Raw genomic sequence first — 104,643 nt, forward strand, 5'->3', positions numbered from 1 at the left:
CGTGGCGTAGCTCGAGGCCAGCGGCTGCAGGATCAGGTCCATCACCTCCAGCCCGCAGCGGCGCACACACTTGACCACGTTTTGCGCAGCAGACACCGCGCCGGTGACGATGTGCACCTTCACTTCCAGCTTCACGCCGCTCATGCCGATCGGCTCGCGCACGCCGTCCTGGCCGTCGATGATGAATTCTTGGGTAAGGATGTGCAGGATCTGTTGATCGGCGGGGATCGGCATGGCGCGCGCCACTTCGATCACCCGCTCGACATCCATCGTGGACACTTCCTTGTCCTTGATGGCCACCATGCCATTCGAGTTGAAGCTCTTGATGTGACTGCCCGCGATGCCGGTGTAAAGATCGCCGATCTTGCAGTCGGCCATCAGTTCAACCTCCTGGATCACCCGCGAGATCGCATCGACGGTCGCCTCGATATTGACCACCACCCCGCGGCGCAAGCCGTTGGACGGCTGCGTGCCGAGGCCGATCACGTTGAACTGTCCATCCGGGCGCACCTCGGCCACCATGCAGGTGGTCTTGGATGTGCCGATGTCGAGCCCGACGACGAGATCTTTGTATTCCTTGCTCATTTTTTGCTTTCCACTGACTTCTTGTCGCCCACCGGCAAGAGGGCGAAACCATTCGGATACCGCAAATCCGCCACCGCGATCGTCATCGGTGACTTGGCCAATGCCTTGGGGTAAGCCTCGACGAAGCGCGCCATCCGCTCTTCGACATGCGCTTTTTCACGATCGCGACCGAGGCGGATCACCAGGCCATCGTCCAGCGTCAACTGCCACGCCTCTCGCGCGGACAAGCCCAGCTCAACCAACTCCCGACCCAGCGGCGCGAGCAGTTTGGAGAAGCGCGCATGGCTGGCCAGCACGTAGCCGGCATAGCCCTCCGGCCCGATGAAGGCCGGCATGTGGGCGTTGCTGGCGGCCACAAAGATCTCGCCCTGACGATTGACCAGCCGCGTCTCGCCGCTGTCGTTCACCGTCCAATAGGCCACGGCCTGGTGCTCTTCGAGCCGCACTTCGAGCATGTCGGGCCAGTGGCGACGCACCTGGGCGCGGCGTACCCACGGCAGCTTTTCGAAGGCCTCGCGCACCGACACCAGATCCACCGTGAAGAAATTGCCTTTCACCGCCGAGCGCGCGGCGTACTGCAGTTGTTCTGCCGACACCTGCGCCGGCGGCGTGAGCACCGTCACTTCGCGCAGCTGGAAGGCGGGGCGCGCGGCCAGCCAGGTGACCGCCGCGTAGCCGATCATCGCGGTCGCGATCAGCATCAGCGCGTCCGACACCAGGTTCAGCAGCGCCGGTCGATGCCACACGCCCACACGCACCCGCCCGCCACCGGCGGCACGATTGGCAAGCTTGCGGTTAGCAGGACGCGGACGGATCTCAGCCAAGGCGCGCTTTCTCCAGAATCGACAGGCACAGGGCGGTGAAGTCATAACCAGCCACGCGGGCCGACATCGGCACCAGCGAGTGGCCGGTCATGCCCGGCGTGGTGTTCATTTCGAGCAGATAGGGTTTGCCGTCAGCGGTCAGAATCAGGTCACCCCGGCCCCAGCCGCGGCACGCCAACACACGGGCTGCGCGCAACATCAGCGCCTGCAGCTCGGCTTCCTGCGCCGCAGGCAAGCCGCTGGGGCAAAAATACTGGGTGTCGTCGGTGAAGTACTTGTTCTGATAGTCGTAGTTGCCCCCCGGCGCCACGATGCGCACCACCGGTAGCACTTCGTCGCCCAGGAAGGGAATGGTCAGCTCCTGGCCTTCGATAAACTCCTCGGCGATCACCAAGGTGTCGAAACGCGCCGCGAGCGCCCAGGCGTCGGCCAACTGGCTTGCATCGGTCACCTTGGTGGCGCCCATGCTCGAGCCTTCATGCACCGGCTTGACGAAGATCGGCAGCCCCAGGTCGGCGGCCACGGCGGCCCAGTCGCTGGTCTCGTCGATGATGTGAAACCGCGGCGTCGGCAGGCCTGCAGCCAGCCACACCAGCTTGGTCCGCCATTTGTCCATCGACACCGCCGAGGCCATCACGCCGCTACCGGTGTATGGGATGCCAAGCATCTCGAGCATGCCCTGCACCGTGCCGTCTTCGCCGCCCCGGCCATGCAGTGCCAGGAAGGCACGATCGTAGCCTTCATCCTTGAGCACATGCAGATCGGTATCGGCGGGGTCGAAGGCGTGCGCATCCACGCCGGCACCCTGCAGGGCCGCGAGCACGGCCTTGCCGGACATCAGCGACACCTCGCGCTCGGCGGACGCGCCGCCCATCAACACCGCGACTTTTCCGAATCGTGTCTGCATGCTTTCCGTCATTTCGCTCATCGCCTTAGCCTCGCGCCCCGACGAAGCGAAGCCGGCAATTAACCGACCGCCCCGCCTGCTGGCTCGCAGCCGCGCACAATTGTTCAATTGCCGATTCGAGATCCGCCGCCTCGGCCGTTTCATCCAGTTGAAGTTGGGCCGTACCGCCATCGAGACGCACCGCGCCCGTCAGGGTCGGCCCTGCAGCCAGCACATGGGGCACGCTCTCAGGCGCAAACAGTTGCGTCACCGCCCGCGCGCCCGCCATTGCGATGGGCACATGCGCCGTCTCGCTGCCGCCGATCAGCCACACCCCGAGCATCATCTCGTCCGAGTGACGCGTGGCACCGGCCCAGGTGCGGTCGAGGCCAAACTCGGTCACTTCGCGCTCATGCGCATGGCCGTGTCGATCAACGGTATGCACCGCCCTCACCTGCGACCACAGCCCGTGCTCACCCACGCTGACATTGGTACGCAAGGCGCCGCCGATGGAACCGGGCACGCCGGCCAGCCACGCCAGTGCGCCGTGCTGATGTTGCGCACAGGCGTGACCGAGCCGGGCACACAGCGCGCCGGCTTCGACATACACGCCGTCATCGGTGAAATCGATGCGCTTCAACTTGGCCGTACCGATCACCACGCCTTGCATGCCGCCCTGGCGAATCACCACGCGCGAGCCCGTGCCGCTCACCAGCACCGGCTCGTCGAGACGCAGCGCTGCGAGAAAGCCGCGCAAGTCCTCGGCATCGGTCGGCGTATACACAAACTGCGCCGTACCGCCCACGCCCCAGGCGCTGCGCTCGGCCATGCCGACATCACGCAACCAGGTGCCGCGGGCGCTCATGCGCTCTCCTCGCCGGCCAGTTGGCCCGGTACCGCGCCGATGGTGCCGGCGCCCATGGTCAGCACCACGTCGCCGTCCTGCACCACGTCGAGCACGGTTTGGCTCATCTCGTCGATCTGCTCGACAAACACCGGCTCGATCCGCCCCGCGACACGCAGCGCGCGCGCCAGGGACCGGCCGTCGGCTGCCACCAGCGGCGCCTCGCCGGCCGAATAGACCTCGGCAAGCACCAGCGCATCGACGGTGGACAACACTTTTACGAAATCTTCGAAGCAATCACGCGTGCGGGTGTAGCGGTGCGGCTGGAAGGCCAGCACCAGACGCCGCCCTGGGAAGGCACCGCGCGCCGCCTCGATGGTGGCGGCCATTTCAACCGGGTGGTGACCGTAGTCATCCACCAGCGTGAAACTGCCGCCGGCCGGCAAAGCGATGTCGCCATAGCGCTGGAAGCGCCGTCCCACGCCCTTGAATTCGGCCAGCGCCTGGATAATCGCCTCGTCTGCCACGCCCACCTCGGTCGCCACGGCGATGGCCGCCAGCGCGTTGAGGACGTTGTGCGTCCCCGGCATGTTCAGGGTGATCGGCAGGCGCGACACCGTGCCGTTGATGCGCAGCACGTCGAAGACCATGCGGCCGGCTTCGGCGCGAACGTTCTCGGCGCGGATATTGGCGTTCGGCGAGAAGCCATAGCGCACGATCTGCTTGGACACCAGCGGCATGATCGAGCGGACATGCGGGTCGTCCTCGCACAGCACGGCCACGCCGTAGAAGGGCAGGCGCTGGAGGAAGTCGATGAAGGCCTGCTTGAGCCGCGCGAAGTCGTGGCCATAGGTGTCCATGTGATCGGCATCGATGTTGGTCACCACCGAGATCACCGGATTGAGCAGCAGGAAGGAGGCATCGGACTCGTCCGCCTCGGCCACCAGAAACTCGCCCTTGCCCAGGCGCGCGTTGGCGCCAGCCGCGTTCAGGCGACCGCCAATGACGAAGGTCGGGTCCAGCCCGCCCTCGGCAAGAATCGACGCGGTCAGCGACGTGGTGGTGGTCTTGCCGTGGGTGCCGGCAATCGCCACGCCCTGCTTGAGGCGCATGATCTCGGCGAGCATCTGGGCACGCGGCACCACCGGCACCTGACGCACGCGCGCAGCCCGCACCTCGGGGTTGTCGGCTTTGACGGCGGTGGATACCACCACCACGTCGGCATCTGCCGCGTGGGCCGCATCGTGGCCGCGCATGACCCGGGCGCCCATGGCCGTCAGGCGGCGCGTGGCGGCGCTTTCACCCAGATCCGAACCGCTCACGGCGAAACCCTGGTTCAGCAGCACTTCGGCGATACCGCTCATGCCGGCACCGCCGATGCCCACAAAATGGACGTGTTTGACTTTGTGTTTCATGATCCTTAGGACTCCTTCTCGCCGACCAGCTCACGGCACACCTGCGCCACCTCGGCCGCCGCATTCGGGCGGGCCAGGGCACGGGCCGCGTTGGCCATGTCACGCAGACGACGGCGATCGAGACCGCGCAAAATGCCGGCCAGACGATCGGGGCTCAGCTCGCTCTGCGGCAGCAAATAGGCCGCACCGCGATCCGCCAGGAAACGGGCGTTGCCGGTCTGGTGGTCGTCCACCGCGTGCGGCAGCGGCACCAGAATGCTGGCCACACCGGCCGCGGCCAGCTCGGCCACGGTCAGCGCACCGGCGCGGCAGATCACCACATCGGCCGCCGCGTAGGCCGCCGCCATGTCTTCAATAAAGGGGCGCAGATCGCCCGCCACCCGCGCCAAGGCGTAGCTCTCACGCAAGGCCTCAATCTGTGTGGCACCGGCCTGATGCACCACCTGCGGTCGGACCGACACCGCCAGACTGGCCAGCGCCTGCGGTACGGTTTCGTTCAAGACTTTGGCACCCAGACTGCCGCCGATCACCAGAATGTTCAGCGGGCCTTCGCGCTCGGCGAAGCGCTCGTCCGGCGTCGGCAACGCAACGATATCGGCCCGCACCGGATTGCCCAACCAGTGGCTGCCTTTGATCACCTTCGGAAAGCCGGTGACGATCCGATCGGCCACCCGCGCCAGCACGCGATTGGCCAGGCCGGCCACGGAATTTTGCTCATGCACCACCAACGGCCGGCCAAGCAGCACGGCCATCATGCCGCCGGGAAAACTCACATAGCCGCCCATGCCAAGCACCACGTCGGGCTTGCTGCCGCGAATCGCTTTGAATGCCTGCCAGAAACCACGCAGCAGGTTGAGTGGGAGCAGCACTTTGGCCATCACGCCCTTGCCGCGCAAGGCGCCGAATCGGATCCAGGCCGTTTCATAGCCGCGCTCGGGAATCAGGCGACCTTCCATGCGGTCGGCATTGCCGAGCCAGACAATGCGCCAGCCCTCGGCGCGCAGCGCCTCGGCCACCGCGATGCCCGGATAGATATGCCCGCCCGTGCCGCCAGCCATGACCATCAACGTCTTCATGCGCCACCTCCGCGCATGATCTGACGATTCTCCCAATCGATACGCAGCAGGATCGCCAGTGCCAGACAGTTGGCCACGATGCCCGAACCGCCGAAACTCATCAACGGCAGGGTCAAGCCCTTGGTGGGCAGCAAGCCCATGTTGACGCCCATATTGATAAAGGACTGCACGCCAATCCACAGACCGATGCCTTGCGCCACCAATCCGGCGAAGAATTTCTCGAGATCGATCGCCTGGCGCCCGATCGCAAAGGCACGATGCACCAGCATGGCGAACAGGGCGATCACCACCAGCACGCCAACCAGGCCAAGCTCTTCGGCGATGATGGCGAGGATGAAGTCGGTGTGCGCCTCGGGCAGGTAGAACAGCTTCTCGACGCTGGCCCCGAGGCCGACGCCGAACCATTCGCCACGGCCGAAGGCGATCAGCGCGTGCGAGAGCTGATAGCCCTTGCCGAAGGCGTCCTGAAACGGATCCATGAAACCAAAGATGCGGTCGCGCCGATAGGGCGACAGCCAGATCAGCAACATGAAGCCGATCAGCGCCACCACCGCCAGCAGGGCGAAGACGCGTACATTGATGCCGCCGAGAAACAGGATGCCGAAGGCGATCGCCGTGATGACCACGAAGGCGCCAAAGTCCGGCTCCTTGAGCAGCAAGAAGCCCACCAGCAGCACCACGCCAAGCATGGGCAGGAAGGCGCGTTTGAAGCTGGCCATGTGCGGCAGCTTGCGCACGGTGTAGTCCGCGGCGTACAGCGCAGCGAACAGCTTCATGGCCTCGGAGGGCTGGAAGTTGAGCGGCCCGACGGGCAGCCAGCGGCTGGCGCCGTTGACCTCGCGGCCAATGCCGGGGATCACCACCAGAATCAACAGCACCACGCCGCCCACGAACAGATGCGGAGACAACTGCTGCCACACCCGCATCGGCAGCTGAAAAGCGACCGCGCCGATGATCGCGCCGATCATCAGAAACACGCCGTGGCGCACCAGATAGTAGGTGCTTTGATGGCCGGTATACTTCAGGCCTTCGGCCGTCGCGATGGAGGACGAGTAGACCATCACCAGGCCGATCATGAGCAGGCTCACGGCCGACCAGATCAGCATCGGATCGAGCTCGCGCGGGTGGACCTCCGGTGCGCCGAGACGATGCACCGCACGACGCGCCGCCGGATTCTCGGCTTTGCGACGCGGCAGCAAGGAGGGAAGCGAGAGGCTCAGTTTCATGCAGCCGCCACCCGGGGCAAGGCGCGCACCGCCTCGACAAACACATCGGCGCGATGAACGTAGCTGCGGAACATGTCAAAGCTGGCGCAGGCCGGCGACAACAGCACCGCGTCGCCCGGTTGCGCCAGGGCATCGGCGCGCAACACCGCACGCGGCAGGTCGGCGGCAAATTCAATCGGCACATGGGTGCCATCGAGCGCGGCGGCAATCTGCGGCCCGTCGCGGCCGATCAAAATGACTGCGCGCGCATGCCGGGTGACCGGCTCGCGCAGGGGCGAAAAATCCTGCCCCTTGCCATCACCGCCGGCGATCAACAGCACCGAGCGCTGCAAGCCGGCCAGCGCGGCAATGGTGGCGCCGACGTTGGTGCCTTTGGAGTCATCGTAATAGGTGACGCCATCGTCACGCTCGCCGATGCGCTCAACCCGGTGCGGCAGACCGCGAAAGGTCCGCAAGCCGTCAAGCAAACGCTCGGTCGACAGGCCGATCGCCTCGCACAGCGCCAGCGCGGCCAGCGCATTGGCGGCGTTGTGCAGGCCGGCCAGGGGCAGCGCGTCGATGGCGATCAGCGATTCATCACCGCGAACCAGATGGCCATCGCAGATCCCGTAGTCGGTCACGCGATGCGGCTTGTCGAGCCCGAAGGTCGCGCTGGCAGCGTCACCGAGCATCGAGGCGACCCGTGCGTCATCGCGATTGGCCACGGCCACCCGCGCACCGGCAAAGATGCGCGCCTTGGTGGCAGCGTAGTCGGCCAGCGAATCGTAGCGGTCAAGGTGATCGTCGCTGATATTCAGCACCACGGCCGCATCGGCACACAGCTCGGACACGGTCTCGAGCTGGAAACTGGACAACTCCAGCACCCAGCAGTCGGGCAGCGGCTGGCCGGCATTGAGTCGGTCGAGCAGCACCGCGAGTGTGGCGGGGCTGATGTTGCCGGCTTCCACCGCATCCGCCCCGGCCGCACGGCACAAGGCGGCGGTCAGCGCCGTGGTGGTGGTCTTGCCGTTCGTACCGGTAATGGCGATCAGGCGGCAGCGATCGCGCTCACCGAGCGCTGTCAGCGCATCCACAAACACCTGAATTTCGCCGGTGACCGGGATGCCGCGCTCACGCGCTGCTGCGATCACCGGCTGGCGCGGATCGAGCCCCGGGCTGATCGCCAGCACATCAACACCCACGAGCAGATCGAGATCGAACGCACCTGCGGTCAGCGACACGCCGGGCAGCGCGGCGCACAACGCCTCGGCACCGGGCGGGTTGGCACGGCTGTCGGCCACACGCACCGATGCCCCCTCTCGCGCCAACCAGCGCGCGAGGGCCAGGCCGGATTCACCCAGCCCGAGCACCAATACGTGTTTGCCTTGCCACATGCCCATGTTTTCCTCAGCGCAGTTTCAGCGTGGACAACCCGAACAGCACCAGCATGATGGTGATGATCCAGAAGCGGACCACCACCTGCGTTTCCTTCCAGCCGCCCAATTCGTAGTGGTGATGCAGCGGCGCCATACGGAAGATGCGCTTGCCGCCGCTGAGCTTGAAATAGATGACCTGCAACATCACCGACAGGGTCTCGGCCACGAACAGGCCGCCCATGATGAAGAGCACGATTTCCTGGCGCACCACCACGGCCACAGTGCCCAGCGCAGCGCCCAGCGCCAGCGCACCGACATCGCCCATGAACACTTCGGCCGGGTAGGCGTTGAACCACAGGAAGCCGAGTCCGGCGCCGGCGATGGCCCCACAGAACACCGCCAGCTCGCCCGCACCCGCGATGTAGGGCACACCGAGATACTTCGAGAACCCGGCATGGCCCGCCACATAGGCGAAGATCGCCAGCGCGCCAGCGACCATCACTGTCGGCATGATCGCCAGACCGTCAAGGCCGTCAGTGAGGTTGACCGAGTGACTGGTGCCGGTGATCACGAAATAGCTGAGCAGCACGAAGCCACCGAAGCCGAGCGGATAGGCCACGTCCTTGAAGAAGGGCACGATCAGCGTGGTCTGCGCGGGATCGGTCGCCGTCAGGCCGAGCACCAGTGCGCCGGCCAGCGCGATTACCGAGGTCCAAAGATACTTCCAGCGGCTGGCCAGCCCTTTCGGGTCGCGGTGCACCACCTTGCGCCAGTCATCCACCCAGCCCACGGCGCCAAAACCGAGCGTGACCAGCAGCGTGACCCACACATAGTGGTTGCGCAGATCACCCCACAGCAGTGTGGTGAAGCCGATCGCGATGAGGATCAGCGCGCCGCCCATGGTCGGCGTACCCGCCTTGGTGAGGTGAGACTTGGGGCCATCGTCGCGCACCGCCTGACCAATTTTCTTGGCCGCCAGCCAGCGGATTACCGCCGGCCCGAAAATGAAGGAGATCGCCAGCGCCGTCAGCGCTGCCAGTACCGCACGCAGCGTGATGTAACCGAACACGTTGAAGGTTCGAACGTCCTGGCCGAGCCACAGGGCGAATTCAAGCAGCATGCGTTCCCTCCCCGGCCTCGATCGTGTCGTTCGCGACCGCATTGGCCACCCGTTCCATGCGCATGAAGCGCGAGCCCTTCACCAGCACCACCGTGTTCTCGTCCATCAGTTTTTTCAGCGCAGCGACCAGATCGTCGATGCGCTCGAAATGTTCGCCGCCGGCACCAAAATTGCCCGCCGCCACCACGCTGGCCTGACCGAGCGCCAGCAGGTAATCAATGCCCTGGCTCTTGGCGTAGCCGCCGACCTCATCGTGCATTTGCGCACTGGTCTCGCCCAGCTCGCCCATATCGCCCAACACCAGCACCTTGCGGCCCGGCGTGGCGGCCAGCACGTCGATGGCGACGCGGGCCGAATCGGGGTTGGCGTTGTAGGTGTCGTCCAGCACGGTCGCACCGTTCAGGCCGGCGCGCTGGGTGAGGCGCCCACGCGTGCCATGGTAGGCCGACAAACCGGCCACCACATCGGCCAGACTCGCGCCGGCGGCCATGCAGGCCGCCGCCGCTGCGCAGGCGTTGCGGGCGTTGTGCAAGCCCGGCACCTGCAAGGGAAAACTCGCCGCCTCGCTACCTACGTGCAAGGTCATGCGCACGCCCAGACCATGCAGCACGCAGTCGGCGCGCACATCGGCCGACGCGCCAAGGCCAAAAGTGAGCGTCTGGCGTTCGGCGTTGACGCCGCGCCAGTAGTCGGCGAACGCGTCATCCGCGTTGATCACGGCGACACCGCCATCGACCAGTCCGCTGTAGATGGCGCCCTTCTCCTGCGCCACACCGTCCAGATCACCCAGGCCCTCCAGATGCGCGCGCAGCGCATTGCTGACCAAGGCCACCGTCGGCGCAGCCAGACCGGTGAGGTAGGCGATTTCGCCGGGGTGGTTCATGCCCATTTCGATGATCGCGATGCGATGCTCGGCACGCAGACGCAGCAGTGTCAGCGGCAGGCCGATATCGTTGTTGTAGTTGCCGGCCGTGGCCAACACGCCGAGCGCCGGATCACCGCCCTCGCGCTCGACGCGCGCGGCAGCAATGGCGGCACACATTTCCTTGACCGTCGTTTTGCCGTTGCTGCCGGTCACACCGATCAGCGGCAAGTCGAACTGCCGGCGCCACCAGGCCGCCAAAGCGCCCAGCCCCAGTCGGGTGTCGTCCACCACCAACCAGGGCATGTCGTCGCTTGGCGCATGCGCATCGGCATAGGCGCGATCGACCATCGCGGCGGCTACACCGGCCTGCCGGGCAGCCTCAAGAAAGTCGTGCCCGTCAAAGCGCTCGCCTCGCAACGCCACGAACAGGCAGCCGGCGCTGAGCGCCCGCGAATCGGTGAGCACCGCATCAAATGTCGCGGCGCCGGTGGCCTGTGCGCCAATCGCGCGAGCCGATGTCTGCAAATCAATCATGTGTGCGCTCCGTGGCCACTGCCCCATTGCGCCAGGGCAGCACGACCGTGTTCCACATCGGAAAACGGATGGCGTACGCCCTGAATTTCCTGATACGGCTCATGCCCTTTGCCCGCGATCACCAAGACATCGTCGGCGCTCGCCGCGGCCACGGCCACCTGAATCGCACGCGCGCGATCCGCCATGCGATGCATGTTGGCGCCTGCCGTGAGGGCAACCTGATCCAGAATCTGCTCCGGGTCTTCACTGCGCGGGTTGTCGCTGGTAAGCCACACCACATCCGCGATGCCCGCGGCCACGGCGCCCATCAGGGGGCGCTTGCCGGCATCCCGATCACCGCCGCATCCGAACAAGCAGAACAAACGGCCTTTGCGGGCCTGCGCGGTCTTGCGCGCGGCCACCAGCACTTTCTCAAGCGCATCGGGCGTGTGTGCGTAGTCCACCAGCAACAGCGGCTCGCCAATGCCGCCCAGCATCTGCATCCGTCCGACGGGCGGGCTGAGGCGCGAGCAGGCCTGAACCGCGCCTTCCAAGGACACACCACGCGCAAGCAGTGCCCCCATCACGGCCAGTAAGTTGGAGACGTTGAAGTCGGCCACCAAGGGCACATTCACCGGCTCTCGCCGTCCCTGCCAGCTTGCCACAAAGCGTACGCCGGCGGCCGTGGTGCTCAGCGACTCAGCGACCAGCGCGCGGCCGGCCGGTGCCAGCGCGGCGTTCTCAGCCATCAAGGTGTAACCAATCACCGAGGCGCCCTTGGCCACCTGGCGCTTGATCAGCTCGACCCCGAACGCATCATCGAGATTGATGATCGCGTGATCGATATCCAGGCGAAACAAGTCGGCCTTGGCCTCACCGTAGGCTTGCATGTCGCCGTGGTAGTCGAGGTGGTCGCGGGTCAGATTGGTAAATATCGCCACATCGAAGCGCACACCGGCAACCCGGCCCTGATGCAAGCCAATCGAAGACACTTCCATCGCGACGGCCCGCGCACCTTCGTCGCGCAGCCAGGCCAGCGTGCGATGCACGGCCACTGCCTCGGGCGTGGTGTGCAGGCCTTCCATCAACTGGTCCGGGAAGCCGCTACCCAGGGTGCCAATCACGCCGCAGGGCGCGCCGCGCAGCGCCAGCGCCCGTGCCAGCCACTGGCTGACCGTGGTCTTGCCATTGGTACCGGTCACTCCGGCCACCCAAAGCTTGGCCGATGGCGAATCAAACACGGCATCGGCCAGATAGCCGGCAATGCCACGCAAACCGGTCGCCGGCAGCATCGGCACGCCGGCAGCAGGCGGCGTAAAACCATCGGCAGTGTCATAGATAATCGCCGCCGCACCGCGGGCAACGGCCTGGTCGATATAGTCGCGGCCGTCGCTGCGCAAGCCGGGATGGGCGAGAAACACATCGCCCGGCGCCACCGCACGCGAGTCCACACTCAGACCACGCACGCTCACGCCGGCCGCGCGCAGCGCGTCGAGAAGGCGAAGGGCTTCTGCCTGACTCACATGCGCCCCCGAGCAGCGAGTTCTTCCTTACTGCGCGCAACCTGCATCGGCGTGATCGGCGCATCGGGCGGCACCGACAAGGCACGCAAGGCGCCCGCCATGACATTCGAAAAGATCGGGCCCGCCACCTGGCCGCCGTAATACTGCTTGCCGGCCGGCTCGTCGATCATCACCGCCACCACCAGGCGCGGGTCACTCACCGGCGCCAGGCCCACAAAGGAGGCGATGTACTTGCTGGTGTATTTTGCGCCTTCCAGTTTGTGAGAGGTCCCCGTCTTGCCGGCCACGCGATAGCCCGGCACCCGGCCGTGAATCGCCGTACCGCCTTCCTGGGTCACCATCTCCATCATGGCGCGGGTTTCGCGCACCGTTTGCGCCGAGAACACGCGACGGCCGGTCAGTTGAGGCACCTCGCTACGAGTCAGCGTCACCGGGATCAGATCGCCATCGCGTGCAAACGCCAGATAAGTACGCGCCAGCTGCATCAAGCTGGAGGAGACCCCATAGCCATAGGCCATGGTGGCCTGCTCGATGGGGCGCCAGGTACTTGCCGGGCGCAGCCGCCCGGAGGCTTCGCCCGGAAAGCCCAGTTGCAGCGACGAGCCCAGACCCAGGTCGTCATAGACCTGCCACATCTCCTCGGGCTTGAAGGTCATTGCCATCCGCACGACGCCGACGTTCGATGACTTCTGGATGACCTCGGCGACCGTCAGTCGGCCATGCGGTTTGGTGTCGGAGATCGTTGAATTGGCCAGCGCCATGCGGCCATTGCCGGTATCAATCACGGTATCGAACCGGAACTTTCCGCTTTCGAGCGCCATCGCCGCAATAATCGGCTTGAGCACCGAACCCGGCTCAAAGGTGTCGGTAACCGCCCGGTTGCGCAGCTGCGCACCGCTGAGCGACTCCCGGTTATTGGGGTTGTAGGTCGGCGCGTTCACCATCGCCAAAACCTCGCCGGTTCGCGAATCGAGCACCACCACACTACCCGCTTTGGCGCGATACGTTTCCATCGCGTTCTGCAGCGCGGTGTAGGCCAGGTACTGAATCTTGGCGTCGATCGACAGGGCAATATCCTTGCCTTCTTGCGGCGTGCGGATCGACTCCACATCCTCGACGATCTGCCCACGGCGATCCTTGATCACCCGGCGCGACCCCGGCTTGCCGTTGAGCTGGCTGTCATAGGCCAGCTCCACCCCTTCCTGGCCATGGTCATCGACGCCGGTAAAGCCGAGCAGGTGCGACATCACCTCGGCACCGGGGTAATAGCGCCGATACTCCCGCTGGTCGTGGACGCCGGCGAGCTTCATGTTCGCCACTTGCTCGGCCACTTCGGGCGGCACCTGCCGCTTGAGGTAGACGAAATCGCTGTCACGCGCCAGGCGGTGATTCAGATCGCGAACGTCCATATCCAGCAAACCAGCCAATTTGCGCACTTCGGCCGGCGTCGGCTTGGCATCACCTGGAATCGCCCAGATCGATTTGACCGGCGTACTCGCCGCCAGGACCGTGCCATGGCGATCGGTAATCTTGCCGCGGGTCGCCGGGATCTCGATCACTCGCGCATAGCGCGACTCACCCTTGGCCTGCAAAAACTCGTCATTTACACCCTGCAAATATGCCGCCCGCGCCACCAGCGCGAAGGATCCAAACAACAGGGCCAACAAAACGACACGGGGCCGCCAGACCGGCAGCCCTTTCGCAAGAAGTGGATTATGGTTGAAGGTGACACTTCGCTTTTTCACGGGGAGCCCTCCACGACCAGCGTCTGGGACGCTCCCGGCGCCTGCATACGCAAGCGCTGGCGGGCGATTTTCTCGATCCGCACATGCGCCGCCCAAGTGCTTTGCTCCAACTGCAACTGCCCCCACTCGACTTCGAGTTGGCGCATGCGCGACTGATCGCGCTCCAGCTCGGTGTGCAGCTTCCGCGCCTGATGCTGCGAAGCCACCACCCCCAGTGCGCTGGCCACCACCACCACCACGAGCAATACATCGATACGCAGCATGATCAGGCCTCCGTCCGTTCGGCTACGCGCATCACGGCGCTGCGCGCACGCGGGTTGGCCCGCACTTCGGCCTCACCGGCCTTGACCGCCTTGCTCACCAGACGCAGCTTCGGTGCCGGACGATCGGCCTCACGCACCGGCATACCACGCGGCAATGCCGGCGGCACCGACGCGTCACGCATGAAGCGCTTGACGATGCGGTCTTCAAGCGAGTGAAAACTGATCACCACCAGCCGGCCACCCGCTACCAAGCGGTTCATGCACTGCGGCAGAACTAACGACAGCTCCTCAAGCTCCGCGTTGATGAAAATCCGAAGAGCTTGGAAGGTGCGCGTCGCTGGGTGCTGCCCCGGCTCGCGCGTGCGGACCGCTTTCTCCACGAGTGCGGCAAGTTGTCCAGTGGTTGCAACAGCCCCCCCTGTCCGAGCAGCAACAATCGCCTTTGCAACCGCATAAGCAAACCGTTCTTCCCCATAGTCCTTCACCACCTCGGTAATTTCGCCGACCTCCGCTCGGGCCAGCCACTGAGCCACGGTCTCACCGCGACTCGTATCCATGCGCATGTCCAGCGGCGCATCGAAACGGAAACTCATGCCACGCTCCGCCTCATCCAGCTGAGGCGAAGACACCCCCAGATCCAGCAAAATGCCATCGACCTGGCCAATGCCTGCGGCATCCAGCGACTGCGCCATTTCACTGAACGGGGCATGGATCAAAAGAAAACGGGGGTCTTTCAGTTCTGCGCCTGCCGCGATGGCGACCGGGTCGCGATCAAACGCCACCAGACGGCCCGTCGGGCCCAAGCGTTCGAGTACGGCGCGACTATGACCGCCACGACCGAAGGTGCCATCGACGTAACACCCGTCCGGGCGGATATTCAGTGCATCAATCGCTTCGGAGAGGAGGACGCTGACATGGGAGGCAGCGGAGCTCATAGCGCCAGATCTTCCAGGCCCGGCGGCAACAGATCTGCGCCCATGCCGAACATGAGCTCCTGCTGCTTCTGCCAGCCCGCATCGGACCACAACTCGAAATGCGAGCCCTGACCGACCAGCCACACCGACTTTTCGAGCTCGGCAAACTGCCGCAACTCCGGTGCCACCAGCACTCGACCGGCGCCGTCCAGGCGCTCTTCACGCGCAAAACCGACCAGCAAGCGCTTGAGCATCGCCGAGCGCGGCTCAAGGCTGGAGCCCGCGAGCACTTTGTCGCGAATCGGCTGCCACGCATCGGCGGGATAAATCAACAGGCAGCGGTGCGGATGCCCCGTCACCACCAGTTCGCCGGCGCCCGCAGTCAGCGCGTCACGATGCCGCGCAGGGATCGCCAGGCGACCCTTCGCATCGAGACTGAGCGCTGCAGCGCCTTGGAACATCGCACCCCCTCAGGACGGTTCGGAAGAGAGATTTGGTGCACTCTCTCCCACATTTGTGCACTTGACCCCACTTTAGTGCATAGAACAAGGGGGGTCAAGCGCACAAATCGAGGGTTTTGCCAATGGACACAACCACTTACCGAATGCCTCGACGATGTCGAGAAAGGCATTTTCTTAGCCAAATCAATGACAACGGGAATGTATTGGAGATTTCACGCGAAATGATCACGCCCGCATCGCCCCGCGGTGGGGAAAGGTGGGGGCATTTGATTGATGCGTACGGAGAAAAAGGCGGGAAGTGGGAAGTCCGCCGATAAGCCGGGTTCTGTCAAACGCCCTTGCGGGCGCCGGGCAGTCATTCCTCTCGGCGACGCGTTGCCACGCCGCTCTAGCAGCCTACCCGGGAGCGACGCGAGCCACGCCAATGCTCCCCTATTTGGCCTTGCCCCGGATGGGGTTTGCCATGCCGTCCGTGTCACCACGTCCGCGGTGGGCTCTTACCCCACCGTTTCACCCTGACCCGACATCTGCGGTCGTCGGCGGTTTATTTTCTGTTGCCACCCCGTGTCTGCTCGGGTTTCCCCACCGCAAGCGGCGCAGATCACAATCCACGAGATGATCACCCCTTCGGGCAATACTTTCCGTCGCTTTAGCCTTTCGGCGTATGGCGCCCGGCCGTTAGCCGGCATCCTGCTCTATGTGGCCCGGACTTTCCTCGATACGCTTGCGCGTGTCGCGACTGCCTGGCGAACTTCCCGACGCGGATTATAGCGCGAGCGCGCTCGCTTCCACGTCGGAGATTACGGGCGCCGGCGCGCGCGCGCCCAAGGGGCGGAACTGGGCCGTGTCTTCATAGAACTCACGCACCGCGTTTTCGCGCACCACGCCCGGAATGCCGAGCAGCGGCAACGGCGACAAATCGCGCGGCGAGACCAGCAATCCCTTGTCGGCCAATCGGTTCGCGAGCCACGCATCGGCCCAGGCGGTTTGCTCCGACAAAGGCATCGACAGCACCGACTCGGGCACCGCAATGTAGATGGCTTTGGCACACAGTCCATTGAATGGTGTACGCATCTGGTCGTAAGACGCGTGACCGAAAAGCAAAAATCGTGTCGTCGCCTTCACGCGGGCGCGTGCCCCCCAGAAAGCCGACAACCAGTCGTGACGGGCCATGGCCGCCAGCAAGGTATCGTCAGTTCCCAGCACCAGCATGCCGCACTCGTCGAACTGGGTGAGCGCGTCGCGCACTGGGCCGCGACCGCGCAACCGGGTCACACCCGCCAGCGCAGTCTCCTGCATGTGGCAGGCATTGAGCGCGGCTTTGGCGCGCGGAAACGCCGCCCACACCAGGGCATTGAAATAGTCGTGCCAATTGTCGTCTCGCGTGGCGACCTGCCCGCTGTCGAATACCGCCTGCTCGTAGTCGGCACTGATCGCGTCCGGCAGCACAAAGCGAATCGCCTCACCACTGGCGCTTGCCAGGTCGGGGGTGGCCTGGGCGACCAGCCGGTTAAGCGCCAGCAGGCCGGGCAAACGATCACCGCTGCCTTCGAGCAACGCCGCCAGGGGCGCAAACAATGGCCACTTGGCCAGCGCCGCCGGCACGAGGTAGTCCGGGCGGTCGCTCACTTGTCGCCCGACGCGGGTTCAAACACCATGTCGCCATCGCGCATGCGGAAGCTGCCCACCAAGGCGCCGGGCGGCGTCGCAGGGGCATCGGCCCAGTCCTGCACCCGGCATTTCTCGGTACTGGCAAGATACCAGCGGCGCCCTTGCTGCAGCGCCCACAGCTGGTAGCCGGCTTCATAGACATTCATGACCGGCCCGTCGCCGCTGCCCGGCCAGATGCTGACGCGACGCTGACACTTGGGCAGGCGCGCGACAACAATGGCCTGCTCGACCTCGTCGGCCCAGAAATAGCGCTGCTCACGCATCAGCATCAGGGCGTGATCGGAACCCTCCACCTTGTAGGCGGTGGCGGAATTCTCGCAGCCGGCCAGACCCACCAGCATGAGCGGCAATAACAGGAGACGGCGGTCAAGCTTCATAGTGTGCGTGGTGAATCAGCTCAGTTGCCAGGCGACGGTGCCGCCGGCACGCAGCGGGATCAACGGGTCGTCTGGCAGATAGTCGAGTTGGGCTGGCACGGCGGTGTTGGCGCGTGTCAGCGTGAGGGTGTCGGTGTTGCGCGGCAGGCGATAGAAGTCGGGACCGAAGTGGCTGGCAAAGCCCTCGAGTCGATCCAGCGCACCGGCCGCATCGAAGGCTTCGGCATACAACTCGATCCCGGCGTTGGCGGTGTAGCAGCCAGCGCATCCGCAGGCCGATTCTTTGGCACCGCGCGCATGCGGGGCCGAATCGGTGCCGAGGAAAAACTTCGGATTGCCGGAGATGGCGGCCGCCACCAGCGCCTCACGATGTGTTTCGCGCTTGAGCACCGGCAGGCAGTAGTGATGCGGATTGATGCCGCCGGCGAAAATCGCGTTGCGGTTGAGCAGCAGGTGGTGCGCGGTGAGGGTTGCCCCCACGTTGGGGCCGGCTTCGGTCACGAACTGCGCCGCCTCGCGCGTGGTGATGTGCTCGAAGACGATACGCAACGCCGGGTAGTCTTTTGCCAGCGGCGCCAGCACTGTATCAATAAAGATACGCTCGCGATCGAAGATATCAACGTCAGCATGGGTCACCTCTCCGTGAACACACAGCACCATGCCCGACTTTTCCATCCGTTCGAGCGCCGGGCGGACCTTGTCGATGGCGGTCACGCCGGCATCCGAGTTGGTGGTCGCACCGGCCGGATAGAGCTTCACCGCAGGGATGAAGCCGGTCTGCAGGGCACGGTCGATTTCATCGGGCGCCGTATTGTCTGTGAGGTACAACGTCATCAACGGTTCGAACTTGAGACCGGCCGGCACAGCGGCGAGAATTCGGTCACGGTAGGCGCGCGCCTGCTCGGCATTGACCACCGGCGGGCGCAGGTTCGGCATGATGATGGCACGACCGAAGCGGCGCGCGGTGTCGGGCACAACCGCCGCCAGCGCGGCGCCGTCGCGCACATGCAGGTGCCAGTCATCGGGGCGGGTAATGGTCAGTGTTTGCATGCGTTAACCTCGCTTTTTTTGTCGGGCCGGATTATAGGCCCGTCTCGGCATTGGATTTGATGGCCAGCGCGCGCTGATAGAGCGCGTTCTTGGGCTGACCGGTAATTTCAGCGGCCAGCTTGGCCGCCGCGCTGGTCGGCATCTCGGCCAGCAATAACTTGAGCACCCGCTCGGCCTCGACATCCAGCCCCTCGACGGGCGTCGCGCCGGACACCAGCAACACGAACTCGCCGCGCTCGCGGTTACTGTCGGCATCCAGCCAGGCTTGCGCCTCGCCCAGCGGCAGGCGCGCAATCTCTTCGAAACGCTTGGTCAGCTCGCGGGCGACCACCAACTCGCGATCCGGGCCGAGCACCTCGGCCATGTCGCGCAGGCTGTCGCGCACCCGGTGCGGCGCCTCATAAAACACCGTCACATCCGTGCCCTCGCGCAGCGCTTCGAGCCGGCTGCGGCGTGCGCCCGACTTGGGCGGCAAAAAGCCGACAAAGTGAAAGCCGCCTTCGACAAACCCCGCCACCGACATCGCGGTCACCACGGCGCTCGGCCCCGGCACCGGCACCACCGGATGCCCCGCTGCACGCACTGCTGCGACCAGCCGGGCGCCAGGATCGGAGATGCCGGGCGTGCCGGCATCCGACACAAACGCCACCTGCTCACCGGCCGCGAGGCGCCCGATGATCTGCTCGGCCGCCCGGGCTTCATTGTGTTCATGCGCGGCCATCAAGGTGGCAGCGATGCCGTGGGCGCTGAGCAGCCCCTTGGTGTGGCGGGTGTCTTCCGCCGCCACCACATCGACCGCCCGCAGCACGGCCAGCGCGCGCAGGGTAATGTCCTGCAGATTCCCCATCGGCGTGGCCACCACATACAATGACGGCGTCCTGGAAAGCGGTGATTCGTTGATGTCCATGAAACGCCTGGCTCTGATGTGCAAGTCCGCCATTGTCGACCGCCTCGCCCCTCAACGGCAAGCCGCCGAACGCGGCCAGATCGCCGAACAGATGGCCGAGGCGCATTTGAACGCGGCGGGACTGCGCACGTTGGCGCGCAATTTCCGCTGCCGCGGCGGCGAACTCGACCTGGTCTGCCGTGACGGCAAGACCCTGGTATTTGTGGAGGTCCGCCTGCGTGGACGCAGTGATTTTGGCGGCGCCGCGGCCAGCATCACACCGCGCAAGCAGGCGCGCATCGTGCTCGCCGCACGCCACTGGCTGGCCCAGGCCGGCCGGCTCGCCGACGCGCCCTGCCGCTTCGACGTGGTGTTGCTCGACGCGCTCGACAGCACCCGCATCGAGTGGATCCGCGGCGCCTTCGACACCTGACGAGAATGTAACGAAGCGCGTCGGCCACACCGGGCGCCGACAGGCCGCATGCTAGAATCGGCGCTCGTTTCAGGCCAAGAGTCAGCGGATTCACGATGGATCTCATCAGTCGCATTACCGACCAGTTCGAACAGAGTATCGCCACCAAGCGCGCATCGCTCGAGGTGCTTGCCGCGCCGCTCGCCCACGCCGTGGACGTGATGACCGGCAGCCTGATGAACAACGGCAAGATCCTCGCGTGCGGCAACGGCGGCTCGGCTGCCGACGCCCAGCATTTTGCCGCCGAGCTGGTCAATCGCTTCGAGATGGAGCGCCCGCCGCTGGCCGCCATCGCGCTGACCACCGACAGCTCCACCATCACCTCCATCGCCAACGATTACGCCTACGACCAGATCTTTGCCAAACAGGTCGCCGCGCTGGGCCACCCGGGCGACGTGTTGCTGGCCATTTCCACCAGCGGCAATTCGCCCAACGTGATCGAAGCGATGAAGGTCGCGCACGAGCGCGAAATGACCGTCATCGCCCTCACTGGCAAGTCCGGCGGGCGCATGGCCGAACTGTTGGGGCCGGAAGATGTCCACCTGTGCGTCCCGGCCGAGCGCACCGCGCGCATCCAGGAAGTCCATTTACTGATCCTTCACTGCCTGTGTGATGGCATCGATTGTTTGCTATTAGGAGTCGAATAAATGAGTCAATCCCTGCGCCGTACCGTACTGACGCTGGCCCTGGTCGCTGGCGTTGTTCCAGCCCTGCAGGGCTGCTTCCCGCTGGTCGCCACCGGTGTTGGCACGGGTGCGCTGATGGTGTCGGACCGCCGCAGCTCCGGCGCCTATGTGGAAGACGAAGCCATCGAATGGAAAGCCGCCGCCCAGATCAAGGAGAAGCTCGGCGACCATGTGCACGTCAACATCACGTCCTACAATCGCAATGTGCTGCTCACCGGCGAGGCGCCTGATGCGGGGATGCGCGATCAGTTGCCGCGACTCATTTCGGTGGTGCCCAATGTGCGCGGCGTCACCAACGATGTGCAAGTTGCCGGCCACAGCTCGCTGACCTCGCGCAGCAACGACGCCCTGATCACCTCCAAGGTGAAAGCCCGCATGATTGATTCGGCCAGCGTGCAAGCCAACCAAATCAAGGTGGTCACCGAAGGTTCGGCGGTGTACCTGATGGGGCTGGTGACCCAGCAAGAGGCCGATGCCGCGACCCAGGTGGCACGCACCACCGACGGCGTCAAAAAAGTGATTCGTGTCTTCGAGTACATCAGCGACGCCGAGGCCCGCCGGCTGGACCTGCTGCGCAACAACTGAGCCCACCCGTCGCCGCCCCCAACCGCCCTCCGGGGCGGTTTTTTATTGCCGGCAGCTTATGGGGTCTCGGTATCGATCGGCAGCACCGTGTCGTACTTCACCTCCCGCAACACCACCGCGGTGCGCACATTGGCCACGCCGGCAATGGCAAAAATCTGCTTGTGCAGGAAGTGGTCGTAAGCCTTCATGTCGGGCACCACCACCTTCAGAATGTAGTCGGCGTCGCCGGTGGTCGAGTAACACTCGATCACTTCCGGATGCGCCAGCACGGCCCGCTCGAATTCGTCGACTGCCGTGCCCACATGCCGTGCCAGCGTCACATGCGCCAACAGGCATTCCTTCAGGCCGATCGCCTCGCGGTCGAGCAACACCGTGTGGCGCCGAATCAGCCCCGCTTTTTCGATCTCCTTGAGGCGCCGCCAGCAGGGCGTGGATGACAAGCCCACCCGCGCGGAGATCTCCTGCACCGACTGACGCGCATCACGCTGCAGTTCCGCCAGAATGCGGCGCACAAATCGCTCGAGCACAAACATCCTCCAAATTGATGCATATCAAGAACACAGACTCTCATTAATCCCCGCTCATCGGCAAGAGAGGAACGTACAGACCGTTCATCGCACCTAAACTTTCATCACCACAAAACATGACGGGCGACATGGCCGGGCCTCCCCGGCAGTGATCGACCCCACGGAGAGAGACATGCGCCATCCCAAACCCTGGGTGAGCGCGCCGAACGCCCCGCTGGCCTTCCAGGCCGAGCCGGGCGCACCGCTGGCGCGCCCCGACTACACCCTGAGCGATGCCTTCGAGGCCGAGCATGGCGTCGTCTTCCTGACCGGCATCCAGGCGTTGGTTCGTTTGCCGCTGATGCAGGCACAGCTCGACCGTAGCCACGGCCTCAACACCGCCGGCTTCATCAGTGGCTACCGCGGCTCGCCGCTGGGCGGCTACGACATCGCGCTGGGCAAGGCGCAAAAGCAGCTCGACGCGGCGGGCATCGCCTTCCAGCCGGCCATCAATGAAGAGCTCGGCGGCACCGCGGTGCTCGGCAGCCAGCAGGTCGAAACGGATGATCAGCGCACCGTCGATGGCGTGTTCGCCATCTGGTACGGCAAGGGCCCCGGCGTCGATCGCGCCGGTGACGCGCTCAAGCATGGCAACGCCTACGGCGCGTCGCCCCATGGTGGCGTGCTGGCCGTGCTGGGCGACGACCACGGCTGCGTGTCCTCGTCGATGCCGCACCAGAGCGATCTCACGCTCAAGGCCTGGCACATGCCGGTAATCCACCCCGGGAACGTCGCCGAATATCTGGAGTTCGGCCTCTACGGCTGGGCGCTGTCGCGCTTCTCGGGCAACTGGGTCGGCTTCAAAGCGATCTCGGAAGTGGTCGAGAGCGGCATGACGGTTGACCTCGACGCGGTGCGCCACGACTTCCCGCCGCCGGCCGACTACCCCCCGCCCGCCGGCGGCCTGCACTACCGCTGGCCCGACCTGCCCAGCCTGGCACTCGAAGCACGGTTGGTCGACAAGCTCGACGCGGTGCGCGCCTTCGCCAAGCACAACAGCATCGACCGCTGGATTCGCACCACACCAAACGCCACGCTCGGCATCGTCACCGTCGGCAAGGCGCATTTCGACTTCCTCGAAGTGCTGCGCCGGCTCGAACTCACGCTCGACGATCTGGCCGAGGCCGGCATCCGCCTCTACAAGGTCGGGCTGGTCTTCCCGCTCGAGCCGACGCGAATCGACATGCTGGTCGACGGCCTCGACGAAGTGCTGGTGATCGAGGAAAAGGCGCCGGTGGTCGAGGAGCAGATCCAGACCCTGCTGTTCAACCGCCGCGGCGGGCGAACGCGGGTGATCGGCAAGCACGACGCCGACGGCGCACCGCTCTTGTCGGCGCTGGGCGAGTTGCGCCCCTCGCGCATCATGCCGGCCTTCGCCCGCTGGCTGGCCGGCCACCGCCCGGCGCTCGACCGGCTCAGCCATGTGTGCGACTTCACCGCCCCCGAGGTGCTGTCGAATGCCGGCGACGCCGTGCGCCGCCTGCCCTACTTCTGCTCCGGCTGCCCGCACAACAGTTCCACCAAGGTGCCCGAGGGCTCGGTCGCCCAGGCCGGCATCGGCTGCCACTTCATGGCCTCGTGGATGGACCGCCAGACCACCGGCCTGATCCAGATGGGCGGCGAAGGGGCCGACTGGTCGGCCCACGCCCGCTTCACCCGTCGCCCGCATGTGTTTCAGAACCTCGGTGACGGCACCTATTTCCACTCGGGTAGCCTGGCCATCCGCCAGGCCATCGCCGCCCACGCCAACATCACCTACAAGATTCTCTACAACGACGCGGTCGCCATGACCGGCGGTCAGGCCCACGATGGCGTGATCAGCGTCGAGCGCATCGCTCGTCAGGTCGAAGCCGAAGGCGTCAAGCGCCTCGCCGTAGTCAGTGACGAGCCGGAGAAATACGACGGCGCCGGTGCACTGTTTCCGCCCGGCACCACCTTCCATCACCGTAGCGAAATGGACGCCGTACAACGCACACTTCGCGACATCGAAGGCGTCACCGCGCTGATCTACGACCAGACCTGCGCCGCCGAGAAACGCCGTAGGCGCAAGAAGCACGCCTACCCCGACCCGGACCGCCGCATCTTCATCAACCCCGAGGTGTGCGAAGGCTGCGGCGACTGCGGTACGCAGTCCAACTGCCTGTCGGTGATCCCGCTGGAGACGCCGCTCGGGCGCAAGCGCCAGATCGAGCAATCCTCCTGCAACAAGGACTTTTCCTGTGTGCAGGGCTTCTGCCCCAGCTTCGTCTCGGTGGCCGGCGCCACGCTCAAGAAGCGTGTCGGCAAGCTCGACGCGGCCACGCTCGACCACCTCATCCACGACCTGCCCACGCCGCACACGCATCTGGACGATGCGCCCTATGACCTGCTGATCACCGGCGTCGGCGGCACCGGCGTAGTCACCGTCGGCGCGCTGGTATCGATGGCTGCCCACCTCGACGGCCTGGCCAGCTCGCAGCTCGACTTCATGGGCTTTGCGCAAAAAGGCGGCGCGGTGCTGGCCTTCATCCGCTGGGCGAAGACGCCGGAGTTGCTCAACCAGGTGCGCATCGACACCCAGCAGGCCGACCTGCTGCTCGCCTGCGACCTGGTGGTCGGCGCCTCGGCCGAAGCGCTGCAGACCGTGCGCCACGGCCGCACTCGCATCATCGCCAGCGAACACCAGAACCCCACCGACCGCTTCGTGCGCGACCCGGACGCCCAGCTGCATGCCGACGCCCTGCTCGACAAGCTGCGCTTCGCCGCCGGCGACGAGGCCATGGAGTCGGTCGACGCCTACGACCTCGCCCTGCGCCTGCTCGGCGACGCGATCGGCGCCAATATCTTGCTGCTCGGCTATGCCTGGCAACGTGGCCGGGTACCGGTCTCGCTCGCCGCGTTGGAGCGCGCCATCGCCCTCAACGGCGTGGCGGTCGATACCAATCGCATGGCCTTCCACCTCGGCCGGCTGGCCGCCGAGAAGCCCGACGCGGTGCTCGAACTTGCCGAAGAGCCCGCCCACAAGACGCTGACGCTGGACGCGCTGATCGCCCATCGCGTGGCGCACCTCACCGCCTACCAGGACGCCGCCTACGCCGATCGCTACACCGCGCTGGTCGATCAAGTGCGCCGGGCCGAGACCGCGCTGGTCGGCACCGACGCCCCGCTACGGCTGACCGAGGCCGTGGCTTTCGGCTACGCCAAGCTACTGGCGTACAAGGACGAATACGAAGTGGCGCGGCTGTACACCGACGGCCGTTTCATGGACGCGCTGCGCGACACCTTCGAGGGCGATCTCAAACTGAGCTTCCATATGGCGCCGCCCCTGCTCGCCAAGGTGGATACCGCCGGCCGCCTGATCAAGCGCGACTTCGGCCCCTGGCTGATGCGCGCCATGGCCTGGCTGGCGCGCGGCAAGCGCCTGCGCGGCGGCCTGTTCGACCTGTTTGGTCGCACCGCCGAGCGCCGCATGGAGCGCGAACTGACCCACACCTACGCCGAACTGATCGACGCCCTGCTCAAGCGACTGACCGCGGAAAACCTCGACAAAGCCATCGCGCTGGCTGAGCTGCCCCGCCAGCTTCGCGGCTTCGGCCATGTGAAACACGCCAACCTGCAGGCAATCGCAACGCGCGAGGCGCCACTGACCAAGGCCTTGGGCGTCCCGGCGATTTTCGCCGAGGCGCTCAAAAAACTGCCGCACACAACCGGCACCGCCGCGTTCAAGGGCATCCCGGTCGTGGCCGGGAAGTAGCGCGAGGGGCGCACTGTCGCTCCGCGCGGCGACCCGCTCAGTCGGGCGTCGGGCGCTCGCGCGGGATCGACACCCGGAAGCTCGTCCCCTCGCCCACGGTGCTGCGTACGTCGATCCGGCCGCCGTGCTTTTCCACAATACCGTAAGACAGCGCCAGGCCCAGTCCGGTCCCCTGCCCGACGGGCTTGGTGGTGAAGAAGGGATCAAACAGCCGGCTGAGGTGCTCGACGGGAATCCCGCAGCCGGAATCAGCCACCTCCACCCACACCTCGGCGGCATCCTCGCTCACCCCGGTGCGCAAGCTGATGGTGCCGGTGTCCGTGATGGCGTGGCCAGCGTTGACGATCAGATTGAGAAAGACCTGATTCAGTTGTGATGGCAGGCACTCGACCTCCGGTATGTCACCGTATTCCCGACTCACCGTCACCCGATGCTTCATGTCTGTCAGCGCGATGTTGGCGGTGGCATTGAGGCCCGCTTCGAGCGAAGCCATTTGCCATTGGTCATCGCCGCCCGCGCGCGAGAAATCGCGCAGGTCCTGCACGATACGACGTACCCGATCGAGTCCGTCGCGTGACTCATCGAGCAAGGCGACGATGTCATCGCGGACAAAATCGAGATCGGCGTCCGCACAGGCCGCCTCAAACGCGCTCAGCGCGGCGCTGCCCACCGGCAACACCTCACGCAAGCTGCATTCGCAAACCTCGGCCAACGCGAGCAGCTTGCCCACATAGCCGCCCAGCGTCGACAGATTGGCGCTGACAAAACCCACCGGATTATTTATCTCGTGGGCCACGCCCGCGGCCAGTTGCCCGATCGAGGCCAGCTTCTCGGTCTGAAGCAGTTGTTGATGCGTCGTCGCCAGCGCTTGATTGGCCGCTTCAAGCTCGGCATTGCGCTCCTTGAGCGCGGCTTCGACCTGCATGAGATCGGTCACATCCTGACCGATCGTGAATACGCCGATCACGTCGTCACTGGCCGCGCGATGCGGCGAGGCGCATACCTGAAGATAGCCGGCACTGCCATCCGGCCGGGTAAACGGGCGCTGATAGGCCGTTGACTCCCCGTTGAGCGCCCGCCGGAAATAGCCCTCGATCTCCGGATACACCGCCTCGCCCACCAGCTCCAGCAGGGTCTTGCCCCTCTCGCCGGCCTGGACGCCACCAAAAACCAGGTCACGCTTGTTGCTATAGACGCAGCGCAGTTCAGCATCGAAAAACGAAAGCTTGCCCGGCACATTATTCATCACCAGATCAAGCTGGCTGGCGCGTGCCTCGGCCTCGCGCTCGGCTCGCTTGCGCGCCGTGATATCGGTCCAGATCGTCACAAAGCCGCCGCCGGGCAGGGGTTCGCCGCGGATGTCCAGCACCGAGCCGTCGGGTCGGTCGCGCTCAAACTGATGAGGCTCTCGCTTGCGACTGCGCTCGACCAGCGCGTCGGCATGCGCCTCGGGGTCACCGTCGCCATATTCGCCGCGCTGCGCGTTGAACAAAAACAACTCCCTCAGCGTCGGCATTCGGCTGGCAAAGAGGCTGTCGGGAAAATCGAGCAACTGGCGCGCCTTACGGTTGAAGATGCGCACGGTGAACGCGGCATCGACCAACGCCACACCCACGGGCAGATTGTCCATCAGCACACTGATCTCAACCGCACTGAGCGACCCGCCCTCGGCAAGGGCCTGGCCAGAAAGTTGCGCGACGGCATTGGTCAGATCGGTCATGCCCTCTCCTCGGAGGCCTTGACGGCAAGCGGCATGCCGTCTCTCACTATGTCGGCACCCACGCGGCGAACTTGAACACGCCCGCTTGACCCCACACGCCGATGCTCGCGACACTGACATACACCATGAACACAGCCCCCCCAAAAGGCCGCGGCACCGCCCGCGCGCCGGACAGCCGATTTCTCGACTGGCAACGTGAGCCCAGCGACGACGGCTGGCCGCAGGACGCGCCGACGCCGCCGTTACGCACGCAACTGCAAATTGACACGGCTCGCAGCGTGATCACCACCAACCAGTCGCCCGACGTCCCCTTCACGCAATCGATCAACCCCTATCGCGGCTGCGAGCACGGCTGCGTGTATTGCTTCGCCCGGCCAAGCCATGCCTATCTGGGGCTGTCGCCGGGGCTGGACTTTGAGACGCGCCTGGCATGGAAGCCGGATGCCGCCTCGCTGCTGCGCGCCGAACTGTCCGCCCGCAGCTATCGCTGCTCACCCATCGCCTTGGGCGTCAATACCGATGCCTATCAGCCCGTGGAACGGGAGCTTGGTGTCACGCGCGAGATTCTCCAGGTGCTGGCCGAGTGCCATCACCCGGTGGTGATCATCACCAAATCGGCGCTCATCGAACGCGATCTGGACATTCTCGGGCCGATGGCGCGCGAAGGCTTGGTGCAGGTGATGGTGTCCGTCACCACCCTCGTTGCCGAGCTGGCCCGCACCCTGGAGCCGCGCGCGACCGCGCCGCACCGCCGGCTACGCACAATTCGCACGCTGGCCGACGCGGACGTGCCGGTCGGTGTGCTGTTCGCGCCGCTGATTCCGGCGCTGAACGACGAAGAGATGGAAACGATTTTGTCAGCGTCGCGCGCGCAGGGCGCAAGCACGGCGGGCTATGGGGTGCTGCGACTGCCGCGCGAAGTCGGGCCGCTGTTCGAGCACTGGCTGGCCGAACACGCGCCGGGCCGCGCCGCGCATGTGATGAGCCTGGTCCGTCAACTGCGGGACGGTCGGGTGAACGATGCCCGCTTCGGTGAGCGCATGCGCGGCACCGGCCTGTTTGCCGATCTTTACCGCCAGCGATTTGCCCTGGCCTGCAAGCAGCTCGGCCTCGCCCCGCGCCATCAGGCGCTCGACACCCAGCGCTTCACGCCCCCGGGTGCCGATCGGCAAGGCCGCTTGTTTTAGGCAGGCCTGGCCAAGGATTCGTACAAGCCGACCACCAGATTGAGCTGCTCGAGAATCCGCTCGCTGGTCGTGGCGATGGCAAGCAACGCCTTGGGCGAACTGCCCTGCCCGAGCGCGTTCTGGAAGAAGAACCACTGCTGATCGACCAGCGAAAGTTCGTTGGTGATCTGTGCCGTGTTCTGTGGCGCCGCCTTGAGCAGCTCCAGCGCCTTGATGAACTCCTCGCGCGCCTTGCCGAGCGCCTCAATCGAGGCCTCTGACTCGACCCCGTAACGGGCGAAGTAAACAAATTTGGCCATGCGCTGCGAGAGCATGCGCTGACGGCCCGCCACGTTGATCAGCCGGCCCTCGGTGGTTCCCGACGCGCGCTCGTAGGCCTGTGTTGCGGCGTGCGCGGCGCTCAGCACGGCTTCGTTTCGGGCATAGATCTGCGCTGCGCTCTCGGGCGACGGCGGCACCAGCAGTGCCGCGCGATAGCTCTGCCAGTCGGCGCTCAACTGCACCAGCGCGGCCTGCACATCGGCCGTCGGCACAAAGCGCGACAGCTCCGTCATCTGCGTCTCGAACAGTGCCATTGACGACTGCAGAAGCGTGGTGGCGACGCCGGGCGTCACCGCCAGCCCTTGCATCAGCCAGGCCTTGGCGCAACGCTGCGACAGCATGCGCTGACGACCGGCCTTGTTGATCGCCTCAGGCAAGCTCAGGAAAGTGTCCACCACGGCCGGCGCAACCCCTGGCGCGGCAAACACCCGCGGCATTGCCAGCACGCCCATGCCGCCCAAGGTGGCCTTGATTACATCCCTTCTACGCATCATCTCGTCACCAAAATTTACAAACAGCATGCATGGTGTAACGACGCGCTTTTTCATTCCTTAATACAAAGCAACCGGCCAGCTGATTTGGATCAAGCGGTGCCGCCGACGGTGAGCCGATCGATGCGCAAAGTGGGCTGTCCGACGCCCACCGGCACGCTCTGGCCGTCCTTGCCGCAGGTGCCCACACCGGGGTCAAGCGTCATGTCGTTGCCAATCATGGCCACGCGGGTGAGCGCATCCGGGCCGTTGCCGATCAGGGTCGCGCCCTTGACCGGACGGGTGACCTTGCCCTTTTCGATGAGATAGGCCTCGGCAGTCGAAAACACGAACTTGCCCGAGGTGATGTCCACCTGACCGCCACCGAAGTTGACCGCATACAGCCCGCGATCGACCGAGGCAATGATCTCCTGCGGGTCATGCCCCCCGTTGAGCATGTAGGTGTTGGTCATGCGCGGCAGCGGCAGATGGGCAAACGACTCGCGTCGGCCGTTGCCGGTCGGCGCCACACCCATCAGGCGGGCGTTGAGCATGTCCTGCATGTAACCGGTGAGCACGCCGTCTTCGATCAGCGTGGTGCATTGTGTGGGGTTGCCTTCGTCGTCGATGCTGAGCGAGCCGCGACGGTCGGCCAGCGTGCCATCATCCACCACCGTGACGCCCTTGGCCGCCACCTGCTGGCCCATGCGGCCGGCAAAGGCCGAGCTGCCCTTGCGGTTGAAGTCGCCCTCCAGACCGTGGCCGATGGCTTCGTGCAACAGAATGCCGGGCCAGCCAGAGCCGAGCACGACGGTCATGGTGCCGGCCGGCGCCGGCTCGGCCGACAGATTGACGCTGGCCTGATGCACCGCCGCGCGGGCGTATTCACGCAGGCGATCGTCGTCGAACCAGGCGTAGTCAAAACGGCCACCGCCGCCGCCACTGCCCTGCTCGCGCTTGCCGTTTTCTTCCATGATCACCGAGATCGATACCCGCACCAGCGGGCGCACATCGGCGGCAAGATGGCCATCGTTACGCGCTACCAGAATGGTCTCCCACGAGCCCACCAGATGCGCCATCACCTCCTTGACGCGACTGTCTTCCGCGCGCGCGAATTGTTCCAGGCGCTCAAGCAGACGCACCTTGTCGGTATCGGCCAGGGACAGGAAGGGATCGACTCCGCGGTAGCGCGAGGGCACCACGATCGGCTTGCCGATGCGGGTGCTGCCGCTGCCGCCGGCCTCACCGATGGCACGGGTCGCATCGGCGGCGGCCAGCAAGGCGTTGAGGCTGATGTCGTCGGAATAGGCGAAGGCGGTTTTCTCGCCGCTGATGGCGCGCACGCCAACGCCCTGATCAATATTGAAGCTGCCCGATTTGACGATGCCTTCTTCGAGGCTCCAGGCTTCGGTACGGTGATACTGAAAATACAGGTCGGAGTAGTCGAGCTGATGGGCGTGCATCTGGCCGAAGACCCGTTCGAGCACCGACAGGTCAAGTCCGGTCGGCGTCAGGAGGTGGCGTTCGGCAATAGTCAGCGCTTCGGCGTGTTGGGTCATGAGCATCCAGTGGGGCCGCGGCCAGAGGCGCGACCCGGTCAGTCAATTCAGGAAAGCCGGCGGTGTGACAGCGCCGGCAAGCGGGTACGGACATCGGCGATGCGCGCCGGGTCCATCTCGGCGAGCACCACGCCGGGGCCTTCGGCCCGTCGCGCCAGCACCTCGCCCCACGGGTCGATGATAAGGGTATCGCCATAGGTGCGCCGCCCGCTGGGGTGGCGCCCGCCCTGCGCCGGGGCCATCACGTAGCACTGGTTTTCAATGGCGCGGGCACGCAGCAGGACTTCCCAGTGGGCCAGCCCAGTGGTGTAGGTGAACGCCGCGGGAAGGACGATCAGATCGACCAGCCCCATGGCACGAAACATCTCGGGAAAGCGCAAGTCGTAGCACACCGACAAGCCGACCCGACCACAGGGCGCGTCAAAGCAGACCACCGACTCGCCCGGCTCGATGGTCTCGGCTTCGTCATAGCGCTCCGCGCCGTTATCAAAACCGAACAGGTGAATCTTGTCATAGCGTGCCACACGCTCGCCGTTCGAATTGAACACCAGCGTGGCATTGCGCACCTTGTCGCCCGCGTCGGCCACCAGCGGCGAGGTGCCGCCGATCAACCAGACGCCGTGGCGCTTGGCCGCGTCCTGCAAAAACTGCTGGATCGGGCCGCTGCCGTCGCGCTCACGCAGGCGTACCTTGTCGTCTTCATCGCTGCTGATCAGCGGGAAGTATTCGGGCAGCGCGATCACCACCGCACCGGCCTGCGCGGCCTCGGCCACCAGATCGCCGGCAATCGCGAGGTTTTCGGCCACATTCGGGCCCGAAACGGTCTGAATCGCAGCAATGCGAACGGGTGCGTCAAAACGCATGCTATTGGCTCCCTGCACCGCTCTTGGGCGGCGCGGATGAGGTCTTGGTCACCACCGGCTCGGTCCAGGTGCCGGTGATGTCGTATTCGAAGGCAAAGACTTTTTCCAGCGGATCTTTCAAGGCCTTCTGCACCAGGTAGGTCACCACGCCGGCCACCGGATTGACGGCCCCCAGCGCGGCGCCAACGGCCACGGTTTCACTCAGGGTCGGTTGTACTGTGACATGCAGATCCTGGGTTTCGTTCGGCACACTGGCCGAGCCGCGCATCTGCACCTTCGCCGCCGGCCCGCGGATGTCGAGCGGATCGGTCCGCAGCACGCCCTGATCGACATCGATGCTACCGGAAATGCTGTCGAAGGCGAATCCTTCGCTGAATACGTCGCGGAAGTCGAGCGTAATCCGGCGCGGCAAGGACTGCAGGCTGAGCACACCGAGCAGACGCCCCACGCCGGGCTCAAGCTTGCGGAACTGCCCCTCCTCGGCCGAAAGATTCAGCACGCCCGTCATCGAGGCCACATCGACATCGGTGGGCGCGCCCTGCCACGCCACCTTGCCCCCCAGCGTGGCGCGCCCGCCCTGCACCGCGTCGGCATAGCCGAGGCGTTTGAGCAGGGCGCCCACATCGGGGCTTTCGAGCGTGAAATCGAGCTCGGTTTTTGCCGGCGCCTGCGGCCACCACAAACCGCTGCCGGCAAGTACGCCATCCGGGCTGCCCAGCGTCAGGCGATTCAGATGCCACAGGCCGCCTCGATTGAAGGCCTGCACATCAAGCCGCCCCAGTTCCAAGCCGCGCAAGCCGAAGCGTTCGACCACCACATCCAGCGCCGGCAAGGACTCGGGCGGTTTGAAATCGACCGCCTCCGCGGCGTCTTCCGCGCCCTTGCCAAGCAGCACATGAGAGAACCGGGCGTGCACGCTTCCCTCGCCCGCCTGCAACCAGTCGACAACGCCCGCCGCCTCCCTGGCCTTGAGCGTCACCCGCCATCCGTCGTCACTTTGTCTGGCCTCGGCCGCCACCGCCGTCAGATCCAGACCGGAAACACTCAGGCGCGGCGTGTTCAGTTTGACCCGGGCCAACGGCAGCGACGACGTCCCCGACGCCGACGCGGCCGGCAACGCCATGCGCCAGGCGTCCACATCGACATGCGCTTGCTCGATGGCCACCAGCACACCGCGCTCGCTGGCCGGCGCCGGCGCACCAATACCCACGCCACCGGACACAGGCGCTGCGTTCTTGCCGCGCGGAATCGCCACCTGCACGCTCATCCGATCGGCCAGGTTGGCGCTGAGTTTGACGGGGCTGTCGGGCTGCATCTGCAGCGTGACCCGCGTCGGCCAAGGCTCCGTGGCCGACTTGTTGAACGGCGATGGCAAGCTGCTGGAGACGCCACTCAGGGGCGTCTCGACCACCACGTCGGCCTGCCGTCCGCGCACGGTAATCTGCGCCGTCCATGGCGTTTCACCCGACAGATGCGGCCACACCGGCAAGGGATACGCCGCGCTCACGGCCGACATTTGCGCCGCACCCGAGGCATCGAAGCGCACGCCACGATCGGCCAGCGTGGCCGCACTGAGTGTCATCGGCTTGCCGAACAACTGCCCGGAGGCCTGCGGGATACTCAGCTCGCTCGCCGTGAAGTTCACCGTACCTGCCGCCTCGACGATCGGCGCCAGACCCGGCACCACCGTCAGCGTGTTGTCCTTGAAACGATAGCGCCCGACCACCTCGGTATCCACCACGTGCCGCAAGGGCAGCACCAGTTTGAGATCGAGGCTGCCGTCGCCTTCGGCCCGCATATCGTCGGTAAAGCCGTCAATGCGCTCGCGCACCGGGCTATCGCCGACAAAGCGCAGAAAATCCTGCGTGCCGCCGTTCGCCACGCCAGTGATGGTAATTACCTCGTCGGGCACGTCCAGATCCGGCAGTACGACCTTCACCTTGCCAAGACGCACGCCAAAAATCCGGCCCTGACTGGCGGTGATTTCCATGCGTGCGCCCTCAAAGCGCAGTCCGCCTTCGATGGCCTCGATTTTCGGCCAGGCCGATGCGTAGTCGAGCTTGGCGCGGCTGATCTTTCCTGTGATCAGAAAAATGCCGCCGCCTTCGCGGTACGGAAAATCCGCCAGATCGCCTTGCAAGCGCAGCCGGACATCGTGCCCGCGCCCGGCGGTAATGCTGTCGCGCAACCACTGCCGGGTATCGAGATTGACCACCTTGGGCATGTAGCGCCACACCGAGGTGCCGTCCGCCTCGCTCAAGCGCGCCTGAAGATCGATCACCCCCGGTCCGTCCGCGACCGGCTCGTAGTAGCCGCTGGCCTCGCCATCGGCATCGGCGTTGGCAAAATGCGCCTTGTCGAGCGCGATCCGCATCGCCCCCTCGCGCCGTTGCCAGCCCCCTTCGGCAAACAATGTGTCGAAACCCAGGGGGGCTTCAAACACCGCGGGCAAATCAAGCGCCATGGCTTTGCTGTCGAGCAGGAAACGCCCCGTGGCCTCGCTGCCGGCAATGTGCCCGCTGACCCCGGCCAAGCCGGGCAAGCTGTCGCGTGACTGCATGCCGACACCATCGAAATCCGCCGACACCTGCCACGCCGCGGGCGCTGCCGCATCGCCGGTCCACTGCAGCGCCACCTGAGTAAAACGCCCCGTCGGTGCGAGCCCCGCCAGGCGCTCGCGCATGGCTTCGTCCAGGGGCAGATGCACGGCCAAGGCCGACAACGCCGCCAGATCAAGCTGATTGACCTCAAACTGCGTGAGTTGGCTGGCCGCCGCACCACCGCGACTGACGCGCAAATCCGTCGGATCCACCACCACGCCGTCGCGGGTTTCGAGCGCCAGGTGCTGTGTGCTCAGCGCCAACTCGGCCGCGCTGCGTTTCACACTGATGCGCCCGCCGAGACGATTCAAGGACAAGGCCGGCAAGGCCTCGCCCAATTGTGCGCGCGCATCGCGCAACGCCAGATCGGCCGTCGCCTGCGTCGGCTCGCCCTCCAGCAGGTCGATCCAGACGCGGGCATTGCCAAAGCCGGTCAGCGCGGCGGGCACATCCACCCAGGCGTGAAGGCTATCGAGCGAAGCGCGGGTGACCGACGCAAACACACGCCCGGTCCACGCCGTCGGCGCGCGCTCGTCGAACTCGCGTAAATCGACGCGCACATCCACCCGTTCGGCCAGCGGCCCCTCAGGCGCCATGGTCAGCCCCACGGAATGCTTGCCAAAACCTTTGACCAACCGAAAATTCACATCTGCCAGCCGCAGCGGCGGCGCCTGCCGCATCGCGTCGCGCCACACCACGGTCGCCTGTCGGATGACGATCTGCCGTTGCGCCATGAGCCAGTGCAGCGCTTCGCCGTCATCCTCACCGCTGGCGGCAACCGGCAGCCCGGCCACCGACAACTGGCCCGCCGCATTGCGCGCGATATGCAACTCGGGGGCGACGACCTCCAAGCGATGAAAATACGGCTTCAGCTTGAGCAGGGAGGACCAGGCCAGGGTCGCGTCAACTTGCGGCAACATCAGCGCCGCCTCGCCTTCGCCGTCGCGCAGGACCACATCCTTCAAGTGCAAACGCGGCCGAAGCCCCGACCAGTCCGCCTCGATCGACGCGATGCTGACCGGCACGCCCAGCGCGGCCGCCGCCTGTTGCGCGATGGGCGCACGCCAACGCTCGATGTCGGGCAGCACGCCGTAGCGCAGCACAAGGATCACCGCACCAAACAGGAAGTACAGGATCAGCAAACCGGTCAGTAAGCGGCGGCGCCACCGGCGAACGGGGCGCGGCGCGGCAGACTCGGCAGTAGGCACGGCGGAAGTGATTTGAGTATCCTGAAGGACTGGGAGCACCATGGGGTTGCGTTGCACCCACCGGCATGCCGGATGAGGCCAAACGCATCCCGCACATTCTACCAAGCCGGATTCACCATGTCCCTGATCGAACAGGCCGAGCTGCCTGAAAAAATTCGTGCCGCACTGCCCTTCTCACGCTATCTGAAGCAGATGCTGCAAAGCCGCACCTGGCTGGCCGGGCAACTGGCGAGCCATCTCGACGCACCACTCGACACCGCCGCCATGGCCACCTTTGTCGACCCGCCCAGCCTCGACCGCGACAGCATGCGCGCCGCACTGCGAAAACTGCGCACCTGGGTGCTCTGCCATCTTGCCATACGCGACCTGGCCGGCGACGCCGATCTGACCGAAGTCACCGAAACCATGAGCGCCTTCGCCGACTACGCGGTGCGCGTCGCGCATGACATCGAACGCGAAGCCCTGGTGCAACGCCACGGCCTGCCGCTGGCGCCCGGCGCCTGGGAGCAGGAATTGCTGATCGTCGGCATGGGCAAGCTGGGCGGACGCGAACTGAACGTGTCCTCGGACATCGACCTCATCTTTGTCTACCCCGACGACGGCGACACCGGCGGCGAAAAGGTGATCAGCAACTTCGAATTCTTCGAACGCCTCGGCAAACGCATCATCCAAGCGCTGGCCGACATCACCGAGCACGGCCAGGTCTTCCGGGTCGACATGCGCCTGCGCCCCAACGGCGACTCCGGTCCGCTGGTGTGCAGCTTCGACATGCTCGAAAACTACTTCATCGCCCAGGGCCGCGAGTGGGAGCGCTACGCCTGGATCAAGGCACGCGTCATGCTCGGCAAGCGCTTCGAGCAACTCAACGCCATCACCCGCCCCTTTGTTTTCCGAAAATACCTCGACTTCGGCGCCATCAACGCCATGCGCGACCTGCATGCGCAGATCCGCCGCGAAGTCGCTCGCAAGGAGCGCGCCAACAACATCAAACTCGGCCCCGGCGGCATTCGCGAGATCGAGTTCATCGCCCAGGTGTTTCAGCTCATTCGTGGCGGGCGGGAAGAACAGCTGCAGATCAAACCGACCCAGAAGGTGCTCGACCTCCTGGCCGGGCAAGGCGTGCTCGACCCCAATGTCGTTACCAGTCTCAAACAGGCCTACGTCTTCCTGCGTCGGCTCGAGCACCGACTCCAGTACCTCGACGACGCGCAAACCCACGACCTGCCGGTTCAGCCCGATGACCAAGCGCTGATCGCACGCGCCATGGGCTTTGACGACTACGACGCGCTGCTCGGCGAACTCGACCGTCACCGCGCCAAGGTCACCCAGCACTTCAGCATGGTCTTCGGCGACCCGGATGAAGATGGCCACGACCTGGACGCCGTCTGGCTCGAAGCCGACGACATCCCCACCATCGTGCCCTTGCTCGAAAAACTCAACTACGCCGAACCCGAGACCTCCGCCCGCCGGCTTCAGAGCCTGCACCGCGGCACCCGCTACCAGCAACTGCCGCCCAAGATCAAAAGCCGCTTCGACGCCCTGGTGCCACGCGTGGTCGACGCCGCGGCCGAAGCCAGCAACGCCGACGACACCCTCTCGCGCTGCCTCGACCTGCTCGACGCCATCGGTGGCCGCGGCGCCTACCTCGCCATGCTCCAGCAATACCCGCAAGCCCTGAACAAAGTGGCTGAACTGGTTTCCGTTTCACGCTGGGCGGCGCAATATCTCGCCCGCCACCCGATTCTGCTCGACGAACTGCTCGATGCCCGCCAACTCGAAAGCCAGCCAGACTGGCCGGCCTTTGCCACCGATCTGCGCCGGCAATGCGACAACATCGAGCCCGACATGGAACGCCAGATGGATCTGATGCGCGAGCAGCATCACACCCAGGCCTTCCGGCTACTCACTCAAGACCTCGCCGGCGTCCTCACCGTCGAAGCCCTGTCCGATCACCTCTCCGCACTCGCCGACGTCCTGCTCGACATCACCATTCCGCTGTGCTGGCGCAAGATCCGTCGCCGCCACCACGAAGAGGCCCCCGCCTTTGCAATCGTCAGCTACGGCAAGCTCGGCGGCAAAGAACTCGGCTACGCCTCGGACCTCGACATCGTCTTCCTCTACGACGACCCGCACCCCGAAGCCGCCGAACACTACTCACGCCTCGCCCAGCGCATCAACACCTGGCTCTCCAGCCAGACCGCCGCCGGCCAGCTGTTTGAAACCGACCTGCGCTTGCGCCCCAACGGCGACTCGGGCTTGCTCGCCTGCAGCGTCGACGCCTTCCGGAAATATCAACTCGAGTCCGCCTGGCGCTGGGAGCATCAGGCACTGACGCGCGCCCGCTTCTCGGCGGGCGATCCACGGGTCGGCGAAGCCTTCGAAGCCATCCGCATCGATGTGCTGCGCCAAGCGCGCGACCACGACACCCTGCGTGCCGAGGTGATTGCCATGCGCAAGAAAATGATGGAGGCGCACAGCAACAAGAGCACGCTATTCAACCTCAAGCATGATCGCGGCGGGCTGGTCGACGTCGAATTCATCGTTCAGTACCTCGTGCTCGCCCACGCCCACCAGCACCCCGAACTCGCCGGCAACCTCGGCAATATCGCCTTGCTGCGAATCGCAGGCGAGCTGGGCCTGATCCCTGCCGACCTGGCACAGCGCAGCGGCGACACCTACCGCGAATTCCGCCGCCTGCAACACCGCCAACGCCTCAACGGGCTTCGGGTCGAAGTGTCCGCCGAGCCGATCAGCGCGCACCGTGAGGCGGTGAGCCAGTTGTGGTCGCTCGTGCTTGAGCCGTAAGCAGCCACCGCCAACCACATCGCTGGAAATCTGCGCCAGAGCGGTACCCGCTGGCGCAGATCCACGCCAGAAAACAAAAAAGCCACTCTTTCGAGTGGCTTTTTTGCTAACGATTTTTGGTCGGGGAAAGAGGATTCGAACCTCCGGCCCCTGCGTCCCGAACGCAGTGCTCTACCAGGCTGAGCTATTCCCCGACGCATTTTTGCAGCTGAGAAGATCAGTGATCTCGCCCAACTGCAAAGTCCGATAATTCTAGCAGACGATCCTTGAAAAGGGAAGCTGGAAGTACGCTCAATGCGTCGATTGCGAGTTTCGATTCACGCTTGGCGACCTCGCGCGTCGCCTCGAGCGCGCCGGTGGCCAGAATGGCCGCGTGAATCTCTGAAAACGCATCACGCCCGCCTTCTTCGATGGCTTTGCGCACCAGCGCCGCTTGCGTGGGCGTGCCGTGCTGCATGACGTGGATCAGCGGCAAGGTGGGCTTGCCTTCGGCGAGGTCATCGCCAAGGTGCTTGCCGGTGGCCGCTTCTTCACCGGAGTAGTCGAGCACGTCGTCGATCAGCTGGAAAGCCGTGCCCAGATGCATGCCGAACCGACCGAGCTGCGCTTCGACGTCGGGGCTGGCGCCGCCGAGGATGCCGCCAAGGCGCGCGGCCGCTTCGAACAGCTTGGCGGTCTTGTAGCGAATCACTTTCAGATACGCATCCACCGACACATCAGCGTCGTGGCAGTTGAGCAATTGCAGCACTTCGCCTTCGGCGATGGTGTTGGTCGCATCCGCCAGCACTTCCATGATGTGCATGTCGCCAACGGACACCATCATCTGGAAAGCGCGGGAATAGAGGAAGTCGCCCACCAGCACCGAGGCGGCATTGCCGAACAGGGCGTTGGCGGTTTTGGCACCACGGCGCAAGGAGGACTCGTCGACCACGTCGTCATGCAGCAGCGTCGCCGTATGAATGAACTCGACGACGGTGGCCAACTCGTGGTGTGCCGTGCCCTGATATCCCATGGCGCGTGCGGTATACAGCACCAGCGCGGGGCGCAGGCGTTTGCCACCACTGTTGATGATGTATTCGGCGATCTGCCGGATCAACACCACTTCGGAGTGGAGCCGTTGGCGGATGACTTGATTCACGGCCGCCATATCGTCGGCGATCGGAGCGAAGAGGTGCTGGGCTGACAAAATGGGACCGCGGCGAGCAGGAAAAGGGCGATGGTATGAGCGGGACACCAGAGCGTCAAGCCGGATGGTCAAGGCAGCGCCCGGCATGACGGTTGTCAGCGCAAAAACCGCTCCGGTCGATCGGTGATCAGGCCATCCAGACCCGAGGCCAGCGATTGCTGCCCGCGCTCGGCATCGTTCTCGGTGTAGATGGCGATGCCAAGACCGGCATCATGCGCCTGCGCGATGAGCTGCGGGCCGAGCTGACTTTGTTCAACGACCACCGCCACACATCCCAGCGCGTGTGCCACGACAAGACTGTCGTCCTGCACGAACTCAAGAAGCAAGGCTCTGGGCAGCGCAGGCGCAGCCAGTGCCGCGGCCTCTAGCGCGGCGGGAGAAAACGAAGACAACAAGGGCGGCGTCACGCCCGGACGCTGCCACAGCGCGGCGGCCACATCCGCCACGGCACGCCCCGTCGCATGGTCCGCACCGGCCGAGGGTTTGATTTCGATATTGGGCGTCATCCCGAGGCGCAAGCAGGCATCGAGCGCCATCGCCAGGCTGGGGATGGCCTCCGCCGACACGCTGCCGTCACGCGTTTTCAGCGCGACCTGCGACAGCGCAGCCCACGACGTCTGCGCCACCCGGCCGCGCCCGGTGGTGGTGCGCTCCAGCGTGTCATCGTGCATCAGCACCGGGGTACCACAGGCGGCGAGCATGGCGTCGAACTCCGCACCGCGACAACCAATGGCCTGCGCGCGCACCAGGCCTTCGATCGAGTTTTCAGGCGCAAGCAGGCCGCCGCAGCGATGGGCGATCACCGCCGGCCATGGCCAGCGGTGGGCGGCGCGTGCGCTCACTTTTCGTTGCTCACCCGGGTCACGGCGTTGTCCAGCGCCTGCTTGGCGGGCTGGCGATCGGTCCAGACCCCTTCGAGTTCTTCGTCGAGAATGGTCCGCACACGGGCTTGCCGGGGCAGTTCGGTACTGACCGGGCTGCCTTTGGCACTCACGCCGAGTTGTTTGCGGGCCACCACCAGATTGGGCTGATCGCTGGCCACACCACCGCCGGCCAAGCTGCCTTTCTCGTCCATCGGCAAATAGCCGGTGCCGCGCTGCCAGGCCAGCTGGTTTTCGGGTTTCAGCAAAAAGCGCACAAACCTGGCGACGACTTTGTAGTCGTCGCGCTTCTTGCCCTTGGCAACCCAAAGCGTTGGGCCGTCGGCGAGGGTCGCGCCCACACCACCGGGAAAGTCATCATAAAAAGGCAATTCGCTGACGCCGACGTCAAACCCCGCCGATTGGCGGAACTCGGGCCAATGCGCTGACTCTGCCGCAATCACTGCGCACTCGCCGCGCTTGAATCGCTCAAGTGGCTCGGCACCCGCGCCATGCAGGTGAAGATAGCGCGCCCGCACCCAGCTGGCCATCAGTGCAATATGGCGGATCTGGAGCATGCCGTTGACCGACAGCTCTTCCTTGCGCCCGGCCTGCCGGGTGACCGCCACATTCTGGCGCGCGCTGACGTTGTCGACCATGACCCAGCTGGGATTGGACACAGTACCGGGGCACGCCTGTCCGGCATCAAAGAGCTTGCCGAGCGCATCCTGCAGCTCACGCCATGTCCGCGGCGGCGCATCCGGGTCGAGCCCGGCGCCGATAAAGGCCTGGCGATTGATGAACAGCACCGGCGTATGCATGCCCACCGGCAAGGCCACGCGACGGCCTCGTGAATCGGTGGTGTCGCGATCAAACGCCGCCAGCACCTTGTCGCGGCCAAGCGCCATGCCGGACTCCGCCATGACCTGATAGAGCGGTCGGTAAGCGCCGCGTTTTCGCAAGGCCTGCTCGGCGTCGCCTTGCACGATCTGAATCGCCGCTTCCGCTTCGGCCGTGGGGTCAGCCACGACACGCACCCGCCCACCGCGATCCGCGGCGTTGAAGCGCTCGACCAAAGTCTCGAGCTGCTGGGCCCGCTCTGCATCGAAAACATGCGACAAGCTCACCACATGTGGCTCGCCGGCTGCGTGTGTCAGCCCCGCGGACGCCAGCGCCGCGACCAGCCCATAACGCCACATTTTCGACATCGATTGCATCAACATCAGACCTTCCTCCCGCGATGTGCGCGGACAACTCGCTTGATCCGAAATTTTGCGCGGCAACGCCGCTCAAGATTTTGCCTGGGGCGACGATATCTTTCATCGTCGGACCCTATTTGGTATTCACCATGACACTTCAATCTGCCGCCATTGCCTTTGCGCTGATCGCCACCCTCACCGGCTGCGAGGAATTGGGCATTCCCGATCCGGTAAAAGAAGCTGCCCGGGCGCAGGCCGAAGGCGAAGCCATCGGCAGCGCCTGCCGCCACGCCGGCCGCGCGCTGGAGGATTGTTTTTCGCTCAACCCCAAAGCGTCCAAAGCCGACGTGTTCAACGGGTGGCGGAATATGAACGACTACATGGTCGAAAACAAGATCGACGTGGTGCCACCGACAATGACCGAAACACCCAACCCGACCCAATCGGATGAAACAAAAACTGCCGCCCCCGAGGCGCATGCGGCCGAGCCCGACGCACCGCGCCCGCGCTACAGCCGCCGCCCGTGAACCCGCCACGGCGTCAGGTCCCTAGCGGCACGACCGGCTGAACATAGCGCGCGCGCCACCACCGCACAAACGCCTCAACGTTCATGGGCCGGGCAAAAAAGTAGCCCTGCAAGCGATCGCAGCCCATTTCCGTCAGCAGGCTCGCCTGCGCTTCGGTCTCAATGCCCTCGGCGACAACCCGCAGCTTGAACGCACGCGCCATCACCAGCAAGGCTTCGACCATGGCGCGATCTTGCTCATCGGTGCACACGCCAGCCACAAACTGACGATCAATCTTCAGCTCATCGACGGGCAGACGGCGCAGATGCGACAGCGACGAATACCCGGTACCGAAGTCGTCCAGCGCCACGGCATATCCGGCCTCGCCGAGCGCCGCGACCACCTTGCCCGCGGCAGGTTCGTCGACCAGCAACGCCCCCTCGGTGAGCTCGAATCCCACGCGATGAGCGGGAACCCGCCAGCTATCCAGCGACTGGCGCACCAGGGCGGGCAAATCTGGGTCGCGAATATCTTGAGAGGTCAGATTGAGCATCACCGCCACATCGACCCCGGCCCGCGCCAGTTCATCGGCGATACGCGCCTGCCGCGACAACAAGGAGCGCAGCATCTGAGCGCCGCCGCCTGAGCGTTCAGCGAGTTCAATCACCGCCGGCGGCGCCACCCAACTGCCCTCGACACGCCGCCAGCGCAACAAGGCCTCGACGCTACGACACGCTCCGGTGGCGACATCAATCTGCGGCTGCAAGAACAGTTCAAAGTGTTGCATCGCCAGCGCGCGCATGAACTCTTGCTCGAGACCGGCCGCCGCATGCGACGTCTGAGCCGCCGCCGGCGAGTACATGGCCACCGGCTGACGCGCATCCCGGGCGGCGAACAAGGCGTTGCGCGCGGCGCGTTCAAGTCCTTTGGCATCGGCGGCATCCACCGGTCCGCTGGCGCCGCCGGCACCGATCATCAGGTGTTTGGCCACGTCCAGCGAGGCCACGGCGCTCAGCGCGACCTCCCGCAACTTGTGCGCGGCCAGCAGGACCTGTGCGGGAGAGCGCACGGCGCATTGCACCAGCGACCACTCATCTTCACCGGTCAGACACAGCACATCGCCATCGCGGATCGCGGTGGCGAGGCGCTCGCTGACGGCCAGTTGCACACGCTCACGCTCGCCTGCCAGCAAGGAGGCCGACGCATCGCCTGCCCGCAAGCTCAGAATCACCAGCCCCACCGACCAGTCCGCACTGGCCACCGCCAGCGCCGCCTCAAGCACTTGCTCGAAGCGACGGCGATTGGGCAAACCGGTGTGCGCATCGACTAAGGTAAAAGCGCGCAGCTTTTCACGCTCTCGCGAAATGCCCACTTCGGCCAGATAGGCCGCCAAGGCCCAGATGACCCGCACCAAGCCGGTGAGCAGATCCATTTCGAGCTGAAAGACCTCGGCGCGCCCCCCGACAAGCCGGTCCCGGCAAGCGGACAGCAAGGCGCCACAGGCCGCCCAGGGGAAGTGATCGGACACCCCGCGGTCGAGACAGTCGCGCCACCGTGCGGCCAGGCGGTTGAACCAGTCGGCGTCGCCCTGCCAATGACAGATATCGAGCAACTCGTCGCAAAACGCCGCCTCGGCGTCGGCGGCATCCGGCGCCACCGGCGCACCGGCGCGAGACAGAAAGGCGGTCGCAAAGTCGGCCTGCAACTGGTCGCGACTGACCACGCGGCCAAAGGCGCGCACCGCCGCGCGATCTTCCGGCTGAAAACCCTGCTGTGTCAGCAGACGAGCGAGATCCGCTTCGTCCAGCAAAGCCAGCGCAGTCGAAGTCGCACGGAGCGCGGCGTTCATCCGAGGTAGAACTCCTTCGGATCGATGCCGTAGGCGCCCGGTGGCAAGGCCTTGCGGATTTCATAGACTGACCCATCGGGCGCCACCGGGTCGTAGAGCAGATCGAGTGTCGGCGGGTGCGCGTTAGGGGAGTGGTCCGGAGCCAACAGCACCAGCACCCGCGGTCGCAAGCGGCGGACCTGATTTTGCGCAATCACCACCGCCACCTCGCCCGTATTCAGCGCCACCAGCGTCCCCACCGGATAGAGGCCGACACACTGGATGAAGGTATCGACCACCGTCTCGGAGAAGTCGCGCTCGCGCATGGTGTTGATCTGTTCAAGCGCGCTCTGAGGGCTGAGCGCATCACCCCACGGCCGCTCTCGCGTCATCGCGCAGTAGGTATCGACCAGCCCCGCCATTTCGCTATAGCGCCCAATGGCGTCGCCCGCCAAACCGTCCGGATAGCCGGAGCCGTCGTAGCGCTCATGATGGCGCGCGACAATCTCGAGGACCTCGGGGGAGCCATCGGGCGTGTCTTTCAGAATCGCCAGCGAATAGTCGACATGGGCCTGGAATATCTGGCGCTCCAGCGGGGTGATCAGGCCGGATTTTTTGAGCAGTCGCGGCGGCAGTCGCACCTTGCCGATATCCTGCATCAAGCCAACGATACCCAGCAGCGTCATCTCATGCGCCGTCATGCCCAGCGACCGCGCAAACACCATCAGCAGCACGCTGACATCAAGCGCGTGGTCATAGGCGTACTGATCGGTTCGCTTGAGCCGGGTGAGCCACAGCAGCGCGTCGGGGTTGCGCACCACGCTCTGCATCATGTCTTCGACATTGCTGCGCACCCGCTCCATGTCCGGACGCAGGTTCTGCTGCACATCCGCCACCAGTTGTTCGACGGTGGTCTGTGTCGACTCGTAGGCCGGCGTGGCGAGGAACAGTTCATCCTCCACCGCAGCCGACTCGATCCAGACCGTTGCACTGGCGCCCTCGCGCTTCGGACCGAGGTCTTCATCCTTATTGGCCAGGGGGTCCGCCGCCACATAGGGCGCGGGCGCCTCTTCCCGGGCAAACCAGCGTGACATGCGCGCGCGCCAGCCTTCACGCAACGGCGCCTCGTCGTCTGACGCATAGTTCGTGGCGGGACGTCCTGCCGGTGCCTCCGCATCGACCCGCGGGCGGGCCGCCGACGGCGGCGACAATTCGGGCGGCGGCGCTCCGCCGCTGCGCAGCCAACGCAACACATCCACAAAATCGTGTTTTGGCCGAGGCGCCTCGGTGCGCCCGGCAATGCGGGCAGCGCCGGCAAGGCTGTGCCCAACGGTCGACGCCACCGATTCGCGCACTGGCGCACGATAGTGCTCGCCCGTGCTGCGCTGCCAATCCACCGACACAAACCGGCACAGGGCCTGAAGCTTGTCCAGTGTGGCCTGGTTTTCGACGACGAAGCCCTGGATCAGAAAGGGGGAATCCAGCCACGGCCGATCCAGCTCAGCGACGAACATGCCGATCTTCAAATCGGTCGCGGCGACAATCTCTTTCACAGAATCGCGTCCTTCACTTCACGTGGTCTCATGGCGCCGGGTTGCTCCACTGCAGATGCACCGAGTCAATCGCGGCGAGCTCATCGCCTGACAGTGTCATATCGGCAGCATCGAGATTTTCCTTTAGCTGTTCGATTGAGGTCGCACCAATAATGGTACTGCTCACAAACCAGCGCCCCAGTACAAACGCCAGCGCCAACGCCGTGGGCGAACGGCCAAAATCCTTCGCCACCCGGGCATAGGCGGCGACCGCCGGGGCGACGCCTGGCTTGTCATAGCGCTGGCCGAAACCGGCAAACGCATTGAGCCGCCCCGCCGCCTTCGGATCGGTCAGATACTTGCCCGTCAGCAAACCAAAACCCAGCGGTGAATAGGCCAGCAGGCCAACGCTCTCGCGTTCGCACAACTCGGCCATTCCGTACTCGTAGATCCGGTTGAGCAGGTTGTAGGCATTCTGAACGGACACGATGCAGGGCAAATCGTACTCGCGAGCGAGTCGCACGAATTCGGCAACACCCCAAGGATGCTCATTCGACAGCCCGACATAACGCACCTTGCCGGCCTTGACGAGAGCCGACAGCGCCTCAAGCTGGTCATGAATCGATGTGCAGTCGCGCTCCCGCGCCGGGTCGTACTGCCACTGCCCGAACATGGGCTGGTTTCGCTCGGGCCAGTGCAATTGGTACAGATCGACATAGTCCGTTTGCAAACGCGTCAGACTGCCTTCGATCGCGGCCTGAATGTTGGCCGCGTCGAGCGCCAGCGGGCCGCCCCGTATCCACTGCAATCCGCGCGCCGGGCCCGCCACCTTGGTAGCCAGCACAATCTGATCGCGTGGCTGACGGCGCAGCCAGGACCCGACGATGCGCTCACTCGCGCCGTAGGTCTCGGCCCGTGCGGGCACCGCATAGAGCTCGGCGGTATCGATGAAATTCACGCCGGCAGCCCGGGCACAATCGAGCTGCGCATGCGCTTCGGCCTCGGTATTCTGCTGACCGAAGGTCATGGTCCCCAGGCAAACACGCGACACCTCCAGCGCGCTGCGGCCCAATTGTTGGTACTGCATTGGCCTTCCTCACAATGATCTGCGCCCGAACATGGCGAGCGGCATCGGATGCCAGTATTATCCGGCCATTCTGCCTCTGTGTCGTGCCCGCCTCCATGCCCCTGCCTATCGCCTCAGCCCTGCTCGTCCAATGCCGCCCAGGTTTCGAAAAAGAGGTCGCGGCGGAGCTTGAAGAGCGCGCCACGCTGGCCAGCATACCCGGCCGCGCCAGCGCCGCGCGGGAGCGCGACGGTTACGTGATGTTTCAGCTCGACGAGCCGCTGATCTGGTCTGAAGTACAGGCCGCGCTCAACTGGCGCGACCTGATCTTCGCGCGGCAGGCCTGGCCGGTCATCCACACCATTGAGGCGCTCCCCAGCAGAGACCGGGTCACACCCATCGTCGAGGCGCTGAGCAAGGCCGGCGCGCGCGTCTCGAGCGTGATGTACGAGTATCCGGACACCAACGAGGGCAAGAGCCGCTCCGGTTTTTGCAAGCGCTTTGCCGGCCCGCTGGAAAACGGCCTGGCGCAGGCCGGCCTGCTACGCCCCAACGGCCGCGACCCGCAGCTCCAACTGTTCTTCCCCGACGAAACCCAGGCCTGGATCGGCCTCGGCAATGCCCAGCTCACCAATCCCTGGCCGCAAGGCATCGCCCGCCTGCGCATGCCGTCGGAGGCCCCGAGCCGCTCCACGCTCAAGCTCGCCGAAGCGCTCATGTGCCTACTCGACGACAAGGAGCGCGAACGCTGGCTGCGGCCGCAGGGCAAGGCCGTCGACCTGGGGGCCGCCCCGGGGGGCTGGAGCTGGCAGCTGGCGCAACGCGGACTGTATGTGACCGCGATCGACAATGGCCCGATGGACAAACAGCTGCTCGCCGGCGGCATGGTCACCCACATCCGTGCCGACGGCTTTACCTGGCGCCCGCCACGCGCGGTCGACTGGCTGGTGTGCGACATGGTCGAGCAACCCAGCCGGATCGCCACGCTGATGGGCGACTGGAGCGCCAACAAGCGCTGTCGCCACGCGATCTTCAATCTCAAGCTCCCCATGAAGCAACGCTACGGCGCACTCCTCAAGTGTCAGGACATCATCGAAAACAAGCTCAACGGCGTCCCGCATGTGCTGCGTTTCAAACAGCTCTACCACGATCGCGAAGAGGTCACCGGCTACCTCAGCCGAACCGACTTCCGCTGATCACCGAAACGACAGCGCAACGCGTTATAATCCTTTGTTTTCTCACCTATTGGGGCGCCGTGCGCCCACTCAGGACACCCGCCGCCTATGACTTTTGCCGATCTCGGCCTGATGCCGGAACTGCTGCGCGCCGTTGAAGACGCCGGCTACTCAGAGCCGACCCCCATCCAACGCGACGCCATTCCGATCGTACTGTCGGGCCGCGACGTGATGGGCGGTGCGCAAACCGGCACCGGCAAAACCGCCAGCTTCACGCTGCCGGTCCTGCAACGCCTGGCCCCGCATGCCAGCACCAGCACCTCGCCCGCCCGCCACCCGGTTCGCGCCCTCATTCTGGCGCCGACCCGCGAGCTGGCCATGCAGGTGTATGAGTCGGTGCTCACCTACAGCCGCTACCTGCCGCTGCGCGCCACCTGCATCTACGGCGGTGTCGACATGCGCGCCCAGACGCAGATCCTGCGCGAAGGCGTCGAGATCGTGGTGGCCACCCCTGGCCGTCTGCTCGACCACGTCCAGCAGCGCAGCATCCAGCTCAACCAGGTGAAGATGCTGGTTCTCGACGAAGCCGACCGCATGCTCGACATGGGCTTCATCCCCGACATCCGCCGCATCCTCTCGATGCTGCCCAACCAGCGCCAGAGCCTGCTGTTCTCCGCCACCTTCTCGAACGAAATCAAGAAGCTGGCCGACCAGATGCTGAACGAACCGCAACTGATCGAAGTCGCCCGCCGCAACATGGTCAGCGAAACCATCGAGCACCAGGTCTATCCGGTCGAGTCCAGCCGCAAGCGTGACCTGCTGGTGCATCTGCTCAAGACCACCATCGACGCCCAGGTGCTGGTGTTTGTCGATACCAAGTTCGGCTGCAGCCGACTCACCCACTACCTCAACCGCTGCGACATCCCGGCCGATGCCATCCATGGCGACAAGAGCCAGCAGCAGCGTACCGAGGCCCTCGAAGGCTTCAAGAACGGCACCACCCGCGTGCTTGTCGCCACCGACGTGGCCGCCCGCGGCCTCGACATCGACGACCTGCCCTACGTGGTCAACTACGTCCTGCCCAATACCTCGGAAGACTATGTGCACCGCATTGGGCGCACCGGTCGCGCCGGCAAGAAAGGCAAAGCCATTTCGCTCGTCGCGCCCGAAGATCGCAGCAACCTGGCTGGCATCGAAAAGCTGATCAAGCTGACGATTCCGGTACATACCGTTGAAGACTTCCAGGCCTCCGGTGTTCGTGACCACAGCGACGGCGCCAGTACCGGCCGCCGCGGCCGCAACGAAGACAACGCCGGCCGCCGCAGCCGGGGCAGTGCCGATAGCGCCGCCCCGCGCAGCCGAAGCGGCGACGAGAGCGCCTCCCCGCGCGGCAGAAGCGAGCGCACGCGCACGCCGGCTCGCAAGAAATCCACCGTCGCCGCCGACGGCTTCGATTACGCCAAGCCCTATGAAGCCAGCGACGCGCCCAAGGCCCCAAGCACCAAACCCGACACTCCGTCGCGCGCCAACCGCCCGGTGGCCTTCCTGCTTGGTGGTGTTGGCCGAAAAGGCTGAGCCCACAAGGCTTTCAGCCATTTTCTGGCCCATCTGTCCGCAGATGGGCCCGCACTGAAACGAACAAACAGAGGGGGAAACGCCCCCCTTTCAAAGTCAAGATCCACCGCGACAGGTCGATATGATGGTGAGCATCCCGATCACCCTCATCCAGGCTGCCGATGGAACTGGCTCCCGTGCCCCGAGAACCCGACGATCTTTTCGTCCCCGACCTGACAGAAGGGGCCGAAGCTGGCTTGTATCTGTCCTTGTTCGAACTCATGAACGAGGGGCTGATCATCGCCAGCGACGAAACGATCCTGGAGGTCAACAGCGCCGTCTGTCGCTTGCTGGAGCGCAGCTACCGCGATCTGGCCGGCCAACCGCTGTCCTCGCTGTTCCCGACTGAGCGCGCGTTTCTCAAGGCCCGCGGCGCCCTGTTCATCCAGGGCGAGATGCGCGGCAGCCTGCGGGTCGGCCTGCCCGGCGGACGCGAGCGCGATCTGAGCTATGTCGCCGCCGCGCGTATCCGGCCCGGCGTGCACGCCCTGATCCTCAGCCCCGACCCGGTCACCGGACTCACCCCCAATGTGCAACGCGCCGCCGACGCCGTCTGGCCGCGCCTCGCCGCCGCACTCGACCAGGCGGCGCTGGTTGTTGATGCCCGCGGCAAGATCATGGCCGCCAACGCGCCGGCCCGCCGTCGTTTCTCGCGCGAAGGCGGCGCCCTCACCGGACTCCCGTTATCGGCACTATGCTCACTCAGTGACCCCGCCCGCGAATCCGGGCCGGTCACCGTCACGCCCACCGATGGCGCCCCGGCCATGCACGGTCGCCTGTTGGCGGGGCCGGAGCCCGGCTGGCAGGTGCTGCTGCTGAGCGCATCCTCGCCGGTCGCTGCAGTGGACACCCGCGCCAGTCAGGTGTTTCGCCATGCCCCCCAGGCCATGCTCGTCGTGCGCGGCAGCGACCACACCATCCTCGCCGCCAACGACATGGCTGCCACGATGCACGGCCGGGAGCGCTCGGCACTGGTCGGCATGCGCCTCTCGACACTTCGCAGCGACACCGTCAGCACGCTTGAGAGCGGCAACTGGCAGTGGCTGGGCGGCGGCAAGTCCTTCACCGCGCACACTCAGGCCCAGGCCCTTGACGGCACCCACAGCGAATGGCTGATCGTCCACGGCGGCGCCAGCACATCGGCTTCGCCGGTCGATTTCGACATCTTCAGCACCAATGCGCGCGCGGTTATCGTGACGGACGCCGAACACAAAATTTTGTCGATCAATGCCGCCTTCACCACGCTGACCGGGCTCGACATCCACGCCTTGCGCGGCAAGCCACTCGCCGACGCCGCCAGTGGCCGGCAGGACGATGCGTTTTTTGAGCGTTTGCAGAGCAGCCTTGGCACCCATCAGGCCTGGCAAGGCGAGTTCTGGCTGCGCAACCGCAAGGGCGAAGCCTTCCCGGAATGGCTGTCGTTCAACAGCGTGCTCAACGCCGACGGTGCCACCGTGGCCCACATCGGGCTGTTCAGTGATCTCTCCGCCCGCAAGCAAGCCGAAGCGCGCAGCGACTATCTGGTCAATCACGACGCGATGACGGGCCTGCCCAAGGCCCATTTCATTCGGGCGCGATTCACCGAGCTCACCCCCGGCGCGCTGCGAAAACAGCAGCATCTGGCGCTGACCTTTGTGGACATCGACCAGTTCAAGCAGATCAACACTGCCCATGGCACCGCGCAGGGAGATCAGGTGCTGCAGCAATTCGCCACCCGCATCCGTCAATGCAGCCCCCGAATTCAACTGGCACGTGTGGGCAGCGATCGCTTTCTCGCCCTGATTCATGGCGTCGAACTGCTCAGTGACGTCACGCGCGAAGTCCACGCCTTGCACGACGCCATCAAGACCCCCTTCAAGGCAGGCCCGGTATCCGTGACGCTCACCGCCAGCCTCGGTGCGGCGGTGTTTCCCGGCGACGGCGCTGACTTTGACGAGCTGTGCGCACTGGCCTCGGCCGCACTCGAGCGCGCGCGCCTCGAAGGCCCGGGCGCCGTGCGCTTTCATACGGATGAGCTCAACACGGCAAGCTTTGAACAAGCCGCACTCGAGCGCTCACTCGCGCACGCCCTTGAGCGCGATGAACTGGTCATGTACTTTCAGCCCGTGGTGGACGCGCAGACCGGATGCATCATTGCCGCCGAGGCGCTCGTTCGCTGGCAGCATCCCGACATGGGCCTCGTCCCGGCCCATCAGTTTCTCCCCATTGCACAAAGTGCCGGACTTGACCTGGAGATCGGCCGCCAAGCCCTGCGGATGGTGTGCCGGCACGCGGCCGAATGGCACCAGGCCGGCCAGACGACACCCGTCGCCATCGGTGCCACCGAGCACATGCTGACTTACGGGCGCCTGCAAGAAACCTTGCTCGAAGTGCTCGCCGAAACCGGCTTGCCGGCCAGCGCCATCGAACTCAATCTGCCCGAAAGCTGCTTGACGCAGGACCACGACGATCTGGTCAAAGCACTGTACGCCCTCGACAACGCCGGGGTGCGCCTCGCCATCACCGGCGTTGGCGCCACGCCGCTGCCGCTCGCCCGGCTTCGCCAGCGCCCGGTCCATCGGCTCAAACTGGACCGCGCGCTGATTCGCGATCTGACCCATGCCGACAACCACAGCGTTCTCGCCGCAACCCTTGCAGCATCGGCCGCGCTGGGTTTGCGCCTGCAGGCGGTCGGCGTCGAATCCATTGAACAGCAAGACGCCCTGCTCGCCCTCGGTTGCCATCGCCAGCAGGGGCGACTATTCGCTGCCCCGCTCGCACCGGACGATTTCGCCCAGCTGCTATAGACCCAGAAAGCCGCAGCTGGCCGCTTGCCGGTCTTGGGAGGCTATTGTGGGTATTGACTGTTTCGGTGCCGACCGCCATCACCCACCGGGTGAGAGCGCTACGCGCCCGATTGCGTGCCTGACGGACTACCTGACGGGCTGCCTCATCTGGCAACAGAGGGAGCAGAGGCCGCTCCTGCCGCCTCCTCGCGCCTTGTCAAACAACCGGCCAGACGCACACCCGGGCGCGTCCAACTACCGTGTCCTGGTCAAACGAAAACGCCTCCCCGAAGGGAGGCGCTTCAAACCACTCTCGCGCGGCGAATCAGCCTTCCATCGACTTCACATGGGAGATGATCTCGCCCACGGCCTGCTGCGCCGAGCCGTAGAGCATGCTGCAGTTTTCTTTGTAGAACAGTGCGTTCTCGATACCCGAGTAACCCGTGCCCTTGCCGCGCTTGATGACGATCACGTTCTGCGCCTGATCGGCATTGAGAATCGGCATGCCGTAGATCGGGCTGGACTTGTCGGTACGCGCCGTGGGGTTAACCACGTCGTTGGCACCAATCACCAACGCGACATCCGAAAGCGAGAACTCGGCGTTGATCTCTTCGAGGTCGAAGATCTTGTCGTAAGGCACGCCGGCCTCCGCCAGCAACACGTTCATGTGCCCCGGCATGCGCCCGGCCACCGGGTGGATGGCGAACACCACTTCGACGCCGGCCTCTTCAAGCAACTGGCTCATTTCCCAGACCTTGTGCTGCGCACCGGCCACCGCCATACCGTAACCCGGCACGATGATGACCTTGTTGGCGTAGCGCATGGTAGCCGCGGCATCGAGTGCACCCATTTCGCGCATCGAGCCTTCAATCGCCTCACCTCCCTGCGCCTCACCCGTCATCGGGGTGAACAACACGTTGGTGATGGGCCGGTTCATGGCCTTGGCCATCAACTGGGTGAGCAAGGTGCCAGAGGCGCCAACCACGATACCGGCCACGACCAGCGCCGGATTACCCAACACATAACCCTCAAAGCCCACGGCCAGACCGGTGAAGGCGTTGAGCAACGAGATCACCACCGGCATGTCGGCACCGCCGATCGGACTGGTGACGATGACGCCAAGCGCCAGCGACAGCACAAAGAACAGCACGATCGCCCAGCCGTCCGGATCGGTGGCCGTGACAATGGCCAGGCCGAGAATGCCGACCACGGCCGCCAGCCCCACGTTGAGCTGGTTCTGCATCGGGAAGCGATACGCCTTCTTCATGATGCCTTGCAGCTTGGCGTAGGCCACGCAGGAGCCGGAGAAGGCCACCGAGCCGATCAGCGCACCAAGCACGGCCAGCAGCGCCACCATGCCACCATGCATCTCGCCACGCGCGAACTCGACCGCGGCAATCGCCGCCGCCGCGCCACCACCCATGCCGTTATAGATGGCAACCATCTGCGGCATGTCGGTCATGGCCACGTTCTTGCCCGACCACCATGCCACGGAACCGCCGATCACCATGGCAACGATCATCAGCGCAAAGTTCTGCATGCCCGGCCAGAACAAGGTGACAAGGGTCGCGGCGATCATCGCCCAACCGGCCCAGACGATGCCTTTGCGGGCGGTCGCAGGGGAGCTCATCGCCTTCAGGCCGAGGACGAACACCACGGCCACGGCGACATAGGAAATATCAATGAACCACTTCATTATTCGGCCCCCTTCTTCTTGCCCGCCTTGAACATCGCGAGCATGCGCTCGGTGACCACGTAGCCGCCGGCCGCGTTGGCTGCGCCGAGCAACACGGCGAAGAAGCCGAGCGTCAGTTGCAGCGGGCTGTCGGGGTCAGCGTGCCCCATCACCACCATGGCGCCGATCAGCACCACACCGTGGATGAAGTTGGAACCGGACATGAGTGGGGTGTGCAGAATAACGGGCACACGGGAAATGACTTCGTAACCGGTGAATGCCGCCAGCACGAAAACGTATAGATAGACAATGCCTTCCATGATCGTACCCTCCGGTTACAGGCCGAGAATCTGTTTGACACCTGCGTGACGCAGTTGCCCGTCGTGGGTCAGGCAGCAACCGGCCATCACCTCGTCTTCCCAGTCCATCGTCAGCACGCCGTCCTTGATGAAGGGGCTGATGAAGTTGAACAGGTTCTTGGCGTACATCTCGGAGGCGTGCACCGGCATGCGGCTGGTGATGTGCGTCGGACCGACGACGAGCACGTCGTTGATCCAGGTCTTCTCGCCGGCCACCGTGCCTTCGACGTTGCCACCACTCTCGGCGGCCATGTCGACCACCACCGCGCCCGCCTTCATGCCTGCCACCATGGCGGCGGTAATGATCACCGGCGCCTTGCGGCCCGGAATGGCGGCTGTGGTGATGAGTGCATCGCACTGCGACACCGCTTTGGCCAGTTTTTCGGCCTGCTTGGCTTTTTCTTCGTCGGTCAGCTCACGGGCATAGCCGCCCAGACCGGCCGCCGACACGCCGGTGTCGACAAATTTGGCACCCAGCGATTCGATCTGCTCACGGGTTTCGGGGCGCACGTCGTACGCTTCGACCATGGCGCCGATACGCCGCGCGGTGGCAATGGCTTGCAGACCAGCCACACCAGCGCCGATCACCAGCACCTTGGCCGGACGGATGGTGCCCGCCGCATAGGTGAGCATGGGGAAAAACTTGGGCGAATGGTCCGCCGCGATCAACGCGCACTCGTAGCCGGCGACGGCCGCCTGCGAGGACAGCCCGTCCATGCTCTGCGAACGACTGATGCGCGGCAGCAACTCCAGCGCGAAAGAAGTGATGTTCTTTTCCATCATCCGCTCGGCGCGCTTGGCGTCGAACCACGGCTGGAGGAATCCGAGCACCACGGCACCAGGCTTGAGCTTGCCGATGCGCTTGAGCGACGGCGGCTGAACACCGAGCAGAATGTCGGCGGCAGCGCAGACGTCGACATCTTCGTCGACCCAGGTGACCGACTCGAAGGCTTCGTCGCGAAAGTGCGCGGGAACACCGGCGCCTTTTTGCATGACGACTTCAGCGCCCAATGCGAGATACTTTTTGACCACGTCCGGAACGACGGAGAGCCTTCGCTCTCCAGGCGTCGTTTCCGCCGCAATACCAATGACTAATGGCATGTAACACTCCCTGTTTGCAGAAAACATCAAACCTGCGGGTGGTCATCTTCTGCTGCGGCACCTCTCCCAAGCTCGGGCCGGCATGATGGGCGACTGCTCCCCGTGGCGACTATCATACTGAATCGCTCAGCATGGTAAAACCTGTCACAGCGAACGTACCATGCCCAAAGGCCAGGACGAACCCCCCCGCATGAAAAAGAGACGCAGCACATCCCACAGTCGGAAAGCCGGTTTGCCGCCGGGCACGCTCGTGCACATCGGCGAAATCCGCGCCGATCACACCACGCTGACCTCGATCAGCTACGACAGCGCGCACTTCACCGAGAAGCTGCTCTCCACCGTCGAACCGACGCCCCAACGCGTCGGCCCGCACGAGTTCACCTGGCTCGATGTGCGTGGCCTGCGTGATGTCACCTGGCTGGGCAACCTGGGCAAGCAGTTCAACCTGCACCCCCTGATCCTTGAGGACATCCTCAACACCCATCAGCGCTCGAAGGTCGAAGACTACGGCGACGTGCTGTTCTGTGTGGTGCGCCTGTTCGCGTGGGACGCCACCAGCCAATCGTTGGAGTCCGATCAGATCAGCCTGGTATTAGGGCGAAATTTTGTGCTGTCGTTCCAGGAGCGCTCCACCGGCGTGTTCGAGCCCGTACGGGAGCGACTGCGCGCACCGGGCACGCCGCTGCGCAACAAGCCGATCGATCACCTCGCCCACGCGCTGATCGACAGCATCGTCGACCGCTATTTCCTGGTGGTTGAGGGCCTAGACACCGCCGCCGCGCCGGTCGAAGACGCCGTGCTCACCCATCCCACGCCCGCCATCCTTCGAACCATCAACGGATTGCGCCATGAGGTGCAGACCATCCGCCGCGCCATCACGCCGCTGCGCGAGGTACTGATGACACTCAACCGCGGCGAGAGCCGTTTTTTTGGGGACGAGGTGCGCCCCTATCTGCGGGACGTACTCGATCATACGATGCATGTCCAGGAAGACCTGGACAGCGTGCGCGACGTGCTCAGTGGCGCACTGGAAATCTATCTATCGAGCGTCAGCAACCGACTGAACCTCGAAGTCCGGGTGCTGGCGGTGCTGACCACACTGTTTTTGCCCGCGACACTCATCGCCGGCGTCTTTGGCATGAACTTTCAGGACATGCCCTGGCGCGATGTTCACGACGGGTTCTGGCTAGCGATCAGCCTGATGGCCGTCACCGCCACCGTCCTTGCGGCCATTTTCTGGCGCAGGAAGTGGCTCAAGACCGACGACCCGAATTAGCGCCCGACACGCTCAGTGCAGCGGCCCCAACGGAGAGGCCTCGGGCGGCACATCGATCAGCCGCACCACCGCCAGCGACACATTGTCGCCCTCACCTTTGGCGCGTTCGCGCGCCTGGGAGATCAGCGCCTGGCAGGCATCGCGCGCACTCATGGTGGACAGGATCTCGCCGATCTCCAGATCAGTGAAATACGCCCACAGGCCGTCCGAGCACAACAAGAAACTGTCGCCGCCGATCAGCGGCGCCACACCGGCCAGATCGACTCGCGGCTCACGATCGCTTCCCAGGCAGGAGAGCAAGACGTTGCGGTGCGGGTGCGTCAGCGCACCAGCCTCATCCAGTCGGCCTTTGCGCTGCAGCTCGCCAACCAGTGAGTGATCGGGGCTGCGGTAGATCACCTGGTCGCCACGATAGTGATAGAAGCGAGAGTCGCCGCAATGCACCCAGTCCGCGCGATCGGGTTGCAGCAAAAAGGCCACGGCGGTGCTGTGCGGATCCTGCTCACTGGTAAAGCGGGTGAGTTTGATGACCAGATGACTTTCGTGGACGATGCTGGTGAGCAGCATCTCGGGCGTTTCCTCTCGCGGCGCAAAGGCCTCGAAATTCTGTCGCGCCTTGAGCAGCACCTGCTCGGCCGCCATCGCGCCACCCGTGTGACCGCCCATGCCATCGGCGAGCACCGCCATCATCATGCCCGGTTTGTCGGGGTGGCCAAAAATCGCCACGCGATCTTGCTGTTCGACGCGATCGCCCTGATGCCGCGCGACGCAGGTTTCAACCTTGAGTGCCATAGGGATGCTGTTCAAGTCCGTTCTATCGCCCTGATGGGGGCTTTGTTTTTATCGTGCCGCAGAGCGCCAAGGCTGCATGGTATCGTTTCGCCCAATACCTCGCATCTACCGGAATACATATCCCATGCAACTTGGACGCGGTTTTAACGAAATCTCGGTCGGCACATGTTTTGACAGCAGCATGACGCTGACCGAAACGCATCTTGTGCTCGGCGCAGGCCTGTTTGGCGACTTCAACCCGCTGCATGTCAATCAGCACATGGCCGAGGGTAGCCGCTTCGGTGGGCGCATTGCCCATGGCTACCTGACTACATCGTTCATGGCCGCCGCGCTCGGCATGCTGTTTCATGGCACGGCGCACGCCTATCTCGAACATACCTCGCGCTTCAAGGCGCCGGTACGCGCAGGCGACACCTTGACCATCGCGTGGACGGTGACCGCATTGACGCCCAAGCCGCAGCACGACGCGGGCATCGTGGTGCTGTCCGGGATATGCACGAATCAGAATGGGGAAGTGGTGGCAGACGCCGAGGCCAGCATGCTGATCGGCAACAACCGCGCCTGAGCCAGATGATCGCTCACACGCTGACAGGCCACGTTCTCGCGCGAGACTCGCGACGACGGGCTTGAGGACGCTCACACCCAATCGCTCGAAAGGGGGACGCCGGAACGCGGGACGACGGCAGGCACGATCTCCATGCCCCGCAGTAACGGCCGCCCCCGAAGCATCTTGAGGGCTTTGGCGAGTGAAGCGTGAAAAGTGTCACACCTCACCCGCCCGGGGGCTTCAGCGAAGCAGCCGTGCGTCGACCAGCTCGACCCAGTGCTGCACCGGCGTGTCGGTGCCGGTTTGAAGATGCGTGATGCAACCGATGTTGGCCGACGCAATGCACGCCGCACCGCCGGCCTGCAAGGCCGTGAGCTTGTTGTCCCGCAAGGTCTTGGACAAGGTCGGCTGCAGCAACGAATACGTGCCCGCCGAGCCGCAGCACAGATGCGAATCCTTCACCGGCGTCGGCGCGTAGCCCGCCACCGCCATAATCGCCTCGACCTTGCCTTTCACCTTCAGTCCATGCTGCAAGGTGCAGGGCGAATGGAAGGCCAGCGGCGTGGGCGACTCGGGCGGCGTCGGCAGGCAGGCGGCAAGTGCATCGAGCTCATCTGCCAGCACCTCTGCAATATCACGCGTCAATTCCGAGACCCGCGCGGCCTTGGCCGCATACGCGGGATCGGACGCCAGAAAATGGCCGTAGTCCTTCACCTGCACGCCACAGCCCGAGGCGGTCATCACGATCGCCTCGATCTCGCCGGCCTCGATCATCGGCCACCAGGTGTCGATGTTGCGGCGTGCGTCATCCTTGCCACCGGCGTGGTCGTTCAGGTGATGGCGTACCGCGCCACAGCAGCCCGTGCCGCCCAGCTGAACCAGCGAGATGCCCACCGCGTCGAGCACGCGCGCCGTCGCCGCGTTGATGGCCGGCGCCATGGCCGGCTGCGCACAGCCGGCCAGCGACAGCATCTTGCGGGCATGACGCGCCTCGGGCCAGCGCCCGGCCGGCGCGGCCAGCGGCACTTTGTCGGCGAGCACTTTAGGCAATAGCGGGCGCGCCAATCGCCCCATCTTCATCGCGGCACCAAACAGACGCGGACGCGGCACAAACTCGCGCAGCAACCAGCGCGCCGCCTTGTCCACACCGGTACGAGGCACCTTCTGCTCGACAATATAGCGCCCCAGATCGACCAGCCGGCCGTAGGCCACGCCCGACGGACAGGTGGTTTCGCAGGCGCGGCAGGTCAGGCAGCGATCGAGATGCAGCCGGGTCTTTTCGGTGACCGGCTGACCTTCGAGCATCTGCTTGATGAGGTAGATCCGCCCGCGCGGGCCGTCCAGCTCGTCGCCCAGCAACTGGTAGGTCGGGCACGTCGCCGTGCAGAAGCCGCAATGCACGCAGGTGCGCAAGATGGCGTCTGCCTCACGGCCCGCTTCGGTGTCCTTGATGAAATCTGCGAGTGTTGTCTGCATGGCTCAGAGTCCGTCGTAGAGCCGGCCGGGGTTCAAAATCCCGTCCGGATCAAAGCTGTGCTTGAGGCGTTGGTGAATGCTGCGCAGCGCCGGCGGCAAGGGGTGGAAGGCGCCGACCGACTTGTCGGCCCCGCGGAACAGCGTGGCATGCCCGCCGAGCACCGCCGCGCGAGCGCGAACACTGGCCGCATCCTGCTCGGTGCGCACCCAGCGCTGGGCGCCCCCCCATTCGATCAGCTGCGAGCCGGCCAGCCCGGTGGCCTCGGCCACCGAAGGCACCGACAAGCGCCACAGCGGCGCTTCGCCGCCGAAGAAGCCCTGACTCTGCTCGCGCAGGCCTTGCCAGTGAGCACGGGCGGCCTGCTCACTCAGGCGATCGCCGCCGAGGCGGGCACAGGCGGCAGTCACGGCCGCTTCTGCGCCCGAGAGGCGAACGGTCAGCACCCCGGCCATCCAGCTGGTCGCAGACACCGGCAGCGGCTGGCCGCCCCAGCGATTCATCTGTGCAACCGCCTCGAGCGCATCCATTTCGAACCGCAGCGTGGCCTCGGCCACCGGCAGCGGCAACACCTTGATCGAGACATCGAGCAGCACGCCCAACGTCCCCAGGCTACCGGTCATCAAGCGCGCAACATCGTAGCCGGCGACGTTTTTCATCACCTCGCCGCCAAAGTGCAGGCGGTTGCCGCGGCCGTCGAGCAGCGTCACACCGAGCATGAAGTCGCGCACCGCGCCAGCCGTGGCGCGCCGTGGACCGGACAAGCCGGCTGCCACACAGCCACCGACCGTCGCATCGGGACCAAAATGCGGCGGCTCGAAGCCGAGCATCTGGCCCTCGGCCAACAACGCCGCTTCCAGTTCCGCCAGGGGCGTACCGGCGCGTACCTTGACCACCAGCTCGGTCGGCTCATGGCTGATCACGCCGCGGTGCGCCCGCGCATCCAGCACAGTGCCCGCCAGCGGCTGCCCGTAAAAATCCTTGCTGCCACCGCCCCGAATGCGCAGCGGCGTCTTGCTCGCTGCCGCCTCGCGGATCTGCTCGGCCCAGGTTTGCTCAACGTCTGTCATCACTTGCCCTCATCATCGCTTGCCTCGTCGCGCGGCCGCTCCGGCCAGGCGCGCAAGGTGGCCCATGCGCCAATCAGCCCCAATACCGGTACGGCGACCAGCAGGAACTGAACCCATCCCTTCGACATCAGAAACGCTCGATCTCCGGATGCGGCACCTGCCCACCCTGAACGTGCATGCGGCCAAATTCGGCACAGCGGTTCATCGACGGAATCGCCTTGCCCGGATTGAGCAGCCCCTTCGGATCGAAGGCGGCCTTGACCCGGAAGAAGGTCTGGCGCTCGGCCACGTTGAACTGTCGGCACATCTGGTTGATTTTCTCGATGCCGACCCCGTGTTCGCCGGTAATCGTACCGCCCAGATCGACTGATAGATCGAGAATGGCGGCGCCGAATTCCTCGGCACGCTCAAGCTCACCCGGCACGTTTGCATCAAACAGGATCAGCGGGTGCATGTTGCCGTCGCCGGCGTGGAACACGTTGATGCACCGCAGGCTGTAGGTTTTTTCCATGCCCTGGATGGCGGTCAGCATCTCGCCCAGCCGCTTGCGGGGGATGGTGCCGTCCATGCAGTAGTAGTCAGCCGAGATTCGGCCCGCCGCCGGAAACGCCGCCTTGCGCCCGGCCCAGAAGCGCATCCGCTCCGCCTCGTCGCGCGAGATGCGCACCTCGGTCGCACCGTGCGATTCGAGCACCGCGCACATGCGCTGGATCTCTTCGGCCACCTCTTCCGGCGTGCCATCCGACTCGCACAGCAAGATCGCCGCGGCGTCCAGCGGGTAGCCGGCATGCACAAAGGACTCCACCGCCGCGGTGGCCGGCTGATCCATCATCTCCAGCCCGGCGGGAATGATGCCGGCAGCGATCACCGCCGCCACCGCCTCGCCGGCCTTGATCACGTCATCAAACGCGGCCAGCACGCATTGGGCAAACTGCGGCTTGGGCGTGAGCTTGACGGTGATCTCGGTCACCACCGCCAACATGCCTTCGGAGCCATGCATCAGCGCCAGCAAGTCGTAGCCCGGCGCGTCGAGACCATGGTTGCCGATCTCGACCACCTCGCCGTCAATCGTCACGCCACGAATGCGCAGCACGTTGTGCACCGTCAAACCGTACTTGAGGCAATGCACGCCGCCGGCGTTCTCGGCCACGTTGCCCCCAATGGAACATGCGATCTGCGAGGACGGATCCGGCGCGTAGTAAAGCCCGTGCGGCGCCACTTCCTCAGAGATGCGCAGATTGCGCACACCCGGCTGCACCACGGCGGTACGTGCCAGCGGATCGATATTGAGGATCTTGTTCATGCGCGCCAGCGACAGCAGCACGCCGTGCGCATGCGGCAAAGCGCCGCCCGACAAGCCGGTGCCTGCGCCACGTGCCACCACCGGCACGCCGACCGAGTGACAGATCTTCAGCACCGCGGCCACTTCGGCCTCCGTGCCGGGCAAAACCACGGCCAGCGGCACCTGACGGTAAATACTCAGTCCGTCGCATTCATAGGGGCGCATGTCTTCGCTGTCGTGCAATAGCGCGACCGGCGGCAATACGGCGCGAAGCTCGCCGATCAGGCGCGCCACATCCACCTGCGAGTAGTCCACCTCGCGCAGTGCGTTTTCGGGTAACGATGCCGTCGCGGCAGTCATGACAGAGCCTCCTCTTCCCAGGGCGCCCGAGGCGCCGGTTCCCAGTGGTCAGTATCGATGCCGATGCGGCGGGCCGCCTCGACCATATGTATACGTGCGGCCTCGCGAGCGGCGACACCGTCACCCGCGGCGATGGCCTCGAACATGCGCTCATGCTCGGCCTGTGCCGCTTCGGCGCGCCCGGCGGCATGCCCCTCGGCGTTCCAGGTCGGCACACGCGAGGCAAAAAACTGATGGCCCACAAAGCGGATAAAGCGCAGCAGCGCCGGATTGCCCGTGGCCGCGGCAATCGCCACATGAAAATCGTCATCCGCCTGCGTACCATCCGTCCGCTCCGACACGGCATGACGCATCCGCAACAAGGCCTCACGCATCTGGACCAGATCTTGATCCGACCGGCGACTGGCGGCCAGTGCGGCAGCGGCGGTTTCAACGATGTAACGCAATTCAAAGATATGCGCGGTTGCCACCGGGCCAGCGGGGTCGACGGCATCGGCCAGCCGGAAGCTGGTCTGACCCGGCCGCGCCTCAACGAACGCACCAGCGCCCTGGCGAGAGGCAACATAACCTTCCGCCTTCAGACGCGAGATGGCCTCCCGCACCACGGCACGCGACACGCCGAACTCGGCGGACAGCGTTTTCTCGGTTGGCAGCTTGACCCCCGGCGCCATAACGCCATCGAGAATCCATTTTTCAATGGTCTTCGAGACGGTTTCACTCAACTGAGAGGGTCGGGCCACACGGGCAATTACTGGCATTAATTAATCTGCTTGTCTGACAACTTTCGCTAGGCTACGCCGGTCCGTTGAAAAACGCCAGCGCGGGAAAACCCGCAGCCCGCGCAATCGATACGCCGAGCCCACATACCGATTTGCTAACATGAAGCCCTCTCGGCCGACCGCGCCGCCCGCCAACGAGGATCTGCCCCGATGACTGCCCCGATCAGTCGCCTCGACCGGCTACTCCCCTTCCTGCGCTGGCGCAGCCAATTGACGCGTGCGGCACTACAGGGCGACATCCGGGCCGGCTTAAGCGTTGCGCTGGTCGCCATCCCGCAATCACTCGCCTATGCGCAGCTGGCAGGCTTCCCAGCGCACTACGGGCTCTACGCCGCCATGCTGCCGGCGGTGATCGGCGCACTCTTCGGCAGCTGCCCACAACTGTCCACCGGCCCGGTCGCACTCACCGGCATGCTCACCGCAGCCAGCATCGCGCCACTGGCCGCCATGGGCAGCGATACCTACCTTGTCCTCGCCATCGCCATTGGCTTGCTGGCCGGCGTAATTCAACTCGGCCTCGGCCTATTGCGCCAGGGCTGGGTGCTGAATTTGCTGTCTCAACCGGTTTTCGCAGCATTCATCAACGCGGCGGCACTCTTGATCTGCTTCTCGCAGCTGCCTGCACTGCTCGGCGCCCCGGGGCCACGCTCGCCGCAACTGGCGGACGAAGCCGTGCGTATCTTTCACGGCGCCTTAGCGCCGCACCTCCCCACGCTAGCGATGGGCATCGGGGCACTACTGGCACTCATCGGGCTGCGCCGCTTCGCGCCACGCCTGCCCGGCGTGCTGGTCGTCGTCGTCGCCTGCACGGCGCTGTCGGCACTGACCGGCTTCGAAGCCAACGGCGGCGCCGTGATAGGCGACTTGCCCGCGCTGCGCCCCAGCCTGCAACTTCCGACCGTCCCCGAGTGGAACATGATCATCACACTACTGCCCGCAGCGTTCGTGCTCGCCATGGTCAGCTTTCTTGAAACCGCCTCCAGTGCCAAGCTGATTTCCGAGAAAACAGGCGAGGCGTGGAATGAGAATCAGGAGCTGATCGGCCAGGGTCTGGCCAAGATCGCCGGGGCCTGTGCCAGCACACTCCCCACCAGCGCCTCGTTCTCCCGCTCGGCGCTCAATCTGGCCAATGGTGCGCAAACCGGTGTGGCGTCGCTGGTGTGCGCACTCGCCGTCGTCGTCGCAGCACTGGCACTCGGCCAATGGCTCCATCACCTGCCGCTGGCCGTTCTCGCGGCGGTGATTCTAGACGCCGTCGCGCGCCTCTTTCAGCCCGCCACCCTCGTCCACGCCTGGCGCATCGACCGCGACGACGGCCTCGCCGCTGCCACCACCTTTGTCGCCACCCTGGTGTTTGCCCCCAACATCCAGAACGGCATCCTCACCGGCCTGCTGCTCTCGCTCGCCCTACTGATCTGGCGCAGCATGAAGCCGCGCATCGCGCTGCTCGGCCTGCACGAAGACGGCACCCACCGCGACCTGGAACGCTTCGGCCTGCCACACCCCCATCCACATCTCGTGGTGATGCGCTTCGATGGCCCGCTTCACTTCGTCAATGCCAACCGCTTCCAAGAAGCCGTCAATTGGGCCCGAACGGCGCAGCCAGACGTGCGCATCGTGCTGGTCTCCGCCGCCGGCATCAACGCCATCGACGCCACGGGCCTCGACGCGGTGCGGCGCGAAGCCGCGAATCTGGCCAAGCACGGCCAACAGCTCGCGTTTTGCGGCCTCAAAAAACAGGTGATCGACGTGCTCGAACGCGATGGCGTATGGGCGAGCATAGCGCCTCACGGCAGCTACCGGCACGAGCGCCAGGCCATCGACGCACTCGCCCCGCTGGCCAGCCCACCAGAAAATCTTTGACAAAACAATAGCTCGCCAATAAACTGCTGGGTTTTCGCGCAATTCCGATTAACTGGAGCTACACCATGTATGCGGTCATAAAAACCGGGGGCAAGCAGTATCGCGTGTCTGCCGGCCAAAAGATCAAAGTAGAACAGATGCCAGCAGACGTGGGCTCGGAAATCACACTCGACCAGATTTTGATGGTCGGCGAAGGCGAGTCGGTGAAAATCGGCACGCCCGTGATTGAAGGTGCCACCGTGAAGGCCACCGTGCTTTCGCAAGGACGTCACGACAAAGTCAAGATTTTCAAGATGCGTCGTCGCAAGCATTACATCAAGCACCAAGGCCACCGTCAGAACTACACCGAAATCCGTATCGATACGATTTCGGCCTAATCAGGAGATTACGTCATGGCACATAAAAAAGCCGGCGGCAGTTCCCGGAACGGTCGCGACTCAGAATCGAAACGCCTGGGCGTCAAGCGCTATGGCGGCCAACTCATCCCCGCTGGCAACATCATCGTCCGTCAGCGCGGCACTGAGTACCATGCTGGCGAAAACGTCGGCATGGGCAAGGATCACACCCTGTTCGCCCTCAAGGACGGCACGGTGTTGTTCGCGGTAAAAGGCCCCAAGAAGCGTCGCACAGTGAGCATCATCCCGGTCGCCGAGTAATCTCTCGGCCGCCTGGCAGGCAGTATCTGAGAGCCCTATCCACCCGGTAGGGCTCTTTTTCTTTTTGGGCACACCCGGATTCCGTCAGGCACTCGCCGTCGGGCCCGGCGCCAGGGCAGACGCAAATGAAGTTCTTCGACGAAGCACGTATTGAAATCATCGCCGGCGACGGCGGCAACGGTGCGTGCTCATTCCGCCGCGAAAAATTCATTCCCAAGGGCGGCCCTGACGGCGGCGATGGCGGCAAGGGCGGCAGCATCTGGGCCGAAGCCGATTGCAATCTCAACACCCTGATCGACTTCCGTTACAAGCGCATGTTCCGTGCCCCGAGCGGTGAAAACGGCCACGGCAAGGATCGCTATGGCAAGGGCGGCGACGACATCGTAATGCGCATGCCCGTGGGCACGGTCATCGTCGACCAGGACACCGGCGAGCGCATCGCCGACCTCGACGAGCACGGCAAGCGCGTACTGGTCGCCAAAGGCGGCAACGGCGGCTGGGGCAACATCCACTTCAAATCCAGCGTCAACCGCGCGCCGCGCATTCGCACGCTCGGCCAGGAAGGCGAACGCCGCAATCTGGCCCTGGAACTGAAAGTGCTCGCCGACGTCGGCCTGCTCGGCCTGCCCAATGCCGGAAAATCAACCTTCATTCGCGCCGTCTCGGCCGCCAAGCCCAAGGTTGCCGACTATCCGTTCACCACGCTGCACCCCAATCTCGGCGTCGTGCGCACCGATGAAAACCGCAGTTTCGTCATCGCCGACATTCCCGGCCTGATCGAAGGCGCGGCCGAAGGCGCCGGCCTCGGCCACCGCTTCCTCAAACACCTGGCGCGCACGCATGTACTGCTGCACCTGGTCGACCTCGCCCCGTTTGACGACGACGCCGATCCGGTGCGCGACGCACACGCCATTGTCGACGAGCTGCGCCGCTACGACCCCGAGCTATTCGAAAAGCCGCGCTGGGTCTTGCTCAACAAGATCGACCTGATCCCCGAAGACGAGCGCCAGGCGCGCATCGACGCCTTCCTGTCGGGCTACGGCGACGTCGAGCGATTTTTCACCATCAGCGCCATCAACGGCGACGGTTGCCCGGTCGTCGTGCGCGCCATCCAGGATCATCTGGATGCGACCCGCCCGCCCGCGCCGACCAGCGCGGGCGAAGTCGCCGCCCCCGTCGATCCGAACGAAATCAAACCCTACGATCCGCTCGCCCCATGAGAAGCAAGATCCGCGACGCCAAGCGCCTGGTCGCCAAAGTCGGCAGCGCACTGGTCACCAACAACGGCGCCGGCCTCGACCATGCCGCACTGGCCGACTGGGCGCGCCAGATCGCCCTGCTCAAAGCACGCGGGCGTGAAGTCGCGCTCGTCTCCTCCGGCGCCATCGCCGCCGGCATGCAGCGCCTGGGCTGGTCCAAGCGCCCACACGAGATGCACAAGCTGCAAGCCGCCGCGGCCGTCGGCCAGATGGGCCTCGCCCAGGCCTACGAAGACGCCTTTACGCGTCACGGCCTGCACACCGCGCAGATCCTGCTCACGCACGAAGACCTGTCGGACCGAAAGCGCTACCTCAACGCGCGCTCAACCATCACTACCCTGCTCAAGCTCGGCGTGATTCCGATCATCAACGAGAACGACACAGTGGTCACCGACGAGATCAAGTTCGGCGACAACGACACGCTTGGCGCACTGGTCGCCAACCTGATCGAAGCCGACGCGCTGGTCATCCTCACCGATCAGGACGGCCTGTTTTCAGCCGATCCACGCAAGGACCCGGCTGCCACACTGATCTCGGAAGGCCAGGCCGAAGACGTCCGCTACGAAAAAATGGCCGGCGGCGCCGGCAGCGGCATTAGCAAAGGCGGCATGCTCACCAAGATCAAAGCCGCCCAGCGCGCCGCCCGCAGCGGCGCCCACACCATCATCGCCGGCGGCCGCATCCCCGACGCGCTACTCAAGGTCGCCCAGGGCGAAACCCTCGGCACCCTGCTCTACGCCTCCAGCACGCCGCTGCAAGCCCGCAAACAATGGCTGGCCGACCACCTGCAAGTCGCCGGCACCTTCATCATCGACGAAGGCGCGGCCAACGCCGTGCGTGCAGGCAAGAGCCTGCTGCCGGTCGGCATTGTCGACGTCCAGGGCAACTTCGAGCGAGGTGCTGCCGTATCCTGCCACCTGGAAACCGGAGAAGCCGTTGCCCGCGGCCTGAGCAGCTACTCCAGCACCGAGGCGCGCAAGCTGATAAAAAAACCGTCAAGTGCCATTGAAGCGACGCTGGGTTATGTCTGCGAACCCGAAGCGATTCACCGGGACAACCTGGTCACACTGTAATTTGGATCGACATACCTTGCCCAAAGCGGGGCCTGGGTCGATCGCCATCACGGCTTACAACGGTAAACTCAACAGTCCACATCGAAACCAAGGCCGTCAGCACCGAGAAATAAAAAAAAGGGCTCGCTTTCGCGAGCCCTTTTTCATACCGAATGGCAGCAGCTTAGGCTTTGTTACGGCGACGCACCGAAGCGAGGCCGACCAAGCCCAGACCCAGCAGCGCAAGCGATGCGGGCTCCGGAACCTGAAGCTGGAACTGGCCGTTGTTCGACAGTTGCAGCAGCGCCTGTTGATCCACGTTGGTCTGGCTCAGCGCACCGAACTCGGACACGTATTGAGCCTGGAGACCTGCGGAGGCCTGGTTACCCGTGTTGACCGGAATTGCGTTGGTGGTTGCAAAACCGAACAGCAAGTCACCGCCACCGACCAAGCTGGCCAGATCGGTCATGGCCGAATTGAAGAAGTAGCCATTGGCCATCGACGTCGCTTTGAAGATCAGCGACACGGCGCCGTTCGGCAGCACCGTACCAGCGGTAAGGTTGGCACTACCACTGAGCAGGTCGAACGAAGCGATGTTGGTCGCGCCCGACATGATGTTCAGCGTGCCGGTCAGGAAGCTGAGATTGCCACCGATGTTACCCGAACCCGTACCCACGAAAGTCGAGGTCAGGGAGGGCAGCAACGGCGTAACGCTGTCGGCTGCAAACGAATTGAAGAAACCGACTTCGTTGAAGTTGAAGTTGCCGCCACCGGTGAAGGTGTTCTGAACCAGCGCCTGGCCGTTCAGGTCGACATACTGATTAACTTGGACGGCTGCATTACCACCAACGCCGTCAGTATCCAAGAACCAGTTGGTCAAAACAGCGTGAGCCGAGCCGGATGCCATGATCGCGGTCGAGGCTGCAACGCCAAGCAAAGATTTTTTCAGAAAATTAGTCATAGCCATGTTCTCCTTCGAATATTGAAAGGCTGCTTGCCTCGACTGAGTAAAAGCAATGACCGTGCCATCATTTCCAACAACTCGCAACCACCTGAAAAACAACAATTTTTCAACCTGAAGCTTGATCAACACAAAGCCAGAGCATTTCGGCTGTAAGATTTATCGACACTGGGGTCTCGTGCTTTTTTGACAAGAAGTCGCGCCGCATCGATGTGCCGCGCGTGCCAGTGCCAAGCGAGCCTCAACTTGGCTGAAGCAAGCTTCGAAGCGCGATTCGCAAAGAGCGCGAAACAGGCTTCGGCGCTTTCCCGACACGACAGAAAAAGACAAGTGGGTCATCGCTGGCCCGACCGCTCAGGACGTCAAACTGCTCCGCCAGGCACGCCGACGCTGCATCCATGCTTCGGTCTGCGGCAATCGGCACACCATTCTGGGCGTACCACCGAAAGATCACCGGGGTCATTTCGGGTTGAAGGTGCAGGCCGAGCGACGCAGTAGTGAGCCACAGCCGCTGCATGGACTGACCGGCACGGACATAGTCGAGAAACTCGGTAGGCGTGCTCTTGGGTGTGATCAGAATATGCGCAGCGCAGCGCAATGCTGGCAAGACGTCGAGCTGAATTCGGGGCGCAATCGTGCCCGCCAGATACTTGTTGAAAAACGCTACCCGCGCCCAGCTCTGCATGACCCAGCGCATCAGTTTGGCTGTGGCGGCATCGACGCCAACGGCCTCTTCCGGGATCTTGTCGTCGCTGAATCTCGCGCCCCATTCGATCACGCGCTTATGAACCTCATAAGCCTCCGGGCAGGTCAGGCGAAGATAGGCACTATCCCACAGCAGCTTGGCCACGCGGCGCTTCATCTGACCGGACTCAAAGAAACTGAGCTCGAAGTCATCACCCACGGCGTGCTTGAGTGCGGCCTTTTGTTCGGCGGTGAGTGGCGTGGTCTGCATGGGGCGGCGCTGCACCACACGGGATTCAACAAAAGCCAGCAAGGGGTCGGGCGCAATATCTGCCGAGGGCTCAAGCGTGACGTCGTAAATCGGCGCGACATCCGTCGTGCCGTCGCGAAGCGCCCATGTGGCGATCAAACCCGCATCACTGGCGGCAATACGCAGCGTTTCGAGCAGCGCACCATGCGCGATGTGGCTTGCGTAGCCACGGAAGTCATATACGCACCAATCGCGGGTGTCGTGCCCATGGATGGCAATGTGTGACTCCGACACGATCTCGAAACGCCATGGCTGGGTGTTGTCTCCGCTGGGCGCCCAACGGGCCAGATCGAGAATTTTCAGCAGCGTGTCGCGATCAGCCATGGTGTGACGCCTTCTTCATGCCCGCCAGTTGCCGGCGTGCAATGGCCAGGCCAATCTTCTGGATCGGGTTTCGATTACCCCCGGGTCGCCAGGTGCGGGTAAAGCGATTGCGATACGCGTCGAACTGGTAGCCACGCGGCGCCACGGGGACGCCGCCCCGACCGAGCAGCAATTTGACGCCCTCCGTCGCGATCACCCCGGCGCACAGCTGGCACGCGGCAATCGTCGATGGTCCTTTATGTTCAGCCAGATTCACGCGCGATGCGTCGGCCAGATAGCTGCGCTGGAGCATGGCAGGCGACAGGCCGAGCAGGAATCGCAGCGCCATTTCGTTCTCGTCGCAGTCGTCGAGGCAGAAATAATCCTCAAAGCTCATGCTCTCAGGCGTAAAGCACAGAAACGCGACGCCCATGCCGAGCGGCGCTGCGGTAATCGCCGGAATGCCCCGTCGGCGACACGCCGCAAATGTGGCGCGCCGGGCAGCGAAGGCAAAAAAATCGAGGCCGTCGACATAGAGATCGGCGCCATCCAGAAAAGTGTCGAGATTGGCATCCGACACGCCCTCCGGGAACATCGCCACATCCAGCTCGGGATTGATGTCCTTCGCCATGCGGGACAACACCTCGGCCTTAGGCTGCCCGAGCGTCGATACCACTGCCCCGGCCTGACGATTGAAGTTGACGACATCAAAAGTGTCAAAGTCGGCAATAGAAAAGGCGCCAATGCCGAAGCGCGCCAAGGTCAGCAAATGCACGCCACCGACACCGCCCATTCCGGCGATGGCAACACGCTTGCGCTGCAGCGCCGCCTGCTCGTCCTCCGTGACCCAACCAATGTTTCTTGAGAATGCCGCACCATAATTAAATGCCCCGTTCATGCGACACCTTCATCTTCCGCGAATCGAACCGTTATCATAGGCAACTCCTCCTCGACATGAAACTGCCATGTGGCGCAACGCTCTCCAACGCCTGAAGCAAGACATTACGCTGGCCGCAAGAAATCTCTTGCGTCATCGGCGGCGGTCCTTGTTTGCGCTCGGCACCGTGGGCGGTGGTGTGGTGGCGTTCCTGCTCGCGGGCGGGTTCATCCAGTGGATCTTCATCGACATGCGTGAGTCGACAATCCATTCGCAACTGGGCCATATTCAGCTTGTTCGCCCGGGCTTCCTGTCTGGCGGCCAGTCCGATCCGTATCGCTACCTGATCGACGAAGCGCCAATCAACACCGCCCAGACCGCAGAAACACAAGCCATCAAAACCCTCGCGCCGCGACTCACCTTTGGCGGTCTGCTCAGCAAGGGCGACGCGACGGTGTCATTTATCGGCGAAGGTATTGCGCCCGACCTTGAGGCACCGATCAGCCGCGCCATCACCGTTTTACGCGGCAAGGATCTCACCGAAAACCCCGAAAATTCCGTCCTGCTCGGCGAGGGATTGGCCGCCAGCATCGGCGCCGAACCCGGCGACATGATCGTCCTGCTTGGCACGACCGCGGGCGGCGGTGTCAATGCGGTCGAGTGTCAGGTGGCCGGCATCTTTGCCACCATTACCAAGGCTTACGACGACGTCGTCCTGCGCGCACCGATCAGCATCGCGCGCAGCCTGATGCGCGTGAATGGCTCGACCTCGTGGGTCATACTCCTTGACGACACCGCACAAACCGACACGACGGTTCAACAATTACGCGCCTCGCTCGATCCAACAGCCTTCGACGTCGTACCGTGGAGCGATCTGGCCGATTTCTACAACAAGACCGTCGAGTTGTTCACCCGACAGGTGGGCGTCGTGCGCCTGCTGATCGCACTGATTGTGGTGTTGAGCATTTCCAACACCTTGACCATGTCCGTGCTAGAGCGCACCAGTGAAATCGGCACCGCCATGGCCATCGGGGTGAAACGCCAGGGCATCCTGCAGCAGTTCATCTCTGAAGGGCTTCTGATCGGCGTGGTTGGCGGCGTGGGCGGCATTGTGGTCGGCCTGCTACTGGGCCAGATCATTTCGAGCATCGGCATTCCCATGCCGCCCCCACCGGGCATGGCACACGGCTTCACAGGGCAGATTGCCATCACTCCGGCCCTGGCTTTCGACGCGCTGGTGCTTGCCATCACCACCACCTTGCTGGCCAGCGTTTTCCCGGCCTGGAAGGCTTCCCGAATGATCATTGTCGACGCCCTGCGTCACCAGCGCTGACCGCCATGCTGATCAAACTCGCCCTTCGCAATGTGCTTCGCCAGAAAGTGCGCACCGGCATGACGCTGATGGCCATTGTTTTCGGTGTCGCTGGACTGATCGTCTCCGGCGGCTTCGTGGCGGACATCTTTGTCCAACTCGGTGAGGCCATCATTCACTCGCAGACCGGGCATTTCCAGGTCTTCAAACGCGGTTACCTTGAGCAAGGCACCCGACACCCCGAGCGCTTCCTGATTACCGACCCCGCCCGCGTTGCGGCACAACTGGAGCAAACCCCCGAGGTCAGCGGTGTCACCGCCCGACTGAGTTTTTCCGGCCTGCTCAACAACGGAAAACGGGATTTGGCCATCGTTGGCGAGGGCATCGAGCCACGCAAGGAAGCACAACTCGGCAGCTATCTGTCGATCACCGCAGGCCGCCAGCTTGAAGACGAAGACACCTTTGGCATGACCGTCGGCCAGGGCGTTGCCCAAGCGCTCGGCATCGCGCCTGGCGACCATGTCACCCTGGTGATGAACACCTCAGGCGGCGCGTTGAATACGATCGACATGAACGTGATCGGTGTCTTCCAGAGCTTCTCCAAAGACTTTGATGCGCGCACGGTGCGCATCCCGCTGCAAGCCGCCCAACAACTCATGCTGACCGAGGGCGCCAACCTGCTGGTGGTCTCCCTGCACCGCACCGAAGATACCTCACCCGCCCACCAGCGTCTCCAGGCGGCGCTCCCCGACGAGCTCGACATCCGCAACTGGCGACAGCTGTCCGACTTTTACGACAAAACCGTTCAGCTCTACGACCGTCAGTTCGGCATTCTTCAACTCATCATTCTGGCCATGGTGCTGCTCTCGGTGGTCAATAGCGTCAACATGAGCGTGTTTGAGCGCCAGAGCGAATTCGGCACCATGCTCGCGCTCGGGAGCCGGCCGCCGGCCATTTTCCGCTTGCTGCTGGTTGAAAGTACGATTCTCGGGCTGATCGGCGCCGGCCTGGGCGTGCTTGTCGGCATCGGTGTTGCACTGGCCGTCTCGGCCATTGGCATCCCGATGCCACCGCCGCCCAACGCCAACCTGGGCTATGTTGCCTTCATCCGCATCGTGCCATCGACCATCGCCGTGGCCTTTGTGATCGGTCTGGTTGCTACCGTTCTGGCAGCCATCTTCCCCGCCCGCCGAGTCGCGTCGACCCAGATCGTCGACGCACTCCGCCAGGGCGTTTGAGCGCGAACGGAATATCAAGGAGTCACCATGTCACTGTTCGATCGCTTCAATCTCGGTGTTGGCTTCAGCAAGTACTTCCAGATCGAAGCCGCGGCCACTGATGCCGTGCGCGACGAGATCTTTCGTGTCCGCCACGAGGTCTACTGCGAAGAGCTCAAATTCGAGCCCGAGCGACCGGACCGCCGCGAAACCGACGCCTACGACAGCAACAGCCTGCACTGCCTGTTGCGCGGCTCACAACCACCCCACCCGTCGGTCGGTTGCATACGCCTGGTAATGCCACCGCCCAGCGCGCTGCACGAACCGCTCCCCTTCGAAAACACCTGCGCACACACCATCGACCGCAAACTCATTGATCCGATGACGCTCGACCGCAGTCGTATCGCCGAGGTGTCGCGACTGGCTGTGCGCTCAACCTACCGGCGACGCAAAGGTGAGCAGCATGTTGCCGTCGCTCTGGACGACGACGACTATGAACTCGCCGGCCGCCAGCCCCGCTTCCCGTACATCCCCATCGGGCTGTATCTGGGCTCCGTCGCCTTGGCCGCCCGCAACAACATCGACACCCTCTTTGTTCTCACCGAGCCTCGCCTGGCCTCCCATTTCTCCAAGCTTGGGGTCGAGATCAAGCAGATCGGCGGTCCGGTCGAGCACCGCGGCACCCGGGTGCCCTCGATGATGGACGTGCAAGGCATCATCAAAGGCCTGCGCTTCATGGTCAAACCGATCTGGCGCGTCATTCAGGCGCAGATCGATGCCAGCGCGCCACCGCGCTAGCACTGGCGAGCAATAAGAAAAAGCCCGCTTTCGCGGGCTTTTTCAATTCAACATCAAACACTTAGGCTTTCAAAGCAGCCTGAATCTGCTCCAGAGAAGCCGGGTCTTCCATCGTGGTCAGGTCACCCGGATCGCGACCTTCGGCCAGCGCCTGGATCGAGCGACGCAGCAGCTTGCCCGAACGCGTTTTGGGCAGACCGCTGATGAAGAGCACCCGTCCCGGACGCGCGATGGCGCCCAGCGAGGCATCGACCCGCTTCATGACTTCTTTCTCGAGCGCAGCGCGCTTCTCGGCGGTATCGACCGTCGAAGCGTCCTTCACCACGGCAAACGCCATCGGCATCTGCCCCTTGAGTTGATCGGCCACGCCCACCACCGCCACTTCGGCGATAGCCGGGTGCGTCTGAACGGCTTCTTCAATCTCGCGGGTCCCCAGACGGTGACCGGCCACGTTGATCACGTCGTCCATGCGGCCGAGGATCGTGTAGTAGCCCTTGTCGTCACGGATGCCCCAGTCGGACGAAGAGTAGATGACCGGATCGCTGAAGGTGCTGAAATAGGTCGACACGAAACGGTCGTCCTGCCCCCACACCGTGGACAGGCAGCCCGGCGGCAGCGGCGGAACGATACCGACGATGCCTTTTTCATTGGCTTCGCATTCGCTACCGTCCTCGCGGAACAGGCGCAGGTCGTATCCGTACACCGGGAAGGCGGGCGAACCGAGCTTGATCGGACTGTCTTCCACGCCACGGCACACGGCAAGAATCGGCCAGCCTGTTTCGGTCTGCCAGTAATTGTCTATGACCGGAATACCCAGTTCGCTCATGATCCACTCGTGCGAGGTCTCGTCGAGCGGCTCGCCGGCCAGGAACAGCGCCTTGAGCGAAGACAGATCGTGCTTCTTGAGGAAGGCCGGATCCTGCTTTTTGAGCACGCGGACCGCGGTCGGCGCCGAGAACATCACGCTGACCTTGTACTTCTCGACGATCTGCCACCAGATGCCGGCATCAGGACGCAGCGGCGTGCCTTCGTACATGATCGTGGCCATGCCGGCGAGCAGCGGTCCGTAGATGATGTAGGAGTGGCCGACCACCCAGCCGATGTCCGAGGTGGCAAACATGCTTTCGCCGGCTTCGCCGGTAAAGATGTGCTTCATCGATGCGGCCAATGCGACCGCGTAGCCACCCGTGTCACGCTGGACGCCCTTCGGCTTGCCCGTGGTGCCCGAGGTGTACAGGATGTAGCTGGGGTCGGAGGACTCAACCCAGACCACCGGCACTTGCGCGTCCATGTGCTTGGCGCGCAGGCTGGCGTAATCTTCGTCGCGGCCCGCAACTTTCGGGAAACCCTTGTCGAGGCCACGGTCGATGAGCAGCACTTTGGCCGGCGGGAATTCCGCCAGCTTGCAGGCCTCATCGACCAGGTGCTTGTAAGGCACGGCCTTGCCGTTGCGCATGCCTGCATCGGAGCTGACCATCAGCACCGGTTTGGCATCGTCGATACGCGTTGCGAGCGAACCCGCCGCAAAGCCACCGAACACCACCGAGTGAATCGCGCCAATACGAGCGCAGGCCAGCATGGCAAAAGCCGCTTCGGCAATCATCGGCATGTAGATCAGGACGCGATCGCCTTTCTTGACGCCCAGATCCTGGTAGATCGCGGCCATACGCTCGACTTCACGCTGCAACTCGGCAAAGCTGTAGACCACTTCTTCGTTGGTCTCGGTCGAGATGTAGACCAGCGCCTTGTCGTTCGGCCGTTTGGCGGCATGGCGATCGACCGCGTTGTAGCACAGGTTGGTCTCGCCCCCCTTGAACCACTTGACGAAAGGCGGACGCGAATAGTCGCAAATCTGTTCCGGTGCCTTGTGCCAGTCAATCAGTTGCGCTTGCTCATTCCAGAAGCCATCCCGGTCTTCAATGGAACGGCGGTGAAACTCTTTAAATGTCGTCATGACAACAATCCTCTCCCTATTATTCCCTTCGATTGTGAGTGACGTACTACGTCAATACTACGGTGTTGCTCCTGCCAGCTAATTTCATAGCTTTGTTGTTGTTCCCTCAAGGGGATCTTCTTCGCCGGGCGGCCGACGACGCAATTGACGCATCGCGTCCAGCGGCAACCCGCAATGAAATTCGGATTCTATCAAGTCGAGCAGCGGCATCAGCGTTGCCGCGACATCCGGCAGACGCAACAGCACTTCGCCAGTCGCGCCAGAGCGGATCTGCATCAGCACATGATCGATGCTGACCGGCAGGCGCACAAAGCGACTGAGCTCCCCCGGCGTAATCTCGCCACTTTCGGCAATCACCTTGCTGCCACCGGCATTGACGCCGGTTTGCGCACGCTGGACGGACAAGCCGATCAGATGGCTGAGTGTTGTCGCTTCACTGGCCCCCGCCCCTGCGGCGATGCCAACGGTAACGCTCATGCGGATGCGCGTGTCGCGGTAGGTCATGACCAGCTTGTCGATGGCCCGTTGCAGCCGCAGCGCGAAGGCCGAGCAGCCATCGAGATCGGTGCTGGGGCACAGCACGGCAAACTGCCCTTGCGCCATCTGCGCCACGGTGTCTTCCTTGCGCACCTTGGACGACAGAATTTTCGACAGCTTGCGATTGATCAGCTCGGTGATATGAACACCGTAGTCGGCTACCATTTTGTCGAAGTGATCGATGACGATCACCATCGCGGCCAGGTCCCCATTGCGCCGCCGCGCCAGAGCAAGTTCCTGATTGCCGTGCCAGTTCAAATAAGCTTGCGTAACCAGGCCAGACTCAGGGTCGACCGGACTATGGCTGGCCAGCGCCTCGCGGCTGGCTTCGAGCTCGCGCGTGGCGCGGGCCAGGCGAGTCAGGGCTTCGAGGCGGCTGAGTAGCTCGACCGTGCCCGTGCCCTTGGTGATGAAATCGGTCGCGCCCATTTCGCGCGCCTTGACGCGGGCCACATCATCCTCTTCGCCGGAGATGATGATCACCGGCAGTTCATGAATGCGCGACAGCTTGGACGAGCGAATCCGCTCCAACAGGCCATAGCCGTCGAGGCGCGGCATGCCCAGATCGGAGATCACCACCTGGATCGACGGATCGATCAGCAGCGCTTCCCAGCCAGCCTCGCCGTCGGCTTCTTCGCGCACGTCAAAGCGCTCACGAATATTGCGGCTGATCGAGGCGCGCACCATGCGCGAGTCATCGACGATCAACACACGCGGCAGCGAAATGGTCTCGTCGCTCACAAAGGGCTCCTCCACAAACCGCTCACGCGCCAATCCTAACGACGGTACGGCCCCGAATGCGCCCCGCGATGAAATCATCAAAAGCGGTCGGCAACGCATCAAAATCGATAGTTTGAGTAACCGCTTCGAGGTGACGCGGCCGCAAATTGGTGGCCAGCCGGTCCCATATTTGCTGACGCGCTGGGAAGCCGATGTAGCCCGAATCCACGCCGAGCAGACTCACGCCGCGCAGGATGAACGGGAACACGCTGGTATCGAGATCAAAACCCGCCGCATTACCAATGCTGGCCACCGTGCCGGCCTGCTGCATCGTCGCCAGCATCCAATGCAGGATCTTGCCGCCAGTGTTGTCCACCGCGCCGGCCCAGCGCGCGCCTTCGAGCGCGCGAACCTTGTCGAAATCGATCGACTCGCGCAGCACGATATCGCTGGCACCCAGCGAGCGCAGATAGTCTTCTTCGGAGGCCTTGCCGGTCAGCGCCGTAACGGAATAACCGGCGGCCGCCAGAATATCGATCGCCAGGCTGCCCACGCCACCGGTTGCGCCGGACACCACGACCGGGCCATTTTCCGGCCGCAAGCCGTTGTCTTCCATGCGCTGCACCCCCAGCGCCGCGGTGAAACCCGCCGTCCCCAAGGCCATCGCCTCGAACAGACTCAAGCCCTCGGGCAGCGCCACCACCCATTTGGCGGGAATGCGCGCGTACTCGGCAAATCCACCATGGTGGGCAACACCAATATCAAAGCTGGTCGCAATCACCGGATCCCCGGCCGAAAAGCGCGGATCCGTACTCTCGACCACCTCGCCCGACAAGTCGATGCCGCCCACACACGGAAAGCGGCGAATAATCTTGCCCTTGCCCGTGGCGGCCAAGGCATCCTTGTAATTGATGCTCGAGTAATGCACCCGGATCAGCACCTCGCCGGCATCCAGGTCGTCGGAGCTCAGGGACTGCATCCCCGCGCGTATGGTTTTGTCCTCAGCCTGCTCGATCAGAAACGCCTTGAAAGACCCTTTCACATGCTTCTCCGTCTCGGCGCGCGCGAAGCGCAAGCGCTCATCCCGAGAGATTATAACGAATTCACTCGCGCCGTCTGCACCGCCCCGCCTCAAAGCTCAAGTCAGCCGCACTGCGCGCCGTAGATATCGAAGACCCGGAAAAATGAGATCATCATGAACCGACTGAACGAGGCTCTACCCTCCCTCGACGACTATGTTGCCCTGTTCTCACAAGGGGCGCTTCCCATCCTTCGCCGCACCGCGCGCGATCTGGCTGCAATGCGCGAACAGGAAGGAAACGTTAACGGAAAGCAGATCACACAGGTCATTCTGGGCGACCCCCTGATGACGCTACGCGTACTCAGCCATCTCGAGATCCACCGGCGGCAAGCACAAAATCACGCCATCACCACAATCGATCGCGCGGTGATGATGATCGGCATTACGCCCTTCTTTCGCCAGTTCGACGACCTGCCCACCATCGAAGACGCACTCGCCGACACCCCCGCGGCGCTCATTGGCGTGCTGGGTGTCATTGGACGCGCCCGTCGCGCCGCCCACTACGCACGCGAGTGGGCAATCATCCGGCACGATCTGGACGTTGAAGAAATTACCATTGCTGCCTTACTGCACGACACCACAGACATCCTGTGCTGGGTTTTTGCTCCGACGCTGACTGCCAAGGTACACGCCTTGCAGCGCGCTGACGCCAGCCTGCGCAGCGCGGCCGTACAGCGCGAGGTGTTCGGCTTTGCCGCCAACGAAATCCAGCTCGCCCTGGCAAAAAAATGGCAGCTTCCCGAACTACTCATTCACCTGATGGACGAATCGCGCGCCGACAACCCACGCGTGCGAACCGTGGCGCTGGCCAACGACCTGGCCCGTCACAACGCCAAGGGCTGGGGCAACGCAGCGATTCCCGACGACCTGACCGCGATCCAATCGCTGCTCAAACTCAACCGCGAGCAACTCATCCGGCGACTGGCCATTCCCGAGGAAGACGCGATACGTCTGATGCCTGCACCAGAGGATGCATCCGAGGCCGACGCCGAACCGCCCGCCACCCCGGACTGACCCCTCGGCAGCCCCGCCGGCCGGCCGTCGTCGCCAGCGGTTAAGATACCCACGATCTGCCGGCTCGCCGGCCCGTTTTTGAAGGAAACCCTTGATGTCCGTGTCCGCCCTTGTCCTGCTCGGTGTAATTGCCATTGCCTTGCTGTATGGCATCGTCGTCTACAACAACCTGGTGCGGCTCAAGCACAACATCGCCAAGGCTTGGGCCAATATCGACGTGATGCTCAAGCAGCGTCATGACGAACTGCCCAAGCTGGTCGAAGTCTGCCGCCAGTACAAGCAATTCGAAGAAAGCACACTCACCCGCGTGATCGAAGCCCGCTCCCGCGTCTCCGACGCGCGTGCCAATCACGACGTACCCGCACTCGGTCAAGCCGAAGGCATGTTGCGCTTCGGTCTGGGGCAACTCTTCGCGGTGGCCGAGGCCTATCCGGAACTGAAGGCCAACGAGCACTTCATGCAGCTGCAAACACGCATCACCGCGCTCGAAAACGGCATTGCCGATCGCCGCGAGTGGTTCAACGAAAGCACCAATGTGCACAACATCCGCATCGAGCAATTCCCCGACCTGATCATCGCCCGCCTCACCGGCTTCACCGAGCAGCCCCTGCTCGAGTTCTCCACCGCCGAAAAGGCCGACGTCGACCTCAAAGCGCTGTTCAGCGCCTAAGCGCCGCCCGGCAAGATCATGCTCGTTTCACTGCGACCGGATCGCACCGGCGCGGCAGTCGCGTCCGGCATCGCCGCGCTCGGCTTTGCCGGCTTTCAAGCCGACGGCAGCTTTCGCATGGTGGCCTTGGTGCTGGTATTGGCCGCCGCACTGTTCGGCTGGCTACGCTCCATCCACCACAGCCGGCTGATTCTCGACACACCCACCTCGCGCATCGCCTCCGCCGCCCAAGGCTATACCGAGCTATTTGGTCAGGGCATGCCACTCGATGGCGCGCCGCTGTACTCCCCGCTCAACGGCCTGCCCGTACTGTGGTATCGGCTGGTCGTGGATGAAAAAGACGGCGACAGCTGGCGGCGTTTTTCGGACGACGAGAGCGACGCCTCCTTTTTGCTCGACGACGGCAGCGGCCAGTGCGCCGTCGACCCCGAAGGCGCAGAGTTGCTGATCACCCGCAAGGATGTGGTGATACGCGACGACCGCCGCTACACCCAGTGGTGCCTGATCAAACAAGACCCAATCTACGTGATTGGCGACTTCACCACCCTGGGCAGCATCGACCCCGCGCATGACACGGCTCGCCAGGTGCGCGAGCTGCTTGCCGAGTGGAAGGCCGATCACCCACGCCAGCTCGAACGCTTCGACCTCGACGGCGACGGCCAGGTCGATTTGCAGGAATGGGAGCTGGCGCGCGCCGAAGCCAAGCGTGAAGTGAGCCGCCAGCAGGCCGAACTCCACGCCGCGGCCGAAGCGCATATCGTTCGCAAGCCCGAAGGGCGGCGGCTGTATCTGATCTCGGACCTCGATCCGTCACAGCTTGGCCGCCGCTATCAGTTATGGGGCTGGGGCTTTCTCGTCGTGCTGCTGGTCAGTGCCGGGCTGCTGGTCCGCCTGCTCGCCATCTGAGCGATTCAACCGCCCGCCTGCTGCTCCAATTCTTCCCAGCGCGCCATCGCCGCCAGCATTTCCTCGCCCACCGCCTCAAGCCGCGCGTTCAGCTCGACCGCCAGCTCCGGCGTGCTCTGATACAGATTGGGGTCGGCCAGGCGGGCATGCAGGCTCGCCTCCTCCGTCTCCAGCGCACTGATGCGATCCGGCAAGCCATCGAGCTCGCGCTGATCCTTGAACGACAGCTTCTTGGCGGGTACGGCCTTGGGCTTGTCCTTGGTCGCGACCGCCTTCTTTTCGGCCACCGGCGCCGCCGGCTGCTTACGCAGACGCTGCCAATCGGCATAGCCGCCCACATACTCCTTCCACTCACCGTTGCCCTCGGAGGCAATCACCTGCGTCACCGTGTTGTCGAGGAAGGCCCGGTCATGGCTGACCAGGAACAGCGTGCCGGCATAGTCGGCCAGCAAGGCCTCGAGCAAATCCAGGGTTTCGATATCGAGGTCATTTGTCGGCTCATCGAGCACCAGCACGTTGGCCGGCTGAGCAAACAAGCGCGCCAGCAGCAAGCGGTTGCGCTCGCCACCGGACAGCGACTTGACCGGCGAGCGCGCCCGCTGCGGCGCGAACAGAAAGTCTTCCAGATACCCGATCACATGCTTGCGCTCACCGCCGATCTCGACATAGTCCGAGCCCGGGCTGATCACCTCGGTCAGTGGCGCCTCGGGGTCGAGCTGCGCGCGCAACTGGTCAAAATAGGCCACCTGCTGACGGGTGCCGCGGCGGACCGTGCCGCTGTCCGGCTCTAGCTCACCCAGAATCAGTTTGAGCAGGGTGGTCTTGCCCGCGCCGTTGGGGCCAATAAAGCCGATCCGATCGCCGCGCATGATGCGGGTCGAGAAATCACGCACCAGCGGCGCACCGCCATAGCCTTTGCTGACGTTTTCGAGCTCCGCCACCATCTGGCCGGACTTGTCGCCCCGGTCCAGCGCCAGCGTCACATTACCCTGGCGCTCTCGGCGGGCCGCGCGCTCACGACGCAAAGCCTCCAGCCGACGCACCCGGCCTTCGTTGCGGGTCCGCCGCGCCTCAACGCCCTTGCGAATCCACACCTCTTCCTGGGCCAGCAGCTTGTCGAAGCGCGCACTGGCCTTGGCTTCGGATTCGAGTTGCTCGGCCTTCTTCACCTGGTAATCAGCAAAACGCCCGTCGAAACTGGCAAGGTTGCCGCGATCGAGCTCAACGATCCGGGTCGACACGTTATCCATGAACACCCGGTCGTGGGTAATCAGCACCACCGCACCCGAAAAGCTCTTGATCAACTCCTCCAGCCACAGGATGCCATCGAGGTCGAGATGGTTGGTCGGCTCGTCGAGCAACAACAGTTCCGGATCGCCGACAATCGCCCGCGCCAGTGCCACCCGCTTGATGCCGCCGCCCGACAAGGTGCTGACAATCAGATCACCATCCAGCGCCAGCCGGCCCAGCATCGCCTCAACCCGCTGATTCATGCGCCACGCATCGGCCGTGTCCACCGCATGCTGCGTACGTTCCAGTTCCGCCAGCGCGGCCTCCGAAGCATCCTCGGCAATATGATGAAGTGCCGCGTGATACGCCTTGAGCACCGCCGCCACATCGCCCAGGCCTTCGGCCACCACATCGAACACCGAACGCCCGAGGTCGAAATCCGCCTCCTGCGACACATACGCGATGCGAATACCGGGCGCACGCCAGACCTCGCCGTCATCCAGCGGCGACTGCCCGACCATGGCCCGCAGCAAGCTGGACTTGCCCGAGCCATTGCGACCGATCAGCGCGACCCGCTCACCCGCATCGAGCTGAAAACTGGCCTTGTCGAGCAGGGCGACGTGGCCAAAGGCAAGGCAGGCACGATCTACGGAAATCAGGGGCATGAGGCATCCAGCAACTAGGCAAAACGCGCATTTTACCGCCCCGCAGCCTCACGCTTCGAAAAAGCCTGAATTCGCGGTAAACTGCGCCCCGCCCCCACCCATCGCGGGGCCCGGTCTCTCTCCGTGGTTCAATGGATAGAACGAGCGCCTCCTAAGCGCTAGATACAGGTTCGATTCCTGTCGGGGAGACCAGCACACGCCACCTCACCCGGAATCACCGGCCCTGCACCGCCCTCGCGCGCCTTCCGCTATTTGATTTTTTTCGGAAACCGGGGCAACCCGTCCAGCTGCGCATTCACCTCGTCCGGCCCGACGGCCAGCAACAACGCAACCGCCACCCGCATCAAGTCGTTTCGGCTCACCGAGGGCGCCAGTTCGCGCAGGTGATCGCGCATTTTCTTGAGTTGCGCAGCCTCATCGACCGACAGGACGACCTCGGCCGGTTTGGCCGGCACCACCACCGTCGGCTTGACCGGTGGCGACATTCGATTCACGGCCTTGGTGGTCAGCTTGACCGAGGCGCGACGCCTCTCGCTGCGAGTCGGCAGGCGTTTCTTGAGCGCCGCGTCTTCATCGTCAATACTGGCCCGCAGCGACGCCTTGATTTGCTTACGAACAATCATTCACCCCCTCCCAAACGCCTCACCACCGCGCTGACCAGTCGCAAGACCTCAAGCTGTGCCGGCTGAGCCGCACTGCCCAGGTCGAACACCGAACCGCCGACCGCCGCGCTCTGCGCATAGGCATTGCGCTGGTTGAGAATGGTGGACAGCACCGGCAGGTCGAACTCGCGCATCACCTCCATCACGTCCGCCGCCAGCGAAGTGCGGGTCACCCGATTGGGCACCAGCACACCCTGCAGACCCGGATGCGTGGCCTGAAGACCGACGATCAGGCGCTCGACCGCCCGCGTCGACCACAGGTCGGTGGGGCTCGGCACCACCGGGATAATCGCCAGGTCGGTGTGGTTCAACGCGGCCAGCGTACGCGGATGGTCGATGGAGGGCGGGCAGTCGAGCAGCACCACATCCGCCCGCTTGCGCCACTTGGCCAGTTTGTCCGGAAGCTCACGCGGGTCGTCACTGAAGCGGTGCATACGCGCCGGAAACGGATGCTCCGGGGATGCCGCAGCGGCCCACCGGCTGGCCGACTCCTGCATGTCGAGATCGACGATTTCCACCTTGCGCCCGCGGCGCGCGAGGCCGGCGGCCAGTTGCATGGTCACGGTGGTTTTCCCCGCGCCCCCTTTTTGAGAAATCAACGTGACGATTGGCGCGCGCGCCATTGGCGGTTTCCTTGGTTCAATTCTTGGATAACCATTAATAGTAGCGCAGGGCCTTGCCGAATTTGATGACAGCGCCCCAAGGCGCACCGCCATTGCGCGCCCGGCTGCGCGACCGACCACCCGGCTGACCACGCTGCCCAAGGCCGGCAAGACCCGGTATCGTTCGCCCTAGGCCTTTTCCGCCAGCCCCCACGCCGACGCCTGCAAACACCCCGATGACCGATCGTCTGCGCATCTTTATCTGCACGACCGACGCCCTGAGCGACCGGGTGGATCTGCTCGCGCCCGACGAGCTGCAACGCGCCCGCGCCATGACCTCCAGCCGCCGGCGCCGACAGTTCTGCGCCGGTCGGGCGTTGTTGCGTCTGGCACTGAGCCAAGACGGCACACGAGCACCCGCCGCCTGGCGAATCCGCCTGCTCGGAGATCGGCCACAGCTCGACGCGCCCGACGCCCCGCAGTTCAGTCTCAGTCACAGCGGCGACCACGCCGGCTGCGCCATCAGCCACACGCTGCGCTGCGGCTTTGACCTTCAGGCGCATGCCCCGCGATCACGACATGACCTCGCGAACGCTTTTTTTTCCGACGATGACACCCGCTGGCTGGCAGAACAGTCCGATTTTTCGGCAGCCTTCCACCAGCTCTGGGTACTCAAGGAGTCCTGGGCAAAAGCCACCGGCGCGCCGCTCCTGACGGCGCTGGCACACACCCGCTGGCAAGCACGACATACGGCCAGCATCGCCGCAACGCCCTGGGACGCGGGCACGACGGCCTTGACCGACACATTGACGACGGGCTGGACCGCCGAGGGCGCCGTGACCACGATAGAACTGAACGAATGGCAAGACGGCGGTTTCGTCTCACGCCCGTCGCACTGGACACGCTGGGCCTTGCGCAATGCGCCGGATGCCGCGCGGTGCGACACATGACACGCGAGAGAACAGAAGATGTTACAACACGTAACACTACCCTGCTAGAATTGCGCGCCTTGACACCTTTAACCGCGCCCGGAAGCATGGATTCGTTCTCGTTGCCGCTGGCCACATGGGAGGCATGGGCGCCCGGCCGAAGCACCCGGCAAGAATGGCGCGCATCGCCCCCCGAGGCCTTTGACCCGGCCGGTCCCGCGGCCGACATCGCCTTTGTCGACCCCATGCTGCGTCGGCGACTCGGCCCGGTCGCGCGCGCGGCGCTCAACGTCGCCCACCGCTGCCTTGGTGATCGCACCGGTGTCCCCATGGTATTTGCCTCCCGCCACGGCGAGCTGGCCCGCACGCTGACCATGCTCAATGACCTGGCCGCCGGCGAAGAAGTCTCGCCCGCCACTTTCAGTCTGAGCGTACACAACGCCTCGGCCGGCGTGTTCTCCATTGCCCGTCAGGACACTGCACCCGCCACGGCCATCGCCGCCGGCGATGAAACCCTCGGCATGGCGCTGATCGAAGCCGCTGCCCGGCTGTCGGCCGAACAGCCGCAGATTCTGCTGGTCTACGCCGACGCCCCGGTGCCCGAGATTTACGCACACGATATCGAAAGCGCCGAAACACCACATGCGCTGGCGCTATTGCTCGACATCCACTGCTCCGGCCGCCTGCACGTAAGCACGCAACGCACGTCTTCCGCGCCCACCAATCACATGATGGGGCTGAACCTGCTGCGCGTGCTCGCGGGTCACTGCCCGAGCGACACCTGGACCGGCCAGCGCAGCACCTGGCACTGGACGCTCGCCGATGCGTAAGCTCAATTATGTCTGGCGCCTGCTGATGACCGGTGTGGCCTTCAGCCTGTTCAGCATCGGCGGATTGATGATCACCCTGCTCGCCTGTCCGGTGATCCGCTTGCTGCCGGGCGATGCCAACCGCCGTCGCGAACGCACCCAATGGCTGATCCACAAACTCTTCGGGGTGTTTGTCGGTTTCATGTGTACCGTCGGCATCATGCGCCTGCACCTCAAGAATGCCGACGCACTCGCCGAGGCGCGCGGCGCGCTGGTGCTGGCCAATCACCCGACCCTGATCGATGTGGTGGTCATGATCTCGCTGATGCCGCGCTCCGACTGCGTGGTCAAGGGCGCGCTGTGGAACAGCCCTTTTCTGGGCGGCGTGGTACGTGCGGCCGGTTACATCAGCAATGCCAAGTCGTCAGAAGAACTGGTCGAATCCTGTGTCGACGCGCTTCAGCAAGGCGGTGCACTGGTGATTTTTCCGGAAGGCACCCGCACCCAACCGGGCGCGCCAATGCGCTTCTTGCGTGGCGCTGCGCACATCGCACTGGGCTGCGAGCAACCCATTCTGCCCGTCGTGCTCAGCTGCGATCCGCCCACGCTGTCGAAAGGCCGGCCGTGGTATGACATCCCGCCCCGTCGATTCGAGTACCGACTCGAAGTAAAATCCCCTCTTTCCGTCAGCGACCTGATCGAACCGGACCTGCCCGGCACGCTCGCCGTTCGCCGCCTGACGGTCGCCCTGGAAAACCATTTCGCCCTGGAGCTTGCGGCCTGTGGACAATCTGCACACTGAGATCAGACAACTGATCATCGACACCCTCGACCTCGAAGACATGACCGCCGACGACATCGATCCGGCGGCACCGCTGTTTGGCGACGGCCTGGGCCTGGACTCCATCGACGCACTGGAGCTTGGCGTAGCGCTGCGCAAGCGCTACCAGGTGCGCCTCGATGGTGACGACCCCAGCGTCAAGCGCTACTTTCAATCCGTGAACACCTTGGTCGAACTGGTGCGCCAGCGCAGCGAGAACGAAGCATGAAAATGGAAAACATCATGGCACTGAGCAATGAGGCAATTTTCGACGAGCTCAAGAAGATCCTCGTCGAGTCCTTCGAAACGCCCGAAGAGCAGATCACGCTGGAGGCCAACCTCTATGAAGATCTCGACCTGGACAGCATCGACGCCGTCGACCTGGCCGTCAAACTGCAAACCCTGACCGGCAAGCGCATCAAGGCGGACGAGTTCAAGGCCGTGCGTACCGTCGCCGACGTCGTGCGTGCGGTGCGCTCGCTGCTGGACAGCTGATTTGCGCCTGTTGCCGGTTGTTCGCACGCTGCTGTTCGCAGCCACGCCTGTCGCCATCTATCTGGCCCTGGCGCGCTTCGAACCCCGGCAAGTGATCCCGCTGCTGCTGGTGCTGGCCGGCTTGCGTCTGCTCACCAGCGGCAAAGGCGCCACCGCCACCCGTGGCGGACAGCGCTGGTTACTGGTCGGCGCGCTGCTCACGCTCGCCGCGCTGGTCGCCATCAGCAACAGCGAAACCGTTCTTCGGCTCTACCCCGTTCTCGTCAATCTGGCCATGCTCGCGCTCTTCGCCCACTCGCTCATCAATCCGCCGACCGTCATCGAGCGCATCGCCCGCCTCCAACGCCCCGACCTGCCGCCCGACGGCGTGGCCTACACCCGCAAGGTCACCCAGCTGTGGTGCGCCTTTTTCATCGTGAATGGCGCCATCGCGGCTTACACCGCCGTGCTCGCCAGCCGTGAAGCCTGGGCTTGGTACAACGGCGGGGTGGCCTACGCCCTGATGGGCCTGCTCTTCGCGGGCGAATGGCTGTACCGGCGGCAACGCATCGGAACGCGGGGATGAACCACCCGCCGGCCACCATCGCTTCCTTGGGCGCACTCGGCCCAGCCGATCGTGCTCCGGGCGCCATCGTCGCCTTGCGAGCCGACGCACCGCTGACGTGGGCTGCGCTGTGGCAACGCGTTGGCACCATCGCGCGCACCCACGCGAAGCAGGCTGGCACGCGCGTGCTGCTCAACGCGCCCGAGGCGGCCGAGTTCCTGATCGGATTTCTTGGTTTGCTCCACGCCGGCAAGCAAGTCGTCATTCCGGCCAACTTCCAGCCAGCCGCCATCGCGCACAGTGCCGCAAGCTGTGACGTCGTGCTGAGCGCGGCCGAAATTCAAAACACCCCCGCCAACACGAGCTGGTGCCCAACGGCACCACTGCCGCCCGACGCACTGATCGAGCTCACCACCTCCGGCAGCAGCGGCGCGCCCAAAGCGGTCATTAAGCGCCTCACGCAACTCGACACCGAAGTCGCAGCGCTCGAAGCGCAGTTTGGCGCCACACTCGGCAACGCGCCGGTGTTCGCCACCGTGCCTCACTTCCATATCTACGGTCTGCTTTTCCGGCTGCTCTGGCCGCTGGCGGCCGGTCGCTCCTTTGACACCGCCGTCTCTGCCACGCCCCACGCCTTGCTCAACCGCCTGCTTGCCCACGGCCGCGGCACCGTCATCTCCAGCCCGGCCCACCTCTCACGCCTCGGCGATCTGCTCGATCCGGCCGAGTTGGCACCCCGCACCATCGCCATCTTCTCCTCCGGCGCACCGCTGCTGGCGGCCACGGCGACCGAGCTCGGTGCCGCCATGGGACAGGCACCGATCGAAGTCTACGGCAGCACCGAAACCGGCGGCATCGCCTGGCGCCGACAATGGCCCGACGCCGACTCGCCCTGGCAGCCACTGCCCGGCGTCACCGTGACGGTTGACGATGCGCACAGCCTGTTGGTGCGCTCACCCTTCGCCGGCGACACCACAACCGCTACCGGCGACCTAGCCGAACGGCTGCCGAACAGCCACTTTCGCCTGCTCGGCCGCGCCGACCGCATCGTCAAGCTCGAAGGCAAACGGGTCGCCCTGCCGGCGATGGAAACACGGCTCAACACGCATCCATGGATTGCCGCCTGCGCGCTGGTCGTGCTGCCCGGCCATCGCGAGCAACTCGGCGCCATCGCCGTTCTTGCGCCCGAGGGCCAACGCCAGCTCGATACGCTCGGCCGCCGTGCCACCATCGAGGATCTGCGCGCCCATCTTCTGCAGCATTTCGAGCGCGTCACCCTGCCGCGCCGCTGGCGCTTCCCCGCCGACCTGCCCTACAACGAGCGTGGCAAACTGCCGCTCGACGCCTTGCAGCAACTCTTCGACGAGGCCGTCCCGTCATGAGCCTGCCCAACGCACAGCTCATTGAGCACAGCGACACCCTCGTTCACCTGAGCATCACCGCCGACGCCGATCTGATTCAGTTTGCCGGCCACTTTCCCGGCACCCCGATCCTGCCCGGCGTCGCCCAGGTCGATTGGGCGATCCGATTTGCCATGCAATACTTTTCCCCGACCGGCAGCTGTCAGCGTCTCGACGCGCTCAAGTTCAACGACCGGGTACTGCCCGGCGACCGGCTGGAACTGACACTCGAGTGGTCGCCCGACAAAAACACGCTGCGCTTTGCCTACACGGCAGACGGCCGGGCCAAATCCAGCGGCAGGGCGGTATTTCAGGCATGAGCTTCCGCCCTTGTTTTCTGGTGCCGGTCTACAACCACCCGCACACCATTGCCAATGTCGTCACGCAGCTTGCCGAGCACGGCCTGCCGATCTATCTGATCGACGACGGCAGCGACACGCCCACCCGCGAGGCATTGGCGCGCACCGTCGCCGACTGCCCGCTGGCCCGGCTCATCATCCTGCCCGTCAATGGCGGCAAGGGCGCGGCGGTGATCGCCGGTTTCGAGCAAGCCCATGCCGACGACCTGACCCACGCGCTGCAGGTCGACGCCGACGGCCAGCACAACCTGGCCGACGTGCCACGCTTTCTCGAACTCGGCGCCGCCCAGCCCGACGCGGTGGTCTGCGGCCGGCCGATCTACGATGACAGCGTGCCCAAGTCACGCCTGTATGGCCGCTCGATCACCCACTTCTGGGTGCGCGTCGAAACGCTGTCACGCGAGGTGCCCGATTCAATGTGCGGCTTCCGGCTCTACCCGCTGGCCGCGACGATGCGCGTGCTCGGCCCGCACATCGCCCGGCGCATGGCTTTCGACATCGAGATTCTGGTGCGCCTGGCCTGGCTTGGCCTGCCGATCATCAACGTGCCCACGCGCGTGACCTACCCGGCGGATGGCATCTCGCACTTCGCGATGCTCAAAGACAACCTACGCATCTCGGCCACCCACACCAAACTGGTTGCCGGCATGCTGTGGCGCGCACCGGCCCTGGTGTGGCGACGCCTGCGCGCGGGTGACAACGCGCCGCACTGGTCGCGCCTGGCTGAGCGCGGCAGCAGCCTCGGCTTGAAAACGGTGCTCACCACCTATCGCCTGCTCGGCCGCCCCGTGGCCAGCCTGATGCTCTACCCCATCGTCGGCTACTTTTTGCTCACCGGCCGCACCGCGCGCCAGGCCTCGCAACAGTATCTCGACCGGGTGTATCGCCACTTCGGCCCCAGCACCACCTTGCCCAAGCCGCCCGGCCTGACCGACACCTATCGCCACATGCTGGCCTTCGCCCGCGCCGGGCTCGACAAGCTCGCCGCCTGGAGCGGTGCCGTGGCGCCGCAAAACCTGACATTCCACGGTCAGGCCGATTTCGACGCCCTCATCGCCAGCGGTCGCGGCGCACTGATCATCGGCTCGCACCTGGGCAATCTCGAAATGGCCCGCGCCCTCGGCGTGGCGGCCCGCTTCACCACCATCAACGCCGTGGTGTTCACCGAGCACGCGGTGCGCTTCAACGCGATGATGGCCGAGGCCAATCCCGACTTCGCCTTCAACCTCATTCAAGTCACCGACTTCGGCCCCGACACCGCCATCGCCTTCAAGGACAAGATCGACCGCGGCGAGTTGCTGTTCATCGTCGGCGACCGCACGCCGGTGGCAGAAAACGGCCGCACCCAGCGCCTGCCCTTCCTCGGCCAGCCGGCGCCCTTCGCGCAAGGCCCGTTCGTATTGGCGCACCTGCTCGAATGCCCGGTGTATCTGTTTTTCTGTCTCGACGCCGGCAACCGCTACCACCTCCACTTCGAGCCTTTCGCCGAGCGCATCGACCTGCCGCGCAAAGGGCGCGAACAGGCCTTGCAGCAGCACATGGGCGCCTACGCCCAACGGCTCGAACACTACTGCGGCCAGGCGCCGCTGCAGTGGTTCAACTTCTTCGACTTCTGGGAGGAGCGGGCGATACCCCTTCCTTCAAAACCATGAAAGACACCGTTCAAAACCAGGCCGCCGACACGGTCATCATCGGCAACCGCCATCTGAGCATCGAAGACGTGGTCGATGCCGCCGATGGCCGACGACCCGTCCGCCTCTCGCCCGACGACAGCTTCCGCGAGCGCATCGCCCGCGGCGGTGCGTATCTGGAGCGCCTGCTCGCCAACAACGGCACCGTGTATGGCGTGAACACCGGCTATGGCGAGTCGTGCACCGTGACCGTGCCCGCCGATCTGGTGCAGGAGCTGCCGCTGCACCTCACCCGCTACCACGGCTGCGGCCTCGGCCGGCATCTGGACGAGCCAGCCACCCGCGCGGTGCTGGTGACCCGGCTCAACTCGCTGGCGCAAGGCTACTCCGGCGTGCGCGTCGCGCTGCTCGAACAGATCGAGCACCTGCTGGTTAACGACGCCCTGCCATTGATTCCGGAAGAAGGCTCGGTCGGCGCCAGCGGCGATCTGACCCCGCTCTCCTACGTCGCCGCAGCGCTGGTGGGCGAACGCGAGTTGCGCTATCGCGGCGCGGTGCGCCCGACCGCCGAGGTGCTGGCCGAGCTCGACATCGCCCCGCTCAAGCTCAAGCCCAAGGAAGGCTTGGCGATCATGAACGGCACCTCGGTAATGACCGCGCTGGCCTGCCAGGCCTGGTCGCGGGCCGACTACCTGAGCCGACTGACCACACGCATCACCGCGCTGGCCTCGATGGCCATGCAGGGCAACCGCGGCCATTTCGACCCGCGCCTGTTCGCCGCCAAGCCGCATGCCGGCCAGGCCGAAGCCGCCGACTGGATCTTCACCGATCTGCCCGAAGACACCGACGACGGCGTCATGCGCCTGCAGGATCGCTACTCGATCCGCTGCGCCCCGCACGTCATCGGCGTGCTACGCGACGCCCTGCCGTGGATGCGCCGCGACATCGAGAACGAGCTCAACAGCGCCAACGACAACCCGCTGATCGACCCCGACGCCGGCTGGGTGCTGCACGGCGGGCACTTCTATGGCGGGCACATCGCCTTCGTCATGGACGCCATGAAAACCGCCGTCGCCAACCTCGCCGACCTGCTCGACCGGCAGGTGGCACTGATGGTCGACAGCAAGTTCAACCACGGCCTGCCGCAGAACCTCTCCGGCGCGACGGCCGAGCGGGCGATGATCAACCACGGCTTCAAGGCGGTGCAGATCGGCGCCTCGGCCTGGACCGCCGAAGCGCTCAAACTGACCATGCCGGCCTCGGTATTTTCGCGCTCAACCGAGTGCCACAACCAGGACAAGGTCAGCATGGGCACCATCGCCGCGCGCGACTGCCTGCGCGTGCTTGAGCTGAGCGAGCAAGTCGCCGCCGCCGCATTGCTCGCCGCCAACCAGGGCCTGGCGCTGCGCCTGAAAACCGGCGAACTGGCCGCCGAGGCCTTGCCCGCGCCGGTGCTCGCCTTCCACCAACAGGTGTCAGCGCTGTCCGCGCTGGTCACCGAAGACCGCCCGCTCGAAGCCGACCTGCGCGCCACGCTCGCGGCGATGCGCGCCAAAACCTGGGCGCTCTACGCATGAGCGCGCTGCCCAAGGTCGAGGTCGAAGTCGACGTCCCCTTCTTCCACGTGGATGTCATGGAAGTGGTGTGGCACGGCCACTATGTGCAGTATTTCGAGCAGGCGCGCACCGTCCTGCTGCGCAGCATCGACTACGACTACCCGCAGATGCGCACCTCCGGCTACGCCTGGCCGGTGGTCGAATGCCACATCAAATATGTGCGGCCGGCGCGCTACGGTCAGAAGATCCGCATCGAAGCGGCGCTGGTCGAAGCGCAAAACCGGCTCAAGATCGCCTACACCATCCGCGACGCCGCCACCGGCCAGCGCCTGACCCGCGCCTACACCATTCAGGTGGCGGTCGACATGGCCAGCGGCGAGCTGCAGTTCGTGTCGCCGCCGGCACTGCTCGATCGCTTGGGCGGCTGCGAATGAAACGTCGCACGTTTCTTTTCGCCGGGCTGCTGGCGCTCCTGCCGGTCAGCGCACATGCCGATGATGCGCTACTCAAGGAAATCGCCGCCCGCGTCGCCGACAGCCCGGTGCTGCGCGCCGAATTCAGCCAGACCAAAACCCTCGCCGCCATGCGCAAACCTTTCCGCATCGCCGGCCATTTCACCTACGCACGCGACGCCGGCGTGCTGTGGCAGGTCGCATCGCCCTACACCGTGCGCTATCTGATCGACGCGCGCGGCACGGTCGAAATCGGGCCGGACGGCCAGCGCAAGGCGCGCGCTAGCCGCGAAGCCGCCGGCGCGGCGCAGGCCGGACAGATCATGCAAGCCCTGCTCAGCGCCGACCTGGCGCCGCTGCAGTCGAGCTTCGAGCTTAAACCGGTCCGTGGCGCCGACCGGTGGCATGTGACGCTCACGCCGCGCAAGGCCGAAGTCGCCCGCCATCTGGAACACATCACGGTCGCCGGCAACACCGCCGTCGAGCAGGTCGACATCTTTGAAGCCGGCGGCGATCACACCGAGATCCGCTTCACCGCGATCGAACGCGACACCCGGCTGAACGACGCCGAGACCGCGCTCTTCGCCCGCCCCGACTGATGCCACGACGCCTGTTCACCTTCCTGGCCGCCACGCTCGTCACAGGCATGATCGCGCTGGCCGCCTTCGACAAGCTGCCGGTCGAAACCGATCTGCTCGCCATGCTGCCCGCCACCGAGCGCAGCCCGATCGCCGAGCAGGCCATGGCGCAGCTCGCGCGTGCCCACGAGCGGCGCATCGTGCTGCTCGCCGTCGCCGACGATGCCGCCCAGGCGCGCGCCGGCGCCCAAGTGCTGGCAACAACGCTGCGCGCCTCGCCGGCCTTGCAGCATGTCACGCTGGACGTCCCGCCCGACGCGCTCGACACCCTGCTCACGACGTATCTTCCACACCGTTTCGGACTCCTGTCCTCCGCCACCCGCGCGGCCTTGCAGCAGCGCGGCCGTGACGCGCTGCAAGAAGACCTCTACCGCTCCCTGGCCAGCCCGATCCCGACCGCCACGCCGGTGCCCCGCCCGCTTGATCCCTTCGGCACACTTGCCGGCTTCCTCGCGGATCTGCCGTTCGCTGGCGGCGCATTTGCCCCCGAAGACGGCATCCTGATGGCGCATCGCGACGGCCACAGCTACGCCCTGGTCAGCGCCGAAACCGTCGGCAGCCCGTACGCGGTGTCGACACAGCACGCCGTGCTGGCCGCGCTGGCACAGGCCCGCGCGGCCGTTCAGGCGCAAGCGCCAGCAACACACCTCCAGGCGACCGGCCTGGTGCTCTACGCCGCCGCGGCCCAAACCACCGCCAAGCGCGAGATGTCGCTGATCGGCGGTATTTCCCTGCTCGGCATCACCACGCTCTTGCTACTCGCCTTTCGCTCGCTGCGGCCGGTGCTGCTCGGCATCGCCTGCATCGCCACCGGCGTCGCCGCCGGCATCGCGGTGGTGTTGCTGGTCGACGGGCAGTTGCACCTACTCACCCTGGTGTGCGGCACCAGCCTGCTCGGCATTGCCGTAGACTACCCACTGCATTACTTTGCCAAGCGCCGTCTGGCAGGCGCCGACTGGCATGCTGGCGAGGCCATGGCCGCCATGCGCCCGGCGCTCACCCAGGGCCTGCTCACCAGCTTGCTCGGCTACTCCGCGCTGCTCGCCATGCCCTTCCCTGGCCTGCGCCAGATCGCGCTGTTTTCAATGGTCGGGCTGGGCACTGCCTATCTGGCGACACTCATGATGCTGCCGCTCTTTGCTCACCAGGCCGATCCGCGCAGCACCGCCGGACTCGATCGCCTGCGTCGGGTGTTTTCGGCCTGGCAGGGCTTCCTTCAAACCCGCGCGCACTGGCTGCTGCCGCTGACCGTCGCCGCTTGCTTGCCCGGCGCCTGGCGGCTGACGCACAACGACGACGTGCGTCTGCTGAGTACCCCCGACCCCGTGCTGGCGCGCCAGGAAGCGCAGATCCGCGAACTCACCCAGCTCGGTCAGGGCAGCCGGCTGTTCCTGGTGCACGCGCGCGACACCGAGCAGCTTCTACAGCGCGAAGAACAGTTGACCGACGCCCTGCGCGCGCGCGATCCGCAGCACGCCGGCGGCTTCACCGCGATCTCCGGCTTCGTCCCCTCAGCCCAACGCCAGACCGACAATCGCCGACTGATCGGCGAGGCCCTGTTCGGCGATGATCAATGGGCTGCACACGTGCTTGATGAGGTCGGCTATCGCCCTCGCATCGCCGAAGCGCTGACGGCGGCCTATCACGCCGAACGCAACCTGAGCCCCGAGGCCTGGTTGAAGCAACCGCTCTCCACGCCCTATCGCCACCTCTGGCTGGGGCCCGCCGAAACCGGTGTGGCCAGTGTGGTGACGCTGCATGGCAACTGGTCCACCGACACCCTCACGGCCGCCAGCGCCGAGTTGCCCGGCGTTACGCTGCTCGACAAGCCGGCTGCCGTCTCGAAGCTGATGGCGCAATACCGCCGCGGCATGGCCTGGGCGCTGGCTTGCGCCATCGGCCTGTCACTGATTCTGCTCAGTCGCCGCCACGGCTTGCGCGGTGCGGTGGCGACGCTGCTGCCCTGCATGCTGGCCGTCGGCGTGCCGCTGGCGGCGCTCGGCTATCTCGGCCTGCCGGCCACCTTGTTCCACTGGCTGGCACTGATGCTGGTTTTCGGCATCGGCGCCGACTACGGCATCTTTACCCGCGAGGGCGGACCGCAGGGCGAGGCCGCGCTCGGCGTATTGCTGGCGGCGATCACCACCGTGCTCGGCTTCGGGCTGCTCGCCTTCAGCAGCACGCCGGCCATCGCCAGCTTCGGGCTGACCTTGTTCATGGGGGTCATCACCGCGTTTCTGGCGTCGCCGCTGGCGCTGGCCAGTCGCAGCGCACACAGGTCGGCAACATGAAGGCGCTCACCCGTCTGATCCTGCTGAGCGCGCTTGCCCTCGCCGGCTGCGCCAGCGTGCCACACGAGGCGGGCTGCACCGCCCTGGCACCGTCGCTGCACTATTGCCTGCAAGCCCTCCCCGCGGGACAAACGCTGGCCATCAACCAATGGGTGGAATTCACGCTACCCGACCGCCCCGACGGCGAGCGGCTGGTGTTCGCCATCGACGCGCGCGAGGCGCACATGCAGATCGTCGCCCTCACGCCGCTCGGCCAGAAGCTGTTCCGCATCACCGCCGAGCACGGCACACTCACCTGGGACGGCCCGCCGACCGCCGAAGCGCTGGGCCTGCGACTGCCGGCGCTGATACAACTCATGACCTGGCCCGTCGCCGCCGTGCGTGAAGGACTGGGGCACGACGCGGAGCTAATCGCCACCACTCACGGCCGCACGATCCGGCAGGGCGATGCGCCGCCGGTGCTGACGACCCGGCAATCCGACCCCGACCCGACGCGCGGCACCATCGATGCGCTCTTTACGCCCATGGACGCCCGCATCCGGGTAACGCGCCTGGAGGAATGAACATGGCCCCCCTCATCACACTGCCGGCGCTGGGCCTGGTCAACGCCCTTGGCCACGACGCCGCCAGCATCAGCCAGACCCTGTTTCGCGGCGACACCGCCGGCATGGTGCGCGAAGACGGCTGGCTACCGACGCGCGCGGCGCGCGTCGGCCGCGCACGCCTCCCTGATCTCCCCACCCTGCCCGCCGCACTGGCGCACTGCGACAGCCGCAACAACCGGCTGCTGCTCGCCGCGCTGAGGCAGATTGAAGACGCAGTGCGCGCAACCATCGCGCGCGTCGGCGCTCACCGGGTCGGCGTGGTGCTGGGCACCAGCACCTCCGGCATTCTCGAAGGCGAGGCCGCCGTCGCGCACCACGCGCAACACGGCACGCTGCCGCCCGGTTTTCAGTACGGCCGCCAGGAGCTTGGCGATTGCGCCCGCTTTCTGGCCGACGCGCTGGCGCTGTCCGGCCCGGCCTATACGGTATCCACCGCCTGCACCTCCAGCGCCAAAGCCATGATCTCGGCCCAGCAGCTGATTCGCGCAGGGATGTGCGATGCGGTCATCGCTGGCGGTGTCGATACCCTGTGCCGTTTGACCATTAATGGCTTCAGCGCGCTTGAGGCGACCACCGACGCGCTGTGCAACCCGATGAGCGCCAATCGCCGCGGCATCAATATTGGCGAAGGCGCCGCGCTGTTTCTGGTCAGCCGCGAACCCGGCGCGATCGCGCTGCTCGGCGCGGGCGAGTCGAGCGACGCGCACCATATCTCCTCCCCCGAGCCGAACGGCAAAGGTGCGGAAGTCGCCATCCGGCAGGCACTCGCCACGGCCGGCGCGGCCCCCGAGGACGTCAGCTATCTGAATCTGCATGGCACGGCGACGCCCAAGAATGACGAAATGGAGAGCCGCGCCGTGGCGCGCCTATTCCCCAAGGGCGTGCCCTGCAGCTCGACCAAACCCCTGACGGGTCACACCCTGGGCGCGGCCGGCGCGACCGAACTGGCCTTTTGCTGGCTGGCGCTTTCGCACCATAATGTCGACCGCCGCCTGCCGCCGCATGTCTGGGACGGCTGCGCCGACCCGGCGCTACCCGAATTGAACCTGGTGCGCGCCGACGACACTATTGACCGAAACAACCATCGAATCATGCTATCGAGCTCCTTCGCCTTCGGCGGAAGCAACTGTTGTCTGGCCATCGGAGACGCGCCATGAGTCCGTTCCCGCCGCCCGAAGCGCTACTCCCGCACCGTGCGCCCAATCTGCTGATCTCGGGCGTTAGCGAGTGCACTGCCGATCATGTTGCCGCGTATGCCGACATCCTGCCCGGCCAGTGGTATTCGGATGCCGAAGGCGGCATGCCGGCGTGGGTCGGGATCGAACTGATGGCACAGGCCATCGCCGCCTTTGTCGGCATGGAAGGACGACGCAACGGCCGACCGCCAAAGATCGGTTACCTCCTCGGCACCCGCGCCTATCGCTGCGAACAGCCGAGTTTTCCGGCCCATACCCGCATCGGCATCAAGGCACATCTGGTGTTTCGAGACGATTCTGGCCTCGGCGCCTTCGATTGCACGCTGCATCACGACGACATGCAAATTGCGGATGCCACGCTCAAGGTTTTCGAGACACCCGACCATGAATGACACTCCACTTCGCCGCGTCCTCGTCACCGGCTCCAGCCGCGGCCTTGGCCGCGCCATCGCACTGCAGCTGGCGGCGCAGGGCTTCGCCATCACGGTGCACTGCCGTCAGGGCGTCGCCGCAGCAGAAGCGGTGATTGCCGCCATTCGTGGCTCCGGCGGCACCGCCGACCTGCTGGTATTCGATGTCACCGCGCGCGACGCAGCCCGCGCGGCGCTGGAGGCCGATGTCGAGGCCAAGGGCGCTTACTACGGCGTGGTGGTCAACGCCGGCATCACGCGCGACAACGCCTTCCCGGCGCTGAGCGACAGCGACTGGGACGAGGTCATCGACACCGGACTCAACGGTTTTTTCAACATCGTGCATCCGCTGGTGATGCCGATGGTGCGTAAGAAAAAAGGCGGCCGCATTGTCACCATGGCGTCCGTGTCCGGTGTGATGGGCAATCGCGGCCAGGTCAATTACAGCGCGGCAAAGGCCGGCCTGATCGGCGCCACCAAAGCGCTGGCGGTCGAGCTGGCGAGCCGGCGCATCACCGTCAATTGCGTCGCCCCCGGTCTGATCGACTCGGACATGACGCGGGACTTACCAATGAACGAGGCGCTCAAGATGGTGCCGATGAACCGCGTCGGCACGCCCGACGAAGTGGCTGCGGTGGTCGGCTTTTTAATGTCTGACGCTGCATCCTATGTGACCCGTCAGGTCATCGGCGTCAACGGAGGCATCATCTGATGCACCGCGTGGTCGTCACCGGCATGGCCGGCATCACCTCGCTGGGTGACACCTGGGAGGCCATTGATGCGGCCATGAGCGCCGGTCGCAACGGCGTGCGCCGCATGCCCGAATGGGACGCCATCACCGACCTGCAAACCCGCCTCGGCGCCCCGGTCGATCATTTTCAGGTGCCACGCCACTACCCGCGCAAGATGCTGCGTTCGATGGGCCGCGTATCGCTGATGTCGGTCTGCGCCACCGAGCGCGCGCTGGCGCAGGCCGGTCTGCTCGACGACCCGCGCATCCGCGACGGCCGCATGGGCATCGCCTACGGCTCCTCCGGTGGCAGCGTCGAACCGGTGCGGGTGTTTGGCCAGATGCTCGACACCGGCCAGATGAGCGGCGTGACCGCCACCAGCTATATCCAGATGATGGCCCACACCACAGCGGTCAACATCGGGCTGTTCTTTGGGCTGAAAGGCCGGGTGATCCCGACCAGCAGCGCCTGCACCTCGGGCAGCCAAGGTATCGGTTATGCCTACGAAGCGATCCGCTATGGCAAACAAGCCCTGATGATCGCCGGCGGCGCCGAAGAATTGTCGAGCCCGGCGGCGGCGGTATTCGACACGCTGTTCGCCACCAGCCAGATGAACGACGCACCGACGCTGACGCCCCGCCCCTTCGACACCTGCCGCGACGGTCTGGTGGTTGGCGAAGGCGCGGCAACCCTGGTGCTCGAATCCTACGAACACGCCGTCGCGCGCGGCGCGACCATCCTGGCCGAGATCGTCGGCTTCGACTGCAACTCCGATGGCAAGCACATTACCCAGCCCTCGGCCGACACCATGGCCACCGTCATGCGACGCGCCCTGGCCGACGCCGATCTGCCGCCATCTGCCATCGATTACATCAGCGCACACGGCACCGCCACCGAGGTCGGCGATATCGCCGAATCGACGGCTGTCGCGGAGGTGTTTGGTGCGTCGACGCCGATCAGCAGCCTGAAAGGCCACTTTGGCCACACGTTGGGTGCCTGCGGTGCTATCGAAGCCTGGCTGGGCATCGAGATGATGCACGCTGGCCACTTTGCACCAAATCTGAATCTCGACACGCCCGACCCGCGATGCGCTGCGCTGGACTACATCATGAACAGCGCGCGGCCGCTGGATGTGACGACCTTCATGAGCAACAACTTCGCGTTTGGCGGCATCAATACCTCACTGATTTTCAAACGCCATCATGCCTAAGCCCTCTCACCTCATCCGCGCGAGCACACTGGCGCTCGTGCTGTTGTCGTCGGCCTGCGCTGTCGCGGCCGATGCGCCACTCTGGGAGTTCGGCGCCGGTGTCGGGCTGCTGTCGATACCGGACTATCGCGGCTCGGATCAACGCCAGACCTACGCACTGCCGATCCCCTACCTGGTGTACCGCGGCGAATTCCTGAAGATTGATCGCGACAAGGTACGCGGCGTGTTCTACCAGGACGCCCATACGGAATGGGATATCAGCCTCGCCGCGTCCGTGCCGGTGAAGAGCGACGACAACCGCGCCCGCCGCGACATGCCCGACCTCGATCCGACCGTCGAGATCGGACCGCAGTGGAGCTATAAACACCGTCGATCCTGGGGTGACATCACGCTGCGCCTGCCGCTGCGCAAGGTGCTGGCGGTGGACTTCCCGAACGTGCGCGACGTCGGCACGGTATTCACTCCGACGCTGGCGATCGATCGCGACAACCACCCGTGGCCGGGCTGGCATGCCAGCATGTCGACCGGACCGATCTTCGGCGACAAGGACTACTTCGCCTATTACTACAAAGTTGACAGCCGCTACGGCACCGCAAATCGCCCCGCCTGGGACGCGAAATCAGGCTACGGCGGATGGCAGCTCACCCTGACGCTGGCCAAGCGCTTCAAAAAGATCTGGGTCGGTGGCTTCCTGCGCGCCGACCATTTCGGCGGGGCCAGCTTTGAAGACAGCCCGCTGGTTCGCCAGCAAACCTCGTGGACCGGCGGCGTCGGCGTTTCGTGGATATTCCTCGAGTCTGCCCAACGCGTCCCCATGTCCCGCTAAAGCACATCCATGACTCAATCCATGACATCCAATGCTTACGTACCGGAGACCCGCTTCGGCTTCTGGTTTCTCGGCACCAATATCTGGCGAAACCATGTTCTCAAGATTGCCATCGACGACCTTCGCCGCCTGACTGATACCCCGTTTCCATCAGCACCGATCATCGCCGACGTGGGTTGTGGGCAGGGCAACTCGCTGAGTCTGCTGAAAGCCGCCTTTGCGCCCTCACGTCTGATCGGTGTTGAGTTTGACGCGGAGAGCCTGAGGATCGCGCGCGCCACCCTGGCAAAGCAAGGCATCGACGCCGAGCTCAAGCAGAACGATTGCGCGAATATTGAGTTGGCGGATGCGAGTGTCGATATGGTTTTTTGCCACCAGACCTTCCATCACCTGCTGCGGCAGGAAGATGCCATGCGCGAGTTCTACCGGATTCTCAAACCCGGCGGCCGCTTGCTGTTCGCGGAGTCGACACGCGCCTATATTCACTCTTGGGTGATCAAGCTGCTGTTTCGTCACCCCATGCACGTGCAACGCACCGCCGATGAATACAAGGCGATGATCCGCGCCGTTGGCTTTGAATTTGAGGCCAGGAACGTATCGGAGCCTTATTTGTGGTGGAGTCGCGCAGACTTGGGGGCGTTCGAGTGGTTCGGGTTCGGGGTGCCGAAAGAGCGGGAAGAAACCCTCGTCAATCTCGTGGCCACCAAACCGCGCGATTAGCCATCGATACCAATCGCAATGAGCCACCTCGCCGCGAGTCGTCGCGCGGTCCAACGTACAACAGCGCGACGACGGTCCAGCCGCCGTCGCGTCGAACACACTTAACGGGAGAGTCGTACAACCGTGCCCTTCAGCGCTACGCCTGCCATGATGGCGCCAGCACCGCACTCGTAAGTCTCGTCGCTCGACGTCTCTTTGCCGCGATAATTGCTCTTGATATTGATGACCGCGTTGCCACCCTCTTTTTTAACCCGCTCCTGCAACTCAAGCATCGCGCTAAGGAATGCCCACTCACAGGCCACCTTGTCATCTTTACCAAAAGCGTTGGTCTTTTTATTGGTCCCCCACTCACCAATGCGTTTGACAACTTTCGGGGTTTTTTGGGCACCGAAAAAAAACTTGATCTCGGGATCCAGCTTTTCCCGAGCGTCTGATGCTGACATCGCATCAGCAATCGGAAAATTGTGACGAGTATCACGTGCAAAAGCCGGCAGGGAAACAAACGCCGCCAGCGCAACCAAGACAAGACTTCGATAAATTGACACAGAGCATCTCCCCTTCGAAATAAACAAAATGCATGACGCCAGGCCAGTTTACTGCAGCAATCAATCCTGGCAAACGATAATTGTCGTTCCACAAACGCCCTCGCCTGAAACCCTTACATCATGAACCCGCTAAAAGCACTGAACACCGCGGCATTTCGCCTGCTACTCGCCAGCCCGGTTGCCGGATATCCGTCCCCATCATCAACTAAACCGGAATGACATGGCCACAAGGCAGCGGGCAACAATTCACGCTCGATCAGGTCCCCGGGCATGTCAGAAGAAACGCTGGAGCATTGGCAGCGCGGTGGATGACAATACGCTGGCTATCCGCAACAAACACACCATTCGGATGTCGATCCGTTACTCCACAGCACCGTCGACATCAGATTTTTCGGCAGCAGCAACATGAATGATGCAATCAAGGAGCCCAACCCTTACGCTCCGAGCTTCAGCGCTGGCGGAGCACAAGTCCGCACGGAAGTCATTCATCCCAACTACAACCGATGGGGCGCCGGCCTTGTCGGTGCGATCCGCACAGAATCAACAGAATAAGCGAGAGTTGCATTGAATCTCACACGCTTTCACATGCGGCATCCCCGGCAAGACAGACGTCAGGCGGAGCGCTTTCGCTCACGCCTTGGCGACACCTTGTCCTGCACGAGTGACCTTGCCTATGGTGGTAATACCTATCGAGAAACGTGCTCTCCTGCCCCTTCGGAAGCACCATGACTAGCACAACATCCCGCTCAGATCGTCGTGTCGTTGTTACTGGGATGGGCGCAATATCCTGTATCGGAAACACCCTGGACGACATCGCCTACGCGCTCAGAAACCAGATCGCCGGAATTCGCCATGTACCCCAATATGCCGAGTTGAGTCTCAAGAGCCAAGTCGCTGGAATCCCCGACCTGACGTCTGAGCCGGCAATACCCCGAAAAATTGGCCGCTACATGGGCGACGCCGCCATCTACGCCTATCACTCGCTGAACAAGGCCCTCGACGATGCGCAGCTTCCACTCTCAGCGGTTCGCCATCCACGTACGGGACTGATCGTAGGCTCGGGCATCGGATCCGGTTTTCACCACCTCGCTGGCATCGATATTCTGAGGGAACGCGGCGCGGACAAAGTGCCGCCTTATCTCGTTCCTCGGGTCATGGGAAGCACTACATCCGCATGCCTCTCGACCGCATTTGGCATCCAGGGCGTCTCGTTTTCGATCACCTCCGCCTGCGCAACCTCTGCCCATTGCATCGGGCAGGCGGCGCAGCTGATTCAATCGGGAAAGCAAGACGTCGTCTTTGCTGGCGGCTCAGAAGAAGTGTGCTGGACTTCTACCGCCCTATTCGATGCCATGGGCGCGCTCTCCAGCAGCTCCAATCACCACCCGGAAAAAGCCTCCCGGCCCTACGCTGTTAGCCGAGACGGCTTTGTCATCGCAGGCGGTGGCGGTATGTTGGTTCTCGAATCATTAACCCACGCGGCAGCACGGGGAGCCAGAATTTACGGTGAAATTATCGGAATCGGCGCCACCTCGGATGGCATGGACATGGTCAGCCCCCATCCGGCCGGGGCGGCACGTGCCATGCGCCAGGCGTTAGATGAAGCCAACACCTCCATCGTTGACTACATCAACACACACGCCACCTCAACGCCCAACGGCGACCTTAGCGAAGTGAAGGCACTACAAGAAGTGTTTGGACCAGCCTTGCCCGCGTTCTCCTCCACCAAGGGCATGACCGGTCATCCAATTGCCGCGGCGGCTGTTCATGAAGCCATCTACTGCCTCCTGATGCTTGATCAGAGTTTTATTGTCGGCAGTGCGCTACATGCCCCACTCGATCCCGCACTTGAGCAGAATATGAGCCTGGTAACATCGTGCATAGAGCGACGGATTGGAACTGTCATGTCGAATAGTTTCGGCTTCGGCGGTACCAACGCCTCATTGATCTTCCGTCGCGTATAGAAGCCAAAGATGATTAGCATCCACTAATCGTGACCTGCTCCCCCACAGCCGTACCACCTGATTGGCAGTGAGATCCGTCACGATGGAGAATGACGGACATGAGAAAGAGTCGATTTACCGAACAGCAGATCATCGGATTCCTGAAGCAAGCCGAGGCCAGCATGCCGATCGCGGAGTTGTGCCGCCAGGGCGGATTCAGCGATGCGACGTTTTACAAGTGGCGCGCTAAGTACGGCGGCATGGACGCAGAGGAGGCGCGCCGGCTCAAGGATCTGGAGAGCGAGAACGCCAAGCTCAAGAAGCTGCTCGCTGAGGCGCACCTGGATATCGAGGCGCTCAAGGTCGCTTTCCGGGTAAAG

General features: G+C 64.5%; 95 protein-coding genes, 2 tRNA genes and 1 other RNA gene (1 of these 98 only partly in view). 46 read left to right on the forward strand and 52 right to left on the reverse strand.

The features are described 5' to 3' along the window. The 20 genes from ftsA to rsmI all read right to left on the reverse strand — a co-directional run. On the reverse strand, positions 1 to 585 hold the 5' end (the start) of the coding sequence (gene ftsA / locus FHP91_RS11255) for a cell division protein FtsA (protein WP_144309700.1). It extends 645 nt beyond the left edge of the window; only the first 585 of its 1,230 coding nucleotides appear in the window; its start codon is at positions 583 to 585; its stop codon lies off the left edge, out of view. After that, positions 582 to 1,409, reverse strand: coding sequence for a cell division protein FtsQ/DivIB (locus FHP91_RS11260; RefSeq protein WP_144309701.1), 828 nt, complete (start codon positions 1,407 to 1,409; stop codon positions 582 to 584). The genes ftsA and FHP91_RS11260 overlap by 4 nt, the downstream gene beginning before the upstream one ends. Next, positions 1,402 to 2,316, reverse strand: coding sequence for a D-alanine--D-alanine ligase (locus FHP91_RS11265; protein ID WP_144309702.1), 915 nt, complete (start codon positions 2,314 to 2,316; stop codon positions 1,402 to 1,404). Before FHP91_RS11265 ends, FHP91_RS11260 begins: the two co-directional genes overlap by 8 nt. Before the next feature lie 25 nt (positions 2,317 to 2,341). Continuing rightward, entirely contained in the window at positions 2,342 to 3,160 is an 819-nt protein-coding gene (locus FHP91_RS11270) for an FAD-binding protein (RefSeq protein ID WP_144309703.1), read from the reverse strand. Continuing rightward, positions 3,157 to 4,554: a UDP-N-acetylmuramate--L-alanine ligase gene (gene murC / locus FHP91_RS11275; RefSeq protein WP_144309704.1), complete on the reverse strand. Its 1,398-nt coding sequence runs from the start codon at positions 4,552 to 4,554 to the stop codon at positions 3,157 to 3,159. The genes FHP91_RS11270 and murC overlap by 4 nt, the downstream gene beginning before the upstream one ends. A 5-nt stretch (positions 4,555 to 4,559) precedes the next feature. Beyond that, positions 4,560 to 5,630 (reverse strand): undecaprenyldiphospho-muramoylpentapeptide beta-N-acetylglucosaminyltransferase, encoded by a 1,071-nt coding sequence (gene murG, locus FHP91_RS11280; RefSeq protein WP_144309705.1) that lies wholly within the window; start codon positions 5,628 to 5,630, stop codon positions 4,560 to 4,562. Beyond that, positions 5,627 to 6,856: a putative lipid II flippase FtsW gene (gene ftsW, locus FHP91_RS11285; RefSeq protein WP_144309706.1), complete on the reverse strand. Its 1,230-nt coding sequence runs from the start codon at positions 6,854 to 6,856 to the stop codon at positions 5,627 to 5,629. The genes murG and ftsW overlap by 4 nt, the downstream gene beginning before the upstream one ends. Continuing rightward, positions 6,853 to 8,235 (reverse strand): UDP-N-acetylmuramoyl-L-alanine--D-glutamate ligase, encoded by a 1,383-nt coding sequence (gene murD, locus FHP91_RS11290; RefSeq protein ID WP_144309707.1) that lies wholly within the window; start codon positions 8,233 to 8,235, stop codon positions 6,853 to 6,855. The genes ftsW and murD overlap by 4 nt, the downstream gene beginning before the upstream one ends. Before the next feature lie 7 nt (positions 8,236 to 8,242). Further along, positions 8,243 to 9,331, reverse strand: coding sequence for a phospho-N-acetylmuramoyl-pentapeptide-transferase (gene mraY, locus FHP91_RS11295; RefSeq protein ID WP_144178078.1), 1,089 nt, complete (start codon positions 9,329 to 9,331; stop codon positions 8,243 to 8,245). Beyond that, positions 9,321 to 10,730, reverse strand: coding sequence for a UDP-N-acetylmuramoyl-tripeptide--D-alanyl-D-alanine ligase (locus FHP91_RS11300; protein ID WP_144309708.1), 1,410 nt, complete (start codon positions 10,728 to 10,730; stop codon positions 9,321 to 9,323). Before FHP91_RS11300 ends, mraY begins: the two co-directional genes overlap by 11 nt. After that, entirely contained in the window at positions 10,727 to 12,232 is a 1,506-nt protein-coding gene (locus FHP91_RS11305) for a UDP-N-acetylmuramoyl-L-alanyl-D-glutamate--2,6-diaminopimelate ligase (RefSeq protein WP_144309709.1), read from the reverse strand. Before FHP91_RS11305 ends, FHP91_RS11300 begins: the two co-directional genes overlap by 4 nt. After that, the gene (locus FHP91_RS11310) at positions 12,229 to 13,977 is read right to left on the reverse strand and encodes a peptidoglycan D,D-transpeptidase FtsI family protein (RefSeq protein ID WP_144309710.1); all 1,749 of its coding nucleotides are present in this window, start codon (positions 13,975 to 13,977) and stop codon (positions 12,229 to 12,231) included. The genes FHP91_RS11305 and FHP91_RS11310 overlap by 4 nt, the downstream gene beginning before the upstream one ends. Further along, positions 13,974 to 14,240 carry a cell division protein FtsL gene (gene ftsL / locus FHP91_RS11315; RefSeq protein WP_144309711.1) on the reverse strand — a complete coding sequence of 89 codons (267 nt, stop codon included), beginning with the start codon at positions 14,238 to 14,240 and terminating at the stop codon, positions 13,974 to 13,976. The genes FHP91_RS11310 and ftsL overlap by 4 nt, the downstream gene beginning before the upstream one ends. A gap of 2 nt (positions 14,241 to 14,242) precedes the next feature. After that, the gene (rsmH, locus tag FHP91_RS11320) at positions 14,243 to 15,175 is read right to left on the reverse strand and encodes a 16S rRNA (cytosine(1402)-N(4))-methyltransferase RsmH (RefSeq protein ID WP_144309712.1); all 933 of its coding nucleotides are present in this window, start codon (positions 15,173 to 15,175) and stop codon (positions 14,243 to 14,245) included. Further along, positions 15,172 to 15,615, reverse strand: coding sequence for a division/cell wall cluster transcriptional repressor MraZ (gene mraZ / locus FHP91_RS11325; RefSeq protein WP_144309713.1), 444 nt, complete (start codon positions 15,613 to 15,615; stop codon positions 15,172 to 15,174). Before mraZ ends, rsmH begins: the two co-directional genes overlap by 4 nt. A gap of 298 nt (positions 15,616 to 15,913) precedes the next feature. Continuing rightward, an RNA gene (rnpB, locus tag FHP91_RS11330) (RNase P RNA component class A) lies at positions 15,914 to 16,370 on the reverse strand. Between the two features lie 10 nt (positions 16,371 to 16,380). Then, on the reverse strand, positions 16,381 to 17,244 hold the full coding sequence (locus FHP91_RS11335) for a DUF3025 domain-containing protein (protein ID WP_144309714.1): 864 nt from the start codon (positions 17,242 to 17,244) through the stop codon (positions 16,381 to 16,383). Next, positions 17,241 to 17,663 carry a hypothetical protein gene (locus FHP91_RS11340; protein ID WP_144309715.1) on the reverse strand — a complete coding sequence of 141 codons (423 nt, stop codon included), beginning with the start codon at positions 17,661 to 17,663 and terminating at the stop codon, positions 17,241 to 17,243. The genes FHP91_RS11335 and FHP91_RS11340 overlap by 4 nt, the downstream gene beginning before the upstream one ends. A 15-nt stretch (positions 17,664 to 17,678) precedes the next feature. Next, positions 17,679 to 18,713 (reverse strand): dihydroorotase, encoded by a 1,035-nt coding sequence (pyrC, locus tag FHP91_RS11345; protein ID WP_144309716.1) that lies wholly within the window; start codon positions 18,711 to 18,713, stop codon positions 17,679 to 17,681. A 31-nt stretch (positions 18,714 to 18,744) separates the two neighbouring features. Then, positions 18,745 to 19,620 carry a 16S rRNA (cytidine(1402)-2'-O)-methyltransferase gene (gene rsmI, locus FHP91_RS11350; protein ID WP_144309717.1) on the reverse strand — a complete coding sequence of 292 codons (876 nt, stop codon included), beginning with the start codon at positions 19,618 to 19,620 and terminating at the stop codon, positions 18,745 to 18,747. Between the two features lie 16 nt (positions 19,621 to 19,636). On the opposite strand from rsmI, the gene FHP91_RS11355 reads away from it, so the two are divergent. The 3 genes from FHP91_RS11355 to FHP91_RS11365 all read left to right on the forward strand — a co-directional run bounded on the left by FHP91_RS11355 (position 19,637) and on the right by FHP91_RS11365 (position 21,342). Then, positions 19,637 to 20,032, forward strand: coding sequence for a YraN family protein (locus FHP91_RS11355; RefSeq protein WP_144309786.1), 396 nt, complete (start codon positions 19,637 to 19,639; stop codon positions 20,030 to 20,032). 95 nt (positions 20,033 to 20,127) lie between these two features. Continuing rightward, positions 20,128 to 20,718: a phosphoheptose isomerase gene (locus FHP91_RS11360; protein ID WP_144178037.1), complete on the forward strand. Its 591-nt coding sequence runs from the start codon at positions 20,128 to 20,130 to the stop codon at positions 20,716 to 20,718. Continuing rightward, complete coding sequence (locus FHP91_RS11365; protein WP_144309718.1) at positions 20,719 to 21,342, forward strand: BON domain-containing protein; 624 nt, start codon at positions 20,719 to 20,721, stop codon at positions 21,340 to 21,342. Between the two features lie 56 nt (positions 21,343 to 21,398). On the opposite strand, the gene FHP91_RS11370 is transcribed toward FHP91_RS11365, so the two are convergent. Next, a complete protein-coding gene (locus FHP91_RS11370) occupies positions 21,399 to 21,869 on the reverse strand; it encodes an Lrp/AsnC family transcriptional regulator (RefSeq protein WP_246116283.1) in 471 nt (156 codons plus the stop codon). 172 nt (positions 21,870 to 22,041) lie between these two features. On the opposite strand from FHP91_RS11370, the gene FHP91_RS11375 reads away from it, so the two are divergent. Further along, positions 22,042 to 25,641, forward strand: coding sequence for an indolepyruvate ferredoxin oxidoreductase family protein (locus FHP91_RS11375; protein ID WP_144309720.1), 3,600 nt, complete (start codon positions 22,042 to 22,044; stop codon positions 25,639 to 25,641). A 37-nt stretch (positions 25,642 to 25,678) separates the two neighbouring features. Here the strand turns inward: FHP91_RS11375 and FHP91_RS21460 are convergent, their stop codons facing one another. Next, positions 25,679 to 27,361 carry a PAS-domain containing protein gene (locus FHP91_RS21460; protein ID WP_186301519.1) on the reverse strand — a complete coding sequence of 561 codons (1,683 nt, stop codon included), beginning with the start codon at positions 27,359 to 27,361 and terminating at the stop codon, positions 25,679 to 25,681. Positions 27,362 to 27,486: 125 nt separating this feature from the next. Here FHP91_RS21460 and FHP91_RS11385 point away from each other — a divergent pair, with 125 nt between their 5' ends. Then, positions 27,487 to 28,548 (forward strand): PA0069 family radical SAM protein, encoded by a 1,062-nt coding sequence (locus tag FHP91_RS11385; RefSeq protein WP_144309722.1) that lies wholly within the window; start codon positions 27,487 to 27,489, stop codon positions 28,546 to 28,548. On the opposite strand, the gene FHP91_RS11390 is transcribed toward FHP91_RS11385, so the two are convergent. From FHP91_RS11390 to FHP91_RS11405, 4 genes are all read right to left on the reverse strand, one after another. Then, complete coding sequence (locus FHP91_RS11390) at positions 28,545 to 29,390, reverse strand: type IV pili methyl-accepting chemotaxis transducer N-terminal domain-containing protein (protein WP_186301520.1); 846 nt, start codon at positions 29,388 to 29,390, stop codon at positions 28,545 to 28,547. The two genes, FHP91_RS11385 and FHP91_RS11390, sit on opposite strands and share 4 nt — an antisense overlap. A 62-nt stretch (positions 29,391 to 29,452) precedes the next feature. Beyond that, positions 29,453 to 30,898 (reverse strand): metalloprotease TldD, encoded by a 1,446-nt coding sequence (gene tldD / locus FHP91_RS11395; RefSeq protein WP_144309724.1) that lies wholly within the window; start codon positions 30,896 to 30,898, stop codon positions 29,453 to 29,455. 47 nt (positions 30,899 to 30,945) lie between these two features. Continuing rightward, on the reverse strand, positions 30,946 to 31,761 hold the full coding sequence (locus FHP91_RS11400) for a carbon-nitrogen hydrolase family protein (RefSeq protein ID WP_144309725.1): 816 nt from the start codon (positions 31,759 to 31,761) through the stop codon (positions 30,946 to 30,948). A 1-nt stretch (position 31,762) separates the two neighbouring features. Next, complete coding sequence (locus FHP91_RS11405) at positions 31,763 to 35,569, reverse strand: YhdP family protein (RefSeq protein ID WP_246116284.1); 3,807 nt, start codon at positions 35,567 to 35,569, stop codon at positions 31,763 to 31,765. 117 nt (positions 35,570 to 35,686) lie between these two features. Here FHP91_RS11405 and glnE point away from each other — a divergent pair, with 117 nt between their 5' ends. Further along, positions 35,687 to 38,374: a bifunctional [glutamate--ammonia ligase]-adenylyl-L-tyrosine phosphorylase/[glutamate--ammonia-ligase] adenylyltransferase gene (gene glnE, locus FHP91_RS11410; protein WP_144309727.1), complete on the forward strand. Its 2,688-nt coding sequence runs from the start codon at positions 35,687 to 35,689 to the stop codon at positions 38,372 to 38,374. A 117-nt stretch (positions 38,375 to 38,491) separates the two neighbouring features. On the opposite strand, the gene FHP91_RS11415 is transcribed toward glnE, so the two are convergent. The 4 genes from FHP91_RS11415 to FHP91_RS11430 form a co-directional block, all read right to left on the reverse strand. After that, positions 38,492 to 38,568: transfer RNA gene (locus FHP91_RS11415), tRNA-Pro, on the reverse strand. A 23-nt stretch (positions 38,569 to 38,591) separates the two neighbouring features. Next, complete coding sequence (locus FHP91_RS11420; protein WP_144309728.1) at positions 38,592 to 39,560, reverse strand: polyprenyl synthetase family protein; 969 nt, start codon at positions 39,558 to 39,560, stop codon at positions 38,592 to 38,594. A gap of 95 nt (positions 39,561 to 39,655) precedes the next feature. After that, the gene (locus FHP91_RS11425; RefSeq protein ID WP_144309729.1) at positions 39,656 to 40,402 is read right to left on the reverse strand and encodes a glycerophosphodiester phosphodiesterase family protein; all 747 of its coding nucleotides are present in this window, start codon (positions 40,400 to 40,402) and stop codon (positions 39,656 to 39,658) included. Next, the gene (locus FHP91_RS11430; RefSeq protein ID WP_144309730.1) at positions 40,399 to 41,643 is read right to left on the reverse strand and encodes an extracellular solute-binding protein; all 1,245 of its coding nucleotides are present in this window, start codon (positions 41,641 to 41,643) and stop codon (positions 40,399 to 40,401) included. The genes FHP91_RS11425 and FHP91_RS11430 overlap by 4 nt, the downstream gene beginning before the upstream one ends. Before the next feature lie 125 nt (positions 41,644 to 41,768). Here FHP91_RS11430 and FHP91_RS11435 point away from each other — a divergent pair, with 125 nt between their 5' ends. Next, complete coding sequence (locus tag FHP91_RS11435) at positions 41,769 to 42,146, forward strand: hypothetical protein (protein ID WP_186301521.1); 378 nt, start codon at positions 41,769 to 41,771, stop codon at positions 42,144 to 42,146. A 13-nt stretch (positions 42,147 to 42,159) separates the two neighbouring features. Here the strand turns inward: FHP91_RS11435 and FHP91_RS11440 are convergent, their stop codons facing one another. Genes FHP91_RS11440 through FHP91_RS11450 form a run of 3 tightly spaced genes read right to left on the reverse strand, consistent with a single transcriptional unit; the run spans position 42,160 to position 46,572 of the window. Beyond that, entirely contained in the window at positions 42,160 to 43,974 is a 1,815-nt protein-coding gene (locus FHP91_RS11440) for a putative bifunctional diguanylate cyclase/phosphodiesterase (RefSeq protein WP_144309731.1), read from the reverse strand. Beyond that, entirely contained in the window at positions 43,971 to 45,506 is a 1,536-nt protein-coding gene (locus FHP91_RS11445; protein ID WP_144309732.1) for an HD-GYP domain-containing protein, read from the reverse strand. The genes FHP91_RS11440 and FHP91_RS11445 overlap by 4 nt, the downstream gene beginning before the upstream one ends. Before the next feature lie 28 nt (positions 45,507 to 45,534). Next, on the reverse strand, positions 45,535 to 46,572 hold the full coding sequence (locus FHP91_RS11450; RefSeq protein WP_144309733.1) for an aldo/keto reductase: 1,038 nt from the start codon (positions 46,570 to 46,572) through the stop codon (positions 45,535 to 45,537). 95 nt (positions 46,573 to 46,667) lie between these two features. On the opposite strand from FHP91_RS11450, the gene rlmM reads away from it, so the two are divergent. The 3 genes from rlmM to FHP91_RS11465 all read left to right on the forward strand — a co-directional run bounded on the left by rlmM (position 46,668) and on the right by FHP91_RS11465 (position 52,126). After that, a complete protein-coding gene (gene rlmM / locus FHP91_RS11455; protein ID WP_144309734.1) occupies positions 46,668 to 47,747 on the forward strand; it encodes a 23S rRNA (cytidine(2498)-2'-O)-methyltransferase RlmM in 1,080 nt (359 codons plus the stop codon). A gap of 87 nt (positions 47,748 to 47,834) precedes the next feature. Next, the gene (locus FHP91_RS11460) at positions 47,835 to 49,301 is read left to right on the forward strand and encodes a DEAD/DEAH box helicase (RefSeq protein ID WP_144309735.1); all 1,467 of its coding nucleotides are present in this window, start codon (positions 47,835 to 47,837) and stop codon (positions 49,299 to 49,301) included. A 176-nt stretch (positions 49,302 to 49,477) separates the two neighbouring features. After that, entirely contained in the window at positions 49,478 to 52,126 is a 2,649-nt protein-coding gene (locus tag FHP91_RS11465) for a sensor domain-containing protein (protein ID WP_186301522.1), read from the forward strand. Positions 52,127 to 52,430: 304 nt separating this feature from the next. Here FHP91_RS11465 and FHP91_RS11470 read toward each other — a convergent pair whose 3' ends face one another. The 3 genes from FHP91_RS11470 to FHP91_RS11480 are packed head-to-tail and all read right to left on the reverse strand — an operon-like array spanning position 52,431 to position 55,240. Then, positions 52,431 to 53,801 (reverse strand): NAD(P)(+) transhydrogenase (Re/Si-specific) subunit beta, encoded by a 1,371-nt coding sequence (locus tag FHP91_RS11470; protein WP_144309737.1) that lies wholly within the window; start codon positions 53,799 to 53,801, stop codon positions 52,431 to 52,433. After that, a complete protein-coding gene (locus FHP91_RS11475) occupies positions 53,801 to 54,100 on the reverse strand; it encodes an NAD(P) transhydrogenase subunit alpha (RefSeq protein WP_144177954.1) in 300 nt (99 codons plus the stop codon). The genes FHP91_RS11470 and FHP91_RS11475 overlap by 1 nt, the downstream gene beginning before the upstream one ends. A 15-nt stretch (positions 54,101 to 54,115) precedes the next feature. Next, complete coding sequence (locus FHP91_RS11480; RefSeq protein WP_144309738.1) at positions 54,116 to 55,240, reverse strand: NAD(P) transhydrogenase subunit alpha; 1,125 nt, start codon at positions 55,238 to 55,240, stop codon at positions 54,116 to 54,118. A 190-nt stretch (positions 55,241 to 55,430) separates the two neighbouring features. Between FHP91_RS11480 and corA the strand changes: the two genes are divergently transcribed. After that, positions 55,431 to 56,516 (forward strand): magnesium/cobalt transporter CorA, encoded by a 1,086-nt coding sequence (gene corA, locus FHP91_RS11485; protein ID WP_246116285.1) that lies wholly within the window; start codon positions 55,431 to 55,433, stop codon positions 56,514 to 56,516. A 12-nt stretch (positions 56,517 to 56,528) separates the two neighbouring features. Here the strand turns inward: corA and FHP91_RS11490 are convergent, their stop codons facing one another. Continuing rightward, positions 56,529 to 57,308 (reverse strand): PP2C family protein-serine/threonine phosphatase, encoded by a 780-nt coding sequence (locus FHP91_RS11490; protein ID WP_144309740.1) that lies wholly within the window; start codon positions 57,306 to 57,308, stop codon positions 56,529 to 56,531. 181 nt (positions 57,309 to 57,489) lie between these two features. On the opposite strand from FHP91_RS11490, the gene FHP91_RS11495 reads away from it, so the two are divergent. Further along, a complete protein-coding gene (locus FHP91_RS11495; RefSeq protein WP_186300306.1) occupies positions 57,490 to 57,873 on the forward strand; it encodes a MaoC family dehydratase in 384 nt (127 codons plus the stop codon). Positions 57,874 to 58,095: 222 nt separating this feature from the next. Here FHP91_RS11495 and glcF read toward each other — a convergent pair whose 3' ends face one another. From glcF to FHP91_RS11515, 5 genes are read right to left on the reverse strand one after another with little or no spacing between them, the layout of a single operon-like run. Next, a complete protein-coding gene (gene glcF / locus FHP91_RS11500; protein WP_144309741.1) occupies positions 58,096 to 59,331 on the reverse strand; it encodes a glycolate oxidase subunit GlcF in 1,236 nt (411 codons plus the stop codon). A gap of 3 nt (positions 59,332 to 59,334) precedes the next feature. Beyond that, positions 59,335 to 60,399 (reverse strand): glycolate oxidase subunit GlcE, encoded by a 1,065-nt coding sequence (gene glcE / locus FHP91_RS11505; protein ID WP_144309742.1) that lies wholly within the window; start codon positions 60,397 to 60,399, stop codon positions 59,335 to 59,337. Further along, a complete protein-coding gene (locus FHP91_RS21615; protein ID WP_281281785.1) occupies positions 60,399 to 60,527 on the reverse strand; it encodes a hypothetical protein in 129 nt (42 codons plus the stop codon). Before FHP91_RS21615 ends, glcE begins: the two co-directional genes overlap by 1 nt. Beyond that, complete coding sequence (locus FHP91_RS11510; RefSeq protein WP_144309743.1) at positions 60,527 to 62,041, reverse strand: FAD-linked oxidase C-terminal domain-containing protein; 1,515 nt, start codon at positions 62,039 to 62,041, stop codon at positions 60,527 to 60,529. The genes FHP91_RS21615 and FHP91_RS11510 overlap by 1 nt, the downstream gene beginning before the upstream one ends. After that, a complete protein-coding gene (locus tag FHP91_RS11515; RefSeq protein ID WP_144309744.1) occupies positions 62,038 to 62,799 on the reverse strand; it encodes a FadR/GntR family transcriptional regulator in 762 nt (253 codons plus the stop codon). Before FHP91_RS11515 ends, FHP91_RS11510 begins: the two co-directional genes overlap by 4 nt. Positions 62,800 to 62,970: 171 nt before the next feature. Between FHP91_RS11515 and FHP91_RS11520 the strand changes: the two genes are divergently transcribed. The 5 genes from FHP91_RS11520 to proB all read left to right on the forward strand — a co-directional run bounded on the left by FHP91_RS11520 (position 62,971) and on the right by proB (position 67,671). After that, the gene (locus FHP91_RS11520) at positions 62,971 to 64,683 is read left to right on the forward strand and encodes a SulP family inorganic anion transporter (protein ID WP_144309745.1); all 1,713 of its coding nucleotides are present in this window, start codon (positions 62,971 to 62,973) and stop codon (positions 64,681 to 64,683) included. A 65-nt stretch (positions 64,684 to 64,748) separates the two neighbouring features. Further along, positions 64,749 to 65,060, forward strand: a complete 312-nt coding sequence (gene rplU, locus FHP91_RS11525) for a 50S ribosomal protein L21 (RefSeq protein WP_144177934.1) — start codon at positions 64,749 to 64,751, stop codon at positions 65,058 to 65,060. A 15-nt stretch (positions 65,061 to 65,075) separates the two neighbouring features. Further along, the gene (rpmA, locus tag FHP91_RS11530; RefSeq protein ID WP_144177932.1) at positions 65,076 to 65,339 is read left to right on the forward strand and encodes a 50S ribosomal protein L27; all 264 of its coding nucleotides are present in this window, start codon (positions 65,076 to 65,078) and stop codon (positions 65,337 to 65,339) included. A 125-nt stretch (positions 65,340 to 65,464) separates the two neighbouring features. Further along, a complete protein-coding gene (cgtA, locus tag FHP91_RS11535; protein WP_144309746.1) occupies positions 65,465 to 66,559 on the forward strand; it encodes an Obg family GTPase CgtA in 1,095 nt (364 codons plus the stop codon). Next, positions 66,556 to 67,671 (forward strand): glutamate 5-kinase, encoded by a 1,116-nt coding sequence (proB, locus tag FHP91_RS11540; protein ID WP_144309747.1) that lies wholly within the window; start codon positions 66,556 to 66,558, stop codon positions 67,669 to 67,671. Before cgtA ends, proB begins: the two co-directional genes overlap by 4 nt. Before the next feature lie 163 nt (positions 67,672 to 67,834). Here the strand turns inward: proB and pepA are convergent, their stop codons facing one another. From pepA to FHP91_RS11555, 3 genes are all read right to left on the reverse strand, one after another. Further along, the gene (gene pepA, locus FHP91_RS11545) at positions 67,835 to 68,611 is read right to left on the reverse strand and encodes a flocculation-associated PEP-CTERM protein PepA (RefSeq protein WP_186301523.1); all 777 of its coding nucleotides are present in this window, start codon (positions 68,609 to 68,611) and stop codon (positions 67,835 to 67,837) included. A gap of 241 nt (positions 68,612 to 68,852) precedes the next feature. Beyond that, positions 68,853 to 69,929 (reverse strand): nitroreductase family protein, encoded by a 1,077-nt coding sequence (locus tag FHP91_RS11550; protein WP_144309749.1) that lies wholly within the window; start codon positions 69,927 to 69,929, stop codon positions 68,853 to 68,855. Continuing rightward, a complete protein-coding gene (locus FHP91_RS11555) occupies positions 69,922 to 70,806 on the reverse strand; it encodes a ThiF family adenylyltransferase (protein ID WP_144309750.1) in 885 nt (294 codons plus the stop codon). The genes FHP91_RS11550 and FHP91_RS11555 overlap by 8 nt, the downstream gene beginning before the upstream one ends. Before the next feature lie 67 nt (positions 70,807 to 70,873). Here FHP91_RS11555 and FHP91_RS11560 point away from each other — a divergent pair, with 67 nt between their 5' ends. The 3 genes from FHP91_RS11560 to FHP91_RS11570 are packed head-to-tail and all read left to right on the forward strand — an operon-like array spanning position 70,874 to position 74,112. Beyond that, positions 70,874 to 72,118, forward strand: a complete 1,245-nt coding sequence (locus FHP91_RS11560; protein WP_144309751.1) for an ABC transporter permease — start codon at positions 70,874 to 70,876, stop codon at positions 72,116 to 72,118. Positions 72,119 to 72,123: 5 nt separating this feature from the next. Continuing rightward, the gene (locus FHP91_RS11565; protein WP_144309752.1) at positions 72,124 to 73,335 is read left to right on the forward strand and encodes an ABC transporter permease; all 1,212 of its coding nucleotides are present in this window, start codon (positions 72,124 to 72,126) and stop codon (positions 73,333 to 73,335) included. A gap of 27 nt (positions 73,336 to 73,362) precedes the next feature. Further along, positions 73,363 to 74,112, forward strand: a complete 750-nt coding sequence (locus tag FHP91_RS11570; RefSeq protein ID WP_144309753.1) for a PEP-CTERM/exosortase system-associated acyltransferase — start codon at positions 73,363 to 73,365, stop codon at positions 74,110 to 74,112. A 61-nt stretch (positions 74,113 to 74,173) separates the two neighbouring features. Here FHP91_RS11570 and FHP91_RS11575 read toward each other — a convergent pair whose 3' ends face one another. The 3 genes from FHP91_RS11575 to FHP91_RS11585 form a co-directional block, all read right to left on the reverse strand. Further along, entirely contained in the window at positions 74,174 to 76,066 is a 1,893-nt protein-coding gene (locus tag FHP91_RS11575) for a propionate--CoA ligase (RefSeq protein WP_144309754.1), read from the reverse strand. Between the two features lie 84 nt (positions 76,067 to 76,150). Next, positions 76,151 to 77,344 carry a response regulator gene (locus FHP91_RS11580; protein ID WP_246116286.1) on the reverse strand — a complete coding sequence of 398 codons (1,194 nt, stop codon included), beginning with the start codon at positions 77,342 to 77,344 and terminating at the stop codon, positions 76,151 to 76,153. 22 nt (positions 77,345 to 77,366) lie between these two features. After that, positions 77,367 to 78,365: an oxidoreductase gene (locus FHP91_RS11585; RefSeq protein WP_144309756.1), complete on the reverse strand. Its 999-nt coding sequence runs from the start codon at positions 78,363 to 78,365 to the stop codon at positions 77,367 to 77,369. 153 nt (positions 78,366 to 78,518) lie between these two features. On the opposite strand from FHP91_RS11585, the gene FHP91_RS11590 reads away from it, so the two are divergent. From FHP91_RS11590 to FHP91_RS11600, 3 genes are all read left to right on the forward strand, one after another. Beyond that, complete coding sequence (locus FHP91_RS11590) at positions 78,519 to 79,418, forward strand: HDOD domain-containing protein (protein ID WP_144309757.1); 900 nt, start codon at positions 78,519 to 78,521, stop codon at positions 79,416 to 79,418. A 94-nt stretch (positions 79,419 to 79,512) separates the two neighbouring features. Beyond that, complete coding sequence (locus FHP91_RS11595; RefSeq protein WP_144309758.1) at positions 79,513 to 80,088, forward strand: LemA family protein; 576 nt, start codon at positions 79,513 to 79,515, stop codon at positions 80,086 to 80,088. A gap of 18 nt (positions 80,089 to 80,106) precedes the next feature. Further along, positions 80,107 to 80,994 carry a hypothetical protein gene (locus FHP91_RS11600; RefSeq protein ID WP_144309759.1) on the forward strand — a complete coding sequence of 296 codons (888 nt, stop codon included), beginning with the start codon at positions 80,107 to 80,109 and terminating at the stop codon, positions 80,992 to 80,994. Between the two features lie 5 nt (positions 80,995 to 80,999). On the opposite strand, the gene FHP91_RS11605 is transcribed toward FHP91_RS11600, so the two are convergent. Beyond that, a complete protein-coding gene (locus FHP91_RS11605) occupies positions 81,000 to 82,889 on the reverse strand; it encodes an ATP-binding cassette domain-containing protein (RefSeq protein WP_144309760.1) in 1,890 nt (629 codons plus the stop codon). A gap of 117 nt (positions 82,890 to 83,006) precedes the next feature. Between FHP91_RS11605 and FHP91_RS11610 the strand changes: the two genes are divergently transcribed. Then, a tRNA-Arg gene (locus tag FHP91_RS11610) sits at positions 83,007 to 83,081 on the forward strand. A gap of 56 nt (positions 83,082 to 83,137) precedes the next feature. Here FHP91_RS11610 and FHP91_RS11615 read toward each other — a convergent pair. Further along, positions 83,138 to 83,512 (reverse strand): hypothetical protein, encoded by a 375-nt coding sequence (locus FHP91_RS11615; RefSeq protein WP_144309761.1) that lies wholly within the window; start codon positions 83,510 to 83,512, stop codon positions 83,138 to 83,140. Continuing rightward, positions 83,509 to 84,108: a chromosome partitioning protein ParA gene (locus FHP91_RS11620; protein ID WP_391527567.1), complete on the reverse strand. Its 600-nt coding sequence runs from the start codon at positions 84,106 to 84,108 to the stop codon at positions 83,509 to 83,511. Before FHP91_RS11620 ends, FHP91_RS11615 begins: the two co-directional genes overlap by 4 nt. Positions 84,109 to 84,389: 281 nt before the next feature. Here FHP91_RS11620 and FHP91_RS11625 point away from each other — a divergent pair, with 281 nt between their 5' ends. The 20 genes from FHP91_RS11625 (at position 84,390) to FHP91_RS11720 (ending at position 101,775) form a co-directional block, all read left to right on the forward strand. Next, positions 84,390 to 85,103, forward strand: a complete 714-nt coding sequence (locus tag FHP91_RS11625; protein WP_144309763.1) for a 4'-phosphopantetheinyl transferase family protein — start codon at positions 84,390 to 84,392, stop codon at positions 85,101 to 85,103. An 86-nt stretch (positions 85,104 to 85,189) separates the two neighbouring features. Then, positions 85,190 to 85,912 carry a beta-ketoacyl synthase chain length factor gene (locus tag FHP91_RS11630; protein ID WP_186301524.1) on the forward strand — a complete coding sequence of 241 codons (723 nt, stop codon included), beginning with the start codon at positions 85,190 to 85,192 and terminating at the stop codon, positions 85,910 to 85,912. Then, a complete protein-coding gene (locus FHP91_RS11635) occupies positions 85,905 to 86,693 on the forward strand; it encodes a lysophospholipid acyltransferase family protein (RefSeq protein WP_144309765.1) in 789 nt (262 codons plus the stop codon). The genes FHP91_RS11630 and FHP91_RS11635 overlap by 8 nt, the downstream gene beginning before the upstream one ends. Continuing rightward, on the forward strand, positions 86,674 to 86,940 hold the full coding sequence (locus FHP91_RS11640) for a phosphopantetheine-binding protein (protein WP_144177885.1): 267 nt from the start codon (positions 86,674 to 86,676) through the stop codon (positions 86,938 to 86,940). The genes FHP91_RS11635 and FHP91_RS11640 overlap by 20 nt, the downstream gene beginning before the upstream one ends. A gap of 14 nt (positions 86,941 to 86,954) precedes the next feature. Beyond that, positions 86,955 to 87,206, forward strand: coding sequence for an acyl carrier protein (locus FHP91_RS11645; RefSeq protein WP_222105177.1), 252 nt, complete (start codon positions 86,955 to 86,957; stop codon positions 87,204 to 87,206). Between the two features lies 1 nt (position 87,207). Next, positions 87,208 to 87,771, forward strand: coding sequence for a COG4648 family protein (locus FHP91_RS11650; RefSeq protein ID WP_222105178.1), 564 nt, complete (start codon positions 87,208 to 87,210; stop codon positions 87,769 to 87,771). Then, on the forward strand, positions 87,768 to 89,132 hold the full coding sequence (locus FHP91_RS11655) for a class I adenylate-forming enzyme family protein (RefSeq protein WP_186301525.1): 1,365 nt from the start codon (positions 87,768 to 87,770) through the stop codon (positions 89,130 to 89,132). The genes FHP91_RS11650 and FHP91_RS11655 overlap by 4 nt, the downstream gene beginning before the upstream one ends. Further along, complete coding sequence (locus tag FHP91_RS21155) at positions 89,129 to 89,470, forward strand: ApeI family dehydratase (protein ID WP_186301526.1); 342 nt, start codon at positions 89,129 to 89,131, stop codon at positions 89,468 to 89,470. The genes FHP91_RS11655 and FHP91_RS21155 overlap by 4 nt, the downstream gene beginning before the upstream one ends. Continuing rightward, positions 89,467 to 91,161, forward strand: coding sequence for a glycosyltransferase family 2 protein (locus tag FHP91_RS11665; protein WP_144309768.1), 1,695 nt, complete (start codon positions 89,467 to 89,469; stop codon positions 91,159 to 91,161). The genes FHP91_RS21155 and FHP91_RS11665 overlap by 4 nt, the downstream gene beginning before the upstream one ends. Beyond that, complete coding sequence (locus FHP91_RS11670) at positions 91,158 to 92,717, forward strand: HAL/PAL/TAL family ammonia-lyase (protein WP_144309769.1); 1,560 nt, start codon at positions 91,158 to 91,160, stop codon at positions 92,715 to 92,717. Before FHP91_RS11665 ends, FHP91_RS11670 begins: the two co-directional genes overlap by 4 nt. Next, the gene (locus FHP91_RS11675; RefSeq protein WP_144309770.1) at positions 92,714 to 93,130 is read left to right on the forward strand and encodes an acyl-CoA thioesterase; all 417 of its coding nucleotides are present in this window, start codon (positions 92,714 to 92,716) and stop codon (positions 93,128 to 93,130) included. The genes FHP91_RS11670 and FHP91_RS11675 overlap by 4 nt, the downstream gene beginning before the upstream one ends. After that, a complete protein-coding gene (locus FHP91_RS11680; RefSeq protein ID WP_144309771.1) occupies positions 93,127 to 93,747 on the forward strand; it encodes a LolA family protein in 621 nt (206 codons plus the stop codon). The genes FHP91_RS11675 and FHP91_RS11680 overlap by 4 nt, the downstream gene beginning before the upstream one ends. Continuing rightward, positions 93,747 to 96,077, forward strand: coding sequence for an MMPL family transporter (locus FHP91_RS11685; protein WP_144309772.1), 2,331 nt, complete (start codon positions 93,747 to 93,749; stop codon positions 96,075 to 96,077). The genes FHP91_RS11680 and FHP91_RS11685 overlap by 1 nt, the downstream gene beginning before the upstream one ends. After that, positions 96,074 to 96,640, forward strand: a complete 567-nt coding sequence (locus tag FHP91_RS11690) for a DUF3261 domain-containing protein (protein ID WP_144309773.1) — start codon at positions 96,074 to 96,076, stop codon at positions 96,638 to 96,640. Before FHP91_RS11685 ends, FHP91_RS11690 begins: the two co-directional genes overlap by 4 nt. Before the next feature lie 2 nt (positions 96,641 to 96,642). After that, entirely contained in the window at positions 96,643 to 97,839 is a 1,197-nt protein-coding gene (locus FHP91_RS11695; protein ID WP_222105179.1) for a beta-ketoacyl-[acyl-carrier-protein] synthase family protein, read from the forward strand. Continuing rightward, positions 97,836 to 98,270 (forward strand): ApeP family dehydratase, encoded by a 435-nt coding sequence (locus tag FHP91_RS11700; protein ID WP_144309775.1) that lies wholly within the window; start codon positions 97,836 to 97,838, stop codon positions 98,268 to 98,270. The genes FHP91_RS11695 and FHP91_RS11700 overlap by 4 nt, the downstream gene beginning before the upstream one ends. After that, entirely contained in the window at positions 98,263 to 99,000 is a 738-nt protein-coding gene (locus FHP91_RS11705) for a 3-ketoacyl-ACP reductase FabG2 (RefSeq protein WP_144309776.1), read from the forward strand. The genes FHP91_RS11700 and FHP91_RS11705 overlap by 8 nt, the downstream gene beginning before the upstream one ends. Further along, entirely contained in the window at positions 99,000 to 100,229 is a 1,230-nt protein-coding gene (locus tag FHP91_RS11710; protein ID WP_144309777.1) for a beta-ketoacyl-ACP synthase, read from the forward strand. The genes FHP91_RS11705 and FHP91_RS11710 overlap by 1 nt, the downstream gene beginning before the upstream one ends. 37 nt (positions 100,230 to 100,266) lie before the next feature. Further along, entirely contained in the window at positions 100,267 to 101,055 is a 789-nt protein-coding gene (locus FHP91_RS11715; RefSeq protein WP_186301527.1) for a MipA/OmpV family protein, read from the forward strand. A gap of 9 nt (positions 101,056 to 101,064) precedes the next feature. Continuing rightward, positions 101,065 to 101,775, forward strand: coding sequence for a class I SAM-dependent methyltransferase (locus FHP91_RS11720; protein WP_144309779.1), 711 nt, complete (start codon positions 101,065 to 101,067; stop codon positions 101,773 to 101,775). Between the two features lie 101 nt (positions 101,776 to 101,876). Here the strand turns inward: FHP91_RS11720 and FHP91_RS11725 are convergent, their stop codons facing one another. Next, positions 101,877 to 102,320, reverse strand: a complete 444-nt coding sequence (locus FHP91_RS11725; protein WP_222105180.1) for an excinuclease ATPase subunit — start codon at positions 102,318 to 102,320, stop codon at positions 101,877 to 101,879. Positions 102,321 to 103,045: 725 nt separating this feature from the next. Between FHP91_RS11725 and FHP91_RS11730 the strand changes: the two genes are divergently transcribed. Both FHP91_RS11730 and FHP91_RS11735 read left to right on the forward strand, forming a co-directional pair. After that, entirely contained in the window at positions 103,046 to 104,284 is a 1,239-nt protein-coding gene (locus tag FHP91_RS11730) for a beta-ketoacyl synthase N-terminal-like domain-containing protein (RefSeq protein WP_144309780.1), read from the forward strand. Between the two features lie 98 nt (positions 104,285 to 104,382). Continuing rightward, on the forward strand, positions 104,383 to 104,643 hold a 261-nt coding region (locus tag FHP91_RS11735), incomplete at its 3' end, for a transposase (protein WP_144309781.1).

It is taken from the genome of Denitromonas halophila, assembly GCF_007625155.1.
GTDB classification, from domain to species: Bacteria; Pseudomonadota; Gammaproteobacteria; order Burkholderiales; family Rhodocyclaceae; genus Nitrogeniibacter; species Nitrogeniibacter halophilus.

Coding starts and splice junctions, on each gene's coding strand:
- cgtA (WP_144309746.1), top strand. CDS start 65,465: ATGAAGTTCTTCGACGAAGCACGTATTGAAATCATCGCCGGCGACGGC.
- FHP91_RS11615 (WP_144309761.1), bottom strand. CDS start 83,512: ATGATTGTTCGTAAGCAAATCAAGGCGTCGCTGCGGGCCAGTATTGAC.
- FHP91_RS21155 (WP_186301526.1), top strand. CDS start 89,129: ATGAGCCTGCCCAACGCACAGCTCATTGAGCACAGCGACACCCTCGTT.
- murD (WP_144309707.1), bottom strand. CDS start 8,235: ATGGGCATGTGGCAAGGCAAACACGTATTGGTGCTCGGGCTGGGTGAA.
- rpmA (WP_144177932.1), top strand. CDS start 65,076: ATGGCACATAAAAAAGCCGGCGGCAGTTCCCGGAACGGTCGCGACTCA.
- FHP91_RS11340 (WP_144309715.1), bottom strand. CDS start 17,663: ATGAAGCTTGACCGCCGTCTCCTGTTATTGCCGCTCATGCTGGTGGGT.
- FHP91_RS11495 (WP_186300306.1), top strand. CDS start 57,490: ATGACGCTGACCGAAACGCATCTTGTGCTCGGCGCAGGCCTGTTTGGC.
- FHP91_RS11375 (WP_144309720.1), top strand. CDS start 22,042: ATGCGCCATCCCAAACCCTGGGTGAGCGCGCCGAACGCCCCGCTGGCC.
- FHP91_RS11475 (WP_144177954.1), bottom strand. CDS start 54,100: ATGGAAGGCATTGTCTATCTATACGTTTTCGTGCTGGCGGCATTCACC.
- FHP91_RS11625 (WP_144309763.1), top strand. CDS start 84,390: ATGACCGATCGTCTGCGCATCTTTATCTGCACGACCGACGCCCTGAGC.
- pepA (WP_186301523.1), bottom strand. CDS start 68,611: ATGACTAATTTTCTGAAAAAATCTTTGCTTGGCGTTGCAGCCTCGACC.
- corA (WP_246116285.1), top strand. CDS start 55,431: ATGAAAAAGAGACGCAGCACATCCCACAGTCGGAAAGCCGGTTTGCCG.
- FHP91_RS11705 (WP_144309776.1), top strand. CDS start 98,263: ATGAATGACACTCCACTTCGCCGCGTCCTCGTCACCGGCTCCAGCCGC.
- pyrC (WP_144309716.1), bottom strand. CDS start 18,713: ATGCAAACACTGACCATTACCCGCCCCGATGACTGGCACCTGCATGTG.
- FHP91_RS11720 (WP_144309779.1), top strand. CDS start 101,065: ATGACTCAATCCATGACATCCAATGCTTACGTACCGGAGACCCGCTTC.
- FHP91_RS11570 (WP_144309753.1), top strand. CDS start 73,363: ATGTCACTGTTCGATCGCTTCAATCTCGGTGTTGGCTTCAGCAAGTAC.
- murC (WP_144309704.1), bottom strand. CDS start 4,554: ATGAAACACAAAGTCAAACACGTCCATTTTGTGGGCATCGGCGGTGCC.
- FHP91_RS11385 (WP_144309722.1), top strand. CDS start 27,487: ATGAACACAGCCCCCCCAAAAGGCCGCGGCACCGCCCGCGCGCCGGAC.
- FHP91_RS11555 (WP_144309750.1), bottom strand. CDS start 70,806: ATGAACGGGGCATTTAATTATGGTGCGGCATTCTCAAGAAACATTGGT.
- FHP91_RS11400 (WP_144309725.1), bottom strand. CDS start 31,761: ATGCGTTTTGACGCACCCGTTCGCATTGCTGCGATTCAGACCGTTTCG.
- tldD (WP_144309724.1), bottom strand. CDS start 30,898: ATGACCCAACACGCCGAAGCGCTGACTATTGCCGAACGCCACCTCCTG.
- FHP91_RS11270 (WP_144309703.1), bottom strand. CDS start 3,160: ATGAGCGCCCGCGGCACCTGGTTGCGTGATGTCGGCATGGCCGAGCGC.
- mraY (WP_144178078.1), bottom strand. CDS start 9,331: ATGCTGCTTGAATTCGCCCTGTGGCTCGGCCAGGACGTTCGAACCTTC.
- FHP91_RS11490 (WP_144309740.1), bottom strand. CDS start 57,308: ATGGCACTCAAGGTTGAAACCTGCGTCGCGCGGCATCAGGGCGATCGC.
- FHP91_RS11605 (WP_144309760.1), bottom strand. CDS start 82,889: ATGCCCCTGATTTCCGTAGATCGTGCCTGCCTTGCCTTTGGCCACGTC.
- glcE (WP_144309742.1), bottom strand. CDS start 60,399: ATGACAGACGTTGAGCAAACCTGGGCCGAGCAGATCCGCGAGGCGGCA.
- FHP91_RS11635 (WP_144309765.1), top strand. CDS start 85,905: ATGCGTAAGCTCAATTATGTCTGGCGCCTGCTGATGACCGGTGTGGCC.
- FHP91_RS11560 (WP_144309751.1), top strand. CDS start 70,874: ATGTGGCGCAACGCTCTCCAACGCCTGAAGCAAGACATTACGCTGGCC.
- FHP91_RS11520 (WP_144309745.1), top strand. CDS start 62,971: ATGACTGCCCCGATCAGTCGCCTCGACCGGCTACTCCCCTTCCTGCGC.
- rsmH (WP_144309712.1), bottom strand. CDS start 15,175: ATGAGCTCCGCTGCCTCCCATGTCAGCGTCCTCCTCTCCGAAGCGATT.
- FHP91_RS11620 (WP_391527567.1), bottom strand. CDS start 84,108: ATGCAACTGGCCGCCGGCCTCGCGCGCCGCGGGCGCAAGGTGGAAATC.
- FHP91_RS11565 (WP_144309752.1), top strand. CDS start 72,124: ATGCTGATCAAACTCGCCCTTCGCAATGTGCTTCGCCAGAAAGTGCGC.
- FHP91_RS11515 (WP_144309744.1), bottom strand. CDS start 62,799: ATGCCAGTAATTGCCCGTGTGGCCCGACCCTCTCAGTTGAGTGAAACC.
- FHP91_RS11450 (WP_144309733.1), bottom strand. CDS start 46,572: ATGCAGTACCAACAATTGGGCCGCAGCGCGCTGGAGGTGTCGCGTGTT.
- FHP91_RS21460 (WP_186301519.1), bottom strand. CDS start 27,361: ATGACCGATCTGACCAATGCCGTCGCGCAACTTTCTGGCCAGGCCCTT.
- FHP91_RS11630 (WP_186301524.1), top strand. CDS start 85,190: ATGGATTCGTTCTCGTTGCCGCTGGCCACATGGGAGGCATGGGCGCCC.
- rplU (WP_144177934.1), top strand. CDS start 64,749: ATGTATGCGGTCATAAAAACCGGGGGCAAGCAGTATCGCGTGTCTGCC.
- FHP91_RS11265 (WP_144309702.1), bottom strand. CDS start 2,316: ATGCAGACACGATTCGGAAAAGTCGCGGTGTTGATGGGCGGCGCGTCC.
- FHP91_RS11360 (WP_144178037.1), top strand. CDS start 20,128: ATGGATCTCATCAGTCGCATTACCGACCAGTTCGAACAGAGTATCGCC.
- FHP91_RS21615 (WP_281281785.1), bottom strand. CDS start 60,527: ATGTCGAAGGGATGGGTTCAGTTCCTGCTGGTCGCCGTACCGGTATTG.
- rsmI (WP_144309717.1), bottom strand. CDS start 19,620: ATGGACATCAACGAATCACCGCTTTCCAGGACGCCGTCATTGTATGTG.
- ftsL (WP_144309711.1), bottom strand. CDS start 14,240: ATGCTGCGTATCGATGTATTGCTCGTGGTGGTGGTGGTGGCCAGCGCA.
- rlmM (WP_144309734.1), top strand. CDS start 46,668: ATGCCCCTGCCTATCGCCTCAGCCCTGCTCGTCCAATGCCGCCCAGGT.
- FHP91_RS11690 (WP_144309773.1), top strand. CDS start 96,074: ATGAAGGCGCTCACCCGTCTGATCCTGCTGAGCGCGCTTGCCCTCGCC.
- FHP91_RS11510 (WP_144309743.1), bottom strand. CDS start 62,041: ATGACTGCCGCGACGGCATCGTTACCCGAAAACGCACTGCGCGAGGTG.
- FHP91_RS11430 (WP_144309730.1), bottom strand. CDS start 41,643: ATGTTGATGCAATCGATGTCGAAAATGTGGCGTTATGGGCTGGTCGCG.
- FHP91_RS11300 (WP_144309708.1), bottom strand. CDS start 10,730: ATGATTGATTTGCAGACATCGGCTCGCGCGATTGGCGCACAGGCCACC.
- FHP91_RS11695 (WP_222105179.1), top strand. CDS start 96,643: ATGGCCCCCCTCATCACACTGCCGGCGCTGGGCCTGGTCAACGCCCTT.
- FHP91_RS11685 (WP_144309772.1), top strand. CDS start 93,747: ATGCCACGACGCCTGTTCACCTTCCTGGCCGCCACGCTCGTCACAGGC.
- FHP91_RS11355 (WP_144309786.1), top strand. CDS start 19,637: ATGTGCAAGTCCGCCATTGTCGACCGCCTCGCCCCTCAACGGCAAGCC.
- FHP91_RS11600 (WP_144309759.1), top strand. CDS start 80,107: ATGCTCGTTTCACTGCGACCGGATCGCACCGGCGCGGCAGTCGCGTCC.
- FHP91_RS11460 (WP_144309735.1), top strand. CDS start 47,835: ATGACTTTTGCCGATCTCGGCCTGATGCCGGAACTGCTGCGCGCCGTT.
- FHP91_RS11680 (WP_144309771.1), top strand. CDS start 93,127: ATGAAACGTCGCACGTTTCTTTTCGCCGGGCTGCTGGCGCTCCTGCCG.
- FHP91_RS11550 (WP_144309749.1), bottom strand. CDS start 69,929: ATGGCTGATCGCGACACGCTGCTGAAAATTCTCGATCTGGCCCGTTGG.
- FHP91_RS11730 (WP_144309780.1), top strand. CDS start 103,046: ATGACTAGCACAACATCCCGCTCAGATCGTCGTGTCGTTGTTACTGGG.
- FHP91_RS11655 (WP_186301525.1), top strand. CDS start 87,768: ATGAACCACCCGCCGGCCACCATCGCTTCCTTGGGCGCACTCGGCCCA.
- FHP91_RS11590 (WP_144309757.1), top strand. CDS start 78,519: ATGAACCGACTGAACGAGGCTCTACCCTCCCTCGACGACTATGTTGCC.
- FHP91_RS11575 (WP_144309754.1), bottom strand. CDS start 76,066: ATGACGACATTTAAAGAGTTTCACCGCCGTTCCATTGAAGACCGGGAT.
- FHP91_RS11675 (WP_144309770.1), top strand. CDS start 92,714: ATGAGCGCGCTGCCCAAGGTCGAGGTCGAAGTCGACGTCCCCTTCTTC.
- murG (WP_144309705.1), bottom strand. CDS start 5,630: ATGAAGACGTTGATGGTCATGGCTGGCGGCACGGGCGGGCATATCTAT.
- ftsW (WP_144309706.1), bottom strand. CDS start 6,856: ATGAAACTGAGCCTCTCGCTTCCCTCCTTGCTGCCGCGTCGCAAAGCC.
- FHP91_RS11645 (WP_222105177.1), top strand. CDS start 86,955: ATGGCACTGAGCAATGAGGCAATTTTCGACGAGCTCAAGAAGATCCTC.
- mraZ (WP_144309713.1), bottom strand. CDS start 15,615: ATGTTCCAAGGCGCTGCAGCGCTCAGTCTCGATGCGAAGGGTCGCCTG.
- FHP91_RS11390 (WP_186301520.1), bottom strand. CDS start 29,390: ATGCTGTTTGTAAATTTTGGTGACGAGATGATGCGTAGAAGGGATGTA.
- FHP91_RS11435 (WP_186301521.1), top strand. CDS start 41,769: ATGACACTTCAATCTGCCGCCATTGCCTTTGCGCTGATCGCCACCCTC.
- glnE (WP_144309727.1), top strand. CDS start 35,687: ATGTCCCTGATCGAACAGGCCGAGCTGCCTGAAAAAATTCGTGCCGCA.
- FHP91_RS11700 (WP_144309775.1), top strand. CDS start 97,836: ATGAGTCCGTTCCCGCCGCCCGAAGCGCTACTCCCGCACCGTGCGCCC.
- FHP91_RS11440 (WP_144309731.1), bottom strand. CDS start 43,974: ATGAACGCCGCGCTCCGTGCGACTTCGACTGCGCTGGCTTTGCTGGAC.
- FHP91_RS11595 (WP_144309758.1), top strand. CDS start 79,513: ATGTCCGTGTCCGCCCTTGTCCTGCTCGGTGTAATTGCCATTGCCTTG.
- FHP91_RS11670 (WP_144309769.1), top strand. CDS start 91,158: ATGAAAGACACCGTTCAAAACCAGGCCGCCGACACGGTCATCATCGGC.
- FHP91_RS11480 (WP_144309738.1), bottom strand. CDS start 55,240: ATGCCATTAGTCATTGGTATTGCGGCGGAAACGACGCCTGGAGAGCGA.
- FHP91_RS11470 (WP_144309737.1), bottom strand. CDS start 53,801: ATGAAGTGGTTCATTGATATTTCCTATGTCGCCGTGGCCGTGGTGTTC.
- FHP91_RS11365 (WP_144309718.1), top strand. CDS start 20,719: ATGAGTCAATCCCTGCGCCGTACCGTACTGACGCTGGCCCTGGTCGCT.
- proB (WP_144309747.1), top strand. CDS start 66,556: ATGAGAAGCAAGATCCGCGACGCCAAGCGCCTGGTCGCCAAAGTCGGC.
- FHP91_RS11710 (WP_144309777.1), top strand. CDS start 99,000: ATGCACCGCGTGGTCGTCACCGGCATGGCCGGCATCACCTCGCTGGGT.
- glcF (WP_144309741.1), bottom strand. CDS start 59,331: ATGCAGACAACACTCGCAGATTTCATCAAGGACACCGAAGCGGGCCGT.
- FHP91_RS11665 (WP_144309768.1), top strand. CDS start 89,467: ATGAGCTTCCGCCCTTGTTTTCTGGTGCCGGTCTACAACCACCCGCAC.